Origin of the sequence: Weissella thailandensis (assembly GCF_005405465.1) — a bacterium.
Classification (GTDB): Bacteria; Bacillota; Bacilli; order Lactobacillales; family Lactobacillaceae; genus Weissella; species Weissella thailandensis.
The window spans coordinates 1-89,022 of sequence record NZ_BJEC01000008.1 but is presented as its reverse complement, the minus strand read 5'-3'; the positions used below and the strand labels follow the sequence as shown (position 1 = coordinate 89,022).

Below are 89,022 nucleotides of genomic sequence, written 5' to 3'. Positions count from 1 at the left end.
AAGCATCTAAGTGTGAAACTCGCCTCGAGATGAGATTTCCCATTCAGAAATGAAGTAAGACCCCTCAGAGATGATGAGGTAGATAGGCTAGAAGTGGACATGTGGTGACACATGGAGCGGACTAGTACTAATGGTTCGAGGACTTAACCAAGTAGCAAGTGGTGTAAGGCAAGAAAAATAAGTAATTATGATTCAGTTTTGAGGGAACTAAGTTCACTCAATAAAAACGTGTCGTGATGATGGCACTGAGGTCACACCTGTTCCCATACCGAACACAGTAGTTAAGCTCAGTAGCGCCAAAAGTAGTTGGAGGATCGCCTCCTGCGAGGATAGGACATCGCGATGCAATTGGAAGTAGCTCACAGTAAAATGTGAGCTACTTTTTTGTTTATAAATAAAATTCGACGATACTATTTGATACACTTATGCATATCCTTTATTAGAAGTGAATTACTTTGTAGCCGCTTTATGCATTTAATTCGTCATTATGAATAGAATTGAGATCTATTACGATTTCAATTCCGATTTTTCTGCGAGAAGTTTCAATCTTTGCTATAATTGTTCTCAGACAAACAATATAGATACTAAATTAACATCTTACTCATTTGTAGGATGGGAGGTAAAACGGAACATGGCAGAAGAGAAAAATACTTTTTATATTACGACACCAATCTACTATCCATCTGGTAAATTGCATATTGGTAATACCTACACGACAGTGCTTGCGGATGCCGCAGCGCGTTATCACCGCTTGTTAAACGAAGATGTATATTTCCTAACAGGTACTGATGAACATGGTCTAAAGATCGAACAAAAAGCAGAAAAGCTAAATGTTTCACCAAAGGAATATGTCGATCAAATGGCTGCTGACATCAAACAGTTGTGGGCGGATCTAGAAATCAGTAATGATGGCTTTATCCGAACAACTGATGATTATCATGAAAAAGCTGTTCAAAAGATTTTCCAAAAGTTCTTAGATCAAGGTGATATTTACAAGGGTCAATATGAAGGTTGGTATTCAGTTGATGATGAAGAGTACTTTACAGAATCACAGTTAGCTGAAGTATATCGTGATGATGACGGTGTTGTCATTGGTGGAAAAGCCCCTTCTGGTCATGAAGTTGAACTAGTACAAGAAGAATCATACTTCTTTAATATGAGCAAGTATGCTGACTGGTTGCTGAACTACTACAAGACGCATCCTAACTTTATTCAACCAGCTTCTCGTATGAACGAGATGATTAAAAACTTTATTGAACCTGGCTTGGAAGATTTAGCTGTTACACGTACGGCATTTAATTGGGGTGTTCCTGTAGCTTCAGATCCAGACCACGTTATTTATGTGTGGATTGATGCATTGTCTAACTACATTACTAAGTTAGGTTACATGTCAGAAGACACAACGATGTTTGATAAATATTGGCCAGCTAACGTGCATTTAGTTGGTAAAGAAATCGTTCGTTTCCATACGATTTACTGGCCAATTATGCTACATGCATTGGGATTAGAATTACCAGAAACAATTGTTGGTCACGGCTGGTTAACGATGCGTGACGGTAAGATGTCAAAGTCTAAGGGAAATGTGGTTTATCCTGATACATTGGCAAATCGCTATGGTATTGATGCAGTGCGTTATTACTTGCTTCGTGCCATGCCATTTGGAAATGATGGTATTTTTACCCCAGAAGACTTTGTTTCAAAGCTAAATTACGATTTAGCTAATGATTTGGGTAATTTGTTGAATCGTACTGTCGCTATGATTAACAAGTACGAAGGTGGTGTGATTCCTGAATTAAAGACAGGATTAACTGATTTTGACCGCGAGCTAGTGCAAACAGCTCAGGATACAATTGCAACGTATAATGCTAATATGCAATCAATGCACACAGCAGATGCTTTGGCATCAATTTGGCAGTTAATTTCACGTGCTAATAAGTATATTGATGAAACAACACCATGGACGTTAGCCAAAGATGATAGTAAAGCAGATGTCTTGGCTTCCGTTATGGCACACTTAGCTGCTGCGCTTCGTGTCGTTGCTACTCTATTACAACCAATTTTGACACAGGCACCACATAAGATTTTTGAACAATTAGGTTTGTCAGATTCTAATGTTCAAATTGCTGACTTACAATTTGAAGACTTGCCTACAGGTGGTAAGGTAGTTGCTAAGGGACAACCTATTTTCCCTCGTGTTGATGTTGATGCAGAAGTTGCTTACATTCGTGATAACATGACAGGAAATGGTGGTAAGCAAACTCGTTCAACTACTAACCCTAAAGCCCCAAAGAAGATCACAACTAAGGATGAAATCGTCTTTGATGACTTTGAAAAGGTTGAGTTACGTGTTGCTGAGATTAAAGAAGTTTCTGCAGTTGAAAAGTCTAATAAGCTATTACGGTTTAAGTTAGATGATGGTTCAGCTGATGGACGTACAATTTTGTCAGGAATTAAAAAATTCTATCCAGAATACGGCGAATTAGTTGGTAAGAAAGTTGCTTATGTCGCTAACTTGAAGCCACGTAAGTTGATGGGTGAATTATCTGAAGGTATGCTGCTTTCAGCAGAAAAGGATGGTAAGGTAACCTTATCAATCTTGCCAGATGAAGTTGTCGCTGGTGCAGAATTAGGATAATTATTTAATCATATTTAATGAGCAAAAGGATTGAGAATTTTTCTCAATCTTTTTTTATTAAAATGTGTACGGAATCCAAGAAATAGGAGATTTTTATGGCAACATTTTATGCCTTAGCGTACGTTTGTATCACGATTATTTTGGCTAACTTTTTGACACAGGCTTTTCCAAAAATACCACAAGCTTTATGGCAAATTGTTGGTGGTATTTTATTAGCAAGTTTACCGGTAGCTAATCGATTCGCAATCACGTTAGATCCAGAATGGTTTATGATGTTAGTTATTGCACCGTTATTGTTTTATGAAGGCCAACGGACGCAAGCTAACTTGATTTCAAAGCATTTTCGTTCGATTATTGGACTAGCGGGTGTTTTGGCAGTCTTAACAGTCGTTGTATTAATGGTATTTGGTCACGTAGCCATCGGTTGGGCATTACCGTTTTCACTAGCCTTGGCAGCGATTGTAACACCAACTGATGCTACGGCGCTTGAGTCAGTGACAAGTGGATTGGATATGCCAAAGGAAATTAAAAGGTCACTGAGCTTAGAGTCGTTATTTAATGATGCCACTGGATTGGTAATCTTAGAACTAGCAGTTCTTTGGATGAATACGGGGGAATTTTCTTTCCTGCATGGCTTTGGTGAGTTCTTAATTGTTGCACTAGGCGGTGTTATTGCTGGTGGTGTAGCTGGTTTTATCTTTATATATCTACGCCAACATTTATTGAAAGCAGAGTATGATGACACAGTTGCTCACGTGTTGATATATTTTATTGCGCCAATTGTCGTTTTTGGGGTTGCAGAGCATATTTTTGGCGTCTCAGGAATTATTGCCGTTGTTGTGATGGGTGTGATGTCGAATGTTGAACAGCAACAAACCCAATTTATGGCACCAAGGTTGAATCATTTGACCCTACAATTAACGGATATTATTGCGCAGCTTTTAAATGGGTTAGTTTTCGTATTACTAGGGACGTCTTTGGTTAAAGTTGCAAAAGAGTATATTTTACAACCAGTAAGAACGTGGCTGGCCCTTATTGGTATGGGCTTAGCGCTGTATGCTGTGATGACAGCCTTTAGATACCTTGCACGTCGATACAATGATCGTCGCCATAATAAAATAAATACAAAGTTAGATAGTTTTGTATTTGCTATTGGTGGTGTCCATGGTGCAGTTACCATGTCTATGGCATTTTCGTTGCCTATTACATTAAGTCATGATGTTGCTTTTACTGAAAGGAATGACTTACTACTGATTGCATCGACAGTTATTATTTTGAGTTTATTAGTACCAGTAATTTTACTACCGAAATTATTGAAACGATCAGCACCTACATTTGATGAATCGGCATATTTCGAAGCTCATACAAACATGGTCAATGCAGCGATTGCTTACGTGAGTGATACTGAATTTTCTGAAAATACAAAACATCACGTTATGAAGCAGCTACAAGACCAGCTTGGGTATGGAGACTTGCAGATAGATAAAACTGAACGTAAGCGAGCTTATCGTACATTATTTGAAGTTGCAGATAATGCGATGGCAACCGCAATCAATCAGGGAGAAGTTTCTGATCAAGCATTAGCTTTATATAACCGTATGCAGTCACTACAAAATGGATTTGGTAAAATTGGTAAGCAACGTTTTAAAATTTGGCAAGGGATCATTAAGCGATTGTTTAAACATAAGTCTATTAATAGCCGTAGATTGCGCACTTACAGCCATAGTGAATCTGTGGATGAAGTTATTACCATCATGAATACAGCAATGACAGACTATATCCATCATCTACCAAAAGAAGCAGACAATCCACGTCAGATGATTGCCTTACGAAATGCTTATACGCAGCAACAAGCGATGCTCCAAAATCAAAAGTCAAATTCAGTAGAGCAGCAACGTGTTTTGTTGGATGCATTCCAAGCTGAATTAAAGTATATTCAAGATCAGCGCTCTAAAGGAGAAAGTAATCAAAACTTGTTAAAAACTTTGTACGATGAAGTTGTTAATGCAGAGGCAATTACATTAGCAAATAATATTGAAGAATAGATGGTTGGGACAAAATAAATATTCCAACTTTTTTGCTAAAAATGCATTGATTATAAGTCTATAAATTTTATAGCATAAACGCGTTCCAAAAGTCTGAATCCTCAATGTAACGCGATTTACGACATTCTTGTCCGGCCAAAAATGACGCAAATAACGTTACACACCGGCTTCAAAGCGACTTTTGTCTCGCTCTCTATAAAAACATAAATTATTATGTTGTGAGATTAACTGCCGTGTTATGCTTAATATACTGGTATGAATGAGCTTTTTGGTATTTTTAAAAGACATTTGCTAAAATAATAAAGACTCAAATCAAATAAATAATAAAAAATAAAGTAATGATAATAGAGGAGCAAAAATGGCAATTTATAATTCCGGTAATCGACCATCAGATGGCTATGATACGCATACGCATTTGAATGACGATACATTCTGGCATGATGTACCTGCTTATGAGGCACGTGCACGTGAGTTTCGAATCGTTGAAATGAATATTGTGGGGTATGATGCAGAATCAAATGAACGTGCTATTCAATTAGCACGTGAATTTCAAGATATGCATGCCATTATTGGTTGGCAACCTGAAGATATTTCAGAAATTAATGATGCAAGATTAGCCGTTTACCGTCAACAACTACAAGATGATAATGTTATTGGTGTCGGTGAAACCGGATTAGATTACTATTGGGATGATAATCCATCAGCAGCTAATCAAAAGCAGGCTTTCCGTCAACAATTAGCGTTAGCCCATGAATTCAAATTACCTGTCACAGTTCACACACGCAGCGCAATGAACGATACGTATGATCTATTAAAGGAAGCGCACGTTGAAGAATTTGGTGGTGTCATGCATTCATTTACGGGTACGCCAGCGGAAGCAAAACAGTTTCTTGATCTAGGTATGTATATTTCATTCTCAGGTATTGCAACATTTAAAAATGCTAAGGATGTTCAAGAGACTGTAAAATCAATTCCTTTGGATAGATTGTTAGTTGAGACAGATGCACCTTATTTGGCACCAACTCCTATGCGTGGTAAGCCTAATGAGCCAATGTATGTCCATTACATAATTGCACACATCGCAGAGTTGTTAGGCAAAACATACAATGAAATTGCCGAAATTACGACAGAAAATGCACGACGACTATGGCATTTAGATCAACAGATTAATGAAGATTAAGGAAGTTATTATTGTCGAAGGACGTGCCGATACCGAAGCACTACGGCATGCAGTGAGTGCTGATACGATTGAAACTAATGGATCTGCATTGGGTGAGCAAACCATAGCAGCTATTAAGCAGGCAGCAGTCACTAGAGGTGTGATCATATTTACTGATCCCGATTTTAATGGTGAACGGTTGCGGAAATTAATTAGTGAATTTGTTCCTGATGCAAAACATGCTTTTTTGACCAAAGATGAAGCGGGACGCCAAATCAAACATCATAGTCTTGGCATTGAGTATGCGACGCCATCAGTTTTACGTGATGCGCTACAATCGGTTTATACTGCTGAAACGGTTACTGCAAAGTCTGATATTACGTTAGCAGATTTACGACGCTTAGGTTTGATTGCTGGTCATGATGCGGCTAAAAGGCGTGAACATGTGGCTGAAGTGATGGGATTAGGATACGTTAACGGTAAACAATTAATGAATCGATTGACAATGTTTGGCATCAAAAAACAAGCCTTGTTAGAGGTTCTGCAAGAATTAGATGAGGAAAAATAATGACAGATGTACCAGATATTGCGACGCCGATGCGTACGCAAGCCATTATGAATAGTTTTGGCATTAATACAAGAAAATCTTTGGGTCAAAATTTTTTGACGGATATTAAGATATTAAAGAATATTGTCACAGCTGGGGATGTCCAACTAACTGACAATGTGATTGAAATTGGTCCAGGTATTGGCGCGTTAACGGAACAATTAGCGCGGTCGGCCAAACAAGTCGTGGCATTTGAAATTGATGATCGTTTAATGCCAGTTTTGGAACATACCATGGCGCCTTATGATAATGTGACTGTGATCAACCAGGACATTTTGTCAGTTGATTTGGAGACGGCCATTCAAGAGCATTTTAGTGATCCTGATGCACCCTTGAAATTAGTTGCGAATTTACCGTACTATATTACAACACCAATTTTGATGCAGGTGTTACAATCAAATGTACAATTTGCAAATATTGTGGTTATGATGCAAAAAGAAGTTGCTAGTCGTTTGTCAGCCGAAGTTGGCACAAAAGACTATGGCGCCCTAACTTTGGCAGTGCAGTACCGTGTTGATGCGACATTAGCATTCACAGTTTCACGGACAGCCTTTATTCCTAATCCAAATGTGGACTCAGCGATCGTTTCTTTGACACCACGTGAGCCATTAGAAGTCTTACCACATAATGAGAAACAACTATTTAAATTATTTAAGGTAGGTTTCACGATGCGTCGTAAGACACTATGGAATAATTTGATTACTGCTTTTGGTAAGGATGATGAGATGAAGGCAAGGTTAACGGAGGCGCTAACTGATGTTGACTTGGATCCACGAATTCGAGCAGAAAAATTATCATTAGAAAAATTTATCGATTTACATAATGCTTTAGTAAAAACAGGTGTGTACAGTAAGTAGTTGTTTTTGGTATAATCATAACTAGTACTAATTTTGAAAGAAGGTATATCATGGATTCCGGTCCGTCTATTATCACTAACTTGGTGATTATTTTAATTATTTTGCTGTTAGCGGTTTTGTTCACTTTAACGGAGTATTCGTTAGTGAAAGTGCGTCCAAGTTCTTTGCGTGCGATGCAAGAGGCACGTGAGAAGCCTTCACCTAAAATATCTCACGCGTTGAACATGTTGGATCATCTATCAGAGTATCTATCAACAGCGCAAGTCGGTATTACATTGACATCATTGATTTTAGGTTGGTTAGGTGAAGATTTTATTGCCACCCTGATTATTAATGCCGAGATATTGCCAGCTGCGATTGCCCACAGTGTGGCATCAATAGCAGCTATTTTGATTTTTACGTTTATCCATGCGGTGTTTACGGATTTGGTTCCTAAGAACATTGCCATTGATCAACCTGTCAAGATGCTATTGGCAATCGTCCGTCCAGTGATGTTTTTCCACGTCATTTTATATCCATTAATTTGGTTATTTGATCGTGCTGCCGCATTCTTTACAAAAATGTTGGGGTTCAGTACTCATCCTGATGAAGATATTTATTCAGAGGCTGAAATTTTATCTCTATCAAGGGATGCTGCTGACGCTGGTGAGCTTGATGAAGAAGATTTGACTTTCATGAAGCGTGCCTTTGCGATGAATGATAAAGAAGCCATTGATATTATGATTGACCGAACACAATTAACAGTTGTTAATGTGACGGATTCTATTTCAGATGCCTTGAACTTGTATTTGGAAGAAAAATTTTCAAGAATGCCGGTCGTTGCAGATAATGACAAGGATAAGATTCTTGGTTATGTCTTCTCTTATGACTTGGTTCGTCAGGGACGGATTAGTCCTGATGTTTCTATCCGAACGGTTTTGCGTAACTTGCCAGTCGTTTCTGAAACGCAACCAATTACAGATGTGTTGCAAGAAATGATTGAACATCGTGCGCCAATCGTTGTTGTTAAAGATGAATTTGGTGGAACTTCAGGTATCGTTACTGATAAGGACATTTATGAAGAATTATTTGGCTCAGTTCGTGATGAAGTGGATGATGTTGCCGATGATCTAGTTGAAAAACTAGGATCAGATGATGATGGTAACATGCACTATAAAATATCTGGTAAAATGACGCTATACGATTTTGAGCGTTTCTTTAAAACAGAAATTAAATCTTTCGAAAACTCAGAAAAGGTTACTTTGACAGGATATGTATTGGATGAATATCCAAACTTCCAAGTTGGACAAGCTATCCGCATTGCAAATTTTGAAATTACCGCACTTGATTTTAAAGATGCTTACATTGAAGAATTTGAAGTAGTTGATTTGCCGGTTGAGCATATCGAAGAGGACGAAGAGGTCAATGAAAAGGCAGTATATGATTAGTTGACTAATTCATAAAACGCTCGATAATTATCGGGTGTTTTTTTGCTATAATGTGCGTTATAAATAAACTATATTCGAAAGTAGGAAATTAATTTGAGTGAAGGAAGATTAATCCTATCAATCATAGTGATCATTTTAGTGTTAATGTTTGCAGCGTTGTGTGTTTCGGCAGAGTTTGCTTTAGTAAAGGTTCGTCGCAGTGCATTGGTGGAGTTACAAGAAAAACGTGACCGACCATCACGTAAAATTTCGACGACGATTCACATGGTTGATAATTTAAATGAGTATCTATCAACAACACAGGTCGGTATTACGGTTACCGGTTTAGTATTAGGTTGGATGGGTGAAGAAACAATTGCCCACTTATTACTGGCTGGTGGTGTTTTAAAGGAAATGACGGGTCCTAGTGCGGCCGCCATTGCTTCGATTGTGGCGTTGGTTTTGTTGACCTATATTGAAGTGGTTCTGACTGAGTTAGTGCCAAAGAACGTATCCATTGAATTCCCAGTTAAGGTTGCTTTGTTTGTCTCGGGACCTTTACGTTTTTTCCACGTCATTTTCTATCCATTTGTTTGGTTGTTGAATAAATCAGCAACGGGTGTTACGCATCTAATGGGGTTGCGAACAGCATCCGAAGAAAATGAAGTCTATTCAGAAGCGGAGATTTTGAGCTTATCACGTAATGCGGCTAGGCTCGGACAGCTACAAAATGAAGACTATGTCTTTATGGAACGTGCCTTTGAAATGAATGATAAAGTTGTCAATGATATTATGATTGACCGAACGCAGTTATTTGTTGTGGACGTCAGAGATAGTGTTAATGATGCTTTACATGCTTATTTTGAGACGAAACATTCACGCTTTCCGGTAGTAGCGGATGGTGATAAGGATAAAATTTTGGGTTACGTGTTTAACTACGATATTATGCGTCAGACAGAAGTGGATCGGCAGACGCCGGTTCGTAAGATTATTCGTAATATGCCTAATGTACCTGAAAACATGCCAATTCAAGAGGTTTTGCAGTTAATGATTTCAAAACGAACCCCTATGATTGTTGTAAAGGATGAATATGGTGGAACATCTGGTATTGTGACCGATAAAGATATCTACGAAGAATTGTTTGGTTCCGTTCGTGATGAAGTAGACTGGGTCGTGGATGATTTAGTTGAAAAACTAGGTTCGGATGATAAACAACAGATGCATTATAAAATATCTGGAAAAATGACAGTTTATGATTTTGAACGCTACTTTAAAACAGATATTCGCGCGTTTGATAAATCAGATATGGTCACGTTGACAGGATTTGTTATTGAACAATTCCCTGAAATAAGAGCTGGAGAAACATTACAACTGGAAAACTTCGAGCTGACACCACTTGATTATGAAGCAGCATATATTAATGCATTTGAAGTGGTACGTCTAGTTAAAGAAGATAGTACGTTAACAGAATAAATAAAAAACGTTAGCCATAATGATAAGCTCATTGTGACTAACGTTTTTTTATATTATGCAAAATCGATTTCAATGTTTTCAGTTAAAACATCGGTATAACTAAATGAAGCGCGATCAAATTCGTGACCATCTTGTTCTAAATCAAGAACAAAGACTGAACGGAAGGTATCACGAACGATTGCTTGGTGTTCAATGGTGCGGTGACGACTTTCATGGGTTGTTAAAGTCACTGGTTCACCGATATGTGCATCTAATTGTTGCTTAATTTCTGCTAATGCTGCAGGCATAAGAACTCCTCTCATGGGGCACCCCCATAGCCAGCGACAAATGAAATCGCTGCGTGTTTTTTGCCTAAAATTGGACAAAGTAAGTTTAATTTAATTTTACCATAAATAAAGTTTTAAATCAATTATGTCGGTGTTAGCTATTTGCAACAATGATTTTTTAAATTTGATAGACTTATTCTGGTAATTTTGGTACAAAAATTGTATATACCAAAGTGCAGAGTGTTTTTAATTATTTGAAAAAATTCAAGACTTTTCTTTAAGTTCTATCCTTGATAATATTAGGAACAACTAAGACAGACTAAGAGGGGTCTTTAAAATGCAAGACAAACGAATAACTTGGGAAAAATATTTTATGTTACAAGCAATTATGCTAGCAGCCCGTAGTACTTGCACCCGCCTTCATGTGGGAGCTGTAGTTGTTAAAGATGGCCGTATTATTGCTAGTGGATATAATGGCTCAGTTTCAGGGACACCACATTGTACAGAGGTTGGCGATTTAGTAGTGGACGGACATTGTATTCGTGCAGTCCATGCTGAACAAAACGCATTAATGCAACTTGCTAAGATGGGTATTAGCGCTGATGGTGCACAGGTTTTTGTAACAGATTTTCCATGTGTACATTGCACAAAACTACTCTTACAAGCAGGGATTACAAAAATTAATTATTTGCGAAACTATCATAATGATGATTTTGTCGCGAATTTATTACAGGATAAAAACGTTGCAATTGAACAAGTCGTTGCGACAAAGGCCGACCTACAAAAAATTGATTTTGCCGCTTATCTATAGCAGAAAGGTCACGGAGACTAATATGAGTAAGAATGAACAAGGCTATTTAGATTTAGCACAGGATATATTAGATAATGGTGCTGTAAAAGGGGATCGAACAGGAACAGGTACACGTTCCGTTTTCGGTCGTCAGGTACGTTTTGATATGAGTGAAGGTTTCCCGTTGCTAACGACAAAACGTGTGCCCTTTGGGTTAATTAAAAGTGAGCTATTATGGTTTTTACGTGGTGATACAAATATCAAATTTTTATTGGAACATAAGAATCATATTTGGGACGAGTGGGCGTTTAAAAATTGGGTCGAATCAGCAGATTACGATGGTCCCGATATGACTGACTTCGGTCGTCGCTCATTAGTAGATGAGACGTTTAAAGCACAGTATGATAAACAACATGCTGTATTTGTTGACCGTATTTTAAATGATGATGAATTTGCACAAAAGTATGGTGAGTTGGGGGATGTTTATGGTGCACAATGGCGACACTGGCGCCGTGTCCAAGGCGGTTTTATTGATCAAATTAAAGATGTAATCGAACAAATCAAAATAAATCCTAATTCCCGACGTTTGATTGTCACAGCTTGGAACCCAGAGGATGTTCCCACCCAAGCACTGCCACCCTGCCATACTTTATTCCAGTTTTATGTTGCAGATGGTAAGTTAAGCTTACAATTATATCAACGGTCAGCGGATGTTTTCTTAGGAGTACCATTTAACATTGCTTCATATTCACTGCTATTACACATGGTTGCAGCTCAGACGGGGTTGGAACCCGGTGAGTTTGTGCATACTTTTGGTGATACACATATTTATTCAAATCATATTGAACAAGTGACGGAGCAATTACAACGTGAGATGCGGCCTTTACCAACGATTACGCTGAATCCAGAAGTTAAGGACATTGCAGAATATACGATGGCGGACATTAAAATTAATGACTACGACCCACATGCTAGTATTAAAGCACCAGTCGCGGTCTAGTCGTATAAATTATCACAAACTACTTAATTTTGATTATAGATTGTACATATTAGATTTTAAATTATGGTAAGATATATGAGTTGCTATAAGCTTTTTCAAAGAAATCTTTTATAAAATCAAAAAGATTAATTTTTGAGCAAGATAATATGGCATTAATCAATTATTGAAGTTAAGAGAGGAGATGCTCATGGATAATGAGCCACAAACTCGATCGGCTCGTCGTGAAGCTGAGACTAAACAGAATAAGCGTAAAAAACGCGAGGGTGGCCCAAGAAACCTTAAAGGCTTAACGCCAGGGGGTGGTAACCATGGTCCGCGTCCGCGTAAAAAACACCCTATTCGTAATGCCATCCTATTTGTGATAGCGTTACTTGTTTTAGCAGCTGGAGTGATGTTTGGTATTGCTTATAGTAATACTAAAAATGCGATTGATAGCTCCTTTGAAGGAACCGGGTTAACTAAAACACGTAATGTATCTAAGGTTATTAAAAAAGGAAAGCCATTTTCAATCCTATTGCTAGGTACTGATACAGGGGAATTAGATCGAAATTATAAAGGTCGTACTGACTCATTGATGTTAGTTACTGTTAATCCGAAAAAGGAAAAGGTAACGATTATGTCATTGCCTCGTGATTCAGTTATTGCCCCAATTGGATATGAAAATCAATTCCCACAAAAGCTGAATTCAGCTTATGAGTATGGTTCAGCCAAAACAACTATCAAAACAATTCAAAAATGGTTAAATGTCCCTATTGATTACTATGCGTTAGTTAATATGAATGGGTTAGAGAAGGTTATTGACCAATTAGGTGGTGTGAAAGTGAAGTCACCACTAACATTCGGTTATAATCCATATACTGCTCATAATGATGGTGAGATTATCTATAACTTTAAAAAGAATTCATCTACTTATACACTAAATAAGAATGGTTCTACGAAGACATACTCGAAAATGGATGGTGCCGCCGCACTAGCATTCTCTCGTATGAGATATGATGATCCACAAGGTGACTACGGTCGCCAAGCACGTCAGCGTTTGGTATTACAATCTATTGTGGATAAGGCCAAAAGTAACCCGACAAAGCTAGTGAACCAAAAGTTCTTGAGTACAATTTCTGATTCTACAAAGACAGATTTGACCTTTGGTGATATGTTAACCGTTGCCTCAAAGTATTTGAGTGCGGCGAAAACGATTAAGACTGATAATGCACAAGGAACTTCAGTTGCATTAACTTCGGGTTCTTCAGAGTTAATTACCCAAAGTGAGAAACAGCGTGTTACCAATACTTTGCGTTCATCATTGGGATTGAAGCATAAAAAAACAGGAACACTATATGGTGGTAATGTTCCTGAATCATTACTGTCAGCTAATGGACTACCATCAGATAATACATCCTCGTCAACGTCAACTGATACTGATAGTACGTATGGTACAACATCATCAGATAGTACCTATGGAACAACAACAGATGGCACATACGATGGTACTGATACCACTGGTGGCGGCGCCGATTATTACGGTGATGCCGGTGTTGGCTATTAAATTTAAAATCACTCAAAGCAGTAAACGAAATATTCGTTTACTGCTTTTTTTATGTAAATTGCACAAAAATCGAACATTAAATAAATGAAATGAAATTTAATTCTTTATTTTTAAAATTAAGTGAACGATTAAAACTATTGACGTATTTATCGTTCGTTGTTATTATTTAAGTGACCTTTAAGAAATCGTATGCACAGGTATACAAGACAAACATTTAAGGAGTACATAGGGCATGTTTAAGAGACTTGTTGCAGGAGCCACAGTTGCTATGTTAGCAACGACGGTCGTATCAGCTGTTCCAGCACTATCAGTCGATGCGGCATCAAAGAAAGTTGATTTGAAAGAATTGAATGTACAATTCGTACCTTCATCCCAAGCAGATACAATTCAAGCCAAAGCAAAGCCATTGGAGAAGTTGTTGAAGAAGGAATTAGGTATTCCAGTTCACGTAACAATTTCAACTGATTACAATACAGTTGTTGAAGCAATGGGTTCAGGCAAGGTCGATATGGGATTCTTACCACCAGATCCATATGTACAGGCCCACAAGCAATACGGTGCTAAGGTGATTTTGCAATCACAACGTTACGGTATTAACGATAAGAAAAATGATGGTTCTGATACAGATAAGCTCGTTGATTATTATCGTGCATTAGTCGTTGTGAAGAAGGACTCGGGTATTAAGAATGTTAAGGACTTGAAGGGCAAGAAGATTGCCGTCCAAAACCCCACTTCTGATGCTGGCTACATCTTCCCAGTTGTTGATTTGAAGAAGAAGGGCATGAATGTTGTCAAAAATTCGGATTTGGTAACTGTTAAAGGGCATGATCAAGGTGTGATTTCAGTTGTTAATGGTGATACTGATGCCGCATTTGTTTTCGATGATGCGCGTAACTTAGTTAAGGAAGATAATCCAGATGTCTTTAAAGATACCCGTGTGTTAAAGTACACAACCAAGATTCCAAATGACACAATTACTTTACGTAAAGGTGTTTCAAAGGCTGACTCAAAGACTATCCAGAAGGCTATGATTAAAGTTTCAAAGACTGATAAGGGTAAGAAGGTCATGAAAGATGTCTATAGCTGGGCAGGTGTTACAAAATCAAAAGACTCAAACTTTGATACGGTTCGTAAGTACCAAAACAAGGTTGAAGATATTAAGTAATCGTATACAACAGCATTTCTGAAAGTGAGGCTTGTCATACAATGATGCTATGGCGAGCCTTGTTTTATACATATTTTAAAATATATTGTTGTGAGGCTATATAAGATTGGATGGCAAAGGTATGAGTAGTGGTGTAGGCACCATCAAAATTAATGATGTATCAAAGATTTATCCTAATGGAACAGTTGGATTAGATCATATCAATTTGGATATAAAATCAGGTGAATTTGTTGTCATAGTTGGTTTATCTGGGGCTGGTAAAAGTACATTGCTGAGGACAATTAATCGACTACACGATGTTAGTGAAGGTGAAATTTTACTTGATGATGTTGATATTACCAAGTCTAAGGGAAAAGAATTACGCCAACAACGTCGTAATATTGCCATGATATTCCAAAATTTTAATCTGGTAAAAAGAGCAACGGTTGCTCGCAATGTTTTAGCTGGTCGAGTGGGCTATTACTCGACGTTTAGAAGTACGTTTGGCTTATTTTCTAAGGAAGATAAAGAGAAAGCGGCTGCTAATTTGGAACGTGTGAACATGTTGGATAAATATTACACACGAGCTGATGAATTATCAGGTGGGCAACAACAACGTGTGGCAATCGCCCGCTCGATGATGCAGTCACCTAATGTTGTGTTAGCTGACGAGCCAATCGCGTCATTGGATCCCAAGACCACTAAGATGGTGATGGATGACTTGCAGCATTTGAATGATATGGGCATGACGGTTGTTGTCAATTTACATAGTGTGGAGTTAGCGATGGCATATGCAACACGGATTGTTGGGTTGCGTGATGGTAAATTAGTGTATGACAAGCCAATTGATGCAGTAAGTGCGGATGACTTTGATGGTATCTACGCTGAAACAGGGGATGAGGAGTAGGATATGAACGCAACTTTACCTGAACGCCAATTCAGTGAAAAGTGGCATGTTAAGGGCATTTTATCTGTCCTCCTATTTGTCTTAATTTTTATTGGATCAGGCTATAATACTGGTGCTACTGCCAACTTTAGTTGGGATCAATTTTGGGATTTACTGATTCGGATGATTCATCCAGATTGGACATTTGTTTCAGCCATTATTACACCAATTGCTGAAACGATTCAGATGGCTTTAGTTGGGACTTTGCTAGGAACGATTATCGCTATACCATTTAGTTTGTTAGCCGCACGAAATATTGTGAAAAATACGTATTTACGCGGGATTATTCGTTTCTTTTTAAATTTAGTACGTGCACTACCCGACCTATTGTTAGCGGCTGTATTTGTTGCCATTGTTGGTATCGGACCAATGGCTGGAGTCGGTGCATTGACTATCTTTAGTTTTGGTATGATTTCTAAGTTGTTTTATGAAGCTATTGAAACAATTGATGATGGTCCCATTGAAGCCTTAACGTCAGTTGGTGCCAATGGTGTCCAAAAAATTGTTTTTGCGGTTATTCCGCAAGTTATGAATCAATTCTTAAGTTATTTCCTTTATACATTGGAAATCAATGTGCGTGCTTCAACAGTTCTAGGTTATCTAGGAGCTGGTGGTGTTGGTTTGTATTTGGATCAAACATTGTCACTATTCCGTTACGATCGGACAGCCGTAGTGATTTTAGCTATTTTGGTTGTTGTTATTATCGTTGACGGTATTTCTAATCGACTACGGGAGGCGTTGGCATAATGCAAAGAATTCAACGAAATCCGTGGCAAAAATATGGTCCATGGATGATAGCAATCTTAGTGGTACTACTATTTGTCTGGGCTTTTTTAGGCATTCCACTATCAACAGTTAAACCCCAAGCGATGCAGGTAACTAAATCCATTATTCACGGACTTTTCCATCCAGATTGGTCATATGTGTATTCTGGTGATGGTGAAGATTTGATCAGTGCGTTGGTTGAAACGTTAGCAATCGCTTTCTTGGGAACCTTTATTTCGGCTATATTAACGTTGCCATTTGCGTTTTTAGCTGCTCGTACAAAGAAGGGGCTCTTTACGCCACGCTCAACAATTGGTAAGCTGATTTTAACAATTATCCGTGTCTTTCCAGAAATTGTTTTGGCAATTATGTTTATCAAAGCTGTCGGACCTGGTGCTTATGCGGGTGTCTTAGCCGTATCAATTCATTCAATCGGGATGTTAGGAAAGCTATTCTCGGAAGCCATTGAAAATATTGATCGAGGTCCTAATGAAGCTATTGTGGCTGCGGGGGGTTCAGCATTAGATGGCTTAACTTTAGCAACGATTCCAGCAGTTATGCCAGAATTTATGAATTACACGCTTTACCGTTTTGAGATTGCGGTGCGTTCTGCAGCTATTCTAGGAATTGTTGGTGCTGGTGGTATTGGTGCGCCATTGATTTTCGCTTTGCAAACCCGTCAGTGGCCAAAGGTTGGTATTATCCTTTTGGGAATTATCGTGATGGTTACCGTTATTGATTTCTTATCTGGGCAATTACGTAAGCGTTTAGTTTAATGAACATATCACTATACGAATGATGGAAGCTGGCACACGTTGTGGTACCAGCTTTTTTTAATAAAAAGGAGAAAAATATGCAATTATCAATATTGTCAACGTCAGATATTCATGGGCATATACGAGCCGATGATTTTCGGCGGCCATTATTAAATGACAGCTTAGGATTATCACGGGCAGCATCCGTCATTGCAGACTATCAGCAACAAGCAAAGTTAGCTGGCGATATTTCCTTAACCATTGAAAATGGCGATTTTATTCAAGGCTCACCATTAGCTAACTATATTGAAAAAGTTGCGACTGACCAGACAGATATTTATCAGGAATTGGCGGATGCTATTTCATATGATGTCCGCATTCTCGGTAACCATGAGTTTAATTTTGGACGCGCTTATATTGAAAAAGTGTTTGCTCAGACCCCAAATTTATTGAATGCTAATATTTTGGATGAAACGACCCAACAGCCATTCGTGGGTCAGCCATATAAGATTTTTGAACGGCAAGGCGTCAAAATTGGTGTTATTGGTCTAACAACACAATACATTCCACACTGGGAACAGCCTGCACATATTCAAGGGCTGACTTTTGCTGATCCAGTCACTGTTGCCCAGAGGTATATTTCTAAAATACGTTCACAGGTTGATGTATTAGTATTGGCATATCATGGTGGCTTTGCCGAAGACTTAAAGACTGGTAAGCCATTAGAGCGCATTACCTCGGAAAATCAGGGCTATCAATTATTACAGTTAGCAGGAGTTGATGCACTTGTAACAGGTCATCAACATCGCGAAATTGCTGAGGTGGTTCACGGAGTACCAACAACTCAGCCAGGCTATCGTGGCGACCATGTAGGGTTGATGACACTAACGCTGGATGAGAGGAAACATCGTACGGCGGCCACAGCAGAATTATTAGCAACAGGCGACGAACCTGAACGTGGTGATATTGTTGCAATGATTGATCCACTACAAGAGAAGGTAAACCAATGGTTGGATACGCCGGTCGGTCAGGTTGGTGATAATATGCAGGTGACAAATCATTTTAAGGCGCGTTCACATAATCATCCGTTTATTGAGTTAGTTAATCGTGTGCAAATGTCAGCAACTAATACGACGATTGCGAATACGGCCTTATTTAATGATGAGGTACGTGGATTAGGTAATGCAGTGACACAACGTGATATTATGACCAATTATATTTTTCCTAATACCTTAGTAGTAGAAAAATTAACGGGGCAAGATATTAAAGATGCTTTAGAAGTAAATGCGCGCTATTTCCAACTATCAGCGGATGGGGATTTGATGATTAATCCATTGTTCACTAACCCTAAGGTACAGCATTATAATTATGATGTTTGGAGTGGGATTGATTATACCTTTGATATCCATCAACCAATGGGTCAACGTGTCATTAAAGTTGAAAAAGATGGTCAACCCCTGGATATGACCGCAACTTATGAAGTGGCGATGAATAATTATCGTGCTGGTGGTGCTGGAAATTTCCCGATGTTTTCACCAGATAAAATTGTGCGTGAGGTGCAACGTGAAACACCAGATTTGATTGCCGAGTATATTATGGATCATCCTGAAATTCATATTGCACAACCGACGAATTTAACGGTTATATTCTAAATTGCTTTTCTCTAGGGAGTTTGATAGACTAAGACGACCCTAGGAGGTGATAAGATGATACGTTTAGTATCTTCTAGTGACGCGGTTAACATTTGTTGACTGAATCACTAGAAACTTTCTTTCTAATGATTCCGATCGGAAGAAACGAAAGGAAATAAAAATGACATTAACTATGCAGCCCTATCAATACATGAAAATCAATGAAATTGTGTATAACTTAGTTCATCAATATCAAGCGGTGAATGATTTAAGTACTGTTGCAGCCTTACAAGAATTAGCAGCAGAGGAAATTCATGAAACAGTACCGGGAAATCATCCAGAAATTGATCAATTATTGACAAATATTATGGACCGTCACTTGCGTCACCGGGCAACTGAAAAGATGGTTCGAGAATTGAAGCCATTTGTTATACCATTTGTTGAACCTAATAAAAAGCAAATCGCACAGGTCTTTCGCAAAACGAAAAAATTAACATTGCCTGATTTGACGGTGGTTGATTGGCGCGATTATACATTCTTTGCTTGGAATGATATTGCAACACAACGTAAGTATATCTTGTATTATGAGGATGAACAGCTACTGGGACTTGTGGGCGATGTTTCAAGTCCAGTTGTTAAAGGATATTGCGCTATTTGTCATCATGAAGAAAATGTGTCGATGTTCTTGGCGTTAAATAAACGTCGGGGAGACGGCCGATATACGAAGAAGGGGAATTATATTTGTGTAGATAGTTTACAGTGTAATCGTAATTTACATGAACGGGATTTCTTTGATAAATTTGTGACGACAATTAAAAAACAGTAACAGTTAATACTTTAGTAGAGAGCTGCGAGTTTACCGGTTAAAAAGGTAGGTTCGGGGCTCTTTTTATATTCAAATCCAGTTAAAAAGTAGGATTTACGATACAATCAACATCATAAGTAGTAAAAAATTAAGGGGGTTATATGTTTAGGCAGGATCTCAGGAAATATTTGTTGGAATATACGGCCAAACATCCAAATATGACGGATGACGAAACCCATTTGGTGAATGAAGTGATTACGCAATCAAATGCACAAAAAACTTCTCAAGAGAAGGAAATACTTGTTATTATCAACACTTTGCGGCAACTATCTTATCAGAAACAATTATCACAAGATGGCAGGCGCCTTCTAACAAAGCTACAACGTAAACAATGGATATGGTCAATTTTTAATGCTTTTCAATTCTAAAAGTAAGCATTAATGAGTATGTTATACTACGGGGATGGAGGAATTATATTGAAAAAGTTAGATGAATTTTTTAAACAACATCCTTTTTATTATTCGTTCGGCATATCGATTGGGGTAATTGTACTGCAAACCTTGGTTAACATTATTCAACATCGTCCAATGTTTGATGAAATTGGATCAATACTTTATGGTATTGGTATTATTTTGTTTTCGTTGCTAATTGCTAGGCTCACTCACCGTGTATATGTTCGTTTTGGGGCTGCGTTCATAATCAATTTTGCTTATTTTAGTATTCAAACGCTTGTTGATGGTAGCTATGTCAATTACACCTCTTTTATTGTGACAGGTGGCGTGGCTATTTTAATGGCTCTTTTGATGCTTTTGTTGATGTATTCATTCGAGAAGGCATATAAAAAGTAAAAACTTGAATTATGAATTTTTATATAAATAATGTTAGATTAATAATAAGGGGAGAGCTTTTTGTGCATTATGGTAAGTCAATTTGTTGTAATAATTTGATTTACATTGAGATACAAAAATAAGATATACTTGGGGGAAAATAATATGGCAAATGGCGTACAGGATAAAGTTGCAGTTATTACTGGTGGTTCATCAGGAATCGGTTTGGCAATTGCACAAAAATTTGTTCAAGAAGGTGCTGTAGCAGTTTCGGCTGATATTAATGCACCAGAAGATTCAGCAATTGATTTTGTTCAGACAGATGTGACGGATAGTGCTTCTTTAAAGTCACTAGTTGAAAAGGTTGTTGCTAAATATCAGCATATTGATATTCTAGTTGCTAATGCTGGTGTTGCCGAGAAAAAAGCACCTGTTTCTGAGTTAGATGAAGATAATTGGCAAAAGGTCATTAACATTGATTTGACTGGTGTTGTTTTATCAAACAAATACATTGTGCAACAAATGGAGAAACAAACTAGTGGTGGCAGTGTCATCAATATGAGCTCTATTTTAGGTGTTGTCGGTGGGGCAAAGTCACAAGCCTATTCAGCAGCTAAGGCTGGGGTTGCGAACTACACCAAGTCACAGGCTGTTACTTATGCCGCACAGGGGATCCGCTTTAATGCAGTGGCACCAGGCTATGTTAATACACCGTTACTGAAAACCTTACCTAAGGAAACAACTGATTCGATGGTAGGTAAAATGCCAATCGGCCGTTTAGCTGAACCAGATGAGATTGCGAATGTCGTTGCTTTCTTAGCCAGTGATGAGGCTTCAATCGTTACTGGTGCATTGATCAATGCAGATGGCGGTTATACTGCACAATAATTAAATTAGTTCATAACAAAACGCTCCGGTCTAAAAAAATAGATGGTGAACTGAACCCCGTAAGTTTTGGAAATTACTCCAACTTACGGGGTTCAGTTCAACTTCCCGTTGTGGTGACGGGGAGTTTTTTTGTGCCTTAAATTATCAATTCAAGTGGAACACCTGTGATAAATAATATTCATTAGCCGACTGCCAGCCAAAGATTTTAAGTGGTCGGTTGTTTATTTGCTTTACCATTAATTGAATATAGTCATCTGAATAATTTTCCATTGCTATTCCTTTAGGAATATGTTCCCTAACTAAGCCATTAGTATTTTCATTTGTTCCTCGTTGCCATGGAGCATGAGGATCTGGGAAATAAAACTCAACGTTAAATGCATTTGTAGTCTGTTTGTTTGCACTGAACTCTTTTCTACGATAGGAAGTAACTGTTTTAATTTCATTACTTGAAATCTGCAAAAAAATATATTTGATGAATTCCATAACATCTTGCGTTCATTTTGATGCAGCCTTACGTGCTTTTAAAAGTCTAGTTTTACGATCCATCGGAGTAACTAATAGTTGACCGCCAGTTTTTCCAACGATTGTGTCTAATGCCCAGTCGCCAATACGCAGACTTTCATGAATAGTATGCGCATTGGGCAATTTATCACGACGGCGACTCCTGGTCTTCCCACGATGTCGCAATTGACGTGCTATTCCGCAAGTACCATGATTTTTCTTGATCATCAAATTATTTCGATAGATACTTCTATAGATTGTGTTATAACTAATAAATTTGTACCTGCATCCACGGAAAGTCTTCCGGCAATTTGCTCTGGTGACCAGTGTTTTTCTTGAGTATTACTAATTATTTCCAGATGCAACAACTCGTCATCTAGCTTTCGCTTACGATGTGAATTTTTCCGATTAGGATGCATGAGTCGTCTCAGTTTGATAATTAATAGCAGTACATCGATGAATTTCTCTAGATATCGTTGGGACAGAGCGGTGTAAGTTCAAGGAAATTTGGCGCATTGACAGATGTTCTTGCAGCATTTCTTCTATACGTCCGCGATCAAATGCGGTAAGCTGTGTGTAATGATTCATTGCGAAACTTTGTATTCTGTATGTTCTAGACAAACTACATTCCTCGCTGGTTCGCAATGAATCAGTTTTTATTTATCTTTGTGTTCCACCTCAAGTGTAAGTTCACCACATAAAAAAGCTCCCTAGGTGGCACTAGTGAGCTTTAAAGAACTTATTGTTAATCTACATATATTATAACATGTCATGTTATTGGTTGTTCAGTAAGTATTTATCTGAACAATTTTACATATTTTAACTGGTAGTTGATTTTTGATTTATCGTTACAAGATGTCGAACATTCCTATTATTATTTGTCTAACAGAGGGGTACAAAAACATAAATCATAAAAAATGAATGCTTATAAAGCTTGCCATAGCAGGGCTAAAAAATGTTTTAAGATATTTGCCATAAAATTTGGAGTGAACAAATTTTTGGTAATTATTATATTTACTATACTAGTAAATATAAAAAGGCGAAATGCTATTAACATTTCGCTTCTGTGAGCCTAAAACCGATTTCTAGCTAGTAGGATTTACGTTTTTAACAGCCTACAAACGTCAGCTCACTGGTAAGCCCCGAGATGGTAAACATAAGATTACTATCTACAAACCTAAGACTGCTCACTTTACCCCTACTAGAATAGTAACATATGTTGTTTAATATGAGGATTGTTAGCTAGTTCCAAATATATTTCTATTCAAGTCGATATTATCTAATATGGCCTCAGTGATTGCTTAGTAGAGGCCCAGATAGGATTCACTATTATGGTTTAACAAGTGCATGACTAAGCCAATATTGTAGTTTGATTGGATATAGACACGGTAAGCACGAGTTTTACGCACGGTGTGTGTACCTAAGTAATTGATATTCAGTAAATCACCAACTTTATGCATGATCTTATAGAATTGTTTTTCAGTGATATGTTGGTTAGGATGTTGTGTTAGCCACTATTGGTACTGGATTAAATCATTTCGAATAGGTTTTAAGTAAAAGGTATTGGCTTTACTGTTTTTGATCGTGAATAAAAGCCGTCTGTTTCACAGCACCGTCAGGATTAAAAATGTCTCGTTGTTTGAGATGTATGACATCACTGACTCGTAGGATCGTGGCTTTGCCGACTTGAAAAATCGTGTAATTACGCCGACCAGCCTCGAAACTGTCTAATAGGGTATTTTGGACGTTTTTTAGGACGTTGGTATCTTTGATGGGGAGGACGATTTGTTGAACCATGAGAAACTTCTTTTTGACGTACGTTATCACGTACGTTATACTTGTAATAAGAATAAAGCTAAGAAAAGAGGCGGTTGTTATGGATATGATCACACCAACTAAAGCAAGAACCAACCTGTTTTCGTTGATTAAAGAAACGAATCGAGATTCAGCACCGATCTTTATTTCAGGTGCCGATACCAGTAAGAGTGCCGTATTAATTGGTAAAAAAGACTATGATGCCTTGCAAGAGACGTTGGCATTATTTATGAATGGCCAAATGCCCACTGCTTTTAGCCGTGAAGAGGATGAGTCAATTGATTTAGACACGATGATTGCCGAGATCGATAATGAGTGATTGGCATATCAAGATCAAGAAATCAGCAAAGGGTGATTTGAAAAAGGCCCTCAAAAGTCCGTTACGGTCATCTTTTGAAGAGATCGTTACCGTGTTACAAACGGATCCTTATTTAGCGATTCAGTCGTTTGAAAAATTGACACCACCAGCTGCTGGTTATTATTCACGTCGAATCAATGGGCAGCACCGGGTCGTTTATAAAATTAATAACGAGCAAAAAATAGTCGAGATTTATTCCTGTTGGGCCCATTATGAAAGTGGCTCATTAGAGATGAAAGGTAAGTCATCGGCACGCCAAAACAAGTAGTTATTAAATAGGGTAACATAAAAATAACCCCCATTAACGATCATCATGTTAATGGGGGTTGTTTTATTCGTGTTTAGAAGGGGCGATTACTCCAGAATAGCTCCTCGTTTTCAAACGATCATGACAGATTAAGCTACTTTTTATAAACTTATGCATAAATTACGAATTTTCTTAGTTAATATAATTGTTAGACTATTTATGGATTTTACAAATTAGTGTTGTTTCCCTTTTGGAAAATAGACGAAACAGCAAATCATTGAAACTATATCAGTTATGTTTAATATAAAGTATCCTAAACTACGCCATTGAGGGTCTAGGATAATCTCAAGAATGGTAGCAAGAATGAAAATGCCTAGTGAGATCCAAAACTTATTTGTTCGACTCATGCGATCTCCTTTGTGAAAAATGCAAGTACACTGATTGTTGCAATAATAGCCAATGCAAAATTTATATAACTACTTAAAATAATGATGCTGTAACGCCAATCAATTATATACAATTCTCCTGTTTCTATAACGCTAGGGTATCGTATTTAAGGGATAATCTGCAAATCATGATAGACAATTCGATGTTATGTATGGGTGAAGGCACTAAAAATAATGATACTATCGAGAGTATAAGTTGGCGTAGTAATTAAGGAGGGGGGTAAAGAATGAACCGTACTGAAATTTTTGAATATGTTAAAAATAAATATCTTACAGAGCCAGAATATCTTTGGAAGAAGTATCTGAGATATGCGGTATTGCGGCATCAAGATAGTAGAAAATGGTATGCCATTATTATGGACGTGGATAAAGCAAAACTTGATGTGCCAGAAGATACTGGTGTCGAAGACCTGATAGATATTAAATTACCCCCAGAAACCATTTCTAACTTACATGAATTTCCTGAATTCTTACCTGCTTATCACATGAATAAGACGCATTGGATTTCTGTACGTTTAGAATTGGCAAAAACTGAAGAATTAACTAATTTGATTGATGAAAGTTTTCACTTAACAGAATAAAAAACTGCTGGTGCTATTAGGTGACATTAACAGCGATTTTCATATGATGTTTTATTTTTTTGTGTAATGCTAAACAGGCTAATAATCATAAGGATTACTATTTTTTCCAATCCATTATTTTATCTGTTATTTAGCAATCTATAAAGGAGTGGTTTTTATGATTAAGAAATTAGTTATTAGATATAATAATATCGAACTTAAGGCTAGGCATTATTTTTCAAATATATCAACTAACAAAAAGAGTCCGGCAATAATTATTAGTCATGAATTTGGTACTAATATGTTTTCAACAGCTAGATATGCTAGATATCTATATAAACTTGGGTATCATGTATTTATCTTTGATTTTTCAGGTTCTGGATCAGGATTCAGTAAGGGCAGAAAATCAACAGAGATGTCTGTATTGACTGAAAAAGAAGATCTACTTGCTGTCATAAATTATGTCAAGTCATTAGAAATAGTGGACAACAATAAAATTATATTAGGTGGTTGTTCACAAGGTGGTCTAGTCACAGCATTGGTCGCCTCTGATTTAAAAGAGTCTATTGAAAAAATATTTTTACTATATCCTGCCTTTTCTATTCCAGATGATACTAAGCGAGGTAGTATATTAGGTAAAAAAATTGATTTGAACAGTATACCTACTTCTTTCAGAACAATCTATGTTAAATTAGGAATGAAATATGTGAATGATGCGTTATCATTAGGCCCTTGGGAACAGATTAAAGACTATACTGGACCAGTATTTATTTCGCATGGAGATAAAGATTCAATCGTAGACGTTAATTATGCAATTAAGGCGCATAAAATATATAGAAATTCAGTTCTACAGCTAATTAATAACGGGCGACACTTATATCTATTTTCGGCTAAAAAAAGAGCCTTGCAGGGCATAAAAGAATTTTTAGAGGATTAATTTAAAAAATCAAGACCCTAACTTATTAATGTTGGTACCCAGCAACACTGGCTGGAAATGGCTATAATTGTAATTATAGTTATAGCGGTAATTACAGTTGCTTTCGAAAATAACTTTGAAGGAGTACATATGAAATTAATCCCATACTCTGAACAATATACCCAACAGATAAATGACTATGTTCTGAAAGATGATTATTATTCTAAACAGCCTAAAATAGCTGTGGAGCAAGTTACCCAACATAACAATAGTCTGCCCATACTTGCGTTTAACAGTGACACGTTAGTTAGTTTCTTTGTTTTAGATAATGGCATCAAGAAAACTAATTACATAATGGAAAACAATACGATTTTGCTTAAAAGTTTTTCAACAGATTCAAGATATGTTGGGCATGGCTTTGCATCTCAAACATTGAAAGCACTGCCCGATTTTATTAAAAATATTTTCCCTAAAACAGAGTCAGTTGTACTAGGAGTTAACCAAAATAATTTGCCTGCTATCAAGTTGTATAAAAAATGTGGCTTTCAAGATACTGGCCGTAAATACTTAGGAGAAGTCGGCTGGCAACTAATATTTGTGTTACCGTTGAAATAACTTATTTTAAAATGTAATTTTTCAGGATTCATTTTTGAAAAATAGATGCCGATTATTTTTACGTATAATCACCAGAAATAAATTTATTTAAAAGGTAAGTCCTAATGGATAGATAGAAAGAACTGTATTTAAAAGCAAAGGTTGTAAACTATGCACAATAATAAAAAAGTTACTAAGTTTGTTGCCTTATTAGGAATATGGATTATATTTATGCTATTAGTCATATTTTATGATAGATTATCCGCAGTATGGATAATATTTCTATCAACAGCACCTGTTTTTGTATTAAAGAAAATTGATAATTATTTCGATAAAAAATAGAGATAAAGTAAGAGTCATATGATCTCTAAGAAACAACTATAGAGTCCCATAAAAGATGACAGAAGAAATGATATAAAATTTTTCCAGCAACTTTTAGGGGACTATAACAGGAAATCAGCGATTGGATCGGTATGGTTTTTTCTGATTTGGGGCAAATCATGGCATTTTTACAGTGAGCAAAATGTTTGCCTCAAAACAAGTGACAGTGTTATCGTCAATTACACATAACGGAGGCGAGATTCAATAATGAAAGCAATTGTGATTGAGAATTACGGTGAACCAGCTGAATTGGTTGAAAGGAATCTACCAGTACCCCAACCGGCAGCAGACGAAGTTTTGGTTCAAATTAAAGCTACTAGCGTCAACCCAATCGACTGGAAGGTTAGACGCGGATACATGAAAAGTCAGTCTTCCTGGAAGTTTCCAGTAGTGTTAGGTTGGGATCTTGCTGGCGTAATTGCTAAAGTCGGGTCCAATGTTCACAACTTTCAGGTTGGTGATGAAGTTTTTGCGCGCCCTGACGGCCCTGATATAAAAGGTGACGGTACACGTGGAACTTATGCAGAATATGCCGTAGTTAAGGAAAATCAGTTAGTTTTGAAACCAGCTCAATTATCTTTTGCCGAGGCGGCATCAATTCCATTAGCTGGACTGACTGCCTGGCAGGTTATAGTAGATCGTTTGCACGTTCAAGCAGGCGATAAAGTCTTAGTTCAGGCTGGTGCTGGTGGAGTTGGGATGTTTGCCATTCAGATTGCTAAACATTTAGGTGCGTATGTAGCAACAACAGCTAGCTCAGAAAACACGGAACTGCTGCGCCAGCTGGGTGCGGATGAGGTGATTGATTACCATCAGCAGGAAATTACCGCTGTTTTACATGACTACGATGCAGTTTTTGATACGATTGATCAGATTCCGGCGGGGTTAGAGATTTTGAAACCAACAGGCCGGTTAGTAACGATTGCCGGACAACCGACTGAAGCACAACAGGTCGCCCATCCTTCAGCCTCAAGCTGGTGGCTACAACCCAATGGGAAACAACTTAAACAGTTAGCAGCGCTAGTCGAAGCTGGTGAGCTGAAAGTTGTGATCGACAGTAGTTTTCCGTTGACTACTGAAGGACTGCAGGCTGCCCACAAACTTAGTGAAAATGGACATACTCATGGAAAAATTGTGATCACAACTAATCAATGAATATAAAGAAAAAGTCGTTTAGTCACTGCGTATTTGCAGGAACTAAACGGCTTTTGTTTTTTAATGTGATAAAATCTTAATCAACTAATGCTGGAGTTAATTTTACATAGAGGGTCAAGTATTATGGATAAATGGGAACAAATGTACTTAAAAGCAAAGAAAGAATATTATCCGGGCGATATCACGCCATTTATTTACGCACATAATGTTGTTAGTGCTATTGAAGCGGAGAATGGGGAAATATTTACTGGCTTTTGTATTGAAAGTTGTAGTGGTGTTTGTAATTTGTGTGCGGAACGAGTAGCGGCACTCAATATGTACGTTAATAGTGGACAAACGCATATTAAACGGGTAATAGCTTTTCGAGATAAAGCGCCTGTTGAAGGTGAAAATAATAGTTTACCCTGTGGTGCTTGCCGTGAGTTTTTAATGCAGCTAGATATCAAAAATAAAGATACAGAGATCTTAGTGGATTATGAAAATAAAAAGACGATAACTTTAGAAGCATTAATGCCACATTGGTGGGGTTTATCTAGTCAGGTTTAATAGGTATAAAGTAATTTCTGAAATAGTTGATTATCATCACTAAAAGGAGTGAGTATTATGAATGAAATCCCAACACCAAAAATTAGTGAAATATTGAGAGAAGAGTTTATGGAACCATTGAATTTTTCTGCCTATGTATTAGCAAAGGAAATTAATGTGCCAACATCTAGGATACAGGATATTTTACATGAACGACGACAAATAACACCTGATACTTCCGTAAGGTTAGGTAGGCTTTTTGGAGTTTTTGATCGTTATTTCTTAAACTTACAGAATGATATAGATATTCGTAATCTTGAAGAAGAAAAAGAAAATGAGTACAGCCAAATTCAACAATATCAATTTGGTTAGATTCAAAAGGGCCACACTTAGAATAAAAAGTGTGGCCCTTTTGAATAATTAATAGTCCATGACTTGCTAATAGGAGCTAAATTATTGATATAAAAGCAGCTTAGTGTATTAATTCGAGTTGTTTAGTGATTATTTTATTGAATGATTATAGCTGTTGTTATACATATCAGAACGGGTACTATCATGAATTAGCTGACTTATTTGTCATATTCGTTCCACCAATCTATAATTTCTTCTTTCGTCTCTAATCTGACTCTTGGAGTTAATTGGGCGATTCTCCGTATTCTCCGCTTTGCCTCTTCAATGGCATCTTCTTTACCATTCACCATTCCTAATCATCTCCGCCATATCTTCTTGACTAACTTCTTTTCTTGGTATTGATCGTGTGGCTGCGTCTAATTCTTTATTTAATTTTTCTTTTTCTGAATCTTGCATATTTTAGCACCTCGTTATCGTATTAAGTACAATGATTTTTATAAGGCCATTAAAATACTGTCATTCATACTACTTTTTAATGTGTCTAAACTCGTTGATACCACTTATAACGCTAATTACCCCCACAATAATGGCGATAAAATCTATCCAAAAAATTACAGAATCTGTTGAATGGTCAAAAAGAGAAAAAAGTGAAGGAATTGCCAGTAAATTGATGTGAAAAATATATTTAATATCTATTGATTAGCGTGTTTAGTACACATAATATAACTAATTGGTTATCAAAATATTTGCTATATAAAAACCTCCTGAAAGGATATTTCAGGAGGTTTGTCTTTATTAATTTATTCTGCGCTCAATCTTCAGCATAATGAGAAATGGTGTCACGCAATTGCTGGAAGCTTCTTTTAACATCATAACTATGCCGTTTTTGAACGATTAGACTTTGCATCAGCTTCTTAATGCGTTCGGTATCTTCCTCATCAGTGTAATCAATCCAATTAACATATTCTAACCAGTCCATATAGGCATGCTTACCTTTACCGTAGCTATTACCAAATAGCAGGCAAGGGGTACCGGTTAGTACTGAAAATACCATCGCGTGCCAACGATCAGTAATGATAATGTTTTGGTGTGAAAATAATTCTAACTCTGCTTCATATAATGTTTCACGGGTGATTGGCGTTATTGTTGATGGCTCATCTAGAACCGTATCAACACGTTCGACAGGGAGAGTCTCATCTAAGAGATTCTTCACATTATCAATTGTGGATTGCTTGACCACTTTTTCAGTATCATGACGCAATACAAATAAAGCACCATTGCGTTTAAATTTCCAATCAACTGAATTCATGTATAATACCATGTCAGGTGTGAAAATAACGGGATTACGGAAGGTTCGTTGCATACGATGAAAGCTTTGTGCATCGCGGGCGACTAGTACAAGGTTTGGATTTTTACTGTAGGCCTCTTGACTCTTCTTCTTTTCAGCGGCACCGTCTTCATTGTCTTCAAAGTGGATTGACTGCGGAAAAGAAATGGTTAGATTATCGGTGAAGGTTGAGAAGACTTTTCTTCTGGCTTCTTCATGGTTATGATACAAGTTTCCCATATTACCACCACCAGTGAAGGCAATGATATCCCTTGGTTGCAGATTTTTTTGTACCACTGGAATTGCGGCATCATCATCCTCTTCAATAATTTCGATGTATTGGTATTCAGGAAACTCGTTCTCAATGTACTTTCTTTCGGCTAGTGCGACCGCTTGATCCCCCATATTCGTGTAGCTGGGCACACCGAACATATAAAATTTTGGTCGGTCGTTATTTGGTAATTCATGCGCGACTGTGATTGTATCTATATAAAAATTTGCCATATTTAAATTCCCCCGTAATTGTTACGTTATTTAAGCATTCAAATTTCGTTACACAATACCTACTACCATATGGATATTCGCAAGTCCATTGTACAATACTTAACAAGAGGATACGTGGATAAACGTTTTTATCGTGTTGTAGAAAGGGTAATCATCTTAATAATGGTTAATAGTTGAATTATAGTTTGAAAGGACTTACACTTGCCGTGAACATATGAATAATGTGAGGGGAGATATTATGAATCAGAAGTATGATTATCCTAGAACACGTGCTCAGTTGAATCAATTGGTTGCTGACTTGTCTCAAATACAGACCAACGTTCATCAAACTCACTGGTATATGCGGGGTAAACAATTCTTTAATTTACACCCACAGATGGATGAATTTAATGAGGATTTTGCCGGTGAGCTTGATCAGGTTGCAGAGCGCTTGATTGCCTTGAACGGGGCACCATTTGCAACAACACATGAATTTATCGAACACACCGGGCTGCCGGACGAACATATTGATTTTGGACAGTATGATTTGCCAGATTTAATGCAACGTCTGGTTGACCAATTCAGGTATCTAAGAGATCAATTTCAACAAGCGATTGATGTGACCGATGATGAGAATGATCAACCAACGCAGGATATGATTAACGGTTTCAAAATCGATATTGATAAGAAGATATGGATGTTATCTGCATACCTAGAGAAGGGTCCTTTTGACGGTGACTAATTTTCTAAGAGTCCATCATTTATATTAATTAAAAGTTTATAGCAGAAAAGCTGGCACAGAGAATGTGTCAGCTTTTTTATGCTCTTTTTTGTTACATGAGCTTTGTATAAAATATTATTGCCGTATGATATGATTTATTTACTAAATGAGTTTGTGGGGAAACAGATATGGTTGAAAAGCGTTTAGAAAATATCATGGATGTTTGCGGACTGATTGCGAAAATATTGCTTGAAAGTGGTGCCGAAACAACCCGAGTCGAGTCGACCATTGCGTATATTGGTCAAGCAGCGGGCATTGATCTTAATTGTCATGCAACCATGACAGCAATATTTATTAGTACAGAAAGTGGTGCGACAACACATCTTGTGAAACCGAATGTGTCGGTGTTTAACTTGCAAAAAGTAGATGAAATCAATTCACTTTCCCGTCAGTTTTCTGCTCATGAGATTGATTTTGATGAATTAGAACGTAGCGTGCGTAATGTTGACCACCAAGTGATTGATTTTACTTGGTTAGAGAAGATTATTGGTGCTGGTTTAGTTTCGGTGGCCCCGATGTTGTTATTTAAAGCGACTTGGTCCGACCTCGCATTAGCTTTTTTCGTGGGGATTGTTGGTTATCTTGCTTCACAATGGGGCAGCAAACATTCAAAAGCGCCATATTTAAGTGTTATTGTGGGTAGCTTAGTCATTGGCTTATTAGCTAATTTGTTACAGTATGTTGGCATTGCAGATAGTGCTGCTAATATTATCATTGGTTCCTTGATGCCCTTAGTGCCCGGGGTACCACTAACAAATTCTTTACGGGAAATTATTGACCGTGATATTTTATCTGGTCTTGTTCGAGGTATAGATGCTATTATGATTGCTGGTTCAATTGGTATTGGTACTATTGTGGGTAGTTTTATGGCGCACATATTAACAGGAGGCATCTAGATGGAACTCGCATTACAAGTTATTGTTAGCTTTTTATCAACGATTGGCTTCGGCATTATTACTAATGTGCCCCGTCGCGTGTTGTTTTTGGCGGGGTTGACAGGTGCTTGCGGTTGGACTGTTTACCTATTAACGGCGCAGGTGACTAGTAATATTATTCTGCAAAACTTTTTGGGTGCTTTAACTATTGGTTTGCTAGCGAATATTGTTGCCGTTCGGATTAAAGCACCGGTCAACATGTTGTATGTGCCTGGCTTGGTATCACTTGTGCCTGGAATTGTGATTTATACGAGCCTTAAAGAATTTACGTTGGGTAATTATATCAATGCTGGGCGTAATTTAATTAGAACGCTAGTCATTGCGTTTGCGATTGATATTGGCTTTGCGATTGCGGAGGCCATTTTTAGACGTGTGCGCTACCACGTTATGCATAAATCCTAAATTTTTAATACAAAAAGGCCGAGACAAACTAAAATGTCTCGGCCTTTTGCTATCATGATACAATTTTAGGTTATTAAATAAAGTGCATGATACCTAACACGATAGGTGGCACCAATAATGCTGGTAGCAAGTTCAATGTGTTGATCTTTTTGATTTCCAACACACTAAGACCAGAAGCTAAAATCAAAATACCACCAATAATTGTGAGTTCATTTAGTAGGGTTGTACTTAAAGCGGATTGGAATAATAATGCTAAAAGATATAGACCACCCTGCCAACAGAATAGGACAACTGCTGCCCACATGATACCCAGACCAAAGGTGGCGCTTAAAACGATAGAAGTGATAAAGTCTAAACCACCGTTAGTTAATAGGAAGGTATAATCATGTTGTAATGCCGCTTTGATGGGTCCCAATATGGAAAGTGAGCCAAAACAATAAAGCAAAATAGCGGTTGCTAGTCCTGTCGACAAATCACTATTTGTAAATTTTTGAACGGTGTAATCAAATCTGTCCTGAATATTAATGGCTGTGCCGACAATGCCACCAATTGCTAAGCTGATAATAAAAAGGACGGGTAATGTACTTTGATCAAATGGTTTAATGACGGCATGAATACCAATGACCATGGCAGATAAGCCAATTGCTTGCATTAATACCGTATGATATGCAGGCTTAATATATTTCTTGGTTAAGCTACCGATCAGGCTGCCCAGGATGATCATGGTCACATTAAAAAAAGTACCAAACATAGGTTTGCTCCTTGAGGGGATAATTATTAATACATTTTAAGCAATAAAGGGGATGGAACATTTACTTTGTTCCATCCCTTTAAAAAGCTATTATTTAATTTAATTGCAGTCAGTTTGCTTTAAATCTCGTTATCTTCGTCAGGAGTAACGTCACGACGCTTGTCTTCAGCATTTTCATCAAAACGATACTTGTACTGATGCTTAGATGGTGAATCTGGCATGATAAATACGGCGATAATATAGATGAAAATAAATGGGAAGAAGCCCGTAAATAGGGTTGCCGCAACAAAGAGTAGACGGACGAGTGAAGCGTCTAAATCAAAGTACTCTGAAATACCTCCAAGAACACCACTTAGGACACGATCATTTGATTTTGTTAATTTCTTATCTTTAGCCATAATATTTCTCACTTTCTCATAGAATAACGTGGGAATTAAAACACTTTACAGACAAGTTTGTATTCCCTATACTTGTATTATATTATATGACTTATAGTATTGTAAAGGAAGTTGAATTATGTCAATGCAATTATCAAGTGATCTGATGGATGGACTGGTATTGGCGTTACTTTCTAAAGAAGATTTATATGGTTACTCACTCACAAAGCAAGTTCAGGCGCGTTTTGCGGTATCTGAGTCAACAATGTATCCTGTGTTACGTCGTTTAAAAAAACGTGATTGGGTGACAACGTATGATGAACCTTTTGAAGGACGCAATCGTAGATACTACAGTATATCTGACTTAGGTTATCAAGAACTGGGGCGTATCCAAGCTGAATGGCGTGATTTTAGTAGTAAAATTAATGATTTGATGCTAGAAGGGGACGCTAATGGAAAATAGTATTTATTTTACTCAGGTGAAGACTTACTTACAGCAATTAAATGTGGATGAACAAGAGGACGTGATTCGTTTTTATCAAGAATACGCTGCTGATGCGCGGTTATCTGGTGAGCGATTAATGTCAGAATTAGGAACGCCAAAGCAATTGGCTCGTCGTATTTTAGTCGACTATTCATTGCGCCTTGAAGAGGACGACATACATAATAAACCAGCGCATGAAAATACGCGTCAAGAGCGACAAAATTGGATTAAGCAAGAAATTAATTTGATCAGCATTGTGTTAGAAGGATTATTAACCTCAATTGTTTGGGTACCTGCCATGTTGCTGATTTTAGTGTGCTTGTTTGCAACGGTGGGTGTTGCAGCGATTGTCATTGTCGCTTTGATTTATTATTTATTGACCGGACTATTTCAAATTATTGGTGGGATAGCTGTGCTACCTAGCAATTGGGCAACTGGTTTATACCAAGGTGGTATCGGGTTAATTATTGTTGGCCTGCAATTTGTTGCCTGGCCAATCGGTGTGACCATTATTCGTACGGTCTTTAGAGCGTTGATGCGTTTTGTGAAGTATATTGGCCGCCGCTTTTCACACAAAGGTAAAGAGGTGACCCATCATGCATAAAGGATTTCGATTTATATTAACGGGCTTCATTGTGATTTCTTTTGGTGTCATTATTATGATTGTTGGTCTGGCTCATGATGGTCAAAATAATTTAGGTTGGCACAATGGTCATTTTGAAGTTTCGCAAATTAAATCCGTTCATCATAAAGTAAAGGCTGTGAATAAGGTCGATGTTGAAACGGCAAATGTACCGGTTACCGTTCAAACGGGTAATCAAAAGAAGATTGAAATTAATGGTCGTATTACTAATCCTAAATTTTTACATGTGACAAGAAATGGTAAGCAATTAAAGGTTCGCTATGTGCCCAACCAAGAAAAGGGTTATGAGGTAGGATTTGGTAAACATGAACCAGAAAAGTTGATTATCAGTTTACCTAAGGATAAAAAATTATCTGAGTACAGACAATCATCCATGTATGGTGCCATGAATATTGCAGATTTACATGCAAAGCGTGGTGCAATCACAGCGACAGCGGCAGATATTCAGATGAGGGATGCACAATTACAAAATTTGTCTGTTGCTGCTCATGATGCCAAAATTTCATTAAATAACCTGCAGGCTAGTCAAACAACAATGAATAGCAGTAATAGTCAGGTTAATACTAATAGTTCAAATCTTGGTCGTTTAAAGTTATCGGCAGACGGTAGTCGGACAACGCTACAACAAACCACAGTTGCTGCCAGTGCTATTCAGGTCAATAAAGGGAACGTTAAATTGGTCGATAGCCAACTAACAGGCCATAATATTATGACAATTATGGATGGTTCATTAAAGGCTTCAGGGTTGGCTGATATTGGTTTGCAAATGCAAGCATCTGCTGGTCGCGTGAAGGTTGATGGCACGAATTATGGGAATAATTATTTGAACAATGATCAGATGGCTGCTAATCAATTCAATGTAGATGTTTCAGATGGTAATATCACGATTAAATAGGGGTACGGGGGTTCTAAATGACTTTGAAACGTTGTCACTGGGTTGATGAAGATGATCCGCTAATGGTGCAATATCATGATACGGAATGGGGTCAGCCAGAACATCGTGACCAGATGTTATTTGAGTTACTTAGCTTAGAAACGTATCAAGCAGGATTGAGTTGGCGAACGGTTTTACATAAACGTCAGGCATTCCGAAAAGCCTTTGCGAACTATGATTTAGAGCAAGTAGCTCAATATGACGAGGTGCAGGTTGCTTCGTTAATGCAAGACGCAACGATTATCCGCCATCGTTTGAAGTTACAGGCTACTATTAATAATGCACAAACAATTCTAGCACTACAGAAGGCAGAAAAAAGTTTCAACCAGTGGTTGTGGTCATTCGTTGATCAACAGCCCATTGATCATCAAGTGGTGAATTATGAAGATGTACTGGCAACAGATGAGCTAGCAATTACTGTGTCTAAAGCCATGAAAAAGGTCGGCTTTAAATTTGTTGGTCCGGTTACGGTTTATTCTTTTTTACAGGCAGCAGGATTGATCAATGATCATGAGATAACTTGTCCGAGTCATGGATCATAATGAATACAAATAAAGCACTAGCAATGTGGGATTGCTAGTGCTTTATTTTTGCTATTGATGTAGGGTATACAAAATAGCTTCGACCACAAACACGAGAGTAAGAAATGTTCATGGATATATTTTAAGGAGTAGGTTGTAGGTTAGTTGGGCCTACTGGCTAAGTCTTCTGACTTAGTGTTCTGAGTCTGTTACATATAGTTAAATGGAATACTTCCCTCTTAACGACTACTAATATAGCGCAAATCATCCGATAACACAACTATTTTTTGCTATTTTTTCCTGAATTCCGGAAAATTAGCTTTAACATATACCAGTTACTTGCCCTTTCACCATGTCGTGGCGGAAATAATTCTTCCAAAACTGCTGTCACCATGGTACCAATCAAGGCAGCAAGGGCAATAAAATTGATCCATAGTAACAAAATGATAGCTGAACTTAATGCCTGATAAAACGTAAATGCACGGGCGGCAAAGTCAACATACCAACCAAACGCTTTGGCAAGCCAGATGACTAGTGTAATTTGTACTATTGTTCCAATAGAAATCCAAATTAGACGCGGTCGTTTAATCGGTAAAAGTGTATTAAATAAAAAAGCACCAATAAATAATCCAATAATGACGACGACACGTTTAGCGGATTCAATTTGATAAGTTATCTGGCTACTAATTGGTAGGGCCTCTAAAACATTTGTTCCGACTGAGGCGATGATTAACAGCACACCAATAATAGCTAGAATAATTATTAGCCAAAACATTGAAACGAAACGGTCAAAAATGGCGACACTATTAGGTTTAACATTATAAATACCATTTTGGGCAATTCGAATCGAAGAGACAACCCGGGATAGCGACCAGAGCGTAATAACGATGGAAATGGACAAAACACCAACACCATTTTGACTAAGAATCGATCGAATAACTGGATCAATAAATGTAAAGACAGACTCTGGAACGGCAGTCTGCGCGTATTTTAATGCGGTACCAATTGTTAGTCCTAGGTAAGGTAGTAAAGTACCTAGGATAACGATAGCTGGGAATATTGATAATAGGCCGAAGTAAGCGATTGATGAGCTGGCCGTGATGATATCAACACGAGTCACCACATCAATAATTGTCGCGATCAGTTTATTATTCATAAGATTTTTAAAAAAATGTTTCACGACTTCAATTCTCCTGATAAAATTGACCATAATCATTTAATTTTATCAAACAAATGGGTGGTTCGTACAATTAATTGTTTTTTAACCGCAATATAAGTCTAAAATTGTAAGGTAAATGCAGAATATCAGTATTCATGTTACGCTATTCACAATAATTAACAAAGGTGAGAGATTATGAAATCAAAACGTCCGTCACGGGTTAAATTTTGGACCGTTATTCTAATTGGTTATGTCGTACTATTTCTGATTGGAATTTCAATACCAGTTGTATATGGTGCCTTAACTAATAAGAATGATACACAACAAACGGCAGTTTCAAGTTCAAGTAAATCGAGCGCTAACAGTAGTAGTCGTGCATCAAGTTCAAGTCAGTCATCATCGACGAGTAGCTCAGTAGATAGTTCAACGTCAAGTAGTAAGTCGACAACATCTTCTAAGAAGAAAATTACTGTCCAAGTCGGTGAAACTGGGTATTCAATTGCCAATAAATACGGCTTAACGGTTGATGAACTACAGGATCTTAACCCATCAGCTGACTTAGAAAACTTGGTTGATGGACAGAAGTTGAAAATCAAAAGTCCTTCATAAAATTAGCCTCTTATTAACTTTTCCTAGCTTAACGGCTAGGAAAAGTTTTTTGTAACACAAAAGATACTTACGCACTACCATAAAGTGTGCTTAAATAGAAATCAGGCACTTTTAAAAAGTAGGAGGAGTTATGAACGAAGAAAAAGTTTCACCTAAAGTGATCTGGTCGATTGTCGCAGCGGCAATCTTGGGATTTTCAGGTATCTTAACGGAAACATCAATGAATGTGACGTTTCCAGAGTTAATTCAGTAATTTAATCAACCAATGGGGACAGTGCAATGGTTAACCACTGCTTATCTATTAGTGGTTACGCTAATGATGCTAACATCAGCACATTTCAATGCAATTTTAAGTAAGCGACAAACCTATATGATTGGTTGTATTGCCTTTGTATTGGGAGATGTTATCGCCATTGTTGCCCAAAACTTTTGGCTATTATTATTGGGGCGACTAATTATGGCGGTCGGAACAGGGTTTGCTTTGCCACTAGTCTTTAATATTATTTTTACTAGTGTGCCAATGTCACAACTTGGTAAATACATGGGCTTTGGAACATTGATTATTTCTTTGGCACCAGCATTAGGTCCGGTTTACGGAGGAGTTGTTACGTATACATTGGGTTGGCGAGCTATCTTTATGATTTTTTTACCCGTAGTAGTTATTTCATTATTAATTGGTTGGTTTAACTTAGATAAACAAAAGCCAAAGTCAAATAATCAATTTGCTTATGGACAATTTGCTTTGATTGGTATTTCCTTAGTATCAGCTATCTTAGCACTAGGAAAATTGCAATCAGGTAAATTAACAGCAACTATTATTATTTTAGCTTTGGTAGCTATTATTGCTATGGCCGGATTTATCAAGGTTGCTAAAAATGCAGAGAACCAATTAGTTGATATCAGTGTGTTCCGTAGTAAAGCTGTTGTGATGGCATTATTGATTTATGCAACGTCACAAGTTATCAACTTAGCTGTTAATTTTGCTGTACCACAATACAGTCAATTAACGCTTGGTACGACAACGATGATTGCCGGTTTGATTCTAATGCCTGGTTCATTGCTAGGTTCATTAGTTAACCCCATTTACGGAGCAATGTACGATCGTTTAGGGGCAAATAAGCCGTTAACTTGGGGCTCACTTGCTTTCTTAGCTATCATGATTATTTTCTCAGTGATGGCACCAAGTATTGCCACGATTGGCTTAACTGTTGTTTACGCATTGTTTACAGTGGCACGAAACCTAACGTTTAGTGTTGCTATGACCGCCGGGGTAGCTGAAGTAAAGCCACAACAGGCTGGTGATATCAATGCCATCTTTAACACGGTGCAACAGTTCGTCGGAGCTGTTGGAACAACTGTTGCCGCCCTATTTATTCAAACAACTGGGACAACAAAGTCAGCAATTGCCACGCAGACAGCTACCGGATTCGGTCACTTGATCGTATTTAGTACAGTTATTGTTGCAATCAGTTTGATTTGGTTAGTTATCTTTATGAAGAACAAGACCGCAAAATAATGAGTGTTTTAACGACTAGTATGTTTTACATACTAGTCGTTTTTTGTTATGTTTCTAGTATGTTAAGCATACTAGCTAGGAGATAAAGCGCACGCGACAAGGTATTTCAAGCCAAATGTTAAAGGGCATTTTACAAGGAGTTATCTTAATGATCCTTAGTAAGGAACCAGAATACGGCTATAGTTTGAGTAAGAAAATGAATAGTTATGGATTAGAAGATATTCCAAAGGGGACGATTTATCCGTTACTAACGGCCATGCAAAAACGTGGGTTGATTGAAGGAAAAAACAAAGCTTCTGCTGTCGAGCCAACGCGAAAATATTATTTTATAACTGAAGATGGTCAAGCAGCCAAAAAAGAATTTATAAATGAAGGGTATCAATTACAGCAATCGGTTAATTTACTAGTGGAGGAGGAAGATCCTGATGGGTATTGAAGACAACCTAATTAAACAAAATAATCAGTTACGTGAACAATTAACTGGAGAAAATGAGAAATACTACAGTGATCTTTTGCTTTACATGCGTTTGAATAGCTTCATGAAAGATCAAGCAGCTATTGAATCAAATCTACTTGAAATCTTACAAGACATCATTGATGCACAACGCGAAGGAATGACAGCTGAACAATATTTTGGTAAAAATCCGCACGTCTTGGCCGATGAATTGTTGCATCAAGTCCCTAAAAAAGTCGGTGAAGTATTTAAACTTGTTTTGTATTTTGTAGGTGCGTACATGTTTTTTGCGTTACTACCAAGTATGATTTCAATTAATCCATCGATTGATATTGGTAATCTGATATTGACTGGCCTGTATATAGGTATTGTTGTGTTGGTGGGGCTTAAGTACTTGGGTCGAACCATCTATGGGGGACGTGTGACTGAAACAAAGAATTGGGTCCTGTTTTTAAAATTATGGTTGGTGATAATGATTGGCCTTGTGCCCATGATATTTATCCAAATGTATGCGACAACACCACTCCAAATTACTGTTGGTAACAAACTAGGAATTGGCATCATTCTATTTTGGCTGGTTATTGCGATGATTATTTTCTTCAAACAATCTGACAAAAGAACAGTACTGCCACTTGCTGTCTTTTCATTATTTTTAGGAATCCTTGGTATTATGACTCGTCTGCCAGGTGGAGTCAGTGATTTTCTTAGAAATACACAAGCAGGGCATACTACTCTAGGGATTACCTTGGGTATTGCACTGGTTATTTTTTGGATCGCAAGTGTATGGGTACTAAAGAAAAAATAGGCTTTTATACTAAAGAAAATTGGAGATTTTAACCATTATTGTTATCCTAGGTAAGCATAATTATTTAATTAGATGCGTGATGTATAGTGATATGGATAAACAAAATATACGAGGGGGGGACGTTTATGACTTTATCGACATATGAAGAAGCAATTGATTTCCTAAGGGGAAATGACATTCAGTACAATGAAGTAAAACATGATGCTGTTTGGACAATGGCTGAAGCAAGTCAATTAGAATTGCCGAATGATACGGTGATCAAGAATTTATTTCTTAAAAAGAGAAAGACCGCTGAATATTTTCTTTGTGTCGTTGTTGGTCATAAGAAAATTGACTTTAAAACTCTAGCACCACAGCTCCAGTTGAGTCGCAATAAGCTTAATTTTGCCAATGAAATGGACTTGGCAGACGTTTTGGGACTCCAGCCAGGCTTTGTGACACCACTGGGTTTGCCGCATGATACAAAACAACAAGTGACTGTTTTGCTGGATAAAGAGTTACAAAATGTTGATGCGATTGGTATCCATCCGAATACCAATACAGCAACTGTATTTATTAAGTATGATGATTTATTGAAAATTATCATGCGTTCACGGCATGAGATGGTTGTCGTGGATTTTGATTAGTTTGCCCGGTACCATTGGTAAGTGTGTAAAAATTTGATTTGAGTATATTTATCAAAAGATATGTTGTTATCTTAGGGAGGCACTATGAAAGAGAATATGAAGCCGATTTTTGATATCTTTGACACTAACCTACAAAAGATACAACCAGATGAAAAATTCTCGTTGCCTAGTTTGTATGGTGAATCAGAGTGGGATAAACTTTATATTGGCGACAAAGTAATGGCTGGTAATCAATTTTTACGACAGGTGCGACAGGGCTATTATCCAGATGTCAAAGAGCTACCGAAAGATAATCAGCATGGACGCCGTCAGTATCAGAAGAAATAGTGATTATTATATTGTTAATGACGACTTTTAGTGTGAAAAAGGAGTGTTATGCGAGTTAATATATTACAACACACGCCCAATGAAGGACCTGATTCAATTTTGGATTGGGCACGAGTGAATGGTCATCAATCATTCGTCTATCATCCCTATCAATTTGGTTATTTACCAACTGCTGATGAAACGGATTTACTAATTATTTTAGGGGGCCCAATGAGTCCAAATGATGATGTATCATGGATCAGCCAGGAACGAGAGCTTATTCAGGAACTGTTAGATAAGGATGTACCAATGTTTGGGGCTTGTTATGGTGCGCAACAGATTGCCAAAACGTTAGGATATAAAGTATCAGAAGCACCGGCTAAGGAAGTTGGTTGGGCACCTGTTTATCTGCAAAGTCACGTGATTCCAGATTTACCAGCAGAGTTGCTGGCATTACACTGGCACCAAGAGATGTTTGAGGTACCTAAAGAAGCAACATTACTGTTTTCGAGTGATGCGGTTAAAAACCAAGGATTTGTCATGAACCATCGTGTGGTAGGGATACAATTCCATTTTGAACCTCAGGACGATAATATCCGTGAGATGGTGGTTAATGATTTCCCGTATATTGAAGGTTCTATTCTTGGCCAAACGGCAACTGACATATTAAATATGTCAGTTCCGACTATTAATAAAGATGTTATGTTTAAGATTTTAGATTATATTACGGCTGGCAAAGACTAAATGGCGTTAAATTGCACATTAATTTTGTCAAAAATACCTTCTCAATTGATATCGGACTTTTTTATAGCTTTTACTTGTTTATAACTAACTGATTAGTTACTATAAAGGTATGAGAACAACAGATATTAACAAGATTAAAGCCATTAAAGAATCAGTACTTGGATGACAAAGGATTAGAGCAAATAAGTAACATGATTATAAAAGCTATTAAAAGATAGTTTTTGTTTTTATCATTAAAGACTAACTATTCAGTTAAAAGAAGAGGGGCTTTATGAGTGAAATTATTTTAATCACTGGTGCGACAGATGGAATAGGTAAAATCACTGCGACAGAACTGGCCAAAAAAGGAAATCATGTGATTATTCATGGCCGTAATGAACAAAAGGCTAAGCAAACTGTCGCAGAAATTAAGCAGCAAGCCAAGCAGGCACAAGTTGAGTACTTAATCGCCGACTTATTCTCACTGCCAGCAGTTAAACAAATGGCGGATAAATTTCAGCAAAAATATGATCATTTGGACGTATTGATCAATAATGCTGGTGCTGTATTGGATGATACTCGTAGGGAAACAGATGGTATTGAAAATACGATGGCCTTAAATGTATTAGCACCATTTTTGTTAAATCAACTTTTACTACCTAGTTTAGAAAAAAGTACTGACGGACGGATTATCAACATGTCTTCAGGTACGCACCGTCAGGCAAAACCAGACATGAATGACCTAAACTTAGAAAAAGAATCTTCAGGACAGAAACGATATGGGATTTCTAAATTGTTTGTGATTTGGAATTCACAACATTTAGCTGTTGAATTACAAAAACAAGGCATTACTAATGTGACAGTTAACTGCTCTCATCCAGGCGCAGTTGCAACCAAGTTTGGTCAAGATAGTGATAATGGATTTTTTGTTAATCTCATTTATAAAACAGCTTCGGCAGTTTCTAAAATTCCTGTTCTCGGTAATTTTGGGGCACCAGAAAAGGGTGCTGTAACTAATATTTATTTGGCTTCATCAGATGAAGTGAAGGGACTTACTGGTAAATTCTTTAATAATAAAAAGCAATTGGAAGAACCAGAAACCAAGGAATATACGCCAGCAAGAGAACAGAAAATTTGGAATTATTGCATGAAAATTTGTGCGCCGTTTTTAGAAGACTAAATGCAGATTATTTAGAAACAATCAAAGATAACAAAGGGGAGATGGATTATCGTGAAAAAGTTTATTTTTATCATAAGCCTGTTGGGGAATGCTGCTTTATTGTATCGTCTGAATGAAAACAAAAAGAGTATCTATGATTTGACCGAGCGTTAACATTTTTATAGACAAAAGTTTAATGAACATACAGATGATTATTAATATGAACGGATGATTTTTGTGATGTAAGGGGGAAATGATGCACATTAAGAACATTTTAGTTACGGGTGCTAATAGTGGCATTGGTTATCAAACAGCATTAACCTTGGCAAAACAAGGGCATCATGTCATCATTCATGGTCGTAATGAGCAAAAAGTTAACATTGCAGTGAATGAAATTAGAGAGCAGTCTGGCAATGAAAATATTGATAGTGTTATTGCAGACCTATCTTTAATGACCGATGTTAAAAAACTAGCGGAACATATCAAAGAAAAATATGGTTATTTAGATACGTTGGTTAATAATGCTGGTTCTCAAATGGGGAAAGAACGTCTAGTAACTGCTGAAGGTCATGAAAAAACAATGGCCATTAATACATTTGCGCCATTACTATTAAGCAAATTGTTACTACCTTTACTGACTCAAAGCCCTGACGGGAGGATTATTACCGTTTCTTCGGCTTCGTACAACCAAGGAACTAGTGATCAATATTTAGATGATATTGAATTAGAGCATAATTATGGATTTGGCCGGGCTTATGGTCTGTCAAAACTGTATGTATTGTGGCTAATGTGGCATTTAAATAATGAATTACAGGAAAAAGGCATTAAAAATGTCACTATTAATTGTATGGAACCGGGATCAGCTTTAACGAAGTTGGGTTCTGAACAAGCTAAAAATCGGCCATTATGGATGAAAATATTAATCGTTTTATGGTTGCCTATGATAAGAAATCCTAAAACACCAGGACAGACAAATGCTTGGTTGGCTACTTCAAATGAAGTTCGTGGTTTAACGGGAATGTTTTTTGATTCTAAAGGAAGGATTCAAAAAGAAAATCGTAAATATTATTCTTCCGAAAATGATCAACGTTTGTGGAATTACTGTATGAAGGTTTGTGAACCATTCTTAAAGTAACCGCTACCCGTTGATTATCAGTGAATAGTAACTTTGAATAAATTTTATCGGGCATCAAAAAAATCCCAGAATTCGTTTTGAATTCTGGGATTTCTTTATGTTATTAGCTAACAACTAATGAATTTAATTATAGTGGTAGGTCCTTCTTTTGGAAGATAACCGCTGAAGCTGCATACAATACAAATGCAACCCCACCTAATGCAAGTAATCCAATACCGAAATCACCATTACTCAAGATTTCATCTGTTTGGTACAAAGTTGTCAATGACACGTACTTTAAGTTTTCCAAACTATCACTTTGTTGAATAACCAAACTAATTAGGAAGAATGCGAATGGTAGACCGGCACCAAGAACCATGGCTTGATTTGAACGGTTAAATAGGGTACTTGCAAAGAATGAAATACTTCCCATTGCTAAGATTAGCAAGCAAGCACCAACGTTCAACCATGTAAATGTCTCAACATCGAACTCTAATGATTCATCAGACTTCAAAGCAGCGCTGACTTGTGATGAGTCAATTAATGTCTTTAATTGATCTTCAGGTACCTTAGTTGCCTCTGAAGCAGCCTTAATGGCCTTGTCATCCTTTAGCAAGCTCATATTATCACTAATATTGCTTTCTGATGTGTTCAAAGCTTTAGCACCAGCTGTTTGAGCTGTTGACATGATAATTGATGGGCTGGCTGGCAAACTCTTTTCAAGTTCTTTTTGCTTGTCAGCACTATCATTCTTAATCTCGTCATTAATAGAATTACGGTAATCACTTACGCTTTGTCCAGTGACTTTAGCACCAGCTTCCAAAGCATCATTATCGTTCATCATTAACTTAGGATTCTTAGATAATTCGTCTTGTGTAATTTCGATTGCTGACTTGCTCTTGTCAGTATCTTCATACTTATCTTTACGGTTATCGGTTAGCTTTTCAGCAGCTGCATCATAACTGTCACGCAAAATAGCTTGATCAAGGTATTGCTTATAAGCCTCTTGATCCATATTACGAGCTTCGGCACCAGCTTGGACAGCATACTTATCATCTTCAATCATGTATAAGTGGCTACGTACATAGCTTGGCTTGCGATCCATAGCATCTGCGGCTGCGTTCACATCTTCGGTCATTGGCTCACCTGTAACATTGTGATGTGTGACTTCAGAAACACCTAGACCAACACCAGTTACAATACCAAACATTAGGATGATTGAACCAATCATGTAAGCCATCTTCGTAAAGATAACAGTACTACGTTTTGTTGGTGTTGATAATGTGTAAGCCATTGAGCCACTATCAACTTCGTTAACCACTAAATTATTTGCAGAGAAGATAATGTAGACCAACCCCAATAAAATAGCAATTGACTTATAAAAGGTTTCTAGCGTTCCTAGGATCGAATCAAACCCTGATAGGACACTATCAAAACTTGTTCCTGAGGCTGCACTTGATAGCGCAGCAAAATCTTCAGGATCAAATTGAACAATAAATACACTTAATAGTGCACTGGCAACTAATGTAATGACGAGCCATAGCGTTCCATTAGAACGTACACTCTGTTTAAAAATAGCTTTACTAAACATTATGCCTCCTCCTTAAATGTTTGGTTGAAATAATCTTCAAAGGTTTGCTTGATTTCTTTGAAGAATTTAACTGGATAATGTTGTAGATCATTCATCAATTCGTTGATTTTTTGATCATTAACTTTAACAGTGACTTGGTTTTTGTCTGCTTTTACTTCTGCTAAGTCATAAGACAAGCTAGTGAAATGTTGAAAGCTTTCATTATCTTGGAAGGCAATCGTGAATAGCTTATCAGGATTATAGCGAATCTTGTTCATGTCGATACGACTAATGATTTTACCGTCTTTAATCATGGCCACGCGATCACAAGTTTCTTCCATTTCTTTAAAGATGTGACTCGACATAAAGATTGTTTTACCTAATGCTTTTTGTTCTTCAATTAGTTTAATGAAAGTATCACGCATCAATGGATCTAATCCAGTAGTAGGCTCGTCCATAATTAAAATATCAGAGTCGGCAGCGAAGGCAGCAGCTAAAGCTGTTTTTTGCTTCATTCCTTTACTCATGCTTTTAATGTTGGCTGTTGCATCAAGTTGTAATTCATCACAAATCTCTTGGCAACGTTCCCAACTACCATGACCTAACATCTCTATTTGACGCTTTAAGAAAACCTCACCGCTATTGTTACCAGGAAAGTTAATTTCACCAGGTACATAGGCAACCTTTTGTTTGATTTGCGCACTCTTTTTTGTAGCATCAAGGCCATCAATAGTAGCCGAACCACTATCAGGTTTAATGAATCCCATTAGGTTTCGAATGGTGGTTGTTTTACCAGCCTCTTTTTCAGCCAATACGAAATCAATAAAGCGTTCCTGCATCAATGGATCCAGGCCACTGGTTGGCTCGTCTAGAATCAAAATTTCAGGATCGTGCATAAATGCTGTCACAACAGCTAATTTACGCTTGGTACCTAAACTCATTCGTTTAATGACGCCTGAAGGATCTAATTCAAACATATCTAATAGGTAGTTTGTTTTAGTCATATCTGTGATTTGGCGTTCCTTAGCCATAAAATCAATAAATTGTGTACCAGTCATTCCGGAAGGAAAGGCTAGTTCACCAGGTAAGTAACCAACTTGGCGCTTGATTGCGTCGGCTTGTTTCCAAGCATCTTTACCGTCTACGGTGATAGTACCGTCCTGTGGTTTAGAAAAACCCATAATATGGCGGATAGTTGTTGTTTTACCAGCACCATTTGGCCCTAAGAAGCCGAATACTTCACCTTTGTTAACTGAAAAGGATACATCAAAAATACCACGTTTATGACCATAATCTTTGGTCACGTGATCAATATCAATAACTGCCATCTGTTTCCTCCTAACTTATTAATGTACAAATGATAACTTATTTACATATGTTCAACAACAAACTATAATATATTTAATAATCAATACAACGTACATTATTGTGCGAAATGGAAGATAATTAACAAAACATAAAACTTTGTTCAAAAAAATATTATAAGGGGATATCATTATGGATCAAAATTTAGATTTACGAGTTCAAAAAACGTACGAAGCATTAATGACAGCTTTTTTTGAACTATTAGAGGAAAAAAAGTTTGAAAAAATAACGGTTAATGAGTTGTGTCATCGTGCTAAGGTGCGACGCCCTACCTTTTATAAACATTTTGCAGATAAATATGCTTTTGTAAAATATGTTATTTATAAAACCCAACATGATTTACTGCAAGAAATTGATACCGATACTGATATTGAGAATCCTTTTGATTTTTTGTTGACTTGTTTTGAAAAGATGCTTGATATGATTGAAAAATATCAACAAGCCTTGTTCCACCTACAACCAGAAATTGAAAATGATTTTTCCTTTGAAATGATCGATACGCATGTACAACCAGAAATTGAAAAAAGACTGATTGCTTTTGGGAAAAAAGAAGCTATTCTATCCCAAGATATTGATTTTACTTGCCAAGTTATTTTAGGTATTTTTCGTCAAATTAGTCTTTGGTGGGTTAAACAAAGAGACGTTATTTCAAAAACAGAGGCACGTAATAAGATGGCGCAAGTATTACATTTGTTATTTCCCACTACATAAGTCACACTGATTGCTATTAGTGTACCAATGTTTAATTGTGGATGAAAATAAATGCACTTTTTAGATAAATTAAAAAAAGAAGGGGTAAGAAGAACCAATTGATTTTTCTTACCTCTTCTTTTTTAAACATTACAATCGGCTTCAAAGCGTTTTTAGTCACGCTCTGAATAAACGCGTTCCAAAAAACTGAAGCTCTAATGTAACGCAATTTACGTCATGCCTGTCCTTCGCTCTGCTACGGCAAAAATGCCGCAAATCACGTTACAATCAGCTTCAAAGCGTTTTTAGTCACGCTCTTCTTTAATCCACCGTTTGAGTCCAGTTATATGGATCTGGGCGGTCACCGTATTGAATGCCTACCAATTCGTTGTAAAGCTTAGTTGTGACAGGACCAGCTTCTGTTTCACTATAAAAGACGTGCTTCTTGTCACCAGCAGTTAGTGAACCAACCAGTGAGATAACTGCTGCGGTACCCATGGCACCAGCCTCGGCGAATTGATCAATTTCATCGAAAGGTACTTGGCGTTCAACAGGATTCAATCCTTGATCCTTTGCTACTTGGAGCAAAGAACGCTTTGTGATAGAAGGCAAAATTGAGTCTGACTTAGGTGTAACGAATTGTCCCTCCTTTGTGATACCAAAGAAGTTGGCACCACCAAATTCATCAACATACTTATGTTCACGAGGATCAAGGAATAGGCAGTCAGCATAACCTGCTTCGTGTGCCTGAGCTGAAGAAAATAGACTACTTGCGTAATTACCCGATGTCTTTGCTTGACCAGTACCAGCGTATGAGGCACGATCATAATCACTGACAGTGTATGCAGCAGGGTTTAGGCCATTTACGTAAGCGCCAACTGGCGTCGCATAAATATGGAAAGTATATTCAGTGGCTGGTGTTACTCCAACGACACTGCTTGTTCCAACCATAAATGGACGTAGGTAAAGGGTTCCTCCTGTACCATATGGTGGCACGAATTCTTCGTTAGCTTTAACAACTTGCTTAACAGCATCGACGAAAGCATCGACTGGATAGGGTTCCATCAACATACGCTCAGCAGAGTTGACCATCCGTTCAGCATTTAATTCAGGACGGAAAAGGTTGATTTTACCATCTTTACGACGGTAAGCCTTTAATCCTTCGAATACTTCTTGACCATAGTGGAGTACTTCAGCAGCAACAGATAGTTCCATAGTTGAACGAGTCGTTAATTCACCTGGTTGCCACTCACCATCCTTGAACTTTGCTTCAAAATCATAAGGTAGGTCGTGATATTCAAATCCTAGGTTGTTCCAATCCAAGTTCTCAACTTTTTCTTTCATGATATATTCTCCTCGTGATAATAAATTAATTAAAATGTGTTATGTCTATTGTGAAACTGCGGCCGCTTTTTGTTCGCTAGCTTTGTCATCTTCCAAAACTTGGTTGATAAAGCCGTTGACGTCAAATTTATCTGTAAATTCAGTAAGATGAACAAGGTCGCGTAAAAAATTGTGGGTCGATGCTTCATAGTTGTATTTTTTACCTAAATCATAGATATACCCATTGATATAGTCCACTTCGGTTTCACGACCGTTTGATAGATCTTGATACATAGAAGGGAAATGTAATGGGTTGCCTGTCTGACTAACGGTGACCACTTGTTGCCATTCTTCTTGACGAGAGGTTAATAATTTAATACCTGCACGTTCGCAAACATCATAGGCTTCATCAATTAACTGGACGGATAAAGCACGTGTTGTAGGTGCTTGAATAAATTCTCCCATGCGAACTCTAAACATTGTACAAAGGGTATTAACTACGGAATTAAAAACAACTTTAGCCATCAAAGTACCAGTGAAATTATCTGTTAAGGTCGGATTCAAACCAGCTGTTTTAAAATCACCAATAAGTTGATGGGTCATTTCATCCGGCTGCTCAGTTTGATTTGCTAAGTTAACTGAGCCAGCTCCTTTTTGACCAATGAAATCAACATCCCCAGCCTGATTTAGGACAGTACCAATCATGGCCGTCCCCCCAATGACACGATTACTTGGGAAGTATTGATTTAATTTTTCAATATGTCCCATGCCATTCATGCAAGTTAATGTATATTGTTTGTCGTTAAAGAAGTGTGCACGCCGCTCTAAGAGATCCGCCAGCATATATTGCTTCGTGAAGACAATCAGAACGTCTGCTTGTCCATGATATTCTTCTGGATAATAGACATTTACAGGAACAAGGTGTTTATTTTGCCCGTCTCGGGAGACATAGACACCACGCTGTGAACGAATTGTTTCAACTTGTTGTTCCCATGTATCCACAAAATCTACTTCAAAGCCTGCTTCTTGTAGTAAAACACCAAATCGCAATCCCATTGCGCCTGATCCTAGTACTGCATATTTCATTCTGACTGCCTTCTTTCTTAGACTGGTTAGCCATTAAAGTCGGACTTATTACCTATCAAAAGGGGCGATTGTCTGGTTGATATGGCTAAAAATATGACGGTTTACTAAATGACTAATGTCGGATTCTATAAGACATCACCTCCTAAATTTTAAAATTATTATGAAAAAAGCCCTTAACTTTTACCAGGTTATTGGTAAAAGTTAAGGGCGCGTTAGCACGGTACCACCTTAATTGCTTAAAAAGCATCTTATGTATTCGTCAAAAAACAATACATCTACACAATAATGGGTGTCCCCAATGCTGTTTAATAATCAATTGATGTTCACAACACAGCTAAGAGATGATCATTATCAATTTTTGTGTATCGTTTTACACCAGCCAACGACTCTCTGAACACAGCGAAAGATAAAATTCTCCTTACAGCTTTTTAATCATAATTTAATTTAATAAGAGATTAACGCGTGCGGGGATGCTTTGTCAACTATTATTGAAAAATAAATTTTATTTTGTTTGTTACTGAACATAAGTTCTGATTTTAGGTGGCTGATAAGTCGCTATAAATTCAAAAATTTCATCAAGTGAGTCAGAAAAAAGTAGTTTTTTACGGTCTTCAGTTGTTAGAAAATCTTTTTTAGTCATCTCATCAAACATTGTTTTTAACGGATTATAGTAGCCACTAACATTGAAGAAAATACAAGGGTTGGTATTGTTACCAATACGTGCCCATGAAAAAGCTTCGATAATTTCTTCAAGTGTGCCGGGACCACCAGGAAGGGCGATACAAGCATCGGCTAGTGATAACATGGTTGCCTTACGTGTTGCCATGTCATCCACAATTTTTAGATTCGTTAACCGAGTAAATGCGGCACTACGATCAACGAGCTGTTTAGGCATAACGCCGTGGACTTTGCCACCTGCGTCTAAGACTTCGTTAGCTAATAAACCCATTAGACCAACACCGCCGCCCCCATAGACCAGTTCGAGTTGATGATTGACTAGATAATGTGCAAGGGCAATTGTTGCTTCTTGATGAGTCTGGTCGTTTCCTGTGTCAGCGCCACAGTAGACAGCAATTCTTTTCATTTTAGGAACCGTCCTTGTACGAATTATTGTATGTTTTTTATTATTCAGAAGTTGTTAAACCATCTCGTATCAATTGCCATAATAATTCAAAGCGAGGTTGATAGTCTGGCAGATTCCAAGTTTCTTTAAAGTTAGGCAAAGTAAAGACGGAGAAGGCGGATAATATAGCTTCTGCTTTTTCGAAATTAACATCATTGTAGCCCATAATGCGATTAATAACTTTATAGGCACTTATTAGAACATCATGTAAGGCAAGCGGATTATTATCAACATAGTACGTGTTTAGCATGAACATTTGCGGATCGTTATTATAGGCAGTTTTTTTGGCGTTAACGAATGCCCATAGCCAATCGTGTAACTCATCTTGTGGGTTTGTATACTTATTTGGCGTAAATTGCACATTGTTAATGATGGTTTGCTCAAACCAATCGGCTGCAACGGCCTCCCATAAAGCTTGCTTGTTTTTAAAATGTTTATAAATAGCTGCATGAGTGACGCCCAATTCATTGGCGATTTTGGATAGTGGAATCTCAGCGGTATTTGTTTCTTTAATTAATCGTCTAGCAGTGTTGATAATTATTGTATTAGTCATTCTTTCCATAAAGCTTTCCTCCAATCAATTATTTTTTCATAAAATCTTCTTCATTTTATCATGTAAAAATTTAAGTTACAATATTTGACTTATGTAACCTTGTGATTTACACTCTAGTTACAAATTGAATGAAAAGTAACTAAGATGGTTAGAAAATAGAAATGGGGGGTTAGCATATGAAGGCTGCTCAACTGGCAAAATATGATGAAAATTTTAAATTAGACGTGAATAATATTGCCATACCAGAAATAAATTCAAATGAAGTCTTGGTCAGAGTGAAAGTGGCAGCAGTTAATCCACTTGAAATGTTAATCGGCACAGGCAGCGTTAAGCTTATTCAAGATTATGATATGCCATTGACCATGGGAAATGAATTAACAGGCATTATTGAACATGTTGGTAAAAAAGTGACTAATTTTAAAAAAGGGGATGCCATTTATGCTCGGTTGCCCCAAGAAAATATTGGTGCTTTTGCAGAGTATGTAGCTATTGATAGCGCAGCGATTGCATTATTACCTAAAAATTTAGACTTTAGTACAGGAGCCGCTGCGGCTTTAACTGGTTTAACAGCATATCAAGGGCTTCATGAAGAATTAAATGTAAAACCTGGTCAAACGATTTTTATTCCTGGTGGCTCAGGCTCGTTTGGACAGATGGCAGTACCTATTGCTAAAGACATGGGTTTGAAAGTTATTGTTAGTGGTAATGAAGCGGCAAGAAATCGTACCCTATCATTAGGGGCGGATCAATATTTAGATTTTCGTACTGAAAATTATTGGGAAATGCTATCAGATATTGATTATGTGATTGATACTTTAGGGCCAAATGAATTTGAGCATGAATTATCAATCATCAAGCCCGGTGGTCGCTTATTATCGTTAAGAACAGGTCCCAATAAACGATTTGCAAACGATCGTGGTATTACGGGTTTTAAGAAGGGATTATTTTCTTTAGCAGGTGCAAAGTTTGATCGTAAAGCTAAGAAAGCAAATATTGAGTATCACTTCATTTTTGTTAGAAGTGATGGTGCGCAATTGGCACAAATTACAAAAATTATTGAAAAGAATAATATTGTCCCGGCTATTGATTCCCAAAGTTTTTCATTGGATGAAATTAATAGAGCACTTGATTTAGTTAATCATGGGAAAACAACTGGAAAAGTTCTGATTAAATTTTAAAAGGAGATAGTATTCATGGTAAATCGTTTAGCAAATAAAGTTGCCATTGTGACAGGCGGTATTTCAGGAATTGGTAAGGCAATCGCGCAAGATTTCTTGGCTGAGGGAGCGACAGTGGTTGTAACCGGTCGTCGAGAAACAGTTGGCGAACAAGTGGCAGAAGAATTAGGTCAGCAAGGTGAGGTACTGTACTTAAAACAAGACGTTAGTGAAGAAACGGATTGGCAAAAGGTCGTTGATACTACTCTAGCCACTTTTGGTCATTGGGATATTTTAGTTAATAATGCGGGAATTGGCGGGGCAAATAAGCTCATTGCTGATACTAGTTTAGATGAATGGCAGCAAGTCATGGATATTAATCTAACTGGTACTTTCATAGGTGTTCGTGAAGCCATGAATAGAATGGGCAAAGGTAGCATTGTTAACGTTTCTTCTGTATTGGGAATTATTACACCGATGCCTGGTGTAGGTAGTTACGCGGCTTCTAAAGCGGGGACGCGGTTATTGACCAAAGCAGCTGCGGTTGAGGCAGTTAAAACAAGTAAACAAATTCGGGTAAATTCTGTTCATCCTGGCTTAGTTGGTACGGATATTGTGTCTGATGATCTTAAAAAGGTTTTACAAGCTTCAGACGATGTTATTCCGGCTATTGGGGAACCCGAAGATGTTGCTAAGGCAGTCACATATCTTGCTTCAGATGAAGCATCTTATACAACAGGTTCTGAGATTGTGTTAGATGGCGGTACATTAGCAGGAAGACAGTAAAAAAGGAGAGACAGACTATGACAGAATTATGGACGTCAGTAAAAATTGGTGACAGTGTTTTAAATAATCGTCTGGTTATGGCACCTATGACTAGAAGCCGAGCCTTGGATAGTGGTGAACCGGGCCCATTGGCAGCTGAATATTATGCACAACGCGCAACCATGGGATTGATGATTACCGACATGCAGCAGCAATGGCCATTGAAGCGGGGGCTGATGGTGTCGAAATCCATGGTGCTAATGGGTATCTCATTCATCAATTCTTAGGTGCAAATTCTAATCAACGTGCAGATGAATATGGTGGATCAATAGCAAATCGTATACGTTTTGCCATTGAGGTAACACAAGTAGTGGTTGAAGAAATTGGATCTGAGCACACGGGGTTCCGTGTTTCACCATTGAATTTATTAGGTGGCGTTAATGAAGGTGAACATGCTGCGGAGTTATATCACGCATTAGTCAGTCAATTGAATGAATTTCATTTAGCGTACTTGCATATGATGCATGTTGGTCATGAGGATATACTTAATCAGGTTCGGTTGGATTGGGATGGCCCATTGATGGTTAATCGTGCAAACCGGTCGTTAGAAAAGTTGACCGTTGATTTGGATAATCATGTTGCTGATTTAGTTTCTGTTGGTAATTATGCGTTGGCAAATCCAGATTTGGTAGCAAGATTAAAGAATAAAATACCATTGAATAAGCCTAATCCTGAGACGATTTATGTGAATAATGGTGCGGTTGGTTATACAGATTATCCAACTGCTGATTAATAAATTGTTAGATTTAATATGTTCAATTTTATTTAGCAGATAGATTAATTTACGTCTATTACTAGTAAAAACTAAAATTGACTAATCACTGATAGTGTTTTACGATAAACTTATAAAAAGTAAGCATATTTAATGTTATACAAAATTAGAAAGGAACTATGTCTATGACTATTTTAGTAACTGGCGCAACAGGAGGTTATGGCTCAGCCGCTTTAGAGGAATTAAAGACTTTAGTACCACAAGATGAAATTTTTGCTTTAGCTAGAAGTGAAGAAAAGGCGGCTACGCTACGAGAAAAAGGATTTCAGGTTAGAATTGCATCTTATGATGATCCAGAGTCATTAGAAAAAGCCTTCGCGGGTATCGATAGATTATTGTTTGTTTCGGGTAGCGAAGTTGGTTCACGTAAGCCACAGCATCAAAATGTTGTTGATGCAGCTAAGAAAACGGGTGTATCATACATTGCTTATACTAGCTTTAATAAGGCCGATACATCAACTAGTCCGTTGGCTGAGGAACACGCCTATACTGAGCAAGCAATTATTGAATCAGGTATTTCACATACGTTCTTACGTAATAATTGGTATCTGGAAAATGAATTGCCCCTTATTCAGAGTGCATTAAAGTCTGGTAAGTTTGTGCATGCAGGTGGTGAAGGTAAAGCTGGTTGGACGTTACGTAGCGAACTGGCTAAATTAGGTGCACGTGCCGTATCTGGTAAATTCGATTTCCCAGCGGTCTTAGAAGTGGGTAATCCATTAATGACCTATCAGCAATTAGCGACAGCAGTGGAATCTGCCACGGGCTCAGAGTTGGAAGTTGTTGATGCTGATGTCGCAACAGCATCACAATTTTTGCAGGACAATGCAGGAATGCCCCAAAAGGTTGCTGATATGGTAGCTGGTTCACAATCAATTGTTAAGAGTGGTAGCCTAGCGGTTGAACCTAGTGATATTGAAAAGTATCTGGGTCGATCATTCCTATCTGTTGAAGAATCAGTGCAACAATTACTAGAAAAATAAAGCTTACGGGCTAATGATTAATATATTTTTAGTATAAAAAAGATTGGAACATTTTCTTTTGTTCCAATCTTTTTTTGTTATTAATAAATTAGTCAAAATGTTTGCCTAATATTGCTAAATCAAGATGATTACCATCGATTTCAGCGACTTGTGGTAATAGCCCCCATTGTTCAAAACCTTGTTTTTTGAATAAGGTCATACTAGGATTGTTTTGTTTAAAAACATAAGCAACAATGTTTTGTAGATGACGTTGCTTCAGTTGGGTTGCCAAAAACTGAATGGTTTGGGTACCAATGTGGTTACCACGAGTAGCTTCATCAATATAAATGCTAACTTCAGTGGTATGCTGGTACGCTGCTCGGCCATAGAATGGTTCAAAGCTACACCAACCAACGATTTTATTATCGTCGGTGATTATCCAAATCGGATATTTATCATGGGATGAATTAGCAAACCACGTTTCACGATCTGATACTGAAATAGGGGCTAAATCGGCAGTCACGTTTTTAAGCTTAATGACTTGATTATAAATAGCCACAATTTTTGGTAAATCATCTTTTTCAGCGAATTTAAAGTGTATCGACATTTTGTTCTCCTCCCCAATATTGGCCGTATGATTTAGTATAAGCTTTTACTGAAAATAATGAAGTGTGTATGTCAGGTATTGTAACATGTATAATCGTTTAAATATTGCCATAATTTCATTTGTTTTTAACATTAAGATGATTTTATAGGTTAAAATAAGTGCAAGAATTATTTGAGGTGGGGGAGAACCGAATGATTAAACAGATTTTTTTAGATATGGATGGTACGTTACTAGATGATAAAGGGGTCGTAACTAAAGATACGGTTGCAGCCATTAAAAATTCGCAAATACCAGTGACCTTGGTTTCAGCCCGTGCACCGCAGGAAATGACTTTTGCAATCCATGATTTGGGATTACAGGCACCACAAGTAGCTTTTAATGGTGGTTTGATTTATCAAATGGATGAGGGGGATATGCATGTGTTACAAGCATATCCAATTGAAGCAGCCACTAGTATTAAGTTAATTCATTGGTTAGCCGAAATGTTTCCAGCGGTCAGCCTGAGTTATTATACGCAAGATAGTTGGCTGGCCGATCACGCCTCGGCAGAAATTGATCGTGAGGTATTATTTACAGGGGTAGTTCCACGATATGCAGCTTTATCAGAAGCTGCGCTGCAGGGTCAAAATGGTATTTTTAAAATTATGTTGATTGATCTGAGTGAAACAAAATTGGATATGATTCAGCAAGCAATTCTGAATTTAGATTTACCAGGAATTAATGTACAACAATCAGATGCCAGTCATTTAGAGATTACGAGTGACATTGCGGAAAAAGCCTTCGGTGTTTCATACATTATTGCTCGCGAACAACTATTGCAAGCGGAGACAGCCGCTTTTGGTGATGGGCAAAATGATTTATCAATGTTTTATAAAGTTGGGACATCGATTGCCATGGGGAATGCGCCAATGTCAGTGCAGCAATCAGCAACCTATGTCACAAAAACTAACGTGGCGAATGGGGTTGCTTACGGTATTGAGCACTTTTTATTGCATCAGCCATAAAAAATAGGTAAGGGGAAGCATATGGCTAATATTAAAGATATTGCACGGTTGTCAGGGTATTCAGTGGCCACCGTATCACGATATATTAACAAAAATCGCTATGTTTCAACGAATGCAGCACAGGCCATCCAACGAGTTGTTGAAAAGGTCGATTACGTACCAAACACCATTGCTCGTTATTTAAGTACTGGACGCACAAAAACAATTGGTGTCGTCGTGCCTTTTTTTGAGTATTCTTATTTTTCACAATTATTTGCGAGTATTACAAAAGCAGCATTTAATGCTGGTTACAGTGTGATTGCATTAAAAACCAATTATGATGCTGAATTAGAACGGCAATATTTAGAACAACTCCATCAAAAAAGATATGATGGTTTGATATTTACATCCCACACGGTTTCACTTGAAACGATGTTATCGTATCAAAAATATGGTCCTATTGTCTGTTGTCGTAATCTTGGCGATGTGCCATTGGCTGCTACTTATTCGGTGCGCAATAAAACATATGATGATGTTTTTGAATTGGCAAAAAAGGAAATTTTCAAGGTATTGCGTTAACTTTGAATCGTGATTATGACCATAGTCCGACAACACAAGCAGCCGTCGATTGTTATGAACAAGTCTTTCATCAAAAACCAAAAACTGAATATACGGTAACGGGTGTTTTGGGATATGAAGATGGTTATCAGGCAGCTGAGTATTTTTTGTCGTTACCAAAACCGTCAGATTTTATTTTTGCTAATAGTGACAATATTGCGGCGGGGATTTTTCAATATTATCGTAATCAGCAGCAACCGATACCAACAATAGTTGGACAAAAAAATGAAGTGGTCAGTCGATTAATGAATATATCAACGATTGATCACCATTATGACGAAGTTGGTAAAAATGCAGTTGATTTGGTCATCAATAAAAAAGTACAGCATATCCCAGTGTCGTCTGAATTTATTCGGCGCACGGGGCAAGTGTCGTCAATATAAAAGGCTTTTATTTTACTAATTAATCTAGGTAGTCTAAACTGATGACTATTTATATGTAGGGGGGTAGTATTTTGGCTTTTGAAAAAGTTAATCAGTATTTTAAGCAAGTCGGTTTGGAAAGTCGTGTGAAACAGTTTGATGAATCTAGTGCAACCGTTTTAGAGGCAGCGCATGCTTTAAATTGTGAGCCAGCCCATATTGCCAAAACCATGTCATTTTTAGTGGATGACCAACCAATTTTGATTGTGATGGCGGGGGATGCAAAGGTTGATAATCGGCAATTTAAGCAAGAGTTTCATAAACGCCCCAAAATGATTCATAGTGATGAAGTTGAGCATTATATCGGACACGCACCAGGTGGTGTTTGCCCGTTTGTGACCAAAGACGGTGTCACAACCTTTTTAGATGATTCATTAAAACGTTTTGAAATTGTCTATCCAGCTGCGGGGGATGATCATAGCGCTGTTGAATTATCATTATCAGAGTTAGACGAGTATACCCAGGCTGAACGTTGGATCAACGTATGCAAAGGTTGGCAGGATGAAGCTGCTGAAGATTAGATGATTTTGGCAGTATCAGGGATTGGAGGTTTGTAGGTGATAACGATTAGACCCATTCAAAAAAATGACGATCCATATTTGAAACAGTTGATTCAGGAATTGTTAAAATCCTATCAACTAGATATACCGGGTACTGCTTATTTTGATCCGGAGCTTGCGCATTTGAGTGATTTTTATCAAGCAAGTAAAGCGCGTCAATATTTCGTTGCGCTCAATGATCAGCAGGAGGTAGTCGGTGGTGCCGGGATAGCAACTTATGATTCACAAAATAAAGTGGCTGAATTGCAGAAATTGTATGTGGCTGAAAAAGCGCAAGGTCATCATTTAAGCTACCAATTACTGGATAAAGTGATGCAATTTGCAAAGGAAGCTGGTTATCAGCAAGTTTATCTTGAAACGCATCATAAACTTGAATCAGCACTATATGTTTATCGAGCATATGGCTTCACCGAATTGACAGCGCCATTAAAACAGGCAGAACATTCAGAGATGGATTATTTCTTTGTGCTGTCAGTTTGAGAACTAATACATGTTGGTAGATAAATAGAACCGCCAATCTCTTGTGAGACTGGCGGTTCTATTGATAGTTAGTGTTAAATAACGAGCATAATCAGTACGACCGCAAATGGGAAGATGAAAATACTTTCGGTTAAAACACGGGTTGAAAATTCAACGTCCATATTATTTTGCTCAGCTAACATTGGTAGGACCGTTAACATGGGTGTGATTGATTGAATCAACAATGTTTTGGTAAATAAGTCTGGTAAAGTGACCCAACCAAGTAATTGATTGACCCATAATACCAGTGACATCATTAATGGTGCCATAATAAATTTTCCGAATTGGGCAATTAGGTCGATCTTTTCAACCTTCATGGCTGCCAGTTTTGTTTTTGCTAATTGTAAACCAAGGAAAATTAATGATAGTGGGGTAACTGTATTAGCAACGTAGTTAAATGATTGATATAAAAAGCCGTCTACCGGTAATTTTATATTAACGAAGAAACAGATAATTCCGATAACAAATCCCCACATTGGCGGCGTGAAAAAGTTGATGAAACGTCGCCAGAGACTCGTTGGATAGTTGGCAATTGCGTCCGGGTTATCCTTGTAAATTAATTTTACCCCGATTCCCCAGGTCGTAATCGTGTTGGCCACAAAATAAGCTAGGAAGTAGGGTAAACTTTTATTACCGAACAAAGCGATATTTAAAGGTAATCCAACGAACAAGGTGTTGGCATTAACGAAGGCGTTGGTAAATAGACTTTTGCGATCTTTCTGTAAATGTAATGCACGTCCGATAGGAATAGCAATCAGAAAACAAGTACCAATTGATATCATGGATAGAATGAAACCAATCAAAAGTGTACTAAAATTTTGCCTTGTGATATAGTTTTGCGCAGAAATAAATACCGAAATAGGTAGGGCAACATTCACAACGATTGTCGATACATCATTAATGAAATTTGGGCTAACAATTCTTGATTTACCAATTAAGAAGCCGATAATAATAACAGTAATAATAATCAAGACACTATTTAGTGAGATGAAAAAGGTTGATAGCATATAGGTTTAGCTCCTTAATAATTATTTTTTACATCAATCAAGTTGATGATAAAGTGATAGTTCATAACCATAAAACTATCTTACACCTATTCATCATAAAATTAATATAGTTGGATATATTCAAAAAGTTATTGTCTGGTGCGCCTTGTTACGAAATTTTTTTAAGTGGTAATTACGGTTTATAGTCTGCTTTAAAGGTCATCTGCGACAATAACAAAGTCCCTAATTTTCTCATTTAATGTGAATTTTAGGTTACGATTGTCAGAAAATAGTGCAGTAGTAAAGGTTTCGTGGTATTATAATTAGATTAGAAACTAAGGATAGGAGTTGTCTAAATGCTTACGACACTGGTGAAATCTCGAGACGTGTTAACAACGCTCAGTGAAAATGCAACACTTAAAGATGCATTAGATATCTTTGATCATTCCAACTTTCGGGCTATTCCTATTTTGGACGAAAGTGGACAATTGTTTCGAGGGGCCATTTATAAGCTGCATATATATCACCATATAATTGAAGGTGGCGATTTAGATGTGCCAGTGACAAGTTATATGCGGAATATGACGAAGTTTGTACGTGTTGAAGCAACTTTTTATGAAGCATTCTTTACACTAAAGGATTTACCATTTGTTTCGGTATTGGATAAAGATAATCACTTTATGGGAATCTTAACACATAGTCGTATGATGCGATTATTAGCGGACTCTTGGGCAACTAATAAGGGCCGATACAGCTTGACGGTGGTATCTGATGGTGAGCGGGGTAGTTTAGAAAAAGCTGTCCATATCATTTCGCGATATACGACCATTTCGTCAACGATGACGTTAGATCCAGATAAAAATCCGCGGACAACGCGACTCTTGTTTACACTTCCCGATACTGTTAGCGAAGGCTCATTATCAAAAATTATCAAAATTTTATCTAGAAAAGGCTACCATTTGGAGTCGTTGGAAGATTTATCACAGTCATCATATATGTGATGGTTGTGCGATTGGGCTGGGACAAAAGAAATGTTCCAGTTTTTTTGTATGGAGGAAATTATGTTAATTGACATGCACAGTCATAGTGATGGGGATGCCGACTTTATCAAGGAACAGCAACGTACTCAGGTTGCTTCTATTTTAAATGCAACGACAACGGCAGAATATTGTTTTAATGAACAATATGCGGGGCATCAGCAGTTATTAAGTTATGGTGTTCATCCATGGGAGTCAAAACGACAGAAAATCGATGAGCAGCTATTATCGCAGGTAGCAATTATCGGCGAAATTGGTTTAGATACGGAATGGACTGATGTGCCGTTGTCAGTCCAAAGGCCTGTTTTTTTGCAACAATTGCATGTTGCGAATGATAGCCAGCGACCAGTGATCTTGCATACCAAAGGTTGCGAGCCTGAAATTTTGCATATTATCAATGAATTACCTGATTTAACAGTACTTATACATTGGTATTCGTCTGCTGAATTACAATCGGCGTACCTGGCGCGACCAAACAGTTATTTTTCGATTGGACCAGATGTCTTAACCGATGAGGTCGTCCAGACTTTTGCCCAGAAGGTACCCTTGTCGCAGATGTTTATTGAATCGGATGGTCTAGAGAGTTTTCGGTGGGTCCTAAAAAGAGAAGTAACTACTAGTGAGTATGCCGGATTGTTAAAGCAAGTCTATCAAAAGGTAGCTGATATCCAATCAATCTCTCTGTCGCAGTTGGTAGCACAACTTGAAGGTAATTGGCAACATTTCTTGGCATCGTTATAATTAATGCATTTTTAGCACAAAGAGGTTGGGACCGTTGTTTGGTCCCAACCTCTTTATATATATCCTGAAATGAAGCTGTTTATCTTTCAGCCTTTCAATTTGTTTCGTTAAATGGCGTTGAAACAGGAGAATAGAGTTTTTCTAAAGCATTATCCCCGTTCAAACTATTAAAGTACTTTTCGAAAGCTGCCCAACGATGAGGATACATTGTTTGGATAGCTTGCATGTCATGTGAATTACCCAAACTTGAGATAACTAGTTGGGTGAATTCTGCAAATCCTTCATCTTCATTAGAAGATCCATAGTCAGAAACAGCAGCAGCATCGGCTTTGACTGCGTCAGTCCATTCCTGTGTATGTGAATAATCGTCAGAATTAGGGTCATTGAATGTCAAACTATGTCCGAGCTCATGGGCACCAGTCATGGCAATCTGACCATTTTTAGGTAGGAAATTCATACGAATTGCCATCATATCTTTACCTGTATTAAAAGTGTTACCATCATTATTAGTTTGGAACACATTAGTGATATATTGTCTAAATTTATATGGAATCACTGCATAAGCTTTGGCGATTTCTTTGGCTTGACTAGCCTCGGTTGTATAAACATTGATTACCTGTTGTGGCTGTTCTGTTATCGAGTTGTTTAAAGTAACGGCTGTTCGATAACCTTTTACGTTTCCATCTTTAGAGTATTCAGAATAAGTTGTGGCGGTTGATTTAGATAGTTTATAGGTTGTTTCATAGCCGGTTGATTCAGCATTTACACCACGATTAACTTGTGGGGAACCGCCATTATCTAGCACTTTCCGTAATGCGGCAGCTTGATCACTAACTGATTCATTGAAAAATTCATCGGTTGCGACACCCTTCAGAACGCCACGCATATGAGCTGAACGAGAACTTGCTGCAGACGTATAGTTGAACAGACCAGTTTGTTCATCTGAAGTCAACGATTTGAAGCCGTCGGTCGTAAATACTTGAGATACTTTGTCCATTGTTTGTGGATCTAATTCCCAATAAGCTGACTTACCATGACTAGTTGATGAAACGACATGAGTTTTGTCATTGTCTTGTGCTAAATATTGGCCAGTATCTTTATTTTTAATTAGATAAATATTTTTCTTACCAGCAACGTTGCTGGCAGGAACAGATTGTAATTCCCATTGGTTATTGGTAATTGATTTGTCAGTACTTGTATCTGAAAAGTTGATGGCATTGCCAGCGCCGCTAGTTAATAGTTTTTGACTATTTTCATTGGTTAGTTGATAATGGCCGGAAGTCATATAGTTTCCAGTCCATAGTGATTGTGATCCTGATGCGGGTTTATCTGTAATGGCTGGTGAACCTGATTGATCACTCAAATATTGGTTTGATTGGTAGTTTTTCAAATAGAAATTTGATGCTAATAGGTGCGTATTCGCCGCACCAGTAGGATCAAGTAAGTCTACTAATTGTTGCGAAGTAGTGTCTGCTTGGACCGATTGTGCATTAAAAAAGGCTAGTCCCGAATTAAGAGCGATACCGCCTGATAGTAGACTCAATATAATTCCCGGATAGATGAATATTTTTTTGCCAATTAGTCGCATAGAAAACCGCCCTTTATATATCGTTATAAGTTGATGTGATTTATTGTAAGATATTTTTTCACAAATGCTAATTACGAAAAATGGAAAATCATTACTTTGTTAAAGCGCTTCTTTTGATAGAAACCGTGACAATGGGGTTTCAAGGTTACAAAAAAATTACAAAATTAAATTTGAAGATTTTAAGAATTATTTTAAATACTTTTTGAACGGACTTAAGTCTAGTTTACATACATATTAGTTAATAGTAATAGAAATAAAAAGTGAACAGAGCAATACAGTCATAACCTAAAGTTACATTTGTATTATTCTGTTCACGTCGGTTGTTATCTAGTCAAAGGCAATTAAGTCATGCGGTGCCATAAAACGACTCCGCATCAAAATTTCAGCGAGTTCTTCAGGTGATTCTGGATTCTCTTTATCGATCCAATGACGGACGATATTGAGAATGCTATTAATGGCAATTTCTTTTGTATAATCAATGGGTATTGCAGTAGAAAAATGGCCCTCGTTTTTCTGAAGTTGCATAGTAAAAAGATTATCTACCACATCTTTTATTTGTGAGAAAAATTGTGGATCACCATTAGTTGAAAATAAAGCATGCATGGCTGCCCGTTCGCCATCTACATATTCCAGTGCCTGATTAAACACACGATAGGTTGCCCCTGACCTATCAGTAGTTGAATCATTACTTAACGGTTCCTTGAGATTATCTTTCAAGGCAGCTGTAATATTCATAATCAACTCGTCTTCAATTTTAGACAATAATTCATATTTATCCGTATAATGTACATAAAATGTGCCACGACTTACTTTGGCATCCCGCGTGATGTCAGATACGGTAATGTTTGTAAAACCTTTCGTTTCAATCAGCTGAATAAAAGATCGTTTGATATTTTTTTGCGTTCTTGCGTTACGTTCTGCTTGTCTCATAATTTCTACTCCATTTATTGAACAACGTGTTAAAAATTGTCTATTGTACTAACTCCCTATTAGCATTAATATAATGCAGGTAGATAAAATATTCAACAAGTTGTTCAATATTTTACTAAGAAGGAGGGTATGCAATGCTAAAATCTGAATGGCAGTGGCTAAAAAAGCACAAGTTTTATATGTTAGTCATTTTTGTATTGTTTTTTGTGCCATCTATATATGCGGTTACCTTTTTAGGATCACTGTGGAATCCGTATGGTGAAGTGAGTAAATTGCCGGTAGCGGTTGTTAACAAGGATCAGGCAGTTACTTATCAAGGTAAAAAGCTAAAAGTTGGACATGATTTAAAAAATGAATTAGAAAAATCTGATGCAATGAATTTTAAATTCCCATCAGAAAAAGCTGCTGAAAAAGGTTTAGATAGTGGTAAATACTATACTGTTATTACGATTCCAAAGAATTTTTCAGCGCATGCAACAACTTTATTGGACAAAACACCAAAACAGATGAAACTGCAATATGAAACAAGTTCAGGACATAGTTTTATTGCCGGTAAATTATCTGAAACAGGTGCTCAAAAAATTGGTAATCAGATTTCTGACAAAGTCACGAAGATATACACCAAGACCATTTTTAAAGAAATGAAGCAAGCTGGTGATGGCATGACCAAAGCTGGTAAAGCCAACAAGAAGTTAGCAGACGGGGCAAATACCTTAAAATCTGGTAGTGATCAAGTCACGACTAATCTTGAAAAACTAGCAAGTAGTTCATTAACATTTGAAGATGGCGCGAAAACTTTAACGCAAGGTGTAGGTCAATACACGTCTGCGGTTGGTACGGCTAGTGATGGTAGTTCACAATTAGCTAATGGATTGAATCAGATGAACCAACAAGCACCAACGTTGATTAGTGGTATTGACCAGTTAAGTCAAGGAACACAACAATATACAGCAGCTGTCGGCACAGCAGCTGATGGTAGTCAGACACTTTCAACGGGATTGAACCAGTTGGATCAACAAATACCAACCTTTGCTAATGGTGTGAATAAGCTGAATGACGGGTTGTCACAGTTAAATCAGGAAATGGTTGATAATGATGTTAAAGGTAACTTAGCCAAAGTTCAAAAACAGGTCTCGGCAATATCGAGTGTTGTTGATGATACAAAATCAGCATTGCCTGATGATCAAACAATTAATAGTCAGTTTGATACCTTACAATCAGATTTAAAGGATTTGGCAAAGGCTAACGCAGCCGATCAAGATACGTTAACGAATAATGTGAATGCAGCTATGCAAGAGGCAGACATTGATATTTCTGATGAACAAAAAGCAAAATTTGTTAAATCATTAGTAAGTAAACAAAGTGATACACAAACTGCGCAAGTATTAGCCACAATGACTGAACATGCAAAGTCATTGCAGTCAAATGTGACGCAGTTGGAAGAGGTTGCCCAGAAACATCAAGCAACGTTGACTGAGTTAGCCCAATCAGCTAAGAATACAGATTTGCATCAAGTAAATAATCAATTAACCAAAATGGCAGAGTTGCCAGATGCGGTTGATCAACTAGCATCTGGATCACAACAGCTTAATGATAAAGTACCTGATGTACAAAAAGCAGTTGGCCAATTATCAGGTGGCGCGCAAACATTAAGTGATGGTCTTCAGACATTGCAAGGCAAGTCAGCTACATTAAATGACGGTGTCGCAACCCTACAGTCAGGTGCGCAACAATTGAGTGGTGGCGTTGGTCAATTGGCTAACGGTGCGCAAACATTAGACAATGGTTTGCAAACACTATCTGGCATGAGCGGTCAGTTGAATAGTGGTGCCAGTCAACTATCTAGTGGTGCCGGCCAAATTAGTGATGGATCGGGACAATTGGCAGACGCAGCTAAACAAATGGGTCCTGCATTGACTGAGATGAATAAGGGTAATACGACCCTTGCTGATCAGTTAGGCAAAGCAGGTAAACAAGCCGATCAATTGAAGGGTACTAAGGATACATTCAAACAAATGGCTTCACCAGCGACGGTATCGCATACAGAGAAGGATCAGGTACCTAATAATGGAACTGGTATGGTTCCATATATGTTCTCTGTGGGAATGTTTGTTGGTATGATGGCACTTAATCTGATGCTTGATATGGTGTCACCACGAGGAAAAGTTTCATCGTTGGGCGCATGGTTCGGTTCAAAGATGTTAATTCTATTTGGTATTGCAACCATGGCTGCAGTGACGCTTTATGCACTGAGTGATTGGATCTTAGGAATGGATCCGGTAAACCCAGGACAAACGATGTTAATCATGCTGTTGACGAGTTATGTCGATGCAGCGTTAGTGACAGCAATTTATATGTGGTTCGGTAAAGCCGGTGCCTTTGTTTCAATGGTATTGTTAGTTTTGCAACTAAGTGTTGCAGCAGGAACTTACCCAATTGAGCTATCAAATAAGTTCTACGAATGGTTACATCCACTCGTACCAATGACGTACTCAGTTAATGGTTTGCGTGAGACAATTATGATTGGTGGTTCGATATCAACAGAGGTAATCGTATTAGTGAGTGTCGGCATTGTTTCGCTTTTGGCAATGTTCATTTACTTCGTTGTTCATCTGCACAATTTTCGTATACTTAACGACATGCAATCAGAATAATTTAGATAAATAGATTTCGGTTTAATTGTAGAGCCGGGTAGAAACATTATTTGATGTTTCTACCCGGCTCTATTTTTAATAAAAATGATGATGATTGTCATGCGCTGATATGAAGCCTTTTGCTTATATATAATAAGTTTGCTTGTTATATTAATCACATTAACATAACAAATTAGTGTATTTGCATAATAAACGATTGACAGTATAATTAATTGTATAGATTTATGAAGTCTACATTTTAATTAACAGACAGATTATGAACGGGGGAATATAATGGCAGACAAGTTAACAACACAATCAGGACAACCATGGGCTAATAATCAGCACAGTTTAACCGCTGGTGAGCGTGGTCCTGTCTTGATGCAAGATTACCAATTGTTAGAAAAGTTGGCGCATTTTGATCGCGAGCGTATTCCGGAGCGTGTTGTTCACGCAAAGGGAACAGGTGCTAAGGGTGTATTTAAGTTGACTCACGATATGAGTCAGTATACTAAGGCTGATTTGTTCAATGGGGAGAATAAAGAAACACCACTTGCAATGCGTATTTCATCAGTGGCTGGTGAGTCAGGTTATCCAGACACAATCCGTGATGTTCATGGATTTTCTGTTAAGTTTTATACAGAAGAAGGTAACTACGATATTGTCGGTAATAACACACCAGTATTCTTTATCAATGATCCTCTAAAGTTTCCAGACTTTATTCACTCACAAAAGCGTGATCCACGTACTCACAAACGTGATGCAAACATGCAGTTTGATTTCTGGGCTCATTCACCAGAATCAATTCACCAAGTGACATATCTAATGGGAGATCGTGGTAATCCAACGAGTTTGCGTACGATGAACGGATACGGTAGTCACACATATAAGTGGGTCAATGCTGATGGTGAGCAATTCTGGGTAAAGTATCACTTTATCAGTAACCAAGGTGTATCGAACATGTCTAACGAACTAGCTGCAAAGTTGGCTAGTGAAGATACAGACTATTTACAAAACGAATTGTTTAACGCAATTGAAGATGGTGACTATCCTTCATGGACTCTTTCAGTACAGATTATTCCTTATCAGGAAGGTCTTGATTACAAATATGATATTTTTGATGTGACAAAGACCGTTTCACACAAAGATTATCCACTTCATGAAGTTGGGGTCATGACATTAAATGCCAATCCTGACAACTACTTTGAAGATGTCGAAGAAATTGCCTTTTCACCTGCTAACTTAGTACCAGGTATCGAACCTTCAATGGATAAGCTATTGCAAGGACGTTTGTTCTCATATAAGGATGCAGCACGTTATCGTTTGGGTGCTAATTATGAGCAATTAAAGGTTAATCGCCCACGCAATGAAGTTCATAATTATGCACGTGATGGCTATATGGCACAAAATCAAGATGGTAGTGTTAACTATGAACCAAATAGTCAAGGTGGTCCGGTTGAAGATCCGCATGCATCAATTACAGGTGATATGTTCAAGGGTATGACTGGTGCATATGAACCTTATGATACCGACTACTATTCTGCAGCTGGTCGTTTGTATAACATCATGTCTGAAGATGAGAAACAACGTCTAGTTGAGACATTTAAGAGTAATCTGGGTACGATTGATAGTCTTGAAAACAAGCAATTAATGGTACAACAAATGGCACGTGCTGATATGGATTATGGTAAGCGTGTGGCTGAAGCCATTGGTGTTAATATCGATGATATCGACATTTAATATGTTTTAAATAATATACAGTCTAGGACTGCTTTACAGTACTCCATAGTTGTCAGATTTTCAGATCTAACAACTATGGAGTATTTTTAATGAATTGAAATAAGGTATTATGTTTTTTGGAAAATAAATTTACAAAAAGACGTCTTTGTCATACTTGCGCCAATAAAGTTGACGTTTGTAAAGTTTGGTAGTTATACTCAGGGAGAAATAAACAAAAAAGGGGATAATGAATAATGACAAAGAAAGAATTAGTAAAAATTGCTTCTGCACCAGAATATTATGAAAAATATGGTATTCAACCAGATAAGGTTGCAATAAAAGAAGATGGTATGCATACGGATGGTGAATCTGGTAATTATGAGTGGTGGTATGCAGATATTAATTTCGATGATGGATCAAATCTTGTTATTACTTTCCATACGAAGCCATTCACATCACCACAGTTACCATTAGCTCCGATGGTATCAATTGATTTTAACGGTGCGGATGGTAAAAATATATCTAAGATGTTTAATGGCCAAGCTTCGGATTTTAGTGCGTCAACAGAGAAGTGTGATGTGAAAATTGGAAAAAACGAATTTAAAGGGAATTTAAACTCATATACTATTCACGTAGAAATTGAAGATTTAGTCGCTGATGTGGTGATGACTAAAATGATTCCTTCTTGGCGTCCATCGACTGGGCATGTGTTATATGGTGCTGAAGAGCAATATGAGTATGGCTGGTTGGTTGCCATACCAAAGGGACAAGTAACGGCAAATATTCAATATGCTGGTCAACAGAAAAGTTATCAAGGTGTCGGTTATCATGACCATAACTGGGGAAATAAAAAATCTAATTGGTTTAAAACACCATGGCTTTTGGGGACGTGCTGAAGTAGATGGTTATACATTTATTAATGCGATTAACTATGCGCCAAAAGAGTACGGCAAGCAGAATTTTACAATGTTTATGTTAGCTAAAGGGGACGAGATAATTGCTGATGATGAGTCAAAGGTAACATTTTCATCGTCAAATGAATTCATCGATGAGGTAACAAACAAGCCAATTGCTAAAAATATTTCGTATTTGTATGATGACGGCGATAAAAAGTATAAAATTTCATATGAAATTGAGAACGTTATTTTACAGATGCGAATGATAAACGTTTTGCCACCAGAGCAACAGGCAGCTATGAAAGCACAACAGATGGATCCAGCCTATTTGCGGTTTACGGGTATAACTACTTTGGAAATTTTTGATCATGATGAATTAACTGAAAAGCATTCAGGTAATGCTATTTGGGAAAGTATGTACTTTGGTAATCCAGAAGACTTTTAATTGTAACTTTATTCAAGATTAACTGACATAAACTGTCAGTTTTTTTATTTAGAATAAAACGGGATTTCCGAGCATATCTGAAAGTTCAGTAGCAACTTTGTCAATGTTTTCTACTTTATCATAGCCAATTTGATAGAGGATCAAAGCGCTTAACCCTCCAGTGAAAAAATTGTAGATTGCTGGATTGTTTAGAATAGTTGCGTCTTTAAATAGTGATAACACATCCTGCAATTTTTCATGCAGTTCTTCTAAGAAAACATCCTCTAAATTCTGTTTAATTAATAAGTTGATTAATTCATGACGTTTCCAAAAGAAAAATAAGGTGTATTTAATAAAATCTTTTAAGTAAAAAGGTTTCTGATTAACGAAACCTTTTTCAAAAAACTTATAATCTGTAGATATAAGATATCTGGTTGCCTCTAATTTTGTGGTAAAAAGTTTGTAAAATGTTTGCCGAGAAATTTTAGCATTTTGACAAATCATTGTAATTGTTATTTCAGAAAACGGATATTGCGTCATTAAGTAAAATAAGGAATCAGAAAGAACATCCATTGAGCGAATGGCTTTAGTATTATTGCCTGTATACATGCTAATTTCTCCTGAATATAAGTTTGTTAATTAGTAACATAATATTTTTGATAGTAGGGTAAGTCAAGAAAAAGGATAATCGTTTTTTATAGCGGTTAATCTGATACAATGGATTGAAGTATTGATTGTAAATAAAAAAAGGAAGCGTACTTAATGACAGTTAGTATATGGGTTTGGATCGGTTTTTTTCTATTTGTTATTGCAATGTTAGCCTTAGATTTAGGCGTTTTGAATAAAAAAGATGAAGTCCCAACATTTAAAAAATCTCTTTTGCAGACAGCGATGTGGGTGGTGTTAGCCTTTATCTTTGCCGCCGGCATTTGGTATTTTGAAGGCAGCGGTCATGCAATTGACTTCGTGACTGGTTATTTGCTGGAAGAATCACTAAGTATGGATAATTTGTTTATATTCATCTTAGTTTTTGGTTTCTTTGGGATTGAAGCACGTTATCAACACCGTGTCCTATTCTGGGGTATTTTTGGTGCGATTGTGATGCGGCTACTCTTTATTTTGGGTGGTGCCGCATTATTGAGTAAATTCGAATGGCTGATGTATCTATTCGGTATTTTCTTGGTTTATACTGGTATTAAGATGTTGTTTGACAAAGGTGATGATAAAGATTTGAATGACAGTAAAATCATCCAAGTTTTGCGTAAAGTATTACCGGTTAAGGATGATGTCAGTAAACCACATTTTATGGTTAAAGAAAATGGTAAATGGTTTGTGACACCATTTCTAATCGCCTTAATTTTTATTGAGCTGTCAGATATTCTATTTGCGGTTGATTCTATTCCAGCCGTATTGGCCGTGACGCAAGATACGTTTATCGTGGTGACCTCAAATATTTTTGCGGTACTCGGATTACGATCATTATTCTTTGCCTTGTCAAAGTTATTGCCAATGTTCCGTTATATAAAATATGCTTTGGCACTCATCTTGGCATTTATTGGTGCCAAAATGTTGATTAACGAAGGTGGTAAAATGGCTGATTGGCATTTTGAAATTAATAATGTTGCTTCGTTGATTGTTATCGTTGGTTTGCTTGCGATTGCAATCATTGCATCGATTGCCAAAACTCGTTGGGAAGATTCTCACGGGACAAAAAATTAAATGATTGGACCGTCAATCTACCAAGTTGAAATGGTTAGATTGACGGTCCTTTTAAGTTATAATGAAAAGCATAAAGTGAAGATAAGTCATGCCGCTAATTATGCATTATTTTAGTTGGGGAGCGTACGATAAAATTTTGACTTTGGGGGGACATCAAATGAACAGAGAACAAAAAATAACAATAGGGGCTGCTTTGACGATACTAGCTGGGGGAATTGGTTTTTTTGCTCGGCAACGGATTGTTCATGCAGATAGGAAGTCCTTGCAGCATGAGTATGCCCAAGGCTATGGCATTTCAGAATTTAGTTATCGGAATGCTTCAGCCAGTGATTTAGCGCAAATGATTCGCAGTGGGCAAGTTACTAGCCGCCAATTGATCAAGCATGTCGTTGCGCGCATTAAAGCAGATAATCCGCAGTTAAACGCTGTGATTAGTTTGCGTGAATCAGCTGCTTTGCAAGAAGCGGCTGATTTAGAGGATACTGGCCAGCCATTTTATGGTGTCCCTATTTTAATTAAAGGATTAGGACAGCAACTTAAAGGGGTATCTAATACCAGAGGTTTGTTAGCCTTAAAGAATAAACAAGCGAATGAGACCAGTGATTATGTGAAGCAACTACAGTCACTGGGGTTCATTATTATCGGCCAAACTAATTATCCAGAATTAGGGTTAATTAACGTGACCGATTCGAAACTGAATGGTACGGCACACAATCCTTGGCGTTTAAATCGTAATACTGGTGGTTCCTCAGGAGGGGCCGTTGCTAGTGTTGCTGCAGATTTTGTACCGCTCGCAACCGGTAACGACGCTGGTGGCTCATTGCGAATTCCAGCATCATTTACGGGTGTGATTGGACTAAAGCCAACCCAAGGTGCGATAACAGGTGACAGTACCGTCCCTTCAACAGTTAACTTTGCCAATGCTCGCTATATTTCTGACTTACAAGCATATTTTGCGGGGATGAAAAATGCAGAACATCCTGAAATGATAAAAGATGCACCGTCTGATTTAAAGCAGTTGAAAATTGCCTATTCGGTAAAATCTCCAGTGGGTACGAAAGTCAGCAAAGATGCCATTAAGGCAGTCAAGCAAGCGGTTAAGTTTTTACGTGCGCAGGGATATACTGTTGTTAAGAAAGATGCGCCAGTTGATGGTGAAAAGTTGATGAAAGCCTATTATACAGCAGCAACGGCGACGGGCAAGGATGCTAACGAAGCAATTAAAGCTGAAACTGGGAAATCGATGCGGTTTAAAAAGGTTTCGCCAATGACATGGGCATTGTACCAAGCAGATAAAAAACAAACCGCAGCGGATGACCAATTTGTTGCTAATGTCATGGTCCGAGTTGCCCAGCAGATGACCAATTTCCATGAGCAGTATCCAATTTACTTAACACCAACGACGGCGACAGCAGCACCTAAAAATAATGATCCTGCTTACCTGCCAAAATATGTTAAACGATTAAAACATATCAAAAAATTGGATCATGATAATCAAATCCAGTTGATTTATGATGCCTGGTTGCATGGCTTATCTAAGACACCATTCACACAATTAGCAAATATATCAGGTGAACCGGCTTTGAGCTTGCCAACCTATGTCACAAAGCATGGTTTACCTATTGGCATCCAATTGCAGGCGGCTAAAGGACAAGATCAAATGCTATTACAGTTAGGAAAAGAATTTCAAGATAATGGTCAATTTGAATCGTTTGATAGTTACCAAGCGAAAAAATAAAGCTCTTAGGACTATTAAATCGGGATAATTTGGTTTAGAATTTATAAACATTAGGTAAATAACGCACACGGGTGGGGGCTGACTAGTCTCGACCCATTTCGTGCGTTAATTGAATAAAAAGTGAGGCAAAAGAAAAATGAAAATGATTGTTGGCTTGGGAAATATTGGTAAAGAATATGATAAAACCCGCCACAATATTGGCTTTATGACGGTGGATGCATTGGCGGATAAGTACCAAGCTACATTCAAGCAAGATGGCGCACACCATGCCTTTGTGGCTGATGTACGCATTAATAACGAAAAGGTCTTGCTAGTGAAACCAACAACTTATATGAATGATTCAGGACAAGCAGTGCGCCCCCTAGTAGATTATTACAAGCTTGACTTATCGGATTTGTTAGTCGTGCAAGATGATATGGATATGGACCTTGGCCGTTTACGCTTACGTCAGAAAGGTTCTGCTGGTGGTCATAATGGTATCAAAAGTATCGCTAGTCAATTAGGCACCCAAAAGTTTAACCGTTTGAAGTTTGGTATTGGTCATCCGGCCCATGTGCAACAAGCAGTTGTTGATTATGTACTGGGTCGCTTTGGCAAAGACGAACAACCTGACTTATTGGCGGGATTAGATAAAGCGGTAGATATTTTTGAAGGCTTTGCAGCGGGGACAGAGATGCCTATGCTCATGAATCAGTTTAATTAAAGGGATAAAAATACGTTATGCGATTAACTGAACTTTTACAACAGGATAAAGCTTTGCAGCAATTAGCCACTGGGTTGACTAAAGGTGGTCGCCACTTGATGACGGGAATCTCTGGGACTGCTCGGACAGTCTATTTAGCAGCGTTACAACGACAAACGCAGCAACCAATGGTGATTGTGTCAGATAGTCAATTTCATGCCGACCAATTAGCAGAAGATTTGCAAGCATTGTTGGGTGATGAGCACGTTGCGATTTTTCCTGCTGAGGAAAGTTTAGCAGCCGAACTAGCCGTGACATCGTTAGATACACGTTTAGCACGAGTTAATGCCTTGCATCTATTGCTGACAGATCCACAGGCGGTAATTGTCACTGGTATTGCTGGTGCGCAACGTTACTTACCACCAGTTAAAGATTTCCAACAAGCGCAGCTGACCCTTGATTTTGATCATGAATATGATTTAAAAGATTTGGAAACGCAACTACATCAAATGGGATATCATCGGAATACGACGGTTGAACAACCTGGTGAGTTTGCCATTCGTGGCTCGATTGTTGATGTGTATCCGTTAAATGCTGATTATCCGGTTAGATTGGATTTCTTTGATACAGAATTGGATTCGATGCGTTCATTTGATGCTGAAAACCAACGTAGTATTGAAAATATGACGTCGTTAACTATTTTGCCAGCAACGGATTTAGTTATCAGTGATACTGGTCGGCAAGCAGCAAGGACTCGTTTAGAACTAGCAATGACAAAGCAACGTGACCAATTGGCAGGTGCGGATAAGCGGCATTTGACTGAAGCCATCACGCCCTTATTGACCACACTAGCAGATGGACAGCTTTTGCCAGAGATACGAGCATACCTACGTGCGCTGTACCCTGATGCAGCTAGTTTATTTGATTATTTGCCAGCAAATGGTGTCGCAGTCTTTGATGATTATCCCCGTGCTATTGAAAATGCGGCACAGATGCGCTTAGATGATACGAACTGGTGGACTGAAAAGCTTGATAAGCAACAAGTACTGACTGAAGCAGATTTTGGTTGGTCGCTAACTGATCAAGCACGTGATGTCCAACAAGCCAGTTTGATTTTTTCACCACTGCAACGAGGCATTGGTCAATTACGACAGACTAGTTTAACTAACGTCACGCTACGTCCAACACAACAATTTTTTGGCCAGATGCCTTTACTTAAAGGCGAGGTGGAACGCTGGCAAAAGCAAAACATGACGGTGATCTTTTTAACTAATTCAAATGACCGACAAGTCAAGCTGGTTCAGACCCTGAATGATTTTGGCATTAAGGTCAATCAAGTAGCAGTTGATGAGTTGACTACAGGTCGGACGCAATTAGCCACTTTGCCATTGAGTGCCGGTTTTGAGTTACCAATGCAAAAGTTGGTTGTGTTAACGGAAAAAGAACTGTTCCAACAGGTTCGTAAACGTGCACCAAAGCGACAGACACTGTCGAATGCGGAACGTATCAAAAGCTATAATGAGTTGAAACCTGGTGATTATGTTGTCCATGTCAATCATGGTATTGGTATCTATGAGGGCATGCAGACAATTGAAAACCGTGGTGTGAAGCAATATTATATTACGATTGCCTATCAAAAAGGTGATAAGCTATTTATCCCGGTGACCCAACTGGATTTGGTGCAAAAGTATGTCGGTGCAGCCGAAAAAGCGCCTAAAATTAATAAAATGGGCGGTACTGAGTGGCAACGGGCAAAGGCTAAAGTCGCTAAAAAGGTTGAGGATATTGCGGATGAACTCCTAGCTTTATATGCGGAGCGCGAAATTAAACAAGGTTATGCATTTGCCCCAGATGATGAGGCGATGCGCCAGTTTGAAGATGCCTTTCCTTATCCTGAAACACCGGATCAAATCCGATCAGTCAAAGAAATTAAGGCTGATATGGAAAAATCACGCCCAATGGACCGCTTGCTGGTTGGTGATGTTGGCTTTGGTAAAACTGAAGTTGCCATGCGCGCAGCCTTTAAAGCAGCTCATGAGGGTAAGCAAGTGGCCATGTTAGTACCGACGACTATTTTGGCCCAGCAACATTACGATTCGTTCCTGAGTCGTTTTGAGGGAACAGATTTGAAAATTGCTTGGATGTCACGTTTCCAAACCAAAAAACAAATGAAAGAACTCAAAGATGGGTTGAAGAATCATACGATCGATATTGTGATTGGGACCCATAGTTTATTGGCTAAAGATGTGTCGTTTAGTGATCTGGGATTGCTCATTGTGGATGAGGAACAACGTTTTGGTGTAAAGCATAAGGAACGTTTAAAGAGTCTGCAAACGAACGTTGACGTCTTAACACTGACCGCAACACCAATTCCACGTACATTGAATATGGCGATGGTCGCCGTACGTGACTTATCGGTCATTGAAACGCCGCCGGCAAATCGTTATCCCATCCAGACCTATGTGATGGAGCAAAATGGTCGCGTCATTGCCAACGCTATTGAACGAGAGATGGCACGTGGTGGCCAAACTTTTTATCTGCATAATCGTGTGGCAGATATTGAAAAGGTAGCGGGAATGATTCAAAGCTTAGTTCCTGAAGCACAAGTGGCTTACATCCATGGTCAAATGACCGAAACCCAAATGGAAGGTATTTTAGTTGACTTTATTAATGGGGAATATGACGTCTTAGTCACAACAACGATTATTGAGACTGGTGTGGATATTCCAAATGCCAATACGTTGTTTGTGGAAAACGCAGACTACATGGGACTGGCACAGTTGTATCAGTTGCGTGGACGCGTTGGTCGTTCCAATAATGTGGCGTATGCCTATTTCACTTATCCAGGAACGCGTTCGCTTAATGAAGAAAGTGAGAAGCGCTTAACTGCCATTCGTGACTTTACTGAGTTGGGTTCTGGCTTTAAAATCGCCATGCGTGATTTGTCGATACGTGGTGCAGGTGATTTGCTTGGTCAATCGCAACACGGATTCATTAATGCAGTGGGGTATGATTTGTATACCCAAATGTTGCAAGAAGCCGTCGCTGCTAAGCAAGGAAAACAAACCAAACGCTTTGATTCAGAATTGGATTTGCAGGTTGAAGCCTATTTGCCAGCGGATTACGTTGCTGATGGTCCACAAAAAATCGATTTGTATCAGCGTATTCGTAAAGCAACGAAGGAAGAACAGTTTGCTGAAATCACAGATGACTTGGTCGACCGCTTTGGCGATATACCAGCGGCTACCAATCGTTTGCTAATGGTTTCTCGATTAAAGGCGGTTGCCGATCAAGTCGGAGTTGCGCAAATTAAGCGTACAATCAATCAACCAATGATTGTGACCATAAGTTTTGATAAGCAAGCTCAGATAACTCGTGAGCAAGTCCAACAAGCTATGGTAACAACCAAAACACGTGGTCAGGTTAAAGTGAACGATCCAGTGTTATTTGCAATGGCTATTCAGCCAAAGCAAACGGATGATGAATGGTTACAAAGCTTGATGCAGTTTTTGACAGCATTATTGCCAAAAAAGGATTAGGAATATGAGTAAAAGTAGTCAAAATTTAATGGCGGGCGCTGGTATTCTGACATTAGCGGGGATTATTGCTAAAGTTCTCAGCGCCGTCTATCGAATTCCTTTTCAAAACTTGGTTGGGAATACTGGCTTTTATGTCTACCAGCAAGTCTATCCGTTATACGGCATTGGGGTCGTATTGGCTTTAAGTGGTTGGCCGCTGTTTATCTCGAAAATTATTACCGAACAAATTGATAATGAGCGTAAGCAGTTAGTGGCCCGGCGATTATTTTGGTTACTTTTTATCATTAGCTGTTTGTTGTTTTTATTTGTTTATGGCGGTGCGCCCTTGTTAGCGCTGGGGATGGGGAATGATTTAAAATTAACGCCAGTCATTAGATCTGTGGCTTGGATGTTTTGGTTCATGCCGTTCTTAGCAGTTGGTCGCGGATTTGCTCAAGGACAATTGCATATGATGCCGACAGCTGTTTCGCAAGTCATTGAACAACTAGCTCGTGTCGGGATTATTATCGGCGTAGCCTGGTGGGGTGTTCATGCTGGTTGGTCAATTTATAAAATTGGTACTTGGGCGATGGCAGCAGCTGCATTTGCAGCGATGTTAGCAACATTGTATATCAGTCGCACTATCAAATTAGTTTGGCAAACGCCAATTTCTCGGGCTATTAAGAAAGATCGAGAAATTGGCTGGCTACGGATTTTTCAGCGTTTGTGGTCAGAAGGAAACTTACTTGCCATGCTAGCGGGGCTATTAGTCTTGTTGCAGTTAGTTGATTCATTTTCAACGAAAGGCTTGCTAGTAAATAGTGGTTTAGGTGCGCATGCAGCTGAGTATGCCAAAGGGGTTTATGACCGTGGTCAGCCGTTAGTCCAGTTAGGAATGGTACTAGCAACTGCTGTCAGTACTTCTTTATTGCCAGTTTTACGGTCGCATGCCGTTCGAAAAGAAGATGGTGCTTTTATTCATGATTTTCAAATGATGTTGCGATTGTCACTGATTTTATCAGGTGTTGCGACTACTGGTTTAATTGCTATCATGCCAGTGGTGAACCAAGTACTGTTCAGTACCCGTGAAGGTAGTCAGGCATTAATGGTTTTTGTGCTCACAATTGTTCCAGCAACGATTATTTTGATTGTTACGAGTGTTTTGCAAAGTTTAGATTACACACGAGGCGTTGGCTGGTTTGTCATTTTAACGATGTTCATTAAGTACATTTTGAATATACTGTTGGTACCAAAATTTGGTATTATAGGTGCCGCAATGGCAACTTTATTATCATTAATACCGATGTTATATTTTGTCTTACGACGTTTACCGATAAAATTACGGCGACAATGGCATGGTCGATATTGGTGGTATAAACTGATAACGACGCTGCTCGTTGTTTTATTAACGGCTGGATCATGGTGCTGGTTGAGTGATAAGCTATTTGGTTCATCACGATTAGTTAGTTTATTGACACTGATTACTTCGGCATTAGTTGGTATAATAATGTTTATAGTGATGATTTGGCGTTTACGTCTATTATCAAAAGAAGAATGGTACACTTTACCAAAAGGGAATAAGGTATACAACTTCTTAGAACGAAAGGGAAACTTATGCGATTAGATAAATATTTAAAGGTAGCACGCTTAATTAAGCGCCGTTCAGTTGCAAAGGACATTTCAGACCAAGGTCGAATTGATATTAATGGTAAAACTGCCAAGTCATCTAGTGATGTTAAAGCTGGTGATGAGTTGACGATTCGTTTCGGAAACAAAACGTCAGTTATTTCAGTGGATGAAATTGTTGAGACAACCAAGAAGAATGAGGCGCAACATATGTACAGTATCGTCTCAGAGTCTTATGAACAAAATTTTGACGAGGACGTAAAGTAACTCTCTGTTACTTTTTTATATGAAAATGTTAAGAAACACTAATGAGAGTTAAGAAACTTTAATTCTTGCGGTAAAGTTGTGATAATAAAAAAGTAAGTAAACGATTGGAACGACTCGGAAGGCAATTAGTGATGCGTAAAACAAAAGAACAATCAAATATACGGCCACTAAATGCTGCCGGTAAACACCATATCGCGATTGAAGAACAACAAGCGAAATATACGCGTTATATTCACTTGCGTCGCCGCTTTCTTTTAGGTGTCTTCATGATTATTGTGGCAGTTATTGCCATGGTGAATTTTCATAAGCAGTATACCAAATATACGACAGCTTCTGCTGGTCTGGCTGAAACGACAAAGACACTCGCAACTGCCAAGACATCACATTCTAATTTAAAACAAGAAGTTAGAGATTTGGATGATGATAGCTACTTAGAAAAGTTAGTACGTGAGAAGTACATGTATACAAAAGATGGTGAGACCGTCTTTAATATTCCAAACTAGAATTTACAGACTTATCATTAATACATTTTTAGCATAAAAAGTGGTTGGGACATTTGCTGTGTCTCAACCATTTTTATTTTCGTCAAAAGATGAAATAAACTGATGCCTTAGATTCAACCCGTTTCGGCCACAAATGCTGAAAGTCACGTTACACACCGAATTCAACCCGCTTTGGTTCACACTGTGTATTTTTAGCCTATAATAGACTTAGCCAGAAAAAGGAGTACGTGTATAGGAATGCAACCTAGAGTTTTACGAGCTAATTTAATCCGCCACATTCGTGAACAACAGTTATTTGATGCAACAGATCATCTATTGGTTGCTGTGTCGGGTGGACAAGATTCATTACGATTATTAAGATGGTTAACGGAAGGTGATTTACCACAGGACCTGCAACCAAAGGTTAGTGCAATCTACATTAATCATCAACTGCGTTCTGATGCACCGCAGGAAGAAGCGTTGGTCAGGCAAGTTTTTGCGCAAACACCACATTTGCAGTCAGCAACTGTCAGAATACTAGATTGGACATCAGCACCAACAGTTTCCGTCGAGGAACAAGCACGCGAAAAACGATATGGCATCATGTTTTCAGTTGCCAAACAGGTTGGTGCCAATATGATTGTGACTGCCCATCATCAGGATGATCAAGTTGAGACTATTTTATATAAATTAGCACGTGGTAGTCGTTTAGAGCAGTTGACGGGGATGCCTGCTAAACAAAGGCTAGCAAATGGTTTGCAACTAGTACGACCTTTTTTAGGATTATCAAAGATGGCATTAAAGGATATTGTTAAGGAACCTGTGCAAGAATGGATTGATGATTATACAAATGATGACCAGCGTTATGCTCGTAATCGTTTACGTCATGCAATTATTCCTGACTTGCAGCGTATAAATAAGCAAGCTATGACACATATTATTGATTTTGCCGATCAATTAACAGCGTTACAAGCATTAGCTGCACCACAAATTGACCAATATGTAGTAGCATTAGAAACAGGTCAATTGGACTGGGAGTTACCTCAGGAACAATTGCTGTTAGTGTTACAAAAATGGTTAAAAAAACAACAAGTGTTAGATATTAAGAATCGCCAATTACAACAGGCCATTCAATTGATGAAAAATAAAAATGTTGCTGCTGGTACTGTTCATTTGAATGACCATCAAAGGCTAATTAGAGACCATCAATGGTTGAGTTTAGTAAAAAGTTAAAAGTTTTTCAGTTCTTTTAGTTATTGACTAAACATTTAGGGTCAAACATGGTATTCTTAAATTTATGTAACAGTAGGGGAATTAAGATTTAGGAGATTAATAAAACATGAACCAACCGGACATGAACAATGATATCGAACGGGTATTGTATAGCGAGGCAGAAATTGCACAAGCTGCCAAACGAGTTGGCGAACAATTAGCTGCTGACTACCAAGATCGAACACCAATTATCTTATCAGTATTAAAAGGTGCGGTTTTGTGGACAGTTGATGTGATGCGTCATATGCAATATGCGGAAGTCGAGTTCATCGATGTTTCTAGTTATAATGGTGGTATTGCCTCATCGGGTAATGTAGATTTGGTGACAGACCTACAGACTGATATCAATGGACGCGATATTATCATTATGGAAGATATTGTTGATACAGGTCGGTCACTAAAGTTCATGATTGAATTATTAAAGAGCCGTGGCGCAAAATCAGTTACAACTGCTAGTTTGTTGGACAAAAAAGACGGACGTGTTGTCGAAGCAACTGTTGATTATGTTGGCTTTGACGTACCAAAAGCCTTTGTGGTAGGGTATGGACTGGATTACAAACAGTTATACCGTAATTTGCCATATGTCGGCGTTTTGAAGCGTGAAGTTTATGATCCACAACATGCTGATATTGTTGACACGGTGGATATCACACCAAATCACTAATTTAAACTGGGAATTGAATTAATAGGATCGTACATAATATAAGGTAGTAACTGCTATTGCTATCTATAGGAGGAATTGATGAAAAACCAACGAAACGGGAATTTTGTCCGTAATAGTTTGTTTTACGTAATCGTAGTCCTCGGTATTATGGGGTTGATATATTGGGTAGCCGGGCCCACACAGACCTCAAATACTAAGACTATCTCTACGTCAACATTTATGACGGAATTACGTGACAAAAAGATTGATAAAGTCACGATTCAACCTGACGATGGGGTCTACACCGTTAAGGGTGATTATACAAAAGCGCAATCAAGTAAAAAGTCTAGCAACAATGACGCCTTTACCTCGTTGTTAGGTGGTGGTCAATCGGGAAAGGCAACTTCCTTTGAGACAAAGTTGGTTGGTAGTGACGATGTTATTGCCAGTGTGCAAAAGACTGCTGATAAAGCAGATACAGATATCACGACAAAGGCGCAGCCTACTAATTTCTGGGGAACGTTCCTAGTAACTATTTTGCCATTGATCTTGATGGTTGGTTTGTTCTACCTAATGATGGGTGGTATGAACCAAGGTGGTCAAGGTGGCCGTGGTAATATGATGGGAATGGGTAAGTCAAAGGCTAAGCCCGCTGACCCATCAGAAAACAAAAAGCGCTTTAAGGACGTTGCTGGTGCTGAAGAAGAAAAGCAAGAACTGGTTGAAGTTGTTGAATTCTTGAAGGATCCAAAGAAGTTCTTAAAGTTAGGTGCCCGTATACCTTCCGGTGTGCTTCTAGAGGGACCTCCCGGAACTGGTAAAACTTTGCTAGCTAAGGCAGTTGCTGGTGAAGCTGGTGTGCCATTCTTTTCAATTTCTGGTTCTGATTTCGTTGAAATGTTCGTTGGTGTTGGAGCAAGTCGTGTTCGTGACTTGTTTGAAAACGCTAAAAAATCTGCACCATCAATCATCTTTATTGATGAGATTGATGCGGTTGGACGTCAACGTGGTAACGGTATGGGCGGTGGTCACGATGAACGTGAACAAACGCTGAACCAAATGTTGGTTGAAATGGATGGATTCGAAGGTAATGAGGGTGTTATCGTCATGGCGGCCACAAACCGTTCTGATGTACTTGACCCAGCGTTGCTTCGTCCAGGTCGTTTCGACCGTAAGATTTTGGTTGGCCGTCCTGATATCAAGGGCCGTGAGTCTATCTTGAAGGTCCACGCCAAGAATAAGCCGATCGATTCAAGTGTTGACTTAACAGAAATTGCTAAGCAAACACCTGGCTTTGTCGGAGCTGACTTGGAAAACTTGTTGAACGAAGCGGCATTGTTAGCTGCTCGTCGTAACAGTACGACCATTACAGGTAAGGATTTGGATGAAGCTGAAGACCGTGTTATTGCTGGTCCAGCTAAGAAGGATCGTGTTGTGTCAGCTAAGGAACGTAAGACTGTTGCTTACCATGAGGCAGGACACGCCATTGTTGGTCTTGTGTTGAACGAGGCGCGTGTTGTTCATAAGGTTACGATTGTTCCTCGTGGACGCGCTGGTGGATATGCCATCATGCTACCTCGCGAAGATCAAATGTTGATGAATAAGACGGACGCTATGGATCAGGTTGCTGGTTTGATGGGTGGACGTGCTGCTGAAGTATTGATATTTAATCAACAATCTTCAGGAGCTTCAAATGACTTTGAGCAAGCTACTGGTATTGCCCGCGCCATGGTAACGCAATATGGTATGTCGGATAAGCTTGGTATGGTTCAGTTGGAAAAAGATGGTGGTCAGCAATATGGTCAACCACTTTACTCAGACACCACTTCACGCCTAGTTGATGAAGAAGTACGTAAAATCACGACTGATGGTTATAACACAGCTGCTGACATCATTACTAAGTACAAGGATAAGCATGAGGCAATTGCCCAAGCTTTGCTAGAGTACGAGACGTTGGATGAGAAGCAAATCTTGAGCTTGTTCAACACTGGTAAAATGCCTGATGAAGCTGCTTCTGAATCTGAAAAGTCAACACCAATGTCATATGAGCAGGCTAAGCAAGCTGCTAATGATAAATTGACTGAAGATGAAGATGTTGCATCTGAAAAGGCAACGGCTTCAGAGTCATTAACACATGATGATGAGTCATCAGATAATGACAACGATGATGATCGTGCTTAATGTTTAATAAATAAGCAATATAAAGTGGTTGAGACAGAATGAATGTCTCAACCACTTTTTGTTTAAAGTACATTTGTTACAACCGACTTCAAAGCGTTTTTCATCACACTCTCCTTTTTAGGCGCTGTATGTTACACTTGATAACGGAAAAACAATCAGAAAAGGGAAATCAATATGGCAGATAAATTAGTACGTGCGGTAACAAATGATGGTAAGTTTCGTGCCATTGCAATTGAAGCAACTGACATGATGAAAACAGTTGCCACGTTCCATGATGCTTCACAATTAGGCATTACGGTTTTGGGACGCGCTTTACTTGGTTCATTGATGGTATCGAATGCTATTCTGAAAGGTGATGAGCGTTTGGCTATCAGCATTGATGGCCAAGGGCCTGCGGGCAAAATAGTTGTTGAAGCGTCAGCACAAGGAGAGGTTCGAGGATATGTATCTAATCCACAAGTAACTTTGCCTTTAACTTCTCAGGGACAACCTGATGTGGCAAAAGCTGTTGGCACAGATGGCTATCTTTCAGTTAGAAAAGATTTTGGAACGGATGAACCATTTACAGGGCAAGTTGCTCTGGTGACTGGTGAAATTGGAGATGATTTAACTTATTACATGGCTAAATCTGAGCAAATTCCTTCAGCTGTAGCAGTATCTGTACTAGTTGATCCAGATGGTACCGTGGTGACGGCAGGCGGATTTATGATTTCAACATTGCCTGACGCAACTGATGAAGATATCGCATCGTTGGAAGACAAATTGGCTAATTTTCCAGCAATCTCAACACAAATGCTTGAAGGATTTACACCAACGGATTTACTAAATAAACTATTTGGAACTGATCAAGTAAAAGTGTTGACAACAACTGAAGTTAATCTATATCCAGAAATTGCCAAGCATGATTATTCACGTATGTTAGCAACATTGCCGTTGTCAGAATTACAAGAAATTTTGGCTGAAGACCATGGCATTGAAATTGTTGATCGTTTTACGGGTAAGATTATTAACTTTGATGAAAATGAATTACAAGCTATTATTGCTAGTAAAGATGCAAATGGTTTGTAAAATTAGTCCTGAGACTTGCAAAATGGACGGAAGATTGGCAAACTTATAAATATGTATGATGGCAACATCAACGAATTAATAAAGGGAAAATGAGGCAGGAATAGGAATATGGCTGACCAACAAGTGTCGTTAAACGACCAAATGATCAAGCGCCGTGAAAAGATGACTGAACTGCGTGATGCAGGTATCGATCCATTTGGTCACCGCTTTGATCGGACGCATATGGCATCTGAACTACATACATTGTATGATGATGTTTCAGGCGAAGATTTAGAAACACAAGCAAATGAAGTTGCAATTGCTGGACGTATGATGACAAAACGTCGTTCAGGTAAGATTAGTTTTGCTGACATTAAGGATCGTTCAGGACGTATCCAAGTGTTCGTACAAAAGCCAGTTGTAGGTGAGGACGTCTATGAATGGTTTAAGAAATCTGATTTGGGTGACTGGTTAGGTTTCAAAGGAACAATGATGAAGACTCGTGCCGGAGAGTTATCATTAAACGTTACTGAAATCACACATCTTTCAAAAGCTTTGCGTCCTTTGCCAGACAAGTTCCATGGCTTGACGGATGTTGAAACAAAGTATCGTCAACGTTACTTGGACTTAATTGCTAATGACGATTCATTTGAACGTTTCCAAAAGCGTTCAAAGATCATTTCCGCTGTGCGTGCTTATATGGATGGTGATGGCTTTACTGAAGTTGAAACACCAATGCTACAAAATGCAGCCGGTGGTGCAGCTGCGCGTCCATTTATCACACACCATAATGCATTAAACATTGATCTATACATGCGTATTGCGCTTGAACTACACTTGAAGCGTTTAATCGTTGGTGGTATGGAACGTGTTTATGAAATTGGTCGTGTTTTCCGTAATGAAGGAATGGACCCAAAGCATAACCCTGAGTTTACTGTTATGGAATCTTATGCTGCATTCTGGGACCTAGGCGATGTCATGACTGAAACAGAAAATATCTTTAAGGCAGCTGCTAAAGCGGTTTCTGAAGATCTGACAGTTACTTATCAAGGACAGACAATCGACTTGAGCAAGACGTTTGCACGTAAGCATATGGTCGATTTAATTAAAGAACAAACTGGTGTTGATTTCTGGCAAGAATATACACTAGAAGAAGCTCGTGCAATTGCCGATGAAAAGGGTGTTAAGTATGAACAATACTGGGGTGTTGGTCATATTATTAACGAGTTCTTTGAAGAATTTGTTGAATCTACTTTAGTTGAGCCAACGTTTGTCTATGGGCATCCTGTTGAAATCTCACCATTAGCAAAGAAGGCTGATGATGACCGTTTTGCACAACGTTTTGAATTGTTTATCGCCGGTGGCGAGTATGCCAACGCCTTTACTGAATTGAACGACCCAATTGATCAACGTGAGCGTTTTGAAGCACAAGCGGCAGAACGTGATGCGGGTAACGATGAAGCGGAAGGCATTGACGAAGACTTTATTGAGTCTTTGGAATACGGTATGCCGCCTACAGGTGGATTAGGTATTGGTATTGATCGTTTGATCATGCTATTAACAGATGCTGAAACAATTCGTGATGTTTTGTTGTTCCCAACAATGCGTTAATAGAATTATTAATAAGTATAAAAGGCGATTGAGACACTTGTTTTGTCTCAATCGCCTTTTTGTTTTTTTATAAAATTAAAGCTTGCATTTTACCGTTCATAGTCGTATTATATAAAAGTTGGGTTTTGGAGATGGTGAAAATAATCAATTCAAAATCCATCAAAACTTATCTGAATTATAGTGTTGACATTTACAAATGCATACTGTAATATAGTTTAAGTTGTGAGTCACAAAGCTTGTTCAAAATTTCGATTTTGAATTTAGTGGTTGACAACTATTACGGTTGTTGATATACTGATTAAGTTGTGAGACACAACGTAGGCCATTGAAAACTGAATATCGTTTCGATGAAACAAATGTGTAGGGTCATCAAGTATTTTACTTGATACAAAACATTTGCGAAGTCAATTCGCTAGTAAATTCGTTTAACTTCTGTTAAACAACAAATAACAAATGAGTTATACTCAAGCTTTTAAAATGAGAGTTTGATCCTGGCTCAGGATGAACGCTGGCGGCGTGCCTAATACATGCAAGTCGAACGCTTTGTCTTTAATTGATATGAAGAGCTTGCTCTGATTTGATTTTATCTGACAAAGAGTGGCGAACGGGTGAGTAACACGTGGGTAACCTACCTCTTAGCAGGGGAT

General features: G+C 38.0%; 89 protein-coding genes, 3 rRNA genes and 2 pseudogenes. 76 read left to right on the top strand and 18 right to left on the bottom strand.

All coding sequences use genetic code 11. The annotated features are described in order from the left end of the window. The 9 genes from FFM62_RS05110 to FFM62_RS05070 all read left to right on the top strand — a co-directional run. Positions 1-151 (top strand): 23S ribosomal RNA (locus tag FFM62_RS05110); the annotation flags it as partial. Positions 152-229: 78 nt separating this feature from the next. Further along, a 5S ribosomal RNA gene (gene rrf / locus FFM62_RS05105) occupies positions 230-346 on the top strand. A gap of 285 nt (positions 347-631) precedes the next feature. Continuing rightward, the gene (gene metG / locus FFM62_RS05100) at positions 632-2,635 is read left to right on the top strand and encodes a methionine--tRNA ligase (protein ID WP_115471143.1); all 2,004 of its coding nucleotides are present in this window, start codon (positions 632-634) and stop codon (positions 2,633-2,635) included. 95 nt (positions 2,636-2,730) lie between these two features. Then, positions 2,731-4,680 carry a cation:proton antiporter gene (locus tag FFM62_RS05095; RefSeq protein ID WP_115471142.1) on the top strand — a complete coding sequence of 650 codons (1,950 nt, stop codon included), beginning with the start codon at positions 2,731-2,733 and terminating at the stop codon, positions 4,678-4,680. Between the two features lie 358 nt (positions 4,681-5,038). Beyond that, positions 5,039-5,860, top strand: coding sequence for a TatD family hydrolase (locus FFM62_RS05090; RefSeq protein ID WP_115471141.1), 822 nt, complete (start codon positions 5,039-5,041; stop codon positions 5,858-5,860). After that, positions 5,850-6,407, top strand: a complete 558-nt coding sequence (rnmV, locus tag FFM62_RS05085) for a ribonuclease M5 (RefSeq protein ID WP_115471140.1) — start codon at positions 5,850-5,852, stop codon at positions 6,405-6,407. Before FFM62_RS05090 ends, rnmV begins: the two co-directional genes overlap by 11 nt. After that, on the top strand, positions 6,407-7,303 hold the full coding sequence (gene rsmA / locus FFM62_RS05080; protein ID WP_115471139.1) for a 16S rRNA (adenine(1518)-N(6)/adenine(1519)-N(6))-dimethyltransferase RsmA: 897 nt from the start codon (positions 6,407-6,409) through the stop codon (positions 7,301-7,303). The genes rnmV and rsmA overlap by 1 nt, the downstream gene beginning before the upstream one ends. Positions 7,304-7,353: 50 nt before the next feature. Then, positions 7,354-8,730, top strand: a complete 1,377-nt coding sequence (locus FFM62_RS05075) for a hemolysin family protein (RefSeq protein ID WP_115471138.1) — start codon at positions 7,354-7,356, stop codon at positions 8,728-8,730. A 93-nt stretch (positions 8,731-8,823) separates the two neighbouring features. Further along, a complete protein-coding gene (locus FFM62_RS05070; RefSeq protein WP_115471137.1) occupies positions 8,824-10,182 on the top strand; it encodes a hemolysin family protein in 1,359 nt (452 codons plus the stop codon). Positions 10,183-10,235: 53 nt separating this feature from the next. Here FFM62_RS05070 and FFM62_RS05065 read toward each other — a convergent pair whose 3' ends face one another. Continuing rightward, positions 10,236-10,469: a Veg family protein gene (locus tag FFM62_RS05065; RefSeq protein WP_075268754.1), complete on the bottom strand. Its 234-nt coding sequence runs from the start codon at positions 10,467-10,469 to the stop codon at positions 10,236-10,238. Between the two features lie 316 nt (positions 10,470-10,785). Between FFM62_RS05065 and FFM62_RS05060 the strand changes: the two genes are divergently transcribed. The 12 genes from FFM62_RS05060 (at position 10,786) to FFM62_RS05005 (ending at position 21,542) form a co-directional block, all read left to right on the top strand. Further along, positions 10,786-11,259: a deoxycytidylate deaminase gene (locus tag FFM62_RS05060; RefSeq protein ID WP_115471136.1), complete on the top strand. Its 474-nt coding sequence runs from the start codon at positions 10,786-10,788 to the stop codon at positions 11,257-11,259. A gap of 22 nt (positions 11,260-11,281) precedes the next feature. Then, on the top strand, positions 11,282-12,238 hold the full coding sequence (locus FFM62_RS05055) for a thymidylate synthase (protein WP_115471135.1): 957 nt from the start codon (positions 11,282-11,284) through the stop codon (positions 12,236-12,238). A 187-nt stretch (positions 12,239-12,425) separates the two neighbouring features. Beyond that, positions 12,426-13,781: an LCP family protein gene (locus FFM62_RS05050; protein WP_115471134.1), complete on the top strand. Its 1,356-nt coding sequence runs from the start codon at positions 12,426-12,428 to the stop codon at positions 13,779-13,781. A 232-nt stretch (positions 13,782-14,013) separates the two neighbouring features. Further along, on the top strand, positions 14,014-14,946 hold the full coding sequence (locus FFM62_RS05045; RefSeq protein ID WP_115471133.1) for a phosphate/phosphite/phosphonate ABC transporter substrate-binding protein: 933 nt from the start codon (positions 14,014-14,016) through the stop codon (positions 14,944-14,946). Positions 14,947-15,067: 121 nt separating this feature from the next. Beyond that, complete coding sequence (gene phnC / locus FFM62_RS05040; RefSeq protein WP_115471145.1) at positions 15,068-15,832, top strand: phosphonate ABC transporter ATP-binding protein; 765 nt, start codon at positions 15,068-15,070, stop codon at positions 15,830-15,832. A gap of 3 nt (positions 15,833-15,835) precedes the next feature. Then, positions 15,836-16,618: a phosphonate ABC transporter, permease protein PhnE gene (gene phnE, locus FFM62_RS05035; RefSeq protein ID WP_115471132.1), complete on the top strand. Its 783-nt coding sequence runs from the start codon at positions 15,836-15,838 to the stop codon at positions 16,616-16,618. Then, complete coding sequence (gene phnE, locus FFM62_RS05030; RefSeq protein WP_115471131.1) at positions 16,618-17,412, top strand: phosphonate ABC transporter, permease protein PhnE; 795 nt, start codon at positions 16,618-16,620, stop codon at positions 17,410-17,412. The genes phnE (FFM62_RS05035) and phnE (FFM62_RS05030) overlap by 1 nt, the downstream gene beginning before the upstream one ends. A 77-nt stretch (positions 17,413-17,489) precedes the next feature. Next, positions 17,490-19,043, top strand: a complete 1,554-nt coding sequence (locus FFM62_RS05025) for a bifunctional metallophosphatase/5'-nucleotidase (protein WP_115471130.1) — start codon at positions 17,490-17,492, stop codon at positions 19,041-19,043. A 160-nt stretch (positions 19,044-19,203) separates the two neighbouring features. Then, on the top strand, positions 19,204-19,848 hold the full coding sequence (locus FFM62_RS05020; protein ID WP_115471129.1) for a FusB/FusC family EF-G-binding protein: 645 nt from the start codon (positions 19,204-19,206) through the stop codon (positions 19,846-19,848). Positions 19,849-19,988: 140 nt separating this feature from the next. Continuing rightward, positions 19,989-20,255 carry a hypothetical protein gene (locus tag FFM62_RS05015; protein WP_115471128.1) on the top strand — a complete coding sequence of 89 codons (267 nt, stop codon included), beginning with the start codon at positions 19,989-19,991 and terminating at the stop codon, positions 20,253-20,255. A gap of 48 nt (positions 20,256-20,303) precedes the next feature. Next, positions 20,304-20,675, top strand: a complete 372-nt coding sequence (locus FFM62_RS05010; protein ID WP_115471127.1) for a hypothetical protein — start codon at positions 20,304-20,306, stop codon at positions 20,673-20,675. A gap of 144 nt (positions 20,676-20,819) precedes the next feature. Continuing rightward, a complete protein-coding gene (locus FFM62_RS05005; protein ID WP_115471126.1) occupies positions 20,820-21,542 on the top strand; it encodes an SDR family NAD(P)-dependent oxidoreductase in 723 nt (240 codons plus the stop codon). Positions 21,543-21,686: 144 nt separating this feature from the next. On the opposite strand, the pseudogene FFM62_RS10530 reads toward FFM62_RS05005, so the two are convergent. Further along, positions 21,687-22,631, bottom strand: a pseudogene (locus FFM62_RS10530) (IS30 family transposase). Between the two features lie 713 nt (positions 22,632-23,344). After that, positions 23,345-23,840 (bottom strand): annotated as a pseudogene (locus FFM62_RS04985) (tyrosine-type recombinase/integrase). Positions 23,841-23,919: 79 nt separating this feature from the next. Here FFM62_RS04985 and FFM62_RS04980 point away from each other — a divergent pair. The 8 genes from FFM62_RS04980 to FFM62_RS04945 all read left to right on the top strand — a co-directional run bounded on the left by FFM62_RS04980 (position 23,920) and on the right by FFM62_RS04945 (position 29,412). Further along, the gene (locus tag FFM62_RS04980) at positions 23,920-24,177 is read left to right on the top strand and encodes a type II toxin-antitoxin system Phd/YefM family antitoxin (RefSeq protein WP_240005917.1); all 258 of its coding nucleotides are present in this window, start codon (positions 23,920-23,922) and stop codon (positions 24,175-24,177) included. Further along, positions 24,170-24,484 (top strand): Txe/YoeB family addiction module toxin, encoded by a 315-nt coding sequence (locus tag FFM62_RS04975; protein ID WP_174855241.1) that lies wholly within the window; start codon positions 24,170-24,172, stop codon positions 24,482-24,484. Before FFM62_RS04980 ends, FFM62_RS04975 begins: the two co-directional genes overlap by 8 nt. A 652-nt stretch (positions 24,485-25,136) precedes the next feature. Continuing rightward, entirely contained in the window at positions 25,137-25,490 is a 354-nt protein-coding gene (locus FFM62_RS04970; protein ID WP_115471120.1) for an MmcQ/YjbR family DNA-binding protein, read from the top strand. A 157-nt stretch (positions 25,491-25,647) separates the two neighbouring features. Continuing rightward, positions 25,648-26,406 carry an alpha/beta hydrolase gene (locus FFM62_RS04965; RefSeq protein WP_115471119.1) on the top strand — a complete coding sequence of 253 codons (759 nt, stop codon included), beginning with the start codon at positions 25,648-25,650 and terminating at the stop codon, positions 26,404-26,406. Between the two features lie 129 nt (positions 26,407-26,535). After that, a complete protein-coding gene (locus FFM62_RS04960; protein WP_170178054.1) occupies positions 26,536-27,000 on the top strand; it encodes a GNAT family N-acetyltransferase in 465 nt (154 codons plus the stop codon). Positions 27,001-27,567: 567 nt separating this feature from the next. Continuing rightward, entirely contained in the window at positions 27,568-28,515 is a 948-nt protein-coding gene (locus FFM62_RS04955; RefSeq protein ID WP_115471117.1) for an NADP-dependent oxidoreductase, read from the top strand. 123 nt (positions 28,516-28,638) lie between these two features. Beyond that, the gene (locus FFM62_RS04950; protein ID WP_115471116.1) at positions 28,639-29,061 is read left to right on the top strand and encodes a cytidine deaminase family protein; all 423 of its coding nucleotides are present in this window, start codon (positions 28,639-28,641) and stop codon (positions 29,059-29,061) included. Positions 29,062-29,118: 57 nt separating this feature from the next. After that, positions 29,119-29,412 carry a HigA family addiction module antitoxin gene (locus FFM62_RS04945; RefSeq protein ID WP_115471115.1) on the top strand — a complete coding sequence of 98 codons (294 nt, stop codon included), beginning with the start codon at positions 29,119-29,121 and terminating at the stop codon, positions 29,410-29,412. A 790-nt stretch (positions 29,413-30,202) separates the two neighbouring features. On the opposite strand, the gene FFM62_RS04940 is transcribed toward FFM62_RS04945, so the two are convergent. After that, positions 30,203-31,222 carry a polysaccharide pyruvyl transferase family protein gene (locus FFM62_RS04940; protein WP_115471114.1) on the bottom strand — a complete coding sequence of 340 codons (1,020 nt, stop codon included), beginning with the start codon at positions 31,220-31,222 and terminating at the stop codon, positions 30,203-30,205. Positions 31,223-31,460: 238 nt separating this feature from the next. On the opposite strand from FFM62_RS04940, the gene FFM62_RS04935 reads away from it, so the two are divergent. The 3 genes from FFM62_RS04935 (at position 31,461) to FFM62_RS04925 (ending at position 33,319) form a co-directional block, all read left to right on the top strand. After that, a complete protein-coding gene (locus FFM62_RS04935; RefSeq protein WP_115471113.1) occupies positions 31,461-31,943 on the top strand; it encodes a Dps family protein in 483 nt (160 codons plus the stop codon). Between the two features lie 167 nt (positions 31,944-32,110). After that, complete coding sequence (locus FFM62_RS04930; protein WP_115471112.1) at positions 32,111-32,878, top strand: threonine/serine exporter family protein; 768 nt, start codon at positions 32,111-32,113, stop codon at positions 32,876-32,878. Continuing rightward, positions 32,879-33,319: a threonine/serine exporter family protein gene (locus tag FFM62_RS04925; RefSeq protein WP_115471111.1), complete on the top strand. Its 441-nt coding sequence runs from the start codon at positions 32,879-32,881 to the stop codon at positions 33,317-33,319. Positions 33,320-33,392: 73 nt separating this feature from the next. Here the strand turns inward: FFM62_RS04925 and FFM62_RS04920 are convergent, their stop codons facing one another. Both FFM62_RS04920 and FFM62_RS04915 read right to left on the bottom strand, forming a co-directional pair. After that, the gene (locus tag FFM62_RS04920) at positions 33,393-34,070 is read right to left on the bottom strand and encodes a DUF554 domain-containing protein (RefSeq protein WP_115471110.1); all 678 of its coding nucleotides are present in this window, start codon (positions 34,068-34,070) and stop codon (positions 33,393-33,395) included. A gap of 119 nt (positions 34,071-34,189) precedes the next feature. Continuing rightward, positions 34,190-34,468 (bottom strand): PspC domain-containing protein, encoded by a 279-nt coding sequence (locus FFM62_RS04915; protein ID WP_115471109.1) that lies wholly within the window; start codon positions 34,466-34,468, stop codon positions 34,190-34,192. A 118-nt stretch (positions 34,469-34,586) separates the two neighbouring features. Between FFM62_RS04915 and FFM62_RS04910 the strand changes: the two genes are divergently transcribed. Genes FFM62_RS04910 through FFM62_RS04895 form a run of 4 tightly spaced genes read left to right on the top strand, consistent with a single transcriptional unit; the run spans position 34,587 to position 37,050 of the window. Then, positions 34,587-34,910: a PadR family transcriptional regulator gene (locus tag FFM62_RS04910; protein WP_115471108.1), complete on the top strand. Its 324-nt coding sequence runs from the start codon at positions 34,587-34,589 to the stop codon at positions 34,908-34,910. Continuing rightward, positions 34,900-35,535, top strand: coding sequence for a DUF1700 domain-containing protein (locus FFM62_RS04905; RefSeq protein ID WP_115471107.1), 636 nt, complete (start codon positions 34,900-34,902; stop codon positions 35,533-35,535). The genes FFM62_RS04910 and FFM62_RS04905 overlap by 11 nt, the downstream gene beginning before the upstream one ends. After that, positions 35,528-36,469: a DUF4097 family beta strand repeat-containing protein gene (locus FFM62_RS04900; protein WP_115471106.1), complete on the top strand. Its 942-nt coding sequence runs from the start codon at positions 35,528-35,530 to the stop codon at positions 36,467-36,469. The genes FFM62_RS04905 and FFM62_RS04900 overlap by 8 nt, the downstream gene beginning before the upstream one ends. A gap of 17 nt (positions 36,470-36,486) precedes the next feature. Beyond that, positions 36,487-37,050: a DNA-3-methyladenine glycosylase I gene (locus FFM62_RS04895; RefSeq protein WP_115471105.1), complete on the top strand. Its 564-nt coding sequence runs from the start codon at positions 36,487-36,489 to the stop codon at positions 37,048-37,050. 259 nt (positions 37,051-37,309) lie between these two features. On the opposite strand, the gene FFM62_RS04890 is transcribed toward FFM62_RS04895, so the two are convergent. Then, complete coding sequence (locus tag FFM62_RS04890; RefSeq protein ID WP_240005916.1) at positions 37,310-38,209, bottom strand: YihY/virulence factor BrkB family protein; 900 nt, start codon at positions 38,207-38,209, stop codon at positions 37,310-37,312. A 174-nt stretch (positions 38,210-38,383) separates the two neighbouring features. Here FFM62_RS04890 and FFM62_RS04885 point away from each other — a divergent pair, with 174 nt between their 5' ends. From FFM62_RS04885 to FFM62_RS04845, 10 genes are all read left to right on the top strand, one after another. Further along, complete coding sequence (locus FFM62_RS04885) at positions 38,384-38,797, top strand: SAG1386/EF1546 family surface-associated protein (RefSeq protein ID WP_115471103.1); 414 nt, start codon at positions 38,384-38,386, stop codon at positions 38,795-38,797. Positions 38,798-38,927: 130 nt separating this feature from the next. Continuing rightward, entirely contained in the window at positions 38,928-39,050 is a 123-nt protein-coding gene (locus FFM62_RS10390; RefSeq protein WP_261789490.1) for a hypothetical protein, read from the top strand. A gap of 21 nt (positions 39,051-39,071) precedes the next feature. Then, positions 39,072-40,313, top strand: a complete 1,242-nt coding sequence (locus tag FFM62_RS04880; protein WP_240005915.1) for an MFS transporter — start codon at positions 39,072-39,074, stop codon at positions 40,311-40,313. Between the two features lie 148 nt (positions 40,314-40,461). After that, entirely contained in the window at positions 40,462-40,749 is a 288-nt protein-coding gene (locus FFM62_RS04875) for a PadR family transcriptional regulator (RefSeq protein ID WP_240005914.1), read from the top strand. Further along, positions 40,739-41,572, top strand: a complete 834-nt coding sequence (locus FFM62_RS04870; RefSeq protein WP_115471101.1) for a DUF1129 family protein — start codon at positions 40,739-40,741, stop codon at positions 41,570-41,572. Before FFM62_RS04875 ends, FFM62_RS04870 begins: the two co-directional genes overlap by 11 nt. 125 nt (positions 41,573-41,697) lie before the next feature. Next, positions 41,698-42,198 carry a YbaK/EbsC family protein gene (locus FFM62_RS04865; RefSeq protein WP_115471100.1) on the top strand — a complete coding sequence of 167 codons (501 nt, stop codon included), beginning with the start codon at positions 41,698-41,700 and terminating at the stop codon, positions 42,196-42,198. An 84-nt stretch (positions 42,199-42,282) separates the two neighbouring features. Next, positions 42,283-42,525, top strand: coding sequence for a single-stranded DNA-binding protein (locus FFM62_RS04860; RefSeq protein ID WP_115471099.1), 243 nt, complete (start codon positions 42,283-42,285; stop codon positions 42,523-42,525). A 48-nt stretch (positions 42,526-42,573) separates the two neighbouring features. After that, positions 42,574-43,248, top strand: a complete 675-nt coding sequence (locus tag FFM62_RS04855; protein ID WP_115471098.1) for a type 1 glutamine amidotransferase — start codon at positions 42,574-42,576, stop codon at positions 43,246-43,248. A gap of 271 nt (positions 43,249-43,519) precedes the next feature. Next, on the top strand, positions 43,520-44,407 hold the full coding sequence (locus FFM62_RS04850; protein ID WP_115471097.1) for an SDR family NAD(P)-dependent oxidoreductase: 888 nt from the start codon (positions 43,520-43,522) through the stop codon (positions 44,405-44,407). 235 nt (positions 44,408-44,642) lie between these two features. Next, positions 44,643-45,521, top strand: coding sequence for an SDR family NAD(P)-dependent oxidoreductase (locus FFM62_RS04845; RefSeq protein WP_165845899.1), 879 nt, complete (start codon positions 44,643-44,645; stop codon positions 45,519-45,521). Between the two features lie 127 nt (positions 45,522-45,648). On the opposite strand, the gene FFM62_RS04840 is transcribed toward FFM62_RS04845, so the two are convergent. Beyond that, complete coding sequence (locus tag FFM62_RS04840; protein WP_115471095.1) at positions 45,649-47,091, bottom strand: ABC transporter permease subunit; 1,443 nt, start codon at positions 47,089-47,091, stop codon at positions 45,649-45,651. Then, complete coding sequence (locus FFM62_RS04835) at positions 47,091-48,398, bottom strand: ATP-binding cassette domain-containing protein (RefSeq protein ID WP_115471094.1); 1,308 nt, start codon at positions 48,396-48,398, stop codon at positions 47,091-47,093. The genes FFM62_RS04840 and FFM62_RS04835 overlap by 1 nt, the downstream gene beginning before the upstream one ends. 169 nt (positions 48,399-48,567) lie before the next feature. Between FFM62_RS04835 and FFM62_RS04830 the strand changes: the two genes are divergently transcribed. Then, positions 48,568-49,146 (top strand): TetR/AcrR family transcriptional regulator, encoded by a 579-nt coding sequence (locus FFM62_RS04830; protein ID WP_115471093.1) that lies wholly within the window; start codon positions 48,568-48,570, stop codon positions 49,144-49,146. A gap of 300 nt (positions 49,147-49,446) precedes the next feature. Here FFM62_RS04830 and FFM62_RS04825 read toward each other — a convergent pair whose 3' ends face one another. From FFM62_RS04825 to FFM62_RS04810, 4 genes are all read right to left on the bottom strand, one after another. Further along, entirely contained in the window at positions 49,447-50,469 is a 1,023-nt protein-coding gene (locus FFM62_RS04825; protein ID WP_115471092.1) for a branched-chain amino acid aminotransferase, read from the bottom strand. Positions 50,470-50,514: 45 nt separating this feature from the next. Next, positions 50,515-51,534: a ketopantoate reductase family protein gene (locus FFM62_RS04820; RefSeq protein WP_115471091.1), complete on the bottom strand. Its 1,020-nt coding sequence runs from the start codon at positions 51,532-51,534 to the stop codon at positions 50,515-50,517. A gap of 514 nt (positions 51,535-52,048) precedes the next feature. After that, positions 52,049-52,618: an LOG family protein gene (locus FFM62_RS04815; protein WP_115471090.1), complete on the bottom strand. Its 570-nt coding sequence runs from the start codon at positions 52,616-52,618 to the stop codon at positions 52,049-52,051. 40 nt (positions 52,619-52,658) lie between these two features. After that, positions 52,659-53,219: a TetR/AcrR family transcriptional regulator gene (locus tag FFM62_RS04810; RefSeq protein ID WP_115471089.1), complete on the bottom strand. Its 561-nt coding sequence runs from the start codon at positions 53,217-53,219 to the stop codon at positions 52,659-52,661. 167 nt (positions 53,220-53,386) lie between these two features. Between FFM62_RS04810 and FFM62_RS04805 the strand changes: the two genes are divergently transcribed. The 5 genes from FFM62_RS04805 (at position 53,387) to FFM62_RS04790 (ending at position 56,947) form a co-directional block, all read left to right on the top strand. Then, on the top strand, positions 53,387-54,388 hold the full coding sequence (locus tag FFM62_RS04805) for an NADP-dependent oxidoreductase (RefSeq protein WP_115471088.1): 1,002 nt from the start codon (positions 53,387-53,389) through the stop codon (positions 54,386-54,388). Between the two features lie 15 nt (positions 54,389-54,403). Then, entirely contained in the window at positions 54,404-55,153 is a 750-nt protein-coding gene (locus tag FFM62_RS04800; RefSeq protein ID WP_115471087.1) for a glucose 1-dehydrogenase, read from the top strand. A gap of 17 nt (positions 55,154-55,170) precedes the next feature. After that, positions 55,171-55,419, top strand: coding sequence for an oxidoreductase (locus FFM62_RS10285; RefSeq protein WP_240005913.1), 249 nt, complete (start codon positions 55,171-55,173; stop codon positions 55,417-55,419). Beyond that, positions 55,347-55,925: an oxidoreductase gene (locus tag FFM62_RS04795; protein WP_240005912.1), complete on the top strand. Its 579-nt coding sequence runs from the start codon at positions 55,347-55,349 to the stop codon at positions 55,923-55,925. Before FFM62_RS10285 ends, FFM62_RS04795 begins: the two co-directional genes overlap by 73 nt. A 164-nt stretch (positions 55,926-56,089) precedes the next feature. Next, positions 56,090-56,947: an SDR family oxidoreductase gene (locus FFM62_RS04790; RefSeq protein ID WP_115471086.1), complete on the top strand. Its 858-nt coding sequence runs from the start codon at positions 56,090-56,092 to the stop codon at positions 56,945-56,947. A gap of 88 nt (positions 56,948-57,035) precedes the next feature. Here the strand turns inward: FFM62_RS04790 and FFM62_RS04785 are convergent, their stop codons facing one another. Then, positions 57,036-57,533 carry a GNAT family N-acetyltransferase gene (locus tag FFM62_RS04785; protein ID WP_115471085.1) on the bottom strand — a complete coding sequence of 166 codons (498 nt, stop codon included), beginning with the start codon at positions 57,531-57,533 and terminating at the stop codon, positions 57,036-57,038. A 191-nt stretch (positions 57,534-57,724) separates the two neighbouring features. Here FFM62_RS04785 and FFM62_RS04780 point away from each other — a divergent pair, with 191 nt between their 5' ends. The 5 genes from FFM62_RS04780 to FFM62_RS04765 all read left to right on the top strand — a co-directional run bounded on the left by FFM62_RS04780 (position 57,725) and on the right by FFM62_RS04765 (position 60,596). After that, positions 57,725-58,537: a Cof-type HAD-IIB family hydrolase gene (locus FFM62_RS04780; protein WP_115471084.1), complete on the top strand. Its 813-nt coding sequence runs from the start codon at positions 57,725-57,727 to the stop codon at positions 58,535-58,537. 21 nt (positions 58,538-58,558) lie between these two features. Then, positions 58,559-59,095 carry a LacI family DNA-binding transcriptional regulator gene (locus FFM62_RS10385; protein WP_261789489.1) on the top strand — a complete coding sequence of 179 codons (537 nt, stop codon included), beginning with the start codon at positions 58,559-58,561 and terminating at the stop codon, positions 59,093-59,095. Between the two features lie 2 nt (positions 59,096-59,097). Beyond that, positions 59,098-59,517: a type 1 periplasmic-binding domain-containing protein gene (locus FFM62_RS10380; RefSeq protein ID WP_261789488.1), complete on the top strand. Its 420-nt coding sequence runs from the start codon at positions 59,098-59,100 to the stop codon at positions 59,515-59,517. A gap of 71 nt (positions 59,518-59,588) precedes the next feature. Next, positions 59,589-60,077, top strand: coding sequence for a YbaK/EbsC family protein (locus FFM62_RS04770; protein WP_115471083.1), 489 nt, complete (start codon positions 59,589-59,591; stop codon positions 60,075-60,077). Between the two features lie 36 nt (positions 60,078-60,113). Further along, positions 60,114-60,596: a GNAT family N-acetyltransferase gene (locus FFM62_RS04765; protein WP_115471082.1), complete on the top strand. Its 483-nt coding sequence runs from the start codon at positions 60,114-60,116 to the stop codon at positions 60,594-60,596. Positions 60,597-60,670: 74 nt separating this feature from the next. Here FFM62_RS04765 and FFM62_RS04760 read toward each other — a convergent pair whose 3' ends face one another. Beyond that, positions 60,671-61,642 (bottom strand): AEC family transporter, encoded by a 972-nt coding sequence (locus FFM62_RS04760; RefSeq protein ID WP_115471081.1) that lies wholly within the window; start codon positions 61,640-61,642, stop codon positions 60,671-60,673. A 335-nt stretch (positions 61,643-61,977) separates the two neighbouring features. On the opposite strand from FFM62_RS04760, the gene cbpA reads away from it, so the two are divergent. Both cbpA and FFM62_RS04750 read left to right on the top strand, forming a co-directional pair. Then, a complete protein-coding gene (cbpA, locus tag FFM62_RS04755; RefSeq protein WP_115471080.1) occupies positions 61,978-62,622 on the top strand; it encodes a cyclic di-AMP binding protein CbpA in 645 nt (214 codons plus the stop codon). 60 nt (positions 62,623-62,682) lie between these two features. Next, on the top strand, positions 62,683-63,399 hold the full coding sequence (locus FFM62_RS04750; protein WP_165845898.1) for a TatD family hydrolase: 717 nt from the start codon (positions 62,683-62,685) through the stop codon (positions 63,397-63,399). 94 nt (positions 63,400-63,493) lie between these two features. On the opposite strand, the gene FFM62_RS04745 is transcribed toward FFM62_RS04750, so the two are convergent. Both FFM62_RS04745 and FFM62_RS04740 read right to left on the bottom strand, forming a co-directional pair. Further along, a complete protein-coding gene (locus FFM62_RS04745; RefSeq protein ID WP_115471078.1) occupies positions 63,494-64,987 on the bottom strand; it encodes an RICIN domain-containing protein in 1,494 nt (497 codons plus the stop codon). Positions 64,988-65,314: 327 nt separating this feature from the next. Then, complete coding sequence (locus tag FFM62_RS04740; RefSeq protein ID WP_115471077.1) at positions 65,315-65,917, bottom strand: TetR/AcrR family transcriptional regulator; 603 nt, start codon at positions 65,915-65,917, stop codon at positions 65,315-65,317. A gap of 134 nt (positions 65,918-66,051) precedes the next feature. On the opposite strand from FFM62_RS04740, the gene FFM62_RS04735 reads away from it, so the two are divergent. The 4 genes from FFM62_RS04735 to FFM62_RS04720 all read left to right on the top strand — a co-directional run bounded on the left by FFM62_RS04735 (position 66,052) and on the right by FFM62_RS04720 (position 71,610). After that, on the top strand, positions 66,052-68,571 hold the full coding sequence (locus tag FFM62_RS04735) for a YhgE/Pip domain-containing protein (RefSeq protein WP_115471076.1): 2,520 nt from the start codon (positions 66,052-66,054) through the stop codon (positions 68,569-68,571). Between the two features lie 273 nt (positions 68,572-68,844). Beyond that, entirely contained in the window at positions 68,845-70,290 is a 1,446-nt protein-coding gene (locus FFM62_RS04730) for a catalase (RefSeq protein WP_115471075.1), read from the top strand. A gap of 233 nt (positions 70,291-70,523) precedes the next feature. Beyond that, positions 70,524-71,165, top strand: a complete 642-nt coding sequence (locus FFM62_RS04725; protein ID WP_115471074.1) for a hypothetical protein — start codon at positions 70,524-70,526, stop codon at positions 71,163-71,165. Next, positions 71,098-71,610 carry a hypothetical protein gene (locus tag FFM62_RS04720; protein WP_115471073.1) on the top strand — a complete coding sequence of 171 codons (513 nt, stop codon included), beginning with the start codon at positions 71,098-71,100 and terminating at the stop codon, positions 71,608-71,610. The genes FFM62_RS04725 and FFM62_RS04720 overlap by 68 nt, the downstream gene beginning before the upstream one ends. Before the next feature lie 48 nt (positions 71,611-71,658). Here FFM62_RS04720 and FFM62_RS04715 read toward each other — a convergent pair whose 3' ends face one another. Further along, a complete protein-coding gene (locus tag FFM62_RS04715) occupies positions 71,659-72,198 on the bottom strand; it encodes a TetR/AcrR family transcriptional regulator (protein ID WP_115471072.1) in 540 nt (179 codons plus the stop codon). Positions 72,199-72,351: 153 nt separating this feature from the next. Here FFM62_RS04715 and FFM62_RS04710 point away from each other — a divergent pair, with 153 nt between their 5' ends. From FFM62_RS04710 to FFM62_RS04650, 13 genes are all read left to right on the top strand, one after another. Further along, a complete protein-coding gene (locus FFM62_RS04710) occupies positions 72,352-73,308 on the top strand; it encodes a TerC family protein (RefSeq protein ID WP_115471071.1) in 957 nt (318 codons plus the stop codon). A gap of 157 nt (positions 73,309-73,465) precedes the next feature. Beyond that, positions 73,466-75,046, top strand: coding sequence for an amidase family protein (locus FFM62_RS04705; RefSeq protein WP_115471070.1), 1,581 nt, complete (start codon positions 73,466-73,468; stop codon positions 75,044-75,046). Positions 75,047-75,182: 136 nt separating this feature from the next. Next, positions 75,183-75,749, top strand: a complete 567-nt coding sequence (gene pth, locus FFM62_RS04700; protein ID WP_115471069.1) for an aminoacyl-tRNA hydrolase — start codon at positions 75,183-75,185, stop codon at positions 75,747-75,749. 17 nt (positions 75,750-75,766) lie between these two features. Beyond that, complete coding sequence (gene mfd, locus FFM62_RS04695; protein ID WP_115471068.1) at positions 75,767-79,267, top strand: transcription-repair coupling factor; 3,501 nt, start codon at positions 75,767-75,769, stop codon at positions 79,265-79,267. 4 nt (positions 79,268-79,271) lie between these two features. After that, a complete protein-coding gene (locus FFM62_RS04690) occupies positions 79,272-80,870 on the top strand; it encodes a polysaccharide biosynthesis protein (protein WP_115471067.1) in 1,599 nt (532 codons plus the stop codon). Then, complete coding sequence (locus FFM62_RS04685) at positions 80,861-81,139, top strand: RNA-binding S4 domain-containing protein (RefSeq protein WP_075268826.1); 279 nt, start codon at positions 80,861-80,863, stop codon at positions 81,137-81,139. The genes FFM62_RS04690 and FFM62_RS04685 overlap by 10 nt, the downstream gene beginning before the upstream one ends. Before the next feature lie 131 nt (positions 81,140-81,270). Continuing rightward, entirely contained in the window at positions 81,271-81,642 is a 372-nt protein-coding gene (locus FFM62_RS04680) for an FtsB family cell division protein (protein WP_115471066.1), read from the top strand. Positions 81,643-81,879: 237 nt separating this feature from the next. Beyond that, positions 81,880-82,854 carry a tRNA lysidine(34) synthetase TilS gene (gene tilS, locus FFM62_RS04675; protein WP_115471065.1) on the top strand — a complete coding sequence of 325 codons (975 nt, stop codon included), beginning with the start codon at positions 81,880-81,882 and terminating at the stop codon, positions 82,852-82,854. Between the two features lie 106 nt (positions 82,855-82,960). Then, positions 82,961-83,557 carry a hypoxanthine phosphoribosyltransferase gene (gene hpt, locus FFM62_RS04670; RefSeq protein WP_115471064.1) on the top strand — a complete coding sequence of 199 codons (597 nt, stop codon included), beginning with the start codon at positions 82,961-82,963 and terminating at the stop codon, positions 83,555-83,557. 78 nt (positions 83,558-83,635) lie between these two features. After that, positions 83,636-85,717 (top strand): ATP-dependent zinc metalloprotease FtsH, encoded by a 2,082-nt coding sequence (gene ftsH, locus FFM62_RS04665; RefSeq protein WP_115471063.1) that lies wholly within the window; start codon positions 83,636-83,638, stop codon positions 85,715-85,717. 174 nt (positions 85,718-85,891) lie between these two features. Beyond that, a complete protein-coding gene (gene hslO, locus FFM62_RS04660) occupies positions 85,892-86,785 on the top strand; it encodes an Hsp33 family molecular chaperone HslO (RefSeq protein ID WP_115471062.1) in 894 nt (297 codons plus the stop codon). Between the two features lie 108 nt (positions 86,786-86,893). Beyond that, entirely contained in the window at positions 86,894-88,375 is a 1,482-nt protein-coding gene (lysS, locus tag FFM62_RS04655; RefSeq protein WP_115471061.1) for a lysine--tRNA ligase, read from the top strand. 473 nt (positions 88,376-88,848) lie between these two features. Continuing rightward, positions 88,849-89,022: ribosomal RNA gene (locus tag FFM62_RS04650) — 16S ribosomal RNA — on the top strand; the annotation flags it as partial.

Excerpts from the sequence above, each read along its gene's own strand:
- metG (WP_115471143.1), top strand. The coding sequence starts at position 632 with ATGGCAGAAGAGAAAAATACTTTTTATATTACGACACCAATCTACTAT.
- FFM62_RS05095 (WP_115471142.1), top strand. The coding sequence starts at position 2,731 with ATGGCAACATTTTATGCCTTAGCGTACGTTTGTATCACGATTATTTTG.
- FFM62_RS05090 (WP_115471141.1), top strand. The coding sequence starts at position 5,039 with ATGGCAATTTATAATTCCGGTAATCGACCATCAGATGGCTATGATACG.
- rnmV (WP_115471140.1), top strand. The coding sequence starts at position 5,850 with ATGAAGATTAAGGAAGTTATTATTGTCGAAGGACGTGCCGATACCGAA.
- rsmA (WP_115471139.1), top strand. The coding sequence starts at position 6,407 with ATGACAGATGTACCAGATATTGCGACGCCGATGCGTACGCAAGCCATT.
- FFM62_RS05075 (WP_115471138.1), top strand. The coding sequence starts at position 7,354 with ATGGATTCCGGTCCGTCTATTATCACTAACTTGGTGATTATTTTAATT.
- FFM62_RS05065 (WP_075268754.1), bottom strand. The coding sequence starts at position 10,469 with ATGCCTGCAGCATTAGCAGAAATTAAGCAACAATTAGATGCACATATC.
- FFM62_RS05060 (WP_115471136.1), top strand. The coding sequence starts at position 10,786 with ATGCAAGACAAACGAATAACTTGGGAAAAATATTTTATGTTACAAGCA.
- FFM62_RS05055 (WP_115471135.1), top strand. The coding sequence starts at position 11,282 with ATGAGTAAGAATGAACAAGGCTATTTAGATTTAGCACAGGATATATTA.
- FFM62_RS05050 (WP_115471134.1), top strand. The coding sequence starts at position 12,426 with ATGGATAATGAGCCACAAACTCGATCGGCTCGTCGTGAAGCTGAGACT.
- FFM62_RS05045 (WP_115471133.1), top strand. The coding sequence starts at position 14,014 with ATGTTTAAGAGACTTGTTGCAGGAGCCACAGTTGCTATGTTAGCAACG.
- phnC (WP_115471145.1), top strand. The coding sequence starts at position 15,068 with ATGAGTAGTGGTGTAGGCACCATCAAAATTAATGATGTATCAAAGATT.
- phnE (WP_115471132.1), top strand. The coding sequence starts at position 15,836 with ATGAACGCAACTTTACCTGAACGCCAATTCAGTGAAAAGTGGCATGTT.
- phnE (WP_115471131.1), top strand. The coding sequence starts at position 16,618 with ATGCAAAGAATTCAACGAAATCCGTGGCAAAAATATGGTCCATGGATG.
- FFM62_RS05025 (WP_115471130.1), top strand. The coding sequence starts at position 17,490 with ATGCAATTATCAATATTGTCAACGTCAGATATTCATGGGCATATACGA.
- FFM62_RS05020 (WP_115471129.1), top strand. The coding sequence starts at position 19,204 with ATGACATTAACTATGCAGCCCTATCAATACATGAAAATCAATGAAATT.
- FFM62_RS05015 (WP_115471128.1), top strand. The coding sequence starts at position 19,989 with ATGTTTAGGCAGGATCTCAGGAAATATTTGTTGGAATATACGGCCAAA.
- FFM62_RS05005 (WP_115471126.1), top strand. The coding sequence starts at position 20,820 with ATGGCAAATGGCGTACAGGATAAAGTTGCAGTTATTACTGGTGGTTCA.
- FFM62_RS04980 (WP_240005917.1), top strand. The coding sequence starts at position 23,920 with ATGGATATGATCACACCAACTAAAGCAAGAACCAACCTGTTTTCGTTG.
- FFM62_RS04975 (WP_174855241.1), top strand. The coding sequence starts at position 24,170 with ATGAGTGATTGGCATATCAAGATCAAGAAATCAGCAAAGGGTGATTTG.
- FFM62_RS04970 (WP_115471120.1), top strand. The coding sequence starts at position 25,137 with ATGAACCGTACTGAAATTTTTGAATATGTTAAAAATAAATATCTTACA.
- FFM62_RS04965 (WP_115471119.1), top strand. The coding sequence starts at position 25,648 with ATGATTAAGAAATTAGTTATTAGATATAATAATATCGAACTTAAGGCT.
- FFM62_RS04960 (WP_170178054.1), top strand. The coding sequence starts at position 26,536 with ATGAAATTAATCCCATACTCTGAACAATATACCCAACAGATAAATGAC.
- FFM62_RS04955 (WP_115471117.1), top strand. The coding sequence starts at position 27,568 with ATGAAAGCAATTGTGATTGAGAATTACGGTGAACCAGCTGAATTGGTT.
- FFM62_RS04950 (WP_115471116.1), top strand. The coding sequence starts at position 28,639 with ATGGATAAATGGGAACAAATGTACTTAAAAGCAAAGAAAGAATATTAT.
- FFM62_RS04945 (WP_115471115.1), top strand. The coding sequence starts at position 29,119 with ATGAATGAAATCCCAACACCAAAAATTAGTGAAATATTGAGAGAAGAG.
- FFM62_RS04940 (WP_115471114.1), bottom strand. The coding sequence starts at position 31,222 with ATGGCAAATTTTTATATAGATACAATCACAGTCGCGCATGAATTACCA.
- FFM62_RS04935 (WP_115471113.1), top strand. The coding sequence starts at position 31,461 with ATGAATCAGAAGTATGATTATCCTAGAACACGTGCTCAGTTGAATCAA.
- FFM62_RS04930 (WP_115471112.1), top strand. The coding sequence starts at position 32,111 with ATGGTTGAAAAGCGTTTAGAAAATATCATGGATGTTTGCGGACTGATT.
- FFM62_RS04925 (WP_115471111.1), top strand. The coding sequence starts at position 32,879 with ATGGAACTCGCATTACAAGTTATTGTTAGCTTTTTATCAACGATTGGC.
- FFM62_RS04920 (WP_115471110.1), bottom strand. The coding sequence starts at position 34,070 with ATGTTTGGTACTTTTTTTAATGTGACCATGATCATCCTGGGCAGCCTG.
- FFM62_RS04915 (WP_115471109.1), bottom strand. The coding sequence starts at position 34,468 with ATGGCTAAAGATAAGAAATTAACAAAATCAAATGATCGTGTCCTAAGT.
- FFM62_RS04910 (WP_115471108.1), top strand. The coding sequence starts at position 34,587 with ATGTCAATGCAATTATCAAGTGATCTGATGGATGGACTGGTATTGGCG.
- FFM62_RS04905 (WP_115471107.1), top strand. The coding sequence starts at position 34,900 with ATGGAAAATAGTATTTATTTTACTCAGGTGAAGACTTACTTACAGCAA.
- FFM62_RS04900 (WP_115471106.1), top strand. The coding sequence starts at position 35,528 with ATGCATAAAGGATTTCGATTTATATTAACGGGCTTCATTGTGATTTCT.
- FFM62_RS04895 (WP_115471105.1), top strand. The coding sequence starts at position 36,487 with ATGACTTTGAAACGTTGTCACTGGGTTGATGAAGATGATCCGCTAATG.
- FFM62_RS04885 (WP_115471103.1), top strand. The coding sequence starts at position 38,384 with ATGAAATCAAAACGTCCGTCACGGGTTAAATTTTGGACCGTTATTCTA.
- FFM62_RS10390 (WP_261789490.1), top strand. The coding sequence starts at position 38,928 with ATGAACGAAGAAAAAGTTTCACCTAAAGTGATCTGGTCGATTGTCGCA.
- FFM62_RS04875 (WP_240005914.1), top strand. The coding sequence starts at position 40,462 with ATGATCCTTAGTAAGGAACCAGAATACGGCTATAGTTTGAGTAAGAAA.
- FFM62_RS04870 (WP_115471101.1), top strand. The coding sequence starts at position 40,739 with ATGGGTATTGAAGACAACCTAATTAAACAAAATAATCAGTTACGTGAA.
- FFM62_RS04865 (WP_115471100.1), top strand. The coding sequence starts at position 41,698 with ATGACTTTATCGACATATGAAGAAGCAATTGATTTCCTAAGGGGAAAT.
- FFM62_RS04860 (WP_115471099.1), top strand. The coding sequence starts at position 42,283 with ATGAAAGAGAATATGAAGCCGATTTTTGATATCTTTGACACTAACCTA.
- FFM62_RS04855 (WP_115471098.1), top strand. The coding sequence starts at position 42,574 with ATGCGAGTTAATATATTACAACACACGCCCAATGAAGGACCTGATTCA.
- FFM62_RS04850 (WP_115471097.1), top strand. The coding sequence starts at position 43,520 with ATGAGTGAAATTATTTTAATCACTGGTGCGACAGATGGAATAGGTAAA.
- FFM62_RS04845 (WP_165845899.1), top strand. The coding sequence starts at position 44,643 with ATGCACATTAAGAACATTTTAGTTACGGGTGCTAATAGTGGCATTGGT.
- FFM62_RS04840 (WP_115471095.1), bottom strand. The coding sequence starts at position 47,091 with ATGTTTAGTAAAGCTATTTTTAAACAGAGTGTACGTTCTAATGGAACG.
- FFM62_RS04835 (WP_115471094.1), bottom strand. The coding sequence starts at position 48,398 with ATGGCAGTTATTGATATTGATCACGTGACCAAAGATTATGGTCATAAA.
- FFM62_RS04830 (WP_115471093.1), top strand. The coding sequence starts at position 48,568 with ATGGATCAAAATTTAGATTTACGAGTTCAAAAAACGTACGAAGCATTA.
- FFM62_RS04825 (WP_115471092.1), bottom strand. The coding sequence starts at position 50,469 with ATGAAAGAAAAAGTTGAGAACTTGGATTGGAACAACCTAGGATTTGAA.
- FFM62_RS04820 (WP_115471091.1), bottom strand. The coding sequence starts at position 51,534 with ATGAAATATGCAGTACTAGGATCAGGCGCAATGGGATTGCGATTTGGT.
- FFM62_RS04815 (WP_115471090.1), bottom strand. The coding sequence starts at position 52,618 with ATGAAAAGAATTGCTGTCTACTGTGGCGCTGACACAGGAAACGACCAG.
- FFM62_RS04810 (WP_115471089.1), bottom strand. The coding sequence starts at position 53,219 with ATGGAAAGAATGACTAATACAATAATTATCAACACTGCTAGACGATTA.
- FFM62_RS04805 (WP_115471088.1), top strand. The coding sequence starts at position 53,387 with ATGAAGGCTGCTCAACTGGCAAAATATGATGAAAATTTTAAATTAGAC.
- FFM62_RS04800 (WP_115471087.1), top strand. The coding sequence starts at position 54,404 with ATGGTAAATCGTTTAGCAAATAAAGTTGCCATTGTGACAGGCGGTATT.
- FFM62_RS10285 (WP_240005913.1), top strand. The coding sequence starts at position 55,171 with ATGACAGAATTATGGACGTCAGTAAAAATTGGTGACAGTGTTTTAAAT.
- FFM62_RS04795 (WP_240005912.1), top strand. The coding sequence starts at position 55,347 with ATGGCCATTGAAGCGGGGGCTGATGGTGTCGAAATCCATGGTGCTAAT.
- FFM62_RS04790 (WP_115471086.1), top strand. The coding sequence starts at position 56,090 with ATGACTATTTTAGTAACTGGCGCAACAGGAGGTTATGGCTCAGCCGCT.
- FFM62_RS04785 (WP_115471085.1), bottom strand. The coding sequence starts at position 57,533 with ATGTCGATACACTTTAAATTCGCTGAAAAAGATGATTTACCAAAAATT.
- FFM62_RS04780 (WP_115471084.1), top strand. The coding sequence starts at position 57,725 with ATGATTAAACAGATTTTTTTAGATATGGATGGTACGTTACTAGATGAT.
- FFM62_RS10385 (WP_261789489.1), top strand. The coding sequence starts at position 58,559 with ATGGCTAATATTAAAGATATTGCACGGTTGTCAGGGTATTCAGTGGCC.
- FFM62_RS04760 (WP_115471081.1), bottom strand. The coding sequence starts at position 61,642 with ATGCTATCAACCTTTTTCATCTCACTAAATAGTGTCTTGATTATTATT.
- cbpA (WP_115471080.1), top strand. The coding sequence starts at position 61,978 with ATGCTTACGACACTGGTGAAATCTCGAGACGTGTTAACAACGCTCAGT.
- FFM62_RS04750 (WP_165845898.1), top strand. The coding sequence starts at position 62,683 with ATGTTAATTGACATGCACAGTCATAGTGATGGGGATGCCGACTTTATC.
- FFM62_RS04745 (WP_115471078.1), bottom strand. The coding sequence starts at position 64,987 with ATGCGACTAATTGGCAAAAAAATATTCATCTATCCGGGAATTATATTG.
- FFM62_RS04740 (WP_115471077.1), bottom strand. The coding sequence starts at position 65,917 with ATGAGACAAGCAGAACGTAACGCAAGAACGCAAAAAAATATCAAACGA.
- FFM62_RS04735 (WP_115471076.1), top strand. The coding sequence starts at position 66,052 with ATGCTAAAATCTGAATGGCAGTGGCTAAAAAAGCACAAGTTTTATATG.
- FFM62_RS04730 (WP_115471075.1), top strand. The coding sequence starts at position 68,845 with ATGGCAGACAAGTTAACAACACAATCAGGACAACCATGGGCTAATAAT.
- FFM62_RS04725 (WP_115471074.1), top strand. The coding sequence starts at position 70,524 with ATGACAAAGAAAGAATTAGTAAAAATTGCTTCTGCACCAGAATATTAT.
- FFM62_RS04720 (WP_115471073.1), top strand. The coding sequence starts at position 71,098 with ATGACCATAACTGGGGAAATAAAAAATCTAATTGGTTTAAAACACCAT.
- FFM62_RS04715 (WP_115471072.1), bottom strand. The coding sequence starts at position 72,198 with ATGTATACAGGCAATAATACTAAAGCCATTCGCTCAATGGATGTTCTT.
- FFM62_RS04710 (WP_115471071.1), top strand. The coding sequence starts at position 72,352 with ATGACAGTTAGTATATGGGTTTGGATCGGTTTTTTTCTATTTGTTATT.
- FFM62_RS04705 (WP_115471070.1), top strand. The coding sequence starts at position 73,466 with ATGAACAGAGAACAAAAAATAACAATAGGGGCTGCTTTGACGATACTA.
- pth (WP_115471069.1), top strand. The coding sequence starts at position 75,183 with ATGAAAATGATTGTTGGCTTGGGAAATATTGGTAAAGAATATGATAAA.
- mfd (WP_115471068.1), top strand. The coding sequence starts at position 75,767 with ATGCGATTAACTGAACTTTTACAACAGGATAAAGCTTTGCAGCAATTA.
- FFM62_RS04690 (WP_115471067.1), top strand. The coding sequence starts at position 79,272 with ATGAGTAAAAGTAGTCAAAATTTAATGGCGGGCGCTGGTATTCTGACA.
- FFM62_RS04685 (WP_075268826.1), top strand. The coding sequence starts at position 80,861 with ATGCGATTAGATAAATATTTAAAGGTAGCACGCTTAATTAAGCGCCGT.
- FFM62_RS04680 (WP_115471066.1), top strand. The coding sequence starts at position 81,271 with ATGCGTAAAACAAAAGAACAATCAAATATACGGCCACTAAATGCTGCC.
- tilS (WP_115471065.1), top strand. The coding sequence starts at position 81,880 with ATGCAACCTAGAGTTTTACGAGCTAATTTAATCCGCCACATTCGTGAA.
- hpt (WP_115471064.1), top strand. The coding sequence starts at position 82,961 with ATGAACCAACCGGACATGAACAATGATATCGAACGGGTATTGTATAGC.
- ftsH (WP_115471063.1), top strand. The coding sequence starts at position 83,636 with ATGAAAAACCAACGAAACGGGAATTTTGTCCGTAATAGTTTGTTTTAC.
- hslO (WP_115471062.1), top strand. The coding sequence starts at position 85,892 with ATGGCAGATAAATTAGTACGTGCGGTAACAAATGATGGTAAGTTTCGT.
- lysS (WP_115471061.1), top strand. The coding sequence starts at position 86,894 with ATGGCTGACCAACAAGTGTCGTTAAACGACCAAATGATCAAGCGCCGT.